The following is a 115343-nucleotide window of genomic DNA, read 5'->3' as shown; positions in this document are numbered from 1 at the left end:
TATATTTTACAAGAACGTGTAAGTTTGCAAACATACTTAGACTCCTTAAACCCGAACGTTTCTGACAACTACAACAAAGAACGAAATATGAACGAGCTGCAAAATCAAAGCCTCAGTCGATAACATAAACCTAGTCTTGGTAAAATACTACCTAATCAGTATTCAGAAGGGAAGTAGCATGTATCTTGGTGTAATGACCTCAAAAGAATATCGAAAAGTATTAGATACGAAGGTGCAAGCTCAGGTGACGATACTTAAACTACACTTTATATCAATTTAATTTGGCATACATACGAAATACAATGTGAAATACTTGTACAAATATCAAAATTTCATCTCATATCTCAAAACTCAAGAATACTTTTTGTTTTGAGATATGAGACTTTTTTTAAATAGATTAATAGAATTGTAGATCCTAGCCTGGTGCATAGATAACTCTCGTGTTAAACGAAACATTATTAGGCAAAACATACTGTATTAACTCATATAATATGTAATATCTATTTGGGATCAGTACTGTTATATTTTCGTCTCAATAACATAACAGTACTTTTGAATTTGAGACGAAAAAAATTAATTTCTAATGACTACCTATAATAAAGATTATGTTAACTAGTAAAAAGTAAGTAAATAAAATGAACTGTTTATTCGGGATTTTTCAGAGACATACCTTTCCCTCCTTTTGCTCCTTTACAATAAAAACTCATGCTATATTTAAATTGATTAAAATTTGAAAGTTCACTAGTTTGGAACATTTAATTGTATTCAACTATGCTAAAATAGTAGATGTAAGCGGTCAACCTTTCAGTGAATGCGTAACGGATTGTGTTTCAATTTAGTGTTTGAGCTTCATTACCCAAAAAGAGCCCTTACTAAAGTAAGTGGCTTTTTTTGGGTAATGAAAAAACAGATTATTCTACTTAAAAAACAAATAAAAGAACCTAACCAAAATTGATTAAATTCTTTTTATTTTAATTTCTCGTATTCTTTTTCCATTTCTCTTTTATATTGATGGTATAAATAATCTTTTTCTGTTATTTCACCAGTCTCAACCAAAAGACGTTTCATCTTTAAAAAAGCTTCTTCACCATAAAGTACTTTTCGGGCATCATCACATGATTTCCCATTAACGCCTTGCCAAAAAGCATATGGATTGTTACAATTACTAATCATTTCTCGAGCCTTATCCTTATCATATTCGATCGAATACTCTTTATAGCTTTTATACCCTTTAATTAAAAAAGGGCTCATACAAATAAATATAGTGAATAATATCAAACTTTTTCTTGTGAATATTATTTTGTAGTATGGATACAAAAGCTCTTTAATCATACGAATTAAACTTAATGTGGAATAATCTAGCTCAATTGAAAATTTACGTTTGAACTTTGCAAAACGACTTTCTTTATATCTCCTATACCTCATATAAACTCCTCTAAAGATTCTTTTAATTTACATAACCATATTATATCATTCTAATAATTAATTAAAATACTGTATCGAAATAATTCGTAACTTTATCTATTAAAAATCCTTTTTGTTACGCTAGAAATCTTTTTATATCAAGTTTTCTTTTTCTTAGCGTGGGTTTTATGTTAGTACGTTGGCTGTACCCCATGCCTATCAAGCTAAGCTTATATAAGTTTAATTTTATGTGAGATTTTTTCTTTTTTCTAAAGAGCTAGTGTAAGTTCTTTAAAGATTTACATATCAAATAAACCCTATTGGATTTCAGTTTTTTTGATTACGCTACATGATTGTGAGACATAGAAAAGTTATATACGACGCCTAAGATATCAAAGACTGTTTTCTTCTCATACCTATGGGATTTTCGTCCGTTTTTCTGTAAGAGATTAAACAGCCGAGACAATATCTTTGTTAATTCTTGGGTGTCTTTTTGTAGAGATTGATAAATAAGTGGAAAATAATCTTTTATCATATAAATCGCTTTATATTCGCTTAATTCTCGTTTCTTCTTGATGAGGAGTAATTGGCGCATTTGAAACATAGTGGAGGAACAAAGAAAGATGCTAATTAATTGTCCGTATAAGTGACATTCTAGTCGTTCTAATTTTACAGAATTACAATGATGAATACGAAAGAATGATTTCCATGTTTTAAAGATAAGTTCAACTTGCCATCGTAAGGAGTAAAAATCGTATACTTGTTCCTTTGGTAGATATTCCAAAGGAATATTTGTAATGTAAAAGTTAATTGCACTAAGTCGCTTACTGCGTTCTTTATAGGTAATTTGCTTCTTATGTTCTTTAGATGCTAAATCCTTTTGTCTACGTTTCATTTGCGTTTCAGTTAATTTGTACAGAATTAGTCTTGCAGGAAGTTTTTGATACATTCCAATATAAATCTCAGGAATTTCATATGTTTCACCTGACTGTAATTGGTCAATGAATTGCTCCATATCTAGTTGGATGTATTCAGATTGCTTTTTTATTGTTCCATTTTGAAAGTATTCAGGTTCTCTATTCTTCTGATATATACGAGTATTGAGCTTTAATCGTGAAATAAAATAAGCACCACACTCGTCTATCGTATGTAGATCTCTTAAATCGAAATATCCTAGATCACGTATACATACATCGTGCGGTTGAAGAGACGTTAAGCAAGTAGAACCATAAATTTTATCATTTTGCTTTCCCGAACCTACATGAACATGTAAAAATTGATCACTAAGCAAATCGTACTCTAATTGAATTTTCACACCAGCACTATGACCACTACCTCCTGAACCTTGATATGTAGAAGCAAATTTATCTGGAACCTGAAAATGTGTAGAATACAATACACGAATACTACGAAAATAGTTTGTATACAAAGTTGGAATCTAGTTGTTTCTCAAACCGGAAAAAATGAGCTCAATCCTCATAAATAACCGTAAAATATTCGCTTTGGGGTGCACTTCAAAAGATTAGCTTGATGGGCATGTGGCGGTACCCCACATCCATCAACTTAAGGTATATTTTTATACAAAATGCGGTCTTTCCATATTTCTAATCCCCCTTATGTATTTTACGATTGAACATAATATCAAATTTAGATGAGTAAAGCTACTTCAAATGAATAGAATCCACTCTTTAGGAATACATAAAATATATACGTACAAGTTTAGTCTAATCACTACATCATTAGTGAAAGTAGGATTCTATAAATTTTGGAGGAAGACATATGCAAAAAAAGGTTCTCCTGTTTACAGATTTGGGAATTGATGATGCATTTGCTATGCTGTACACTTTTTTTCGTAAAGATATTCAACTTGTAGGGATTGTAGCCGATTATGGAAATGTATCAAGAGAAAATGTAATAAGAAATATTAACTATTTGAAGTACATAGCTGGAAAAAAAGAGATACCTGTATTCCTTGGTGCTTCTGTACCGTTGACAGGTATATTGGTTCACTATTTCCCTGAGGTACATGGGAAAGTTGGATTAGGACCTATCATTCCCCCTGAAATTTCTTATCCAGTTTATCCTTTAAATGATATTTATCAAATTATACATTCAAATTTAGAAGACCTTACAATTATCAATTTGGGAAGACTTTCTTCGCTAGCTACGACCTTTGTATTGAATTTAGAAACAATGCGCAACGTAAGAGAATGCATTTGCATGGGCGGAGCTTTTTTCTATCCAGGTAACGTGACTGCCGTGGCTGAAGCTAACTTTTACGCAGATCCTTATGCAGCAAATTTAATTCTGCAGCATGCGAAGAACTTAACAATTATCCCATTAAATGTAACTCAACATGCGATTGTTACACCCGAAATGGTCCAGCAAATCGATGCATTTCATCGGAATACACAGGATCTTGCAGGACTCATCATCAAACCTATGTTAGACTATTATTATAATTTCTACTCCAAATCGAATCCTGGTATAAGCGGAAGCCCTATGCATGATTTTGTAACAGTGTGGTATTTGCTGAATCAAGAGGCTGTTAGCCTTTCAAGAGTACCCATTAAAGTTATTCCTGATCAAGGAGAAGGATTTGGTCAAAGCATTGCAGACTTTCGTTTTGTGACTAACCCAGGATATAAAACACATAATGTAGCTTTTCAGTTTGATTATGAAAGATTTCAGAAGGATATTATGGAAACATTCTTAAAGAAGAGAGTGTAACATACTTTATTAACTTCAAATGATACAGACCATGTGAATGAAAAGTCACTTCACTTAACGTACAGGAATTCGACTTTTTTAGGTTGAAATTCGCTTATCATACAAAAATTCGTACTTATATTAAAAAATACCATGTAAAAATTCATAATAAAAACTATTAACAAAGCATCTAAATTTTCACGAGATGCTTTGTTAATAGTTTCTCTTCTCCCTAGTCTCTTATGAGGACGTATTTATTCTGTAATACCGGATTGGGTAATATTTACATCTGCTGTTACACGAAAAAGTAAATGTTTATAGGATTCTTCCCATTCTTGGCTATTCCATTTTCTTACGCGAGTTCTACCAAGCTTTCTAAGTCCTATAGGATCTGTGTCTTTTTTTATAAATTTATTTATCAATGTAGTTGCCTTTTTTTCTATTTCTGTTTCCATGATTTTTTCTAATTTTTTTATTTCTCTAGGATTATCTAGATTTTTTGTTTTTGTGAATTCTTGAATTTCCCCTTTAACTTGAATATGAGCATTTACGAATGGGTGTGCACTATTCCCCTCCATCTTATATTTTGTTCCTGCCTTTATATTCTCTATCGTAGCGTAAGTATTTGAATAACCAGGTAGTTTGAATTGGTATGTGCCTTGTTTAAAATTATCTGTCAACAATTTAAATACAAATAAATCTTTAGGTTTCACTTTATCAACCATTTTACATCTTTTAAAAAGGGCTATTCCATTTAACTCCAACACGTTCCCTTTTTTAGATATCATCGGCAAATATGAATCTCTCGCATCATCATCAAGTTGATTTAAAAACATAAAAAAGTTTGTTTTTGGTTGCGTCCCATTGTTCATATTTTGCTCCAGTAAAGAGGATAGATAGGAAGCAATTTCTTTTTCTTTAGAATAGTTCCCCTTTAATAGTGATTCCCCTTTTACATTTGTAATTGCTAAATAAATTGCATTTCCTACACTAGGATTTCGGTTCAAAGTCTCTAAAATTTCTTGCATTCCCTTTTCAATTATTTTTTCATTAAATATAATAACACGCAATTGACCCAACTCTAGAGGGCCAGAAGATTTTTCGGATGCTCTTGCAAGAACTTCTCTACCAGTCTTGCCTGATGCTGAATAGATTTTTGTTTCACCTTCCCCGCCTCCTTTATAAGCTGAAATCGCAAAGGTTCCTTTTAGCTTACCTTCTGCTTGAGTATCATATGCCGCAACTTGAACTAAATCAATGTCATCCACAATTTTTGTTTTAGCACAACCTATTAAGAAGACACTTAATATAAGAAAAAGTATCCATCGCTTCATGTTTATCTCCTTAACTTTATTTTGGCGGTTTGAATTAGCCATAGTACAGGTAGGTATACATATATATATACAAAGCCAATTTGACCTGTCCAAGTATTTAATAAGTTAATTTTATTACGGTTATTCAAGAAAAATGATAAAACAAAAATGAATACGATGATAACTGGCAAAACATATTTTTGCTTTATTCCCAGTGCCTCTTTTATACCACGACTTACTCCCCATAATGTAAAGGAAACATTAGGTAATATAAAAAAAGCCCAAACAGAAACAATAATGTATTCAAACCGCTCTATAAAGGGAAATTGTATAATTTTAATCATGCTTAAATATGCCCATATCGCGTTCGCGAGTTGTTTTTCACTAAAAAACGCAAGAGTTAAAATCATAAGGTATGTGTAGACAATAGTCGTTACTAAATTTGCATAGTGTGCATATTTTTGAGACGTTTTTGCCTTTCTAATAAATGGGTAGTACAACAATAACATTTCAAATCCAAAAAAACTAAACATATTTCCATTCATTCCTTTCATAATTTCTAGGAATGAATGCTGTGCAATTGGAAATAAATTTCGAAAATCTGCATACTGCAAAGGATAAAAAAATGTGAAGATTAGAATGCTTGGGATAACGATTCCAAAGAAGCCAATTCCGACAACTACACGAAATCCTCCAGTCACAATGTAATAACATAATCCTAAAAAAGCCCCAGCTATAACCCAAGATGAAATGGAAGGAAACATCCAAACATGTACTACTTCGATATAAGTATGTAGTGTTGTTGCACCTAACAATACAATATAGGATAAAAAAATGAAGTTGAAAAATCCACCAACCCATTTTCCAAGTACGTTTTGATTGATTGCAATGATGTCTCCATTACCCTGATTTAAAATCTGATATATAATCCAAATCATAAGATTAACAGATATTCCAAAAAGTAGCGTGCTAATCCACGCATCATTTCCAACTAACTTTGCACCAATCCTTTCAAAACCAAGCATACCAACCCCCATCTGTATAGTAATAATCGAAAAAAACACCATAAACGGAGATACTTGATACTCAATTGGGATTTGTTTCATAATGCTCCTCCCTGTTAAATTCAATCATCAAAATCATTTCGTGATACGATTTTATTTTTCCCTACCTCTTCTGGATTAAAACGAAAACGCTGTTTAGATCTGGAAAAAATTGGGCGTCGGAACATCGCTGAGATTGGCATACGTATAATGCTGTCTTTCCAATCTGTAGGGCGTGTAGGATAAAAAGGGAATAAATAAGGACGACTTAATGATTCTGTACGTAATAAGCGTGCTAAAAGGAAAGAACTTGTTAAAACAATTCCTAATAAGCCCAACAGGTGTGCAGCCATTATAAAAGGAAAACGAATTACTCGAATTGTATTACCAATTCGATATATTGGTGCTGTAAATGAACTAAGAGCTGAAAGTGCAACAATGATAATTAGTACATTACTTGTAAGACTTGCCTCTACCGATGCTTGTCCAATTACAATACCACCTACTATACCGACAGTTAAACCCACTTTAGTTGGTAAACGTGCCCCCGCTTCTCTCAGTAATTCAATCGTTATTTCTAAAAAAAGTGCTTCAATTAATGGAGGAAAAGGTACTTTACTTCTCGATATGATTAACGTTTCAAGAAGCTCTTTTGGAATAAGCTCGTAATGATATGTTAATATCGAAACATATAATGGAGTCGTTAAAACAGAAAACATAAAAGCAAAAAGCCTTAGCAGTCGAAAAAAGGAGGCAATAATCCAAGGCATGGTGTAATCTTCTGTCGTAGAAAAAAAGTCAATTAATGTTGTTGGAAGGGTGATAGCGTAAGGTGAGCCATCTACAAAAAGTGCAATTTTCCCTTCTGCCAATACAGCTGCTACACGGTCTGGACGTTCTGTATTCAAAAATTGAGGAAATATAGAATTAGGATTGTCAGCAATTAATTGAATCAAATACGTGCTATCTAAAACATGGTCTGTTTTTATTTGACTCACCCGTTTTATAATTTCTTGTAGATTTTGATCGTTTACAATTCCCTCAATATATACAATTGCAACGGTTGTGTTAGAGAGAGAGCCTACTTTCAATTCCTTCATTTGCAAATAAGGTGTTGGAAGTTTTCTACGTACTAAATTTAAGTTTACATCTAAATCTTCAACAAACGCGATTTGTGGACCCACGATATTGTATTCAATTTCAGCTTTTGTAATATCTCTTTTTTCTTTCTTTGACACATTTATTAACAAGCCATTTAATTTATCTGTATCGAACTGAATAAGTATATAACCGCTTAAAATACTATCCTGAATATCTTCCATTTGATTTGTTACTTTCGAATTTTCAAAGGGTAAGACAGACTGCATATCTTGTAATGAATCGAAGCTCTTCTCCTTTATATAAGTTAAAATCTCTTCATGGAATATATTCACATCGATTAATGTTCTAAAATATGAAATGACTATAGAGGAATTGTTTGAATTGATTTCCAATGTTATAAAATCTTTAGATTTTTTTAGTAATTGCATTAAATCCTGTAAAGATTTTATAGATTCATCAGGTACTTTTTCATACGGTTTCAATTGATAATACCCTTCCTTTCAGAAAGAAGTTACATAAAGTTTTTAAGAAATTTATATTTTTAAAATCAGGCATACTGATATATAAATATGTCCATTGAATTAGCAATAACCTCTATGAAAATAACTTAACCAAAATTGGTTAAAAAATGCATTTAAAGTAAAAGTAAGAAATAGTTGTAAGCGAAAATATGATATAGATTAAATGAAATCTCCACGCTGTACTTTTACCAACTTCTCTTCGAGATACCCGCCAACTAAATGATATAAAACCTAAGCTAAGACATTTTTTTAAAGTTGAATAACTGATTTTCCTATGTTAAGGATTTATGAGAGGACAAAAGCCACCTTTTTTGTTCTACAAAAAAGGTGGCTCGGGTGTATCATTTCTATTTTATTGGAACTTGTAGCACGTAAATTTCTTCTTCAATAACATCCATCTGAAGACGTAATGTTTTACATGCATCTTCTACAGCTTGATTATATACAAGTGGGCCAATTTCTTTCATCATAAATTCCAATATATATTCAGTTTCAAGTGAACTTAAGTCTAGTTCGAATTTTTTATTTAGTCTCAAAGAATAGAATCGAGAACTAATAAGAGGGAGTATACCTAAAAAGATTAAAACGGATCATAACATGGAAAATATAATCAGTCCATGTCATGATCCATTTTTATACGTATAGGCTAAATTTTCAAACTATCATTATGTTATTACATTTTATGTCCCCATTGGTCAAAGTGATAATCTTTACCGTCAATTTTAAACCAACCGTCTGCATAAAGGGAACCATCTTCTCTAGCACAATACCAAAGGTATCCATATGCAAGAGGCCAAGGTCTATATCCACCACCAACTTGGAACCATCCGGTTTTAGCTGCCCCATTCTCATCGAAATAATAATATTTATTATCGATAGTTTGCCAGCCCGTTTGTGCTACGCCGTTATTGTCAAAGTGATATAGTTTACCGTCGATTTTTTCAAACCCTGCTCGGTTAACTGATCCATCTTCATGGAAATAAAATCTTTTTCCGTCAATGTTTTCATAATTATTGAAAATAGTATTGTGGCCATTTGTGAAATAGTATCTTTTACCGTCTATCATTTTCCATCCGGTATAGAAAGCGCCATCTTCTAAACTATAATATGCTATTGTGTTCGCATTTTTATTGATTCCTGTTTTCAAAATTGAACCGTCGTTATTAAATGCTAATATTTTGTTGTCAAGCTTAACATTAACAGCGTTGTTTATAGCTTCCCCATTTAGATTAGAAACTCTCTCCAGCACACCTTTTTCGGAAAAGTGAAGGATGACATCTTGATCTTCTAAACGTAGTTCTTTTTTATTTGGCACGAAGTTTTGGAAATAATAAATTTTCCCATCTATATCTTTCAAGCCTTCTTTAACAAACGCTCCAGAAGCATCAGAATAGTATAGGTCTCTCCATGCTGATCGTTGCAGAACACCGGAGTCATTGAAGTTATAGTACTTCCCATCAATTAGTGAATCACTTCCTCCTCCAGTAACCATGTAGCCATAAGGGGATGAGAAATAATAAGTCTTCTCCTTAATTTCTTGCCAGCCTGTCAAAATGACTCCTTCAGCATCTGCAAAGGAATAACCAGTACCTCGATTTATCCAACTGTTCTTTATCACGTTTCCAGAGGAATCTTTTGCACTATATTTAGTAGGGTCCTTTTCATTAGATATAATCTCTATTTTGTCATAATTTTGTTTCTCATTTTCTTTACCCGGATACCACTCTATTAACCAATTCTTAATTTCATTGTTGCTTTTATCAGAGAAACGAATTTCAGATTTGAAACTCCAATCAGTACCAAATTGAGAAGTATATTGATTACCAGCCAGACTTACCCCATTTTTGTTATTCAAACGGAATTGAAATTTACCATCGTTAGAATTTCCTATCTGAACAAGTTCAAACACTTCATCATCGCCAAGCGAATCAGAATATTGAAGTCCGTTTCCTTCTTTTCCTGAAAGATATCTTGAACCTGTCTTTACGATTACTTTATTCGTTCCTTTTTTATAAGGGATAATTTGATAACCTTTACCGTCATTTAGTGTAATGAATGGCAGTGCCATAGATGTCTCTAGGACGTTAGTACGCTCCGCCAATACATCAGATAATCGATCATAAAAATCTGCACGAGCTTTAGGATCATTATTAACATAGTTGTCAAGGACATCTTTAGATACTGGCTTTGAAGTTAATGTTATCAATCGTTTTTGTTCATCCGATAATTTATTTGCTATCTGATCAAATAGGTAATCTGAATTTCTAGCAATCACCGTCCAATCGCCAAAGGAGTCACCGGAATATTTTTTGTAAAGTGGACCAAGAAATCTTGGGTTTTTACCAGATGCTTTTTCTACAAATGCATGTTGGCCTTGATTTATCACAACTCCGGTCTTTCCTTCGTCTAATTGTGCTTGTGTAATGTAAAGAAGATCGTGTTCTGAAACATTTGCTGCATTAGGGTTTAAATCTATAATTGCACCTGCTTCAGTAATTTTAAGCTGCTGTCCAGATTTTAGTTGATGAATTTCAATTTTTCCATTTGGATAGCGTACTTTAACTTGTTTAAGAAAATTCAAATCACCTTGTGTATGATACATAGAAATATTAAATTCGCCAGATTTAAAACTAGGAGCTTGGTAAGTTTCGTTTTCTGCATATACATCAATGTGAGTACCTGGGTCTCGATCCCCTGGGCTTATTCCAAGTGCTTCATAAGTGTTTGCTACAGCACCTAATACAGTAATAGTTATATCTACTACCGCACCTATCCCTGCACTAGCCTTATTTTCTCCAACAGGAGCCATAGAAAAAAGAATACCTAATGCCGCTGTTGCAGGGATTACCTTTTTTCCAATTCCTACAGAGAGGATTTTTTTTACCCTTTTTGTTTCTTTTCCATTCATAACGTCATTCCTCACTTTTTATTTTTCTATTTATTAATCCGAATCTTATGTTCCGAAGGTTATCTTAATTTAAAAATCTTTCAAATCTCTTACGGAAATATTACAAAAGTCTTTCATAAGATGATTTTATTGTTTATTTTCACTAATTCTCCATAATTGACTCTTAACCAAAGTAATATTCCTATAACATATCCCTTGAAACCTGTATAAAATTAAATGGATTAAGTACAGAAGAAATAGGCACATTAGTTCTAATATGAATTAGAAACTGAAATCTGTTTTTTTTATTATTGATATGTGCGAATTCCATTGCTATCAAAAAAATACAACTACCCCTACAATGAGATTTTGTCTTAAATTGTAATAAAAAAGCTTATTTTTTATTTTCGAGATACTATAAAATTTTAGCTTGCTGGCAATGGGGATTCGCCAGCATTTCGGAAAAAAACCACGCTAAGCACGCCACGATAAAAAGAGCCAATTTCACCCTATTAAGAGTAAAATGAGCTCTTTTATTAATGCACGTATTTTACCTAGAAATTTTATCTGGAGATTTAACTTTTCTCGTTTTGGGGTATTTACTTTCTTAAGTTGATGGGTATGTGGCTGTACCCCATCGCTATCAAGCTAAGCTTATGCAAAGTCAATTTTAGGCGAGATTGTTTCTTTTTCTAAAGGGCAAGTGTAGGTGATTGAAAGATTTGCATACGAAATAAACCCTAACGGGTTTCACTTTTTTGAATTAAGCGGCTTGATTATCAGACATGGTACAATTGTAAACGACACCTAATATATCAAAGACCGTTTTTTTCTCATATCGATGAGATTTCCGCCCGTTTTGCTGTAGGAGATTGAACAGGCGGAGTAACACCTTTGATAGCTCTTGGGTGTTTTTTTGTATAGTTTGGAATAGAAGAAGAAAATAGTCTTTAATCATATATATGGCTTTATACTCACTAAGCTCTCGTTTTTTCTTCATGAGGAGCAATTGGCGCATTTGAAACATGATAGAAGAACAGAGTAGAATGGCAATCAATTGGCCATATAAATGGCACTCCAATCGTTCTGATTTTATCTTTTTACAATGATGGATTTGAAAGAATGACTTCCACGTTTTAAATAAAATTTCGATTTGCCAACGCAAAGAATACCAGTCATGTACCTGTCCCATCGGGACAATATCTGTAGAAGTGTTTGTCATATATACATTGATACCACTGAGTCGTTTACTACGAGGAGAATACTTCATTCCTTTCTTTTTTTCTCTTACAGCTTGATCTTGTAATCGTTTTTGTTGCTGTTGTTTTGTTAATCGATGGACAATTACACGAGCTGACACTTTATCAATCATTCCTACATAAGCATTAGCTATTTCCCATGTTTGTCCTGGCTGAAGGGAGTTCATTACCGTCTCCATATCTAACTGTATATACTCTGTACCTTTCTTAATTCTTCCATCTTGAAAATAATCAGGGTTAGGATTTTTTTGATAAATACGTGTATTCGACTTGATACGAGAAATATAGTAGGCCTCTTGATCTTGTATATATTGAAGGTCTTTTAAATGAAAATAACCTAAATCTCGGATACATAAATCATTCGCTGCCACAGTTGGGGCACACAGAGAGCCGTAAGTGCGATCATGTTGTTTACCTGGACCTGTATGAATATGTAGGAACTGTCCGCTTAACAAATCATACTCAAGCTGAATTTTTATCCCAGCTGTATGGCTGCATCCTCCTGCACCTGGATAAACCGATGAAAATACATCCGGGAGTTGAAATGCAGTTGAATCTAAGATACGAATACGCTTGAAAATAGAAGTATATGGAGAAGAAATTAGCTTAGCTGAAGATAACTTTTGGTTTAGAAGTTTGGCTAAAACTTGTTGTAGAAACTGGACGGCTGCGGCGTTAAATCTTTGATTTAGTCCTTCAGGACTGATGAGTACTTCTGTTGATACTTCTAAACAACTACATAACTGGGTTAAGGAAGTTTTTGCTACACTTTGGCTTAGCCATACGCATAAAGCTACTAACTCTTGTGCTTGATACTTACTTGTTCGCTGTACAAATCCAACATCTCTAGCTAGATTCTGTAAGGTATTTGGGGATAAAAGACTCTTTATCTCCTGTGCAAATAATTGTAAGTCGTCAGATACAGAATTAGACATACAAAAAACGCCATCCTTTCCTATAATTCTACAGTAAGAATAACGTCTTTTTTGCTTAATGAATAGTGTGAAACCTTAGCTTTATGGTAATGTGACCGTACCTCATGTAGTCACAGTTTTTATTTGTATTAAGACATTCGAAATGATTTGCCACGTAAAGCTGCTATGTAGCAAATAATAACTACTAAGCATAGGCTAACCATCACCAAATACAATTGTGGTGCAAAATGGATAATCAACCAGCCACCAAGCACTGGGCCTAAGAAGCCACCTAAGTTTTGAAATTGCATAAAACCAAGATATGTTGCTTTTTGATGCGCGGGTGCAATCATTTCGACTATAGCACTCGTCATTGGGAAAACAAAAATTTCACCAAGTGAGAACACAACCATACCGACAATAAAAAGTGTCCAATTATCAGCGAAGTGGAAGATTAACATACCAAGTGCTAATAGTCCGCCCCCGAAAATAAGACTTGTTTTGATTGCTACTTTTTCGCTTAAAATGCCGAGTGGCAATTGAAGAATTACGATTGTTGCAGCATTAATCACAATTAGAACTGAATATAATGCTACTCCGTCTGCCATAGTTAAATTAAGCAATTGTGGCATTGTTGCCTCTGTTTGCATATATACGAAATTGCAAATAACACTCGCAATAATGAGCAACATAAGTGTGCTATCTTGTAAAAGAACACGCATCAAGTCGCCAATATCTTGCGTAACATTGACCGTATTCTGCTCCTCTATACGTCGTAAAGTGATGACTAAGAAAATCGCATACAATAAGTACATCGTTGCAGTAATAAGGAATGGAAAACTTATTGATGATGCTTTTGAAATGACAATACCGAGCAAAAGGCCGATCACAGCTGATAAATTGATGGCAGTATATCGAATTGAAAATAGGCGACGACGCCTATCTTCGTCAGTATAGTCAATCATCAAAGCTTGTGAAGCTGGTTCAAAAAATGCACGACAGATACCGTTGAGAGCATTGCATAGAACGAATATCCAAACAGAGTTTGCGAATGCAAAGCCATAAAAGACTATACTCCAACAGAACATCGATATGATGATAATTTTTTTTCGGCCAAACCGGTCAGTAAAGAAACCACCGAAGAAGCCACCAAATGTCGCAGTCAATTGTGAAATACCGACTGCTAAACCAATCATAATTGGTGAGGCATGTAAATCATTTTGTAAATAAAGTGCTAAAAATGGTATCGTCATAAAGCTAGCTGTGCGGGCGAAGGTCGTACCACCGAGCAGCTGCCAGACGAGGGGGTGAAAATAATCCATAATAAAAACCTCCTGTATTAACATGCGTTTGCTTATGCTAGTATGAAGTGTGGAGTTAGTCTATAGTCAAGAGGAGTTTTTAACTTGGAGAGAAAAAACCTTAAAACCTTAAGTACAGGAGAATTTGCTAGTTATTTTGGGGTGAAAAAAGACACCTTGTTTTATTATGATAGAATCAATCTTTTTAAACCTGCCGGTAAACTTCCCAATGGTTATCGATATTATACCTACGATCAAATTAATACATTCTCAACACTCCAATCTCTTCGGAAAGTGGGAGTTTCGATTGAGGAACTAAAAGAATATCTTAATTCTCCCAACACTTACAAACTTGTTGAAATGGCAAAACAGCAGACAGTTCTGGTGGAAGAAGAAATTGAGAAATTAATTCAAATTCGTCGTTTCTTTAAGGGTATTATTTCAATGGAAGAAGAAAGAAAAAACGTTGAAGTTGGGAAGGTTTATATCCAAAAGACACAGAAAAAATCTATTTTCTTAAGCGATGTAAATTCGAAAAATAGCATGACCGATTTCGATTGGGTAAAACATTTTAGCAAGCAAATAGGCTTGTTTGTTCCTGCTCCTATTGGATCTGTGATAACAAGAGAGAGCCTGATTCAAGAAAGATATGAGGAGGTAGATCACTTATTTTGTTATAGTGATTTAGAAACAGGTCAATCAAAACCAGGAGGAATTTATGTCATATATTATCACCAAGGATCTTATAAAGATATTGAATCCGCATACCACAATATCACGGAATTTATCAAATCAGAGGGCTATGTTATTGAAGGAAATGCCTATGAAGACTACTTCTACAATCCATTAAGAACTAATAATAAGGAGGAATATCTTACTAAAATTAGTATACAGGTAACAAAGTGTTTAAAGAGTTAAAGCTATAATGTTATCTTTGTTTAGTAAAAATTAAAAATAGGAAAAACAATTGCAGCGAGTACTTTTAAAAAAAGTGATAAAAAGAGAATCGAACTTTATGTTTAGTAGGGCATACCCCATCATCAAGTTGAAATTTTAAAATACCCCCAAAACGAGAAAATTGTACGTTTTAATCTTGAGACGTCAATTTTCTCATTTTCGGGTATTTGCTTTTCTTAGCTTGATGGTGATGTGGCGGTACCCCGAATAGAGTAAACATCAAGTAACTCTAAAATATACAATAAAAATAGTAGGTGGGGAATATTTGATGCTTACACGAAAAGCATTTTCCCTATCGCCATCAAGTTAAAAAACTAATTATCCCACAAAACAAAAAATCGAGTTGAATTCACATAAATAACTGTAGAGAGATAAAAATTTGGTTCTGGGGGTACTATAAAATATTAGCTTGATGGGCATGTGGCTGTACCCCAACTACAAATATAAAAAGAATAAAGGCATTAAATTAATTTAAATCGATCTAGACAAAAATTTAAATGCGTATATTCGTTATTTGTAATATCACTTATTAAAAGACTAACTTTATAATCAGGTTGTATGCCCTCTTTAATTTCATTCCCCTGTATATTCACAAATTTCTTCGTTGTTACCTGGAGGGTATTTTTTCATCCATAGTAAATATTTGATCTTGTCCTGATAAGCCAGCAGTTTGTTCGCCTATAATTTTCAAATAATGAACTAATTACATAATAGGTCTTATCTAAATCTATTCAAACTTGAAAGTTCACTAGATTGGAACAATTATTTGAATTCAACCATGCTAAAATAGTAAATGTACTGTTAATCTTTTAGCGAATGTATAATGGCCTTTGTTACGATTTAATGTATAGTTGTAAAATAAAAAACCACTACTTAAAGTAGTGGTTTTTTATTTTACAGTTAATACTTTAAACGGCAAAGTTCTACATAATTAAAATGCAACTTACTAAAATAAACAAAGCCATATTTATTGGCTAATTTTATATAAATTAAAACGATTATCTCCTATTTAATTGTTCATTATACTCTTTTAATGCTTCTTTCCAATGTCTTAACGGTTTTAATCCATTCAGCATAATGCAATCTTTGCTTAACACTGAATATTTAGGTCTATTGGCTGTTTGTGGGAATTCTTCTGTCGTTAAAGGAATGATATTGATGTTTCTATTGAAGTCTTTAAAAAATTCAACTGCAAACTCATACCATGAACAAATTCCTTCGTTTGTTACATGATATAATCCGTATTGATCCGTCTCTATTAACTCTTCAATAAAATATGCTAAATCTAGTGCATAGGTAGGTGAACCAAATTGGTCTGATACTACACGTACTTCACCATATACACTTGCTATTTTTTCTATCTTAGCGATAAAGTGATTATCGCCTTTTCCAAATATCCACGACGTTCTAATAATAAAATGATTCTTCGTGTATTTTGTTACTAAATGTTCCCCAGCCAATTTCGTTTCCCCATATATATTTAATGGATTAGGTCGATCCTCAATATTGTATGGTGTATGCTTTTCGCCATTAAACACATAATCCGTACTAATATATACAAATTTACATTTTATTCTTCCTGCAACTTGAGCGATATATTTGGTACCTAATACATTTACTTCATATGCCAAACCTTTGTCTTTTTCTGCCCCATCTACATTTGTAAATGCTGCACAGTGTACAATTACATCTGGCTTTACTCTATCAATGTAAGAGCAAACCCTTATTTTATTTGTAATATCTAACTTGGTTCGATTCACACCATATAGTTCGTGATGTGTTCTGCTGAGTACTTGCATTAAAGTTTGTCCTAGTTGTCCATCTACTCCCGTTATCAGTATCTTCATTTTAAAATACCTCATTTTATTTATGTGATTTTTAGCTAATAAAGTTCACTCCCACCACGTACGGTTATCTATATACCATTTAATTGTTTGGGTGAGCCCATCGTTAAATAAATATTGTGGTTTCCAACCTAACTCTTTTTTTAGTTTAGTAGAATCCATGGCGTAACGTCGATCATGTCCTAAGCGATCTGAGATAAATGTAATTTGCGATTGATCTTTATTGAGGAATTTAAGTATTTTTTGTACAATAGCTAGATTTGTGTATTCATTATCTCCTCCGATATTATATATGTGCCCGTCTCTTCCACCATGAAGAACTAAATCAATAGCTACACAGTGATCCTCTACATGAAGCCAATCTCTTACATGTAATCCATCACCGTAAAGAGGGATATCTTTATTATTTAACGCAAGAGTAATTGTTAATGGTATTAATTTTTCCGTGAACTGATAGGGACCATAATTATTGGAACAACGAGTTATATTCATAGGTAAACCGTATGTCTCATGATACGCTCGTACCATTAAATCTGCACTAGCTTTACTTGCACTATAAGGACTATTAGGAGCTATTATTGAATGCTCAGTAAATGCACCTGTTTGAGATAATGTCCCATATACTTCATCTGTAGAGATTTGCACAAATTTCTTCACTTTTGCTTTATATGCTGAGTGTAATAATGCTTGTGTACCTAATATGTTAGTTTGGACAAAGATATGAGGATTTTTAATACTTCTATCAACGTGAGATTCTGCTGCAAAATTTAATACATAATCAAATTTCTCTTTTTTAAATAATTTATCTATGAATATTTCATTTGAAATATCCCCTTTGATGAATTTATAATTCTGAATTGATGATATTTCCTTTAGATTTGATAAATTTCCTGCATATGTTAATAAATCTACGTTTACAATTTGGTATTGAGGATATTTCTTCAACATGTACTGAATAAAATTACTACCAATAAATCCTGCCCCACCCGTTATTAATAATTTCAATTAAAATCATCTCCATAAACAAAGTTGACATTAGTATCTTTTAATCTAGGTAGTTTTCTATCTTTCTCTGATAAAATTGGTTGATTAGTTGGCCAAAAAATCCCTATCGTTTCATCATTCCATAGAATTCCCCCTTCATGTTTAGGTGAATAATACTCATCTACTTTATACTGGACAATAGTATTAGGTTCTGTAGTACAAAAACCATGTGCAAACCCTTTAGGAACTGTAAGTAGACGGTTATTATACTCACTTAAAATTGTTCCGAACCATTGCCCATACGTTGGGGAGCCCTTTCGGATATCTACAACTACATCGTAAATAGAACCAGAAATGCAGCTTACTATCTTCATTTGGGCTTTAGGATTCAACTGATAATGCAGCCCTCGTATCGTGCCTGTGTGAACAGATAATGATTGATTATCTTGTACAAAGTCTCCCTGTAAATCTAAGAGTTCAAATTTTTTCTTATTACATGTTTCAATGAAGTAACCACGTTTGTCACTGCATTTATCAAGCTCTATAATAAAAACACCATCTAATGCTGTATGAATTTTACGCATTCTTCTCTCTCCATTCATTTAAATGCTATTGATGGGCAACCTTTAATAAATATCGGCTGTATTGATTTTCCTTTACCGAATTAGCCATTTTTAATAGTTGTTGCTTTGTTATATATTTCTTTTTAAATGCAATTTCTTCTAAACAAGCTACTTTTAAACTCTGTCTTTTCTCAATTGTTTCTATAAATTGTGCTGCTTCTAATAATGATTCGTGTGTCCCTGTATCCAGCCATGCATAGCCTCTTCCTAATAATTCAACTTCTAATTCTCCCATTTCAAGATATTCTTTGTTTATATCTGTTATCTCTAATTCCCCACGATTAGATGGTTTAATGTTTTTGGCTATTTCTATCACACGTTTATCATAAAAATACAGGCCAGTTACTGCATAGTTTGATTTTGGTTCCTTTGGCTTTTCCATGATATTAATCACATGCTTTTTAGAATCAAACTCTACTACTCCAAAGCGCTCTGGATCATTGACATAATAACCAAAAACTGTAGCCCCCCTTGTCTTCTTAACAGCCTTTTCTAGTAATTCTGTTAGTCCATGACCATAAAAGATATTATCGCCAAGAATTAAAGCTACATTATCATTTCCAATAAATTCTTCTGCGATAATAAATGCTTGTGCTATACCTTCTGGATAAGGCTGAACAGTATATGAAAGAGTAATTCCATATTTTGAACCATCACCTAACATTTGCTCAAATTTATTAATATCTTGTGGCGTTGAAATAATTAGTATCTCTCTTATACCTGCCAACATTAGTACTGATAAAGGATAATAAATCATGGGTTTATCATAGATAGGTAATAATTGCTTTGATACAATTTGGGTAAGGGGGTACAATCTAGTACCGCTCCCACCTGCAAGAATGATACCTTTCATGGCATTGCGCTCCTTCATAGTATTTCTGATATGCTCAATTAAGAGCTTAAGCTTTAAAAACCATATAGCTTATTATGCAGAAGACCACTACTTACTTAATAAAATTGGCCTTCTACATAAATAATTAATTAATTAATTAAAATATTTTCCTATTACAACAGAATTATAATTACCACCGTAAGAATATGTACTAATTAAGGCATTGCTAACCGGAGTCTTACGAGCGTTTTCTGTGACAAGATCAATTCTTCCTCTATGACTATTTACATTTTGCGTAGCTGGAATTTCACCATCAAATGCACATAGTACACTAATGAGAGAAAGAAGACCCGCAGTTGCATGGGTTTCCCCAAAGATAGATTTTGTAGCACTAACAGGAACACTATTCCCAAATGTCCGTTCTATAACCCTCTCTTCAATACGGTCAAAATATGTATGACCATTGGCGGCTGCACAAATATATTCTATCTCTTCTGGAGAAATCATCGCCTCTTGCATTGCTAAACGCATAGATTCCTCCCATGCCTTTCCTAGATGGCTTAAGTCCCCTATTTTACTATCATCAGATGTTAACCCAAATCCCTTGATTTCAGCTAAAATATTACCACTTCTGTTTAACGCCGCTTCCTCACTTTCTACAATAAAGGCAACGGTCCCTTCACCAAGTATGGTACCGCTACTATTACAATCAAAAGGTCTTATATTCTCAGTTGTTAAATACCTTTTTATTTTTGAGTGTCCCTCTATTATTGGATCATTTACTTCATCCGCTGTTACCACAATGAAAGTGTCATAATCACTGGATTGAATCATGGCGTAAGCATAATATAGTGCACTAATACCAGAAACCCCTCCACATGAAATAGTTGAAGTAGGACCTTTTATTTTAAAGTTTAATGAAATATGTCCAGCTGCTGCGTTCATAACTGTGTTTGGAAATAATTTAGCATTGGCAGCCTTTACACCCTCTTGAATAACAATCCGGTTAAATGATTCTACCGTTCCAACCGGTCCTGTACCTGTAGCAAAAATAATTCCAATCTTGTCCCTATTATTTTTATCTATCTTTAAGTTCCCGTTTTCTATCGCCATTTTCACTGACAATACTGCATGTTTGCTAATTGAATCCATCTTCCTTAATAAATTAGGATGTATTAGCTTTCGATAGTTTTGCACTGGTATTTTCCCAGCTTGTATGCACTTAGGATTGTCATTCCACTGTTTAATATTTGAGGTACCACTTTTCCCTTTGAACATACAATCTTTAATTTCTTTAAGATTTGAAGAATTTCCAGCAAGTCCCCCTACACCAGTAATTACGACTTTTTTTTCTTTAATTAGCGTTTTCTTTTCCGCTGATAACTCGTGGTTCTCATTGTACTTACAGAATAAAATACTTGCATTGTTCCCACCGAAAGCAAATGAATTTGATAGTACATAACTCAAATCACTTACTCTACCTACGTTAGGTACGAAATCTAGATTAAACTTTTGACTTTCAACTTCAAAGTTTATAGTTGGGGGTAAGTATCCATGTTGAATAGCAAGAATACTTGTTACTGCTTCCGCCGCCCCTGCGGCTCCTAACATATGTCCTATCATTGATTTAGTTGAAGAAACTGGTGTCTTATTTTCAGTAATTAATGTGCGAATTGCTTTTGGCTCTGATACATCATTTGCTGGTGTACCTGTACCATGTCCATTAATATAGCTTACTTCCTTAGCATCTATGTTGGCTTTTTTTAAAGCACCTCGCATGGATCTCAAAGCACCTTCTCCACCTGGATCTGGGGCCGTCTGATGATATGCATCTGAAGATAAATCGTAATCCATTACTTCAGCAAGGATATTTGCACCCCTTTTAACCGCATGATCTAATGATTCCAAAACAAGAATGGCTGCACCTTCTCCGATTACCACGCCATTACTCTTGCTATAGGGCGATGGTGGCGTTGGTGCTAGTGCTTGTAAACTATTAAAACCACTCATTGACAATTTAGATAAGGGATCTACACCACCGGTTATCATGATATCTGCTTTGTTATTTCGAATTGTATCCAGCGCAAAACCAATTGAATTTGTACCCGCGGCACATGCATTGGAAATAATCATTTTTGGCCCTTTTATTTTTAAGTCTCGAGTAATATTGTCACAGGGAGTATGGATTGGATACTTAAAGAGTAACGTTTCATCTGCTTTTTCGATTCCATCTTTGATCCACTGTTCATGAAATGCTTCTCCGCTCAACATGCCGCCTAAAGATGTGCCTAATGATATTCCAATTCGGTATGGATTAAAGTTTTCTATTTTTAATTCAGCGTTTTCTACCGCTTCCCTTGCCGCCATAACACCTAATTTTCCACATCGATCCATATGCTTTATTTCATCCTTAAAGAAGTAATCATCTACCTCAAGGTTTTCAATCTCTCCGCCATAATCGGTTACCATTTCAGACATATCGATATTTTGGATTACTTTAATACCAGATTTCCCTAATCTAATATTATCCCAAAATTCCTTTACACTATTTCCGTTTGAACAAATAATTCCCATTCCAGTCACGACGATTCGTTGATTATTCATGTTCATATGCCATCACCTTTACAGTATTTTGATTGACCATGATTTAGGTAGAATATATGGGGAAGACTGAGTACGCGCCTCATACAAAGCATTTTCTTTGTTTTTTATATAAAATTCAATCCCTGAAACAGCAAATGGTTCTTCTAATAAAGCAACCCCGAGCCTCATGTTTAATACAGGACTTTCTTTAAGTTCAATAACTTTACCAATTAATTGTTCTTCTATAAAAATTTTATCATTAACTGTAATTTGACTCTCTATTCCTGTCGTGAATCCCACTATTCTTTTATTTACTCCAGCTTCCGATTGCTGTTCTAAGGATTCTCTTCCATAAAATTCATCTTTATAAAAATCAATAAACCATTCTAAACTAGCTTCGAAAATATTTAGTTCTTCTAAATGTTTAAATTCAAAATATGGATGTCGAATTTCTAACATTAACGTCTCTAATGTTTCCCAATCCACTCTTTTTAGGCTAATATCGTCATCTTTAAAAGAATTTATGGTTTCAACTACTATTGGTTCCAAGTGTTTTTCAAACAATAATTGATAACCATACTCTGCTGTTACACCTGTTCTTGCCAATAGAATTTCCTTTCCAAATAATTGATTTAACACAAATGATTGAAATGGTAGTGATGATATTTCGAAATCTAAAAATTGTTGAGCTAATCTCCATGCATAAGGGCCTTCAAATCCAAGGAGAGAATGTGTTTGACTTATATCTATAACCTCAATGCCAGTGGTCTTTTGATTTTCTAACCAAGCTAGTACAGTGTCCTTTTTATGCGGTGTAGTAATAACTGTAATAGAATCCTCATTTTTAAATAGATTAATTATATCGATTACAGTCCCATCTTCTTGTAACAATAAGGTAAAGAGTGTAGTTTCTTCTTCCATAAACATAATATCTTTCGTAACTAAACGATCTAGGAACTCTACATGGTCCTCCCCTTTTACAACAATTCTTCCTGTTTCTGATAAATCTATTAGACCTATTCCGCTACGTACTGCATCATATGCTTCATTTTTTTCTTTTTGTATATTAATTTGATTACTCATGATTAAGTGCCCCCAATTCTCTCTTTATCACATCATTTATTGTCGGTAAATTACAGACATTATCTATATATAGTTGTTGCATTTTCTTTAATTTCTCAATCTCAGTTTTGCTATATAACATATTGAATATTGTTTTACTGGTTTTCCTTAAATCAAATATTTCACAAGTATGCACACAATTAAAATAATCATTGTTCTCCATCAATGGAGCTAGTTCTTTATGCCAACCGTTTGGGAATACAAGAAATGGATATAGTCCATTAGGTATTATATAATTCCATTTTTCTATAATGCTTTTTAATGTAGGATTAAGGCTGTATCCTTGAGCTTTTAATTCTTCATATCCCATATGATTTACAAGGCTAATCACAGGTATTTTTCCAAATACTGCTTTTCCCATTGAACAAGATGTAATATTATCAGTGATAAATAAATCACACGATAATAATAGTTGTTCGTATTCTTCCAAATGAAGAAATGGTAGCGAAATAAATTCTATTTTCCCTCCATTTTTCATAGAAACAAATTTTGTCTCATCTGAAACCCCAATTAATTTAATATTTGTTTGGTTTGGAAGGTCCTGTAGATATAGACTTAATAATTCTTGTAATATATATTCATAACTAAACTTTGCATCATTGTACTGTTTCTTCTCCATGAGCCTCATTTTTACTAATAAGTTGGCCCATGATGATTTTGCAATCATAATCAATTTATCTTGTTCTCTACAACCAAGTTGTGCTCGTATTTTCATTTTTCTTTCTTCATCTACTTGTAAAGCCTCTTTATACAACTTGACTGAAATAATCTTCTCATTATCTTCTTTATAACTATTTACTGGACACGTTCTGATTAACTTAAATTGAGACGGAATTTTAGGTAGTTTTATCAATGACCTTTTCTTTAAGCTATTGTAGTTTGCATTTTTAAAAAGTTTATTTTCTAATAATCTATCCTCACTACCCCAAGCCAAAGAATCAATAGAGAAACAAGGTATGTGTAGGTTTAATAGATAATCAAGATCAATAATTGGAGACTCTAAAAATAAATTATGGTAATCAGCTAAAACAATAGCATCAGGTTGAAATGAATTAGTGATTTGTTTTATAACCTCTTTTTGTCTTAGCCCCTTTGTTAGTGATGTAACATTGGCTACAGATCTACTGGCATACCATGAGAATTTTTCGCTTGTTAAAAAATAAACTTCCCCATCTTTTTGAATTTGTTTAGCTAGACATAAGGCATTATGCAACTCACCAATGCTAAAATGACTAGGTGCAATAAACAATACTTTCATGTCTTATTCCCCTCTACTAAAATTTGCGAAAAGTATTCACTATCAAGTAAAGTTTCTCCAACTGCAATATTAAAGCGAATATCTCCATCATTAAATTCATTCTGATTACCATATATTCCGATTTGTATCCCTTTTTTGGGCCATTCGTATATAAAACATTTTGTACTATGTGATAATGCTAAAATAGATACAAATAACCCATTAGATAATTCGAGAATTACCTTATTATCTAAATAAATCTTTCTTTGTTTGCCATTTGGTATTAACGTGTTTTGCTCTCCATTCTGCCAATAATACATCTTTTTAATTTTTGTTTTTCCTTTTTTCTCCCAGAATAAGTGAAAGACACTAGTTTTTATTTTATCTTTCTGTAGACTTTTCAATTGTATTTGTAAAACAGGTAGATCATATACAGTTGTATATTTAACTTTCCACTCATCAGATTGACAGGAAATCTGATTAATAAATTCCTTATATGTATTTTCCGTTGCAACTACTGAATGATTACTTTTATTGAGATATATTGAATTAATGCTTAAATCTTTCCTACAATCTGGAGTATAAGAGTTAGCTGTTGGTATCATTACACCGGGTAAAAAATTATAAGAACTTAATACTGAGTTTTCTTTTAAAATCTCTTTATCTTTATACATAAATCTTGTTATTTTACTAATTTGGTTTACTTTAATCTTTAAATTTAGTACATTATTTTGAACTAGATATTCTTGTTTTTTTTCGCTATATGTTAATTTATTTCTTCCTTTAAGGAAAAGATATATTTTTTTCGTTATCGCATTTCTATTTAATTCATCTTGATACGTAAGTACGGCATAATGTGCTTTTGACCAATTAACCTTTCCACTAAATTCAAAATTAAAATTGCTTATAGATTCTATGTCTTGTATAAACAATTGTTGTTCGTAAGATGTCTGAGGGAAAAACAATGTTAATTTCCCCTTTAATATGGAAGAAAATAAGTTTTTTAGACTTCCGTGAATATGAAATTCCCCGTTTTCATTTATAATATGAAATTGGTCAGTCTCAATTGAGTACGGAATCTTATTAGATATGAATTTGGATGTATGACTAGTAATTTCGTTATAGATTTCTTCCACTTCATCTTTGCTATCGTGGGAACATAAAGTATAATAGTGCGTTTTTGTTATACATTTTTCTTTATCATTCCGTTTAAATATTACCGCTGGCATCCATCTTAATCCATATAGGATACGCTCTATATTTCCTTTCCATATGAATCCAATATTAATATTTTGCGATTCAAACAATGTATAATGTCGCTCATACATGTTTGGATGACTAGGTAGATCGAATTGATTTACAAATTCATAGTCATGTAGTGCATATGGATACTCACCATATATTATAGGTTTAGAAACTAACCCACTCTTTAGTGGTACCGTCATTTTCGCATCATATAACATGCACCAAGGATATATCTTTATATATTTTCCTTCCTGTGCGAAATCATTTATTTGAACTATCTTATCTGACAAAAAACAAATGCTTCTCTTTAATTTTGTGGACTCATGAATAATTTCAAAACATGAATCAGATGTTATTTCCCATGACAGCTCATTTACTTTCGGTTCTTTTACTGCATTTAAAAATGGATAATCTAGATCTGGCCATGCTTCTTTTGCCAATAATTGTTGCTTTCTAAGGTCATATATATATAAACAACCAGTACTTTTCCTTATTTGTACAGTTATATACATATTTTCTAGAACTAAGTATTCTTTTGTTTCATAAACATGAGTTTTCCCATGCGCATGAATCGGAATTATTGCCTTTAATTCCCCAATATTTTTATTTTGATGACTAAAAGCCGAAAGTGTCATATTAGTGATACCAATTTTTTTAGGATTCAATACAATAGGATGATCCTTTGTTTCACCCGGCTCTATGATACAGATTTGGTGTTTTTCTAGCGGTTTGAAATCTAGTATTTTCGAGTTTTCTTGTTGAATAAGTAGTTTGTAAATTAATCTATCTAAAGAATTATTTTTTACATTAACGATACATGCAGATTCTTTTCCATTAATTAACTTAGGATAATTAGCAACATTTATTTCTAACGGTTTTGCTATGGTTACTCCAAAATGAACAGATAATTCTAGTTCTTTTGCTTTTAACTTAGTAACAAGCTCTCCCTCTATTTCCTTATTTACTGTTATAACTTCTTCCCACTCGTACTTTTTATTTGGATAAAAAGTTTTCTTTAAATCAATTAAATAATCTTTCCCTATCTTCGATGTAATACTGGCTTCAAGAGGATTCGGAAAATGGTGTTCATATACATAACAGATGTGAATCTTCTCTCCAACGATTAAATTGTTTCCTTCTAAAATATAACTAGTGAATCGTACTTGTTCTGTTTCTACCTCAGTAACCTTTTCACTTTTTAAATCGACCCAACAATTCACATCTTTTGCTCCGAGATTAATAGCATACTTTACAACTTCAATTCCATTTCTTGTTATGGCGTTACTCTGAATAGAACGTAGGGATTTCAATCCCCTAACTGTTTTCCAACCTCTAGATAGCCATATATCTTGGTCACTTTTTGAAATAATTGGTTTAAATGCATTTAATAGATAAGTAATAACATAAGGTAAATAGCTTCTTAAATTTAAGTAGCCATCATAGTCTATATATGACCTACTTGTTTGATATAACCCCACTCTTTTATAGAGAGCCATGGCTACTTTATCTTCCGGATTCACTTCTGTATCAATATACTTAATATCTTGTTGGATAAGATTTTTAATCGCATAAGCAAATAATTTATCTGGTATATTTCCCGAACGAAATTCTGGGTGAATTAAAAAGAATCCTGCCCAGGTACCATCTGGAGTTGCTGCTCTTTGACCTGATAAACTAGAAAATAATAAGCTGGCTATAATTTCATTTTCATATTCAGCAATTAAATATAACTGTATCTTCCGCTCTCGAAATAGTTGCTTGATATCTTGCTTATTTAAGGGATACCCATATTTAATGGGCCCATATTGATATTTGTTATAAAAGTGGGCTAACTTCTCACTATCTGCCTCTGTACACTCACGAACTTGAACATCCATACCATGAATCATATTTCCTCAACTCTTTTAGAAACTTGAATACTACCAGTAGCAACTTTCTTTTTATCTACATAAGCCGTAATTTCCACTTGTGAGATTAATCCAAGAGACCTTCCAATTTGGACATGTAATTCTAGCTGGTCTCCTGGTACTACGGGTTTTAGAAATTTCATATTACGTACAGAAACTAAATAACCCACATATGAACTCGGATCTATTTTAGGTGAACATGCACCATGCGCATCTATTTTTGCTAGTTCCCCTGTAACATAAACAACAGCTGTCATTTGTGCCAAAGCTTCAATGATTAGCACCCCAGGCATAATTGATTCATTTGGAAAATGCCCTTCAAAAAAAGGTTCACTTACAGTTACATTTTTAATACCAATTCCACTCTTTCCTGGCTCAAGTTGAATCACTTTGTCTAAGAAAAGAAATGGCCATTTATGCGGTAAGATATTTCGGATTTGATCTGCATTTAATACCGGTCTCACTGCACATCATCCTCCCTATTTTCTTCAATAAAATCAGCAATTTTATTAATGGAACCCAATACTGCCATATTCTCGTCATACACTGCTACTCCAAATTCCTCTTCAATTGCCAGAAATAGCTCTAATGCATCCAAGGAGTCCACTCCTAAGCCTCTTCCGAATAATGGCTGATCATCAGTAATGAACTGCGGTTCGATTTCTAAATCTAATCTCTCCGTAATAATTTCTTTAATTCTAGTAGTTAATTGTTTTCTTTTTTCAGCAATAATTTTTGTTTCTACATACGTAAACATCTGTTTTCCCCATTTCCTTGTTTAACTCAAAATTCATCATTTAACCATCTATTGTTTAGCCATTAACTAATCCACCATCCACTGTAAAAACTTTCCCAGTGATATAACTTGCATAATTAGAGGATAAAAATGTTGTTAGATGTGCTACCTCTTTAGGATCTCCAATTCTGCCAAGCGGCACTAGTTCTAACATCCTTTTTAAGGTTTGTTGATCCATTCCTTTTGTCATATCTGTTTGTATAAAACCAGGTGCCACCGCATTAACCCTAATGCCGAATTCCCCACCTTCTAATGCTAAGGTCTTGGTTAAAGAAATAACCCCACCTTTTGAAGCAGAGTAATTACATTGCCCTCTTGCACCCGTTATTCCACTTGTCGACGTGATATTTACAATAGAACCTCTTTTCTGTCTCATCATGATTCTTAATGCTTGTCGACAACAAAGAAATGTTCCTTTTAAATTTAAATCAACCACATGATCCCACTTTTCCACGCTCATCATTGCAGCAAACCCATCATTTACTACTCCTGCATTATTTACTAAAATATCTATTCTTTTTTCTTTAGAACGTATGTGTTGAAACAATTTATGAATAGAATCTTCATTTGTGACATCCGCATGAATAGGAAATGCTTTTCCACCATTTTCTTCTATGGTATCGGCAATTTCATTTGCAGATTTTTGATTACTCTGAAACGTAAAGTAAACAATTATGCCCTGTTTGGCTAGGTCTATTGTTATCGCTTTACCAATTCCTCTTGATCCTCCGATAACTAATGCTACTTCATTTCCATTAAACATATACCCGTTCCTCCTTAAATCCTTTTTCCATCATAGTAAGACTTCTTTTTAAATACATCGGTGTTTCTGTAGAGGATACAGATATGTTCTGTTTAAAAGAGCGACATAACTTGGTTAAAGTATTTCCGGGACCTACTTCTATAAAGTGTTTTGTACCATTATTCAATAAAGTGTAGATAGTGTCTTGCCACAAAACTGGGTCTACGCATTGTCTTTCTATATCTTGTAAAATATTGATTTTATCTGTAGTTGATTTTCCTGAACAGTTTAAAACAATTGGTATTTCAGTACTTTTTAACGAAAATAAATTTAAATACTCTTTAAACTCTAGAACCATTTCTTCCATTAAACGCGAGTGAAATGCATGACTAGTTAAGAGTATTTTAGTTTTTATACCGTTTTTTTGATCTAATACCTTTTGAAACTTAAGAACGCCCTTACTCTCACCAGAAAAAATAACCTGTGTAGGGGAATTATATGCAGCAATATCAATTTCATATTGTTTAGATTTCTCTATAACTTCAAATAATGTTTGATATGTATTCGATACAACCCCTAACATACATCCCTCTTTCTTTACATTACTCATCAGTTGACCACGCTTTCGAACAATGGATAGTGCATCCGAAAATTGTAAAGAACCGACTTCTACTAGAGCAGAGAATTGTCCTAAGCTATGACCGGCCACTTTAGATGGCCTTATACCGTTCAAATGTAAAAGTCTTGATATCCCTGTGCTTACCGTGAGAATAGCTGGTTGTGTAACACTTGTTTCTATTAATTTTTCACTTGGCCCATATAAACATAGTTGCTTTAAATCAAATCCAAGCGTATCATTTGCTTCCTCAAATAATGGGACAAATATATCTGGGTATTTATCTAAATATCCTTTACACATCCCTACTGATTGAGACCCTTGTCCTGGAAAAATAAATGTAATCATATGACACCCCCGCTATTTTCAAATTGAATCTTTTTTAAAATTTCTTCTGGTAATCTAATAATCAATTGATTATTAGACCGTGTTAAAACATGTTTTGAGAATCCTTCCGCTAACAAAACTCGGCATCTCTTGCGGAATAATTTATAAACAAATTCTATATAAACTTTACTTTCATTCTTAAGATAGGTTTCTACAATTAAGTCATCTTGAAATCGAGCTGATTTTTTATAGGTACATCCTATATCGATTATTGGAAAATATAATTTTTCCTGTTTTAAATATCGGTTTATTCCAGTCATATCCAGTATTTTAAACCTACCCAGCTCAAACCAATGAAAATAATGAGAGTGGTGAGCAATTCCCATGGGATCGCATTCCCCAAAACGAACATTCACCTCATTTTTTACTATGTACACTTATTTCACCTACTTTTCATAAGAACGTCGAAATTTTTGTATGGCGATTGTTAAAAATAAAATTCCCATGCCAATTAATGCAGCTGATGGAATAAGCACAGAGGAGAACTCCTTGTTATATACTAATAAATCGTTAAATCCTCCCATTGCCCAGGCTGTAATCGTAATGTGTGCTATGTTTTGCATCCATTCCGGCTCTATATAGAGCGGCCACCAAGATCCACCTAAAGCAGACATAGTTAACACGATTAAAATAGAAATACCATTTGCCTGTGATCTTGTTTGACATATAGAAGCTAATAAAATTGCCAGGCTTGAAGCAGCGAATGCAGTACATAGTACTAACAACATAATTCCTAATACACTTTTTCCAAGCCACATTCCAAATACAAAATGTCCTACGCTAAAAAGGACTGCACATTGAAAAATTGCTGTTATAAAGCATGAGAGCATCTTTCCAAAAATAATTGATAATGTATTAATAGGTAAAGTAAGGATTTTTCTTAACGTTCCATTCTCTCTTTCTTCTACTAATGCACCTGCAGCTGCAGCAGTACCTAAGAGTACAAACATTACGGCATATCCTGGTACATTAGATTCAAATGGAGTAGGTTTATGTTCATTATCTGATGCTAATTCTTTAAACTCTACTTTCACATTTACTTCCATTTGGGCAGAGGCTTGTTTTACAATTTCTTTAGTCATATCTTTTTGTATTTCTGAAACAATTTGAGTTACAGCATTTGAAACAACACTTGGAATAATACGATCAACTTTATCTTCTATGATGATGACTTTAGCCTCTGTCCCTGAATATACATTTTGTGTAAAATCCTTAGGGATAACGATTGCCGCTTTTTTAGTTTGAACTTCCTTTTTCGCTTGTTCTTCTGTATATGCTTTCTTTTTACCATTTAATTCATAAGTTTCTTCTAGCTCAAGAGCAGGTATTTTTTTCAACTCTTCAATAACTCTTTTAGAAAGTTCTCCACTATCATTCACTACTATAGGAATCTTGAATTTTTCTGTCTTACTATCAAATACATTGGATAATGCAAAACTAGCAACTGCGATTACTATAATAGGTGTAATAAATAAATAGATTAGACCAGGAATATCCTTTAAAAGAATAAGCAGATCTTTCTTTGCTATATACCAAGCTTTCATGTTTATCATCTCCTTTCATTTACGACCTTAAGTTTTTCCCCGTTAAATGTAAAAATACATTTTCTAAATTAGAGTTTTTAACATTAAATAAATCGATTTTCAGATTATATTTTTGAATCAATTTCATAACTTCTCTTGTAACATTAAAGCTATCTACACATTGAATGATGATTTTTTTATCTACCAATGTGCAGGACTTCACATCTGGAATCATTTTTGTTTTATGTATAAATTCTTCTGGAATATTTGATATTACAATCTCTATATAATTTTCCCCATATTTTTTTATTAAATTTTTTGGGGTGTCAACATCTAATATTTCACCCTTATCATAAATTGCTACACGATGGCATAACATTTCTGCCTCTTCCATATGATGAGTTGTATATATGACAGTTATCCCTAACTCTTCTACAAGATGGCGAATGCAATTAAAAATATGGTTTCTTGATTGTGGATCAATCCCAACTGTCGGTTCATCTAAGAAAATAACTTTTGGCGTATTTAGCAAACCAACTACTAAATTAATTCTTCTTTTCATACCACCAGAAAATGTATCAATTCTTTTATTCGCCCAATCCTCAAGTTGTGCAAACTGCAATGCTTCTCTTATCTGCCTTTTTTTTCTTTTTCCCTTTAATCCGTATATATCGGCATAAAAAGCTAAGTTATCATATGCCGTTAAAGTCGGGTATAGCGCTAAATCTTGAGGTACTACACTCACATTTTTTTTAATTTTATTCCGTTCAGTATACAAATCATAGCTACATACTGTGCCATACCCTTCATCTGGCAGAATAAGAGTAGATAAAATTGAAATAAGTGTTGTCTTCCCTGCTCCATTTGGTCCTAGTAATCCTATAATTTCACCTTTACGAATATCTAGATTTAAATTATTAATAACTGTATAATCTCCATATGATTTCTTAATGTTCCGAATGGAAATCATATTATTTATATCAGTCATATTGTTTCCTCCTCCATCTTGCTAATACAATTTATTAAAAGTGACTCTTCTTTACATCCATTAAAGCTTCAAGGTATTTATATTCATACTTTGAGTCTGGTTCTAGGTATGTGCCTTCTGCCCACTCATTCCAAGCATTAATAAATAAAAAATCAGTATCCTTACTATGTTGTAGAAGATACTTCTTAAACTTATCGGGAGTTGCTCCCTTTAAAATTAAAGCGCTTTCTTTTTTTCTTGGAGAGTTATCCCAATCTATAAAAGCCCCTTTATAAATGTTCTTACGTTCTTTAATTTGACGGCTTAATATTCTTTTCCATACAAAATCATAACTTAAATGAAAATCTTTTTTTTCTTGTTGAAGTGAATTTGTATTACCTATTAATTTTTTTAAAGTATACATAGGTTCAAACTCTATAGCAGCATCAAAAGGAAAATCTGATTTATCTTCAAAAATTGTTAACATTTCTACAAGGTGTATTCCTAAAAGTCCCTCAGATTTAGCCCATTCATTCCATAGGCTCAACATTTTATTAAGGTTTGGTATAGAAGCTGGTCGGTAAATTACAAATATCGGTTTATCTTTAATAGTTAAATAGTTTTTGTTTTTTAAAAATGGTAAAAGATAATTAAAGTGTTCTTTCCAATCAGACTCATCCCCATATTCTTGTCGCATTAATACTTCCTGGTCTTTCCCATCCCAAGATCTTGTCCAAGATTCATTTGCCCAACATAAGCAATACGGAAAATCAATTTCCTTACATTGATTTCTCAGTTCTACTGGTTTTTCTAGTAGTCTTTTCCCTTTGAACCAATAATGATAATAGCAAAAACCATCTAAACCATACTGTTTTGCTAAGTTTATCTGCCACTTATGAACATCTAAATTTAACAAGTTGTAATAATAATCCCCTAATGGAGCCCTAGGCTGATAGTGTCCCAGAAAACGTGGTTTTGCTTTTTTTACATTGGTCCATTCTGTAAAACCCTTCCCCCACCATAAATCATTTTCAGGTATTTCATGAAATTGTGGTAAGTAAAAAGCAATAGTCTTCATTAGTAAGGACTTCCCCCTTCCCCATATGCAGTGACCTACTTATTATAAAAACAATTACACAATATAAAACTCCATCTTTTAACATGTAACTATTTAATCTGATGTTAAATCTTGTCACAAAATAAGGCAAAAAGACCCTAATTATTGTAATTTTCACACACAAAAAACAATATTTTTAGTTTTTTTTTTAAAACTATTCAAAAAAACACTTTAAATCCAGTTAATTATTGTATAGTTTTATATAATAGGAGGGGAAAAATATGTCGTTTTTTGGCGAAAAATTCACAAATTTATTGATAAATTTAGATGTGGCTAGCCTAATTGGAAAAATAAAACAATACCAAGGAAGATTGGAGGTCTATGAGAAGGAGTTTCCATGTACATTAGAAAAGTTGCAAAAATCTACTCAACTTCAACATACCAAAGATTTTGTTGCAATGTATAAAAACTTAAAAATAACAAATAAAAGGTTAAAAGAATTAATTACATATGATCTGTCGCCAAAAACAATGATTGAAGATGAAATATCTTGTTACGTTGATGCGCTATCACTCGTTCATAATAACTATGAAAGGCTTACTATTGATCCAAGTACAATCTTAGAAATACATTTTCAACTTTTTAAATATGCTACTTCGGATAGTGGAACGTGGAGAAAACAGGACATCTTACTTGAAGAACATGCGCAACTTAATTTCTCATTTTATTGCTATCGTCCTTTAACGATTAAAGAAATCCCAGAAGCAGTAAAAAATTTATGTGACGAATATAATTATTTATTAAATCAAAAAGATATTGATCCACTAATTTTAATTTGTAATTTTGTACTTAATTTTATATGTATTTTTCCTTTTGAATCTGGAAATGGAAGAATGGTACGTCTACTTATATCTTTATTACTATTACAAAGTAAACATTCACTAGTGAAATATATTTCACTGGATAAAATAATAAAAAAATACGAGAGAGATTATTATGATGCCCTATATAAATCTTCAGCAAATTGGCATTTTCAAGAACACAATGTATCCTTTATATTAAAATGTCTATTACATATTATTCTAGAAGCATATAAAGAACTAGACGTACATATTACAAGTTACCAACTGAAAGGGAACAAAAGTTTTAAAATTAAAGAGTATATATTAAAACAAGAACTACCTTTTACAAAAGAAGCAATACGGATGGTATTTTCAGATGTTTCACCAAGCACGATCAATAAAGTATTTGCATGTTTACAAGAAGAAAAATTAATTAAACTAATATCAAAGGGCCGTAATGCAGTTTGGATTAAAACAAAGATATAAATAATATAAAAAAAATATAGGGTAATTTTCTAACACTAATGATCAAAACATACATATAAATTTATTTTACATACACAATAGATATTTTTACTTAATGCATAAAAAGGGAATTTGTCGCTACATTATTCATACAATTATTATTGTATTTTTTCTATCTCTATACTTCCGAAAGTCTGAGAACAGACTTTATAGGAAGTATTACAGATATAAAACTAGATATTCAGATTTTATATCTGTAATAGCATTTTGGCAATAGTAAAGTATAGCATTTATACCAATTTACCCAAAACGTTTTAATAAAAATAAAAGAAAAAATCCCGAGATTCAATTTCACTTAAGTAAGTGCTGATTTATTTTGTCTCTGATAGCAACGGCTATAAATTCTTCAATAGAGCTATTTGTTTCATTTGTAATTTCTTTCATATATTTGTATTCCTTACTTGTAAGTATGACTGACTTCGTTACTGTGTTACTATCCAAATATACACTATGATTCATTCTTGGAACCATTTTTCCTTCTATTATATAAGGCGTTAACTCTTCAATCCATTCCATATGAATTCCTGGTGGTAATGTAATTAATGATTGACGGATCTCAAAATACCAAAACGACTCTTCTTCTGAAATTTTTATATTTCTTGGTGATACGTACTGTAATATATTATCGATTAAGTGGAAAATGTTGTTTCGTAATTGCTCAGATTTTGGAAAACGAAATTTAACAAACCTTTGATGATGGCTTCTAGGCTTATCCGATAACATATAAGCAGACTTATACCCTTCTTCTAATGCCTCACTAAGTATCATATTAGTCCCAAATTCATCAAGGAGTTGAATATCACCACGTTTTGGAATAGAAATTACACGTGCCAATGTATTGCCCTTTATAAACTTTTGTAATAATACTACATTATGTTTCTGCGAAAATGTATATACAGGATTAGCTTGTTCTACTTGCTGAACAAGTTCACGTATATCCTCTTCCTTCACAAATTTCGTTTGTCGATTACGATGATCTATTAAAGAATAAACTAACTTTCCTTCTTCTATCCATTTTTCAAGCTGATTCATACTAACATGGTACTCTTTACTTGCTTGGTATAAAGTAATACCCTCAATTTTACGTTCTTCTTTTACTTTCTCTACTTCTTCTCTACTAAATAAAAAACTACCATCTAAACGCCATGTATCCTTATTAATTGGTGTTAGCTTTCCTTGCTTCATTAAATTATTAAAAATAAAGTGACTAATATCTAAATAATCTTTCACTTCATTTGTAGTCATAGTCATTTCATATACGCTAATCATTCTAATTCCTCCTCACACTTTGTGGTTAACATAATAATATTATGTTAATTAGATTTATAGTATTTACATTTTAAATAAATTATAACATACCACGATAAATATATTAGATTGCAAACCGCAATAATATTTAATTTAATTTCCTTTTAAAATTCAATTTTATTAACAATTAAACTATATGAGTAAAATAGCATTTTTCAAATTAAATAATAACCATAGAAAATGGGAGATTTTCTATAGTTATTGTATATTATTATTTTATAAAATTTAATCTTAATATGTAATTTATTTTCTAATTGATTACGTTATAATATTTAATATAAAAGGAATTTATAAGGAGTTGAATAACATTGAAACTTGAATTAGATACTCTTCATAGTGTGAATTCTTTAGAAAACCTAGAGAAACAAAAACAAAATTTTACAAACATAATTGCATTATGGAGCCACGATTATATAAATGAAGCGGAATTAAAAAAAGAAAATAATGAAAGAGAAGATTCATATACATATGAAGGGTTTTCAGATGAAGAGATATTGTACTACTACTTGAATCGACAAACACATTTTGACCAAGAAAAACGGATTAAGGATGCATCAAGAACCCTATATGCACGTGATCTAAGTCAGTTTTATTTTTTTATTAAACAAAGTGAGGAATTTCTACAGAAAGATGTAAAAGATTATAAAGTTGGTCAAGTCTGGAGAAATCTTAGAAAACGACATATCCGTAATTATCAAAAATGGTTGTCTCAGGAGGCAATCTCCTATCAATCTAAAAATAAATACAAGCCATCTACAATTAGTAGAAAGCTTGGTGTTATTCGTTCCTACTTGAAATGGCTATATGAAATCCAATTTTTTCAGGACCCTCTACATGTTGAGATACTAAGTACAACTGTAAATAAACAACATAAACCTAAAAGGGAGTTATCATATGAGGAAGTAAAGCAGTTACTTCATTACTACAAGGATAATGAAATCAATTACGCTTTATTGTCAGTCTTAGCTACTACAGGTTTACGTGTTGCAGAAGTAGCACATGCAAAGTGGGATGACCTTGAGTATGACGCTATACGAGGACGATATTATTTAAAGGTTGATACAAAGGGAGATAATGAGCGGATTGTTTCCATTAATAAGAAGATTTTTAATCGGATTGCCGCATTTCGAATGCGGAGAAGATTACCTATAGACATTGGGAATAGAAATGGTGGAACAGTATTTCAAACTAAAAACCATACTGCTTATAGAGAGAATTATTTATCACAATATATTTCTAAAATCATTAAGGATACTCAGCTACCCTTTACAGAGAATTTCGGAATTACTCCCCACTTCTTTAGACATTTTTATGTACAGTACCTATATGATTACAAAGGATTAGCACCTCATATTATCGCAGCTGCAGTAGGTCATAAAAATGATCGGACCACTAAAGAAAATTACCTGAATCAGCGATTGACGAAAGATAATGATGCCGGTAATTTAATTTTGGAAGATGAATTTTAAATTTAACCTCTAAAATTAACTATTAGAAGGTTTAATATCATTAATTATAGTTATATATTTTTTACATAATTAAATTGGATTTATTGTCTATTTGTTTTCGTTTTCCTTCATCGTTGTTCATTAGTTCTTTACCAAGATTCCTTATAGATATATAATATTTTTGGAATCTTGGCAGGGATTATTGTAAAATAATTAGGAAAATTTGCACTAGGACTCTTCGTGAGTTAAAATTTAATTTTATTTAGAAGTGTTAACTTATTAGTTGTAAATAATATATAATCCAATTTTTTTGTTCTAATAAAGATATTTTCCGAATGTTCGAATTTACTACCAATTTCTACTAATTTGGTAGTGTTCTTAATCGAAATATTTGTACTAACCTCGATTATATCTTCTAATGGAATACTTATTGTTGCGCTTTGCCATGTAATGGTTATTTTTTCTATAGATTTTATAATTTCTATCTCTTTCATATTTCTAGTAACTCCCTATTCTACTTGTGTATATCTATATAATAGAGTATATATTTAGAATAGAAACCAGCCAATTTCATATATATTCACTCAGCCATTGTGTAAATAGGTAATTCTGATACAAAGGTTTTTAAAAGATAAAAAATTTGATTGATTGCTATTAAACCTTATGCAATATTATGTTAAAAAACCGCAGTTTAGTTACGAACTGCGATTTCGTATATATATTAAATTGCTTTAATTCCTTTATCCATGTCTCTTTTTAGCTTTTTGTGAACTTTGCATCAGAATCCCTTTAACTTGAGTAAGAGGCTATTTAGAATTTTTCATCTATCTTTATATTATTAGTACTAAAAACCTAAAAGATACTCCAGCATTCTTTTAAGGAAAATAGTTCTAGTATTTTAAAACCAGCTATACTATTTCCGTTTGCATCTAGAGCGGGTCCAAAAATACCAATTCCCATTTCTCCTTTTACACAGCCGAATATCCCACCGGAAACGCCGCTCTTCGCGGGAATCCCTACGCGAATTGCAAATTCACCAGATTCGTTGTACATGCCACATGTGACCATAAAGGTTTTACATATTTTTGTTATATGGTTCGGAACAATTTGTTTTTTTCTATATGGATCATATCCATCCATTGCAAAAATTAAACCGATCCGTGCTAAATCAATGCAGTTTACCTCAATTGCACATTGCCTTGTGTATAAGTCCATTAACGCCTCCACATCTCCATGAATAATATCATTTTGCTTCATGTAGTAGCAAAGAGAACGATTTAGGTAAGCTGTTTCTAATTCGGAGGCGGCTACCTTTGAAGAGTAATTAATGGTAGGATTATCCGTAATATCACGCACAAAGGAAAGAATCCGTTCCATCTTCTCGTCATTACTACCCCCTGTTAGTATACTTGTAATTGCCAGTGCTCCTGCGTTAATCATTGGATTGAGTGGTTTAGAAGGGCTAGCTGTTTCTAATTTGATAATAGAATTAAATGGATCACCAGTTGGCTCCATTCCAACTTTAGAAAATACATACTCTTCGCCGCAGTCTAAAAGCGCAAGTGCAAGCGTAATTACTTTTGAAATACTTTGAAGGGTAAAAAGTGTTTGGGAGTTACCAGCATGGATATAACCTGTTTCTTTATGATAAATTGCAATCCCTAAATCATCTGGATTTGCATTTCCTAGTTCTGGGATATAAGTAGCCAGTTTCCCTTTTGTTGTATATGTTTGTACTTGCTCTAATAATTGTTCTAGGTTTTTTGTTTGAATGCGCTGCATCACAAATACGTCCTTTTCCTTATTATTAAATGTATTCCGATTCATCTGAAAGCAACTGAAATTTCTAATTAAATGGATATAAATTATCCGTAATATTATAAACGTGGAAATTCAAAATTGCCTATTTCCTCAACTTGATAGTTGTGTTCATGACCTGTATTTATTAGACGCCCTGAATAAAAATGCGTCTTCAGAATCCTAGAAATTGACTCCTCTGTATTTAAGTAAAGATCTTCGTTAACCAATCTTTTCTTTGGTGTTTTCGTTGTTCCAGCATTCAGTATTCTTTAAATTAGGAATATTAGTTGCATAGAAAATCGGATCTTTTCCAGCTTTTTTTTGTCTTATATAATCTTTGAGAGCAGAGAAAGCATATTTTCCAAGGAAAATGATTGCAATGAGATTGAAAATGGCCATAATCCCCATGAATAAATCTGCAATATCCCATACGATTTGAATTGTAGCTATAGAACCGAGCATTACCATACCAATTACCGAAATACGGTAAATCATTAATAATGTCTTACTACCACTTAAGAACTCAATGTTTGTTTCACCATAGTAATAGTTCCCAACGAGAGAACTAAAGGCAAATAGAAATATAGCTACTGCTACAAAGGTAGGTGCCCATGATCCAATATGAGTTTTTAATGCTTCTTGTGTTAATTGAATTCCACTCAGGTCTGTAGCATTGTGCATATCGGATAGAAGAATCATAAATGCAGTACAACTACAAATTATTAGTGTATCCGTAAAAACACCAAGTGTTTGAATAAACCCTTGTTTAACAGGATGTGTAACATTAGCGGTCGCAGCTGCGTTTGGCGCACTTCCCATACCAGCTTCATTTGAAAATAAGCCACGCTTTACTCCTAGAAGAATCGCAGCACCAAGTCCTCCGCCTACAACTTCCTTAATACCAAAAGCATGCAGCAAAATTTCTTTAAATAGAATAGGAACTTGCGTAATATTTGTAATAACCACAAATAGTGCAACACCAACATAAAGAATCGCCATAAATGGTACAATCATTTCTGCAACACGAGCAATCCGTTTTACGCCTCCAAAAATAATTAGTGCGATCAAACCAACTAGTATACAGCCGACAATTTTAGGTTCTAGATCGAATGCGCTTTCAAACGCTAGCGAAACTGTATTCGCTTGAACAGCATTAAATACCAGACCAAAGCAAACTGTAATTAAAATTGAGAAAACAACTCCCATCCAACGTTTATTTAACCCTTTTTCCATATAGTAAGCTGGACCGCCTCGAAATTTATTACCATCTTTTACTTTGTAAATTTGAGCAAGTGTACTTTCTACAAATGCAGAAGCTCCCCCAATTAATGCGATAAGCCACATCCAAAATATTGCACCAGGTCCGCCGGTGGAAATCGCAATTGCTACACCGGCTAAGTTTCCTGTACCAACGCGAGAAGCTGTACTCATGCAAAATGCTTGAAAAGAAGAAACTCCATTTTTTTCTTTTTGTGCTTTACGAGTTGAGGAACTTGCGCCATCACTAAGTAAGCGAATCATTTCACCAATATAGCGAAATTGTACAAACCTTGTCTTAATTGTAAAATAGCATCCAATCCCAATTAAAAGAGCAATTAGGATGTAACCCCATAAAAATTCATTTGTTATTCCAATGAATTTGTGGATGGAAGTGATTACATCTTTGATGAAATCCATATGATTAATCCCCCTTATTCTAATGAATATATTTATCTAAAAAAACGTGAATTCAGTTTGAAAAAAAAATAAGCGGAAACATGATCTTCAAATTTTTTTATTAGCACTCAGATACTATTTTCGTTTATATATTTTCTCTTTGTACACGAATCAGACGTCTTTTTAGAGTTACATTTTTCCAATGATTACAATTTCCTTAAGGATCTTACGTAGTAGAACATTGTTTAGTTCTTCCAGAAATCATCAAACCGATCAAACCACCAAGTAAGGCTATTAAAACCCATCCCATTCCTTCATTATATAAAGGAACATGTTGCATGAAAGTAAGCAGCGAGTCACTAGCCAGTTCTGCTGTTTCTAATCCTTGTATTATACTAATAAGTAATGCTCCTAAAACTGATCCAACATAGACAGCCTGCTTATCTTTTATATAACGATCAAAAAAAGCGAGAATAATTAACACTATTGCTACAGGATAGATAACAATTAGGATAGGTAGGGAAAGTTTAATTAGCATAGACAAACCAAGGTTTGATACTCCAAAGCTAAATAAGCAAATAATTAAAATGATTTTGTTATAAGAAATCTTTGGGAATAGTGTTGTGAAAAATCTCCCACATGCTGAAACGAGTCCTACAGATGTAGTTAAACATGCGAATAACATTGTAATTCCTAATAAGGAAAGACCATATTGCCCAAATAAATGTTGTACTACATTTGTTAATAACACACTTCCGTTTTCAAATGTGCCAAATGTTTGAGAAGTAGCTCCAATATAAGCAAGTGATATATATATGATAGATAATCCAAGTGCGGCTATAAGCCCTGCTACTATAGTAGATTTAGCAATGGATTTTTTATTTGTAACACCTTTTTCTTTTATAGCGTTAATTACGATAATTCCAAATACGAGAGCAGCAAGGGCATCCATTGTTAAAAATCCTTCAATAAATCCTTTGAAAAAAGGAGCTTCCTGATATGAATCAGAGGGTGTTGAAATAGATCCAACTGGTGAAGAAATTGCTTTAACAATAATAATACTAATCATGATTAGTAACAGCGGGGTTAAATATTTTCCAATTCTATCTACCAATTTAGAGGGATTTAAAGATAGATAATACGTTATGGCGAAATATACAAATGTGTACAGAAGTAATATATACCATTGATTTTGCATGGTGTTACTTAAAAAGGGGGCAACTGCCATTTCATATGAAACAGTGCCTGTACGAGGAATGGCGAAAAAGGGGCCAATTGCTAAATAAATGATAAGAGGAATAATAACACCACAGGCGGGGTGAATCCTACTAGCAAGGGTACTAACATTTCCACCAAAAAGGGAAATAGCAGCGATGGCTAGTAATGGAAGCCCAATACTACTCACAACAAATCCCGAAATCGATATCCAAATATTCGTTCCAGATGAATATCCTAATAATGGAGGGAATATCATATTACCTGCGCCAAAAAATATTGCAAACAGCATAAGTCCAATAGGGATTGTTTCTTTAAAAGTTAACGATTGTTTCATAGAGCACTCTCCTTTTTTGACGAAAAATGTCGAAATTTTAGTTTTTTTCATTATAGCATATGTTATTAGAAAATAAAGAAAAATAAAAATGGGAATAATTTCTTAATCCACTTAAAATACCGTTTTAAGTGGATTAAATTATATAAATCCCCAAATTCAATAAAATCAATTAATAAAAATATACAGATATTTTAAAATTAAACATTCGTATATTGAAATTTCAATAAATAATTATCATTTTTTCTAGAAGACTCCTTCCTCAAGGAACTCCAATGGGAGATGAATCGTGTCACTATTAGTTGAAACAGAAGTGTAAGAACTTCCAAAAACACAATATTACATTGGGATGGATGTAGCACTAAAAGATTTCGCCATTTTGTCAGATGGAATTATCTAGAAAATTCCGAAGTTTTTTCGATCATTAGAAGAGAAGTTAGCGAAAGCACAACTTATTCTTTCTAGACGAACGAAAGAATCTTCTCGCTGAAATAAATAGCGAGTAAAAGTAGCTAGAATTCATGAACATATAGAAAATACTAGAAAATATTACTTGCACAAAATCTCAACTGAGATCATCAAAAATCATGATGTTATCGATATAAAGGATTTGCAATTATTGAATATATTAAAGAATCATAGGTTAGCAAAAGCAATTAGTGAGGTATCATGGTCACAGTTTCGAGCCATGTTAGAATGCAAACCCAAGTGGTACGGCAAACAAGTCATTGTCGTACTGAAAACATTTGCTTTGATCTAATTATGATCTTGTTGTGGATATCAAAACAAAGACGTTTAAACTCTATGATACTGCCCTACTTGTCGTATACACCATGATAGGGAGATTAACGCAAGTATCAATCTAAAGAATGAAGCGATAAGGCCTCTAACCGTAAGGGCTATGGAGATATCCTAAATGAATTGAAAGTGAGGTTAGTTTAAAACTACTTTCTACTTTATCCCTCTCAATATAATTAAATTCAATGAATAAAATTAAATTATAGAAAAATAATAATAAAAAAACGGACTATTATACATATTAAGAGGTGAACTCATGTCCTTAATTGAAGAAACCTTAGAAACGAAGACAGATAAAACCATTGAAAAGATCCAAACGAGTAACTTACAAAAACTTAAAGATACACTAGATAACATCTTTGATATTAGTGCAGATTTGATTGAACATCCTTTGCAATTAAAAACAAACACGAATATTTTATTATATTATTTTGAAGGCCTTACAGATGGTGTCGCATTAAAAAGCAATGTTGTTACACCATTATTACAAAACGTAAATGAAGACAGTCAAATATTTAATTCTAATATTATTGCTACTCATACCAAAATAGTATATACATGGAATGAAATTAAAGAAGGATTACTTGAGGGTCAATGTGTACTGTTTATGGAGGGAGAAAAGCGGTCACTTCTAATAAATACAAAAGGCTGGGCAGAGAGATCCATTCAAGAACCGATTTCAGAAGTTACTATTAAAGGCTCACATGATGGTTTTATTGAAAATGCCACAAAAAATATAGGCCTAATTCGTCGATATATTCCTTCTACAGAGTTAAAAATCAAAAAGCTGACGATTGGAGAACGAGCCACTTCTTCAGTCTATTTAATTTACTTAGGTGATGTAGCAAACACAGATTTAGTCCAAGAAATAGAAACTAGAATCTGTAATATTAAAACGGATGCGGTATTGGGCATTGGAGAACTATCTAATTATACAAAAGATCAAAATTGGACTCCTTTTCCACAGGCTTATTTAAGCGAACGTCCGGACGCCATCTCAAATCATATACTTGATGGAAAAATAGCTGTATTAGTTGATAGATCTCCTGGCGCGATGATTGTCCCAATGAATTTAATTGGATTTTTTCAGACTCCAGATGACTATAATATACATTGGCTCATTGCATCATTTTTTCGTTTATTACGATTTGCTGGTTTTATTATAGCTATTTTTTTACCCGCATTTTATATTGCTATCGTCTCTTTTCACTTTGAAATCATTCCTTTAGATTTATACACTTCTATTGCAACGTCAAGAGTCAAAGTCCCTTTTTCTCCCCTGCTGGAAGCATTTATAATGGAAATTACACTTGAAATGCTACGTGAAGCTGGTATTCGCTTACCACAACCAATTGGACAAACTATTGGGATCGTTGGAGGAATTGTAATTGGGCAGGCGGCTGTTCAAGCTGGTCTTGTGAGTAACGTTATGGTTATTATCGTATCTATTACAGCCATTGCATCATTTATTGTTTCTAATTACGATTTATCAAGTTCTATACGCCTTATTCGTTTTCCAATGATGTTATTGGCATACTTTTATGGCATTGTAGGTATTGTTAGTGGATTAATGCTCTTATTTGCTCATTTTGTTTCACTAACTTCCTATGGTTCACCATACGGATTGCCAATAGCACCATTTCGTCTCCAAGAGCTAAAAGATTCTTTTGTAAGATTTCCTATTTCCATGATCACCACCCGCTCGAGTACAGGACAGCCGAAACAAAAAAAGAAAAAAGAAGGTGGTTCGCATGGGAAATAGTAAATTCCAAAACATAACTTTATTTGAATTTATTATTTTCATTCATTCACTGCAACTAGCATCAGGAATGCTAATTATGCCAAGCCCACTTGCTACTACCGCTGGCACAGATGGCTGGATTTCTATCATTCTGGGTTGGATTACTACTTCTATAATTGGCGTATTTATTATATTAATGCTACAAAACAATCCTAACAAAAACTTCTCACAGATTTTAAAAACATACTTTGGTAAATGGCTTGGGACAATTTTTCTTCTTTTATACGCCTTTTATCTATTTTTTGCTGGCTTTAATACTTTATTAAAGGCAACTGATATTGTAAAAGTGTGGATATTCCCTTCCATTCCTGCTTATCAAATCACTATATTATTATTATTGCCTTTTATTATTTTAGCTCTGAGTGGGTTAAGGGCTCTTACTAGTTATTCTATGCTTGTTTTCTTCTTCACTACTTGGATGCCATTACTTCTTCTTTTTTCATTAAAGAGTATGTATGCTCCTTTACACCTACTACCTATTTTTAAAGATGGTATATACCCTATTGTAAAGGCAACGAAAGAAACCATTACCCCTTATGCTGGCTTAGAAATTGCATATTTTATTTATCCGTTCTTACAAAAAAAACAACAAGCTATAAAGGGACTACTAATTGCGAATACTGGAACCATGTTTTTCTACCTATATGTGACTATTCTTTCTTATATATACTTTAGTCCGGAGGGGATAAAAGACGTAATTTGGCCAGTATTTCATCTGTTAAAAGGGGTTCGTTTTTCTTTCATAGAACGATTAGAAATTATATATATCGCTTACTATTTAATTGTATTTTCCACTACAATATATCCATATTTATTTTTCAGTTTTGATTCTTTGACCATTTCACTTCAAAAAAACGCTCGCAATTGGGCACTGTTTGGTTTTATGGTATTAATAGTCGGCTTATTTATTTTTCTAAATCCCAATGTGGATCAATATTTGTTTATATATTCTCTTATGGATATCTTAAATGTCGTTTTCTTTATTCTATTACCAATCTTATTTTTCGCTTACAGTATTCTTTTTACTTGGATTACTAGGAGGAAACAACTTTGATTCGAAAATGGATATGGATTGTAATTTGTTGTGTATATATAATTGGTTGTAGTCAGAGAATTCCTCTTGAGAAGGTTTCATTAATCCTGTTAATTGGCTTGGATAGAACCCCTAATGGAGACATAAAAGTTGGAACAAGCATCCCACTCTTTCATCATAAACAGCCAAAAAGTACTATAGAACATTGGACACAAGCATCAACTGTATATACTGGCTTCAGTAAGATAGATACGAAGTTAACAGGCTTTATGACAGCTTCCAAAGCAGAAATCATTTTAATTGGGAAAAAATTAGCGCAAGAAGCAAATTGGGTGCAGGAGCTTGATTCTTCTTACCGTGATCCTTACGCTACCATTAATGCTAAAGTAGTACTTGTAGATGGACCTGTAGAAGAAATTTTTACAATTAATAAGCCAGATAAACCATCACTACCATCTTATATAAGTAGTGTAATCGAATCCTCCATTCAAAATAATCAATCCGTTTCTTCTACGATTCAACAATTAATGAGAGAACAAAATGAAGAAGGAATGACACAAACTGTTCCAGTTATCAAAAAAACAAAGAATGAAATTGACACGATAGGAATTGCACTTTTAGATCGCCAAGGAAAATTTTCAACTCGTATCCCTAAAAAAGATGTTAAGTTCTTCAATCTTATAAATAAGTCAAAACTTACAGGCCGGATGATTCTACACCTTGCGCTTCCTCCTAAAAAATCCAACAAAAAAACAAACACTTCTATCTTCGTACAGAATGCGACAAGGAAGATAGATGTTAATTTTAAAAATGGAAAGTTTGTATTTAATCTCGATATAAACGCTAATGTAGCCTTAGTAGAAAAAACCAATGCGAATTTAATTAAGGAGCATTATGATAATAAAAAAAACATAAATAATTTAGAAAGCGCTATCGAAAAAGAAATTAATAAGGAATTACAAAATATGTTGGATGAAATACAGCAGAATAAAATTGATCCAATCGGATTATCATTATATGCTAGAGCTTTTCAATATAAAGAGTGGAAAGAACGAAAAGAAGATTGGTTGAAAGCGTTAGCAGAGGCTAAAATAAATGTAAAGACACATGTCAAAATAAAAGATACTGGGACCATTAGAAATTAAAGGTTCTGTTGCTACGAAAACTTGAAACCAACGAACATTTCTTGGAGAGTGGATGCAATCTACATGGGATAATCATACATACCTGTCAATTTGAAATATTTTATTCACCCCTAAAACCATAATTTTCTTTTTCGGAAAATCTGAACCTTTTTAAATCTTGAGGATAGAATTTATAATAATAAATTCTATATTATGAAAATAGAAATAAAATTAGAAGAACTCAAGTCCGGGGTACCTAAATTGGGTTATTCGCTGTCATTTCGCATTTACCATTCTCAACATTTTTGACCATTACTGGACTAATTTTAGTCGCAACATTCTTCGATACCTCTGCTGATTCCGCGACATTTGTTGTTGCTATGCAAACAAGCAATGGTAACTTATCACCGAAAAACAGTTTGAAGCTTATTTGCGGATTAACAATTGTAGCTATTGCAGCCATTCTCTATTGTAGTCGCTCTTATGGTCACGTCGCTCTTTAAAGAATTACGAAATGAGAATATCATTACTCAAACAAAACAATCACCACAAAAAATAAAAAAATTATATAATGATTAGCACCTCTGCTTTCCTAGAGAGGTGCTTTTCTATTATTAGTTCCGGTGCAAAAAGATAATAAATAAAAAGGAATTGCCTGTTAAGTATTTAACTCAAACAGCTGGTTGATAAAAATATTTTGATTTTGTCCAAGTAATTTTTTCTAGAATTTTTCATTCATTCATGAATTCTAGCTATCTTTACTCGCTGTTTATTCCAGCGAGAAGACCCTTTAATTCTTCTAGAAATAACACACTGTGCATTTGCCAACTTCTCTTCTAATAATCGAATAAACTTCGGATTTTTATAGATTGATAATTGTATTTTTGGAACATGTAAATTAACTCACAGTTCACTGTGCATCTAGTTTTGCTAAATAAACATGGACCACCTCCCGATATTTTAGAGGTGGTTTATATTTATTTATTCACAATTCTATTATATGAATTAACGGTTAACACGTAGTAAACAAAGTAGATCACACCATACGTTGTCATAGCGTATATAAATGAAATGATATCTTGCTGTATGTCCATGCTATATTTTAATACTATAGACATTGTTAACATGCCTGCATTCAATATGCCAATGATTAACGGAAGAAGAAATATAAATAACGTTTGTTTTGCTATCGTAGTTCGTATTTCTTTTCTATTTACACCGATTTTTCGTAAAATTTCATAACGATTTTTATCTGAATGTGCTTCTGTTAGCTGTTTGAAGTAAATAACACTTCCTGTTGCCACTAGTAAAACTAATGCTAAAGAACTAACTACAAAGATTTTCATCCCTGTAAGTGCCTTTAGTTTTTTATACCATTCATAGAATGTACGCATATGCGTATCCTGCCCAGCTAATTTCATTAATATCTTAGATGTTTCTTCTGTTGTTTTCTCATCTTCCACTTTATAAGCTTTATATGTGATTGGACTGACTTGTTTTGCAACAAGATTAAACATCGCATCGTCAACGACAATATATAAAAGCTCCGGTCCAGAGGTTAGTTGTATCGATTTTTTTTCGAGTTTCTCGAGTTTAAAAGTATAATTCCCCTCAGGTAGCTGAATATTCACTTGTTGTCCCGTGAAATTAGGAACTGGTTGGTTAATAAGGTATTTTTTAAATGCGATAGCTTGCTCACTAGCTAGTTTTGGTATATCCCCTAATTTTAGAACTTTGTTCATTTTATGAAATCCATTTTCTGAGATCAAGTTAACGGAAACATCATCTTTATCTTCGAATGGTGCTGAAGTACTCCCTTTCACTTGAATAACCGGGATATCTAATTGTGCTATAATCGGATGATCTTTGTCTTTTGAAATAACCCGTTTGATTTGATTGTCAGATGTTTCGTCTTTTGAAAGATGAATATAGCTAAAAGGAGCTGTTCTATGAGCATCTTTTTCAGTGATTGCATATTCAGAGAAACTCGCTTGAAGATATGGAAGTGCTGCTGTAATTAGCAATGCGATAACTGTAAGCATAAGGGCATTTCCTTTTACACGGTACAACAAGTGAGATGTTCCAATGATGTTAATTCCTTTATAGTAGTTCGGTTTATTTTTTTGTGCACGTTTTAGCAAATACACAGTCAAAGAACGAAATAATAAATACGTTCCAATCGCAACAAGAGGCATAGAAAGCATTGCTGCCCCTTTAAATATAAGCCAATAACTACTTACTAGTAAAATGATTGAAACTAAGGCAGAAACGATAGATGCTTTCGGTACTTTCTCCCCTTTTTTATCTGCTTGGAATAATTCAATTAATTTAAAGCGATATATTAAAAGATACGACTGAAGAGATGTAAAAATTGTAATGACCGTAAATGTAATAGTGGTATTCATAATCGCTTCCATTGGAATACTAAAACTAACATCCACCGGAGCACCTACGAGCTTAAGGAGCAACATAATAAACAATCTGGATAATATGATGCCTAATACGAGCCCGCATATTAAAGTGATAGCTCCGATAATTACATTTTCAAAAAACAGCATTCTTGCGATGATTTTTTTTCTCACTCCAAGTAGCGAGTACAGACCTACTTCTTTTTTACGTTTTTTCGTGAAGAATGCATTAGAATATCCGATGAAAACTGCTACAAATCCTATTAAAACGAAAGAGGTCTGTGACATTGTATCTTCCATATTATTAACGGCGTTTTTAATCTCTGGTGTATATAATAGTGAGTTGAAAGTGTAACAAATTAAAACGCTCACCACCATTGAGAAAAAATAGAGAAGATAGTTATTTAAATTCCCTTTAATATTTTTCTTCGCTAAACTAAATAACGTCACTTGTACCACCTCCAAGAATGGACAATACATCTAATATCTTCTTGAAAAATTCTTTGCGGGTAGAATTACCCTTTACGAGTTCGGTGAACAGAGTCCCATCTTTAATAAAGAGCACACGTTTACAATAACTAGCTGCAAATGCATCATGTGTTACCATGAGGATGGTGGCTTTATCTTCTTGGCTTAAATTTTGTAAACTCTCCAATAAGTCTGCTGCCGATTTTGAATCGAGTGCTCCAGTCGGCTCGTCAGCTAAAATTAAGCTGGGTTTAGATACCATTGCTCGTGAAGCAGCTGTACGTTGTTTCTGCCCTCCTGAAATTTGATACGGATATTTATCTAAAATGGAATGAATGCCAAATCGCTCTGAAATTTCGTTAACTCTGTTTTCTATTTCTTGTACATTCATTTTTGCTAGTGCAAGTGGCAGCAAAATATTATCTTTCACTGTTAACGTATCTAATAAATTGTAATCCTGAAAAATGAAACCGAGTTTATCCCGCCTAAATGCAGATAATTGTTCTTCTTTCATGTTTAGTATGCTTGTTCCATCAATTAAAATCTCACCGGTTGTCGGCTGATCTATGGTCGCCAAAATATTTAAAAGTGTGGACTTCCCGGCACCCGAAGGTCCCATAATTCCAACAAACTCACCTTCGCGAACAGTTAAATCAATATCATGTAATGCAGTAAACGTATTCCCTTTTGCTCCATACATTTTTTTAATTTGTTTTGCGTCTACTATTAACTTCATATATATTTCCTCCATTAAAGAAGTTATTTTCTTTTACAGGCTTTATTCTATATGATGTAACCCTTCAATAACCTTACAATTGTTTAGGTTAACCTTACAATTTTGTCACCTTACAACAAATATCCCTTTTTCCTTTATTTTTCCCACTATAATGTGATATAGACGATTATGTCATCTTAATTTCATGCAGCAGTATGAACACGTAACATATAACACAAATTATTATTAATATAAGATTTTGGGGGAATAACTATGAAAATAATGATTATAGAAGACGAAAAAACAATTAGAGATATGTTGGGAGAGACAATAGAAAAATGGGGATTTACTACGGTAAAAGTTGAAGATTTTGACCAAGTATTATCGATATTTTTAAAAAATAATCCTCACCTTGTACTAATGGATATTAATTTACCATCATTTGATGGATTTTACTGGTGTAATAAAATTAGAGAAACTTCAAAAGCGCCGATTATTTTTCTTTCATCTCGTAATACACCAATGGATATGGTGATGGCAATGAATATGGGCGGGGATGATTTTATTAATAAGCCGTTCCACACAGATGTTTTAATGGCAAAAATTAATGCGCTCTTGCGTAGGACGTATACGTATATAGAAGAAATAGAGTTAAATGTTATTGAGCATGATGGAATTGTGCTCAACCTTAAAACCTACAATGTGTCTTATGTGGATGAAGCCGTTACACTAACTAAAAATGAATTTATTATTTTAAAACTTCTCATGCAAAATAAAGGAACAGTTGTGAGCCGAACAAAGATAATGCGCAGTCTTTGGGCTGATGAAAGATTCGTGGACGAAAACACCTTAACAGTTAACATTACACGGATACGCAAAAAAATTACTGACCTCGGTAAGGAAGGCTTCATTACTACTAAGAAAGGATACGGGTATATCATTTTATGAATTTTTTTCAATATATAAAAGATAAACGATTCTTTTTCATACTGTACTTCATATTCATGTTGTTTATTTCATTAATTATGGTTGTAAATGATAGTCGGAATCTCGTGATTAATAATCTGTTCTATACTCACGTTATTTGTTTCCTTTTCGTAAGTCTGTATATTACTATTGGATATTATTATAGGAGATCTTTTTACCTGAAGCTAAATAACATAATAGAAAACCAAAAGGAAGACTTTCCTATAGAGTTGATTGCACCACAAAATTATGAACAAGCTTTATATGTCAAAATGATAAAAGTAGTACGAGATAATCATTCTAAGCAACTTCAAAAGTTGATTCACGAGAAAATAGACCACCAAGATTTTATTATGTCTTGGGTTCACGAGGTAAAGCTTCCAATAGCCGCAAGTAACTTACTCATTGAGAACAGTACGGGAAAAACAGTAGATTTTCTTGTAGATAAGTTTGAAGATGAGCTGTACAAAATTGATAATTATGTGGAACAGGCTCTTTACTATTCACGGATTGACTCGTTTTCAAAAGACTATTTCATTACAGATGTACAGTTAAATCAAATCATTAAACAAAGTGTAAAAAAATATGCCAAAATTTTTATCACGAAACGAATTCACTTTCATATGGAGGAAGTACAGAAATTCGTTCAAAGTGATAGTAAATGGCTTGCATTTATCATAGACCAAATTACTGCAAATGCTTTAAAGTATGTAAATGAAGGTGGAGATATTTTTTTCCGTTTTGAGGAGGATCATAAAGAAAAACGATTGCTTATTCAAGATACAGGCATTGGGATAAAGCAAGAAGATATACATCGTGTGTTCGAAAGAGGATTCACAGGTTCTACTGGAAGAACATATACAAAATCTACTGGGATGGGACTGTACCTTGTAAATCAAATGGTTTTGAAATTGGGACATGATATTTCTATTCAATCACAAGAAGGAAAATATACAAGTGTTACTATCCATTTCCCCAAAATAAGAAATTACTATCATTTTCTATGAAGAGTAGACCAGGAATGCCTTTAGAATAATCTTAAAAATTATTAAAGTATTTCTATATGTATAAAGAGTTACCCCATACAGAAAGACACCCAAAGGTTATCAAAAGTTCTAATTCGCCTATTTTAATCTCCTACAGCAAAAAGGGCGAAAAACTCATCAATATGAGAAGAAAACAGTCTTTGATATATTAGGTGTCGTTTACGATTGTACCATGCTTGATAATCAAGCGGAATTTTAATTAAAGAAGATTAGTTTTAACATATACTAATTACACAAGAATTAATAAGGAAACAAGGAACGGTTCTGCTTTTATTAAACCGGAAAAACTTCAATTTTTGTTGGATGTGAAAACCTACGTTCTAATTCTCTTTTAATTTTATTTACAGCAAAAACTTCTGAGGAGGCATGAACTTTAGCTACCTTTTTTATAGCAGTATTACCTGTGACTAAAATATAACTTACCGAATACAATGAAATCATATATTCACCCTTTCAATGTAACATGTTGATATAATATATGATCCTTATCTTAATCCTATGAAAGAAATATATATTTCTTAAAATATGCTTTTTTTAAACCGGTGCTAACTTTCTCGTAATCATTATGATTATTAGAAGTATTTAATACAGTTATGACTTTAAATTTCACAAAATTAATGTAAAGATGCCTTTTTAATTTATAGCATATACTTAACTAAATAGTAATGAAAAAAAGCCTCTTTTCACGTTGAAAAGAGGCTTTTTACCGTATCATATTAAGTTATTTGGGTACTAGTAATAGTAAGTAATGTACTGGGATACAATTTATTTACTATGCAATTAAGTATAACATGTATAAACCCTAAAAGGCTGTGTCAAATTTACGAATAAATATAATATCAAAAATAATTATAGCTAAGCAAGTACTAAAGTTAAACTATTTTCATATTTCTGCAGTTGACTAAAATTCAAGTGAAACTTTAAATTGAGACTAATTATCCAATGTTCTTACCTCTTCGGGAGTATCTTTGTATTTTTTATTTTCTTTCAACAATCTATAAAACTCACTTTTTAATATATTTTTTTCGCGCTCTAGTTTCTTTTGATGCTTAGTTAATTCATTTATACGCTTCGCTCTTTCTTGTATTTTTAAATACATACTTATAGCCTCCCCCATTAAGTTATGTTTAAATATATGAAGTTTTTGTACAAAAGATACGGTGAAATTGTTTGTACAAAGGAAGCTTTTTTCTGGTGGCTAACAAATTAAAAAAATTCTTTTTGAACTTTACATTAAAAATAACATATTTACTTCAAGTTACTTTTCTGTTTGAAGACCCTTTTGGTGCAAAAATGGAAAAATATTTTTGGGATTTAGCAAATAGCCTTAAAGAATAAAAAAGATTCCATTGGAAAATATGGACCGAGAATCGAGAGACAAAAGAAGCTAGAGCATCTATTTAAATTCAATAGATTGTACTATGTAATAGAACCTATTATTAATCTAAAAGGAGATGAAGCTTTAGGTAAAAAAGAAGCAAATGAAAAGGTAAAGACATTAGGAGCTGGTGGTGGTACAGTTTCTGTAGGTAATAGCAATATGGGCGACTTCTTTTATACTGGTTTTTATACTGGTTCTTATACTGCATATTTGAATCATGGACATGTTGGTATGTACTATAGTTCAAATACAATAGTAGAATCTGTTCCAGGCGATGGTGTTCGTACACTTAGCACAACAGCTCGAAAAGTCGATAAAGGCGATGCTGTTGTCAAATCTGTAAATACTTCTTGGCAAAATAAAAATGATGCTGCATGGTGGGCGAAAGATCGTGTAGGTAAAGACGGATATTCTTATAATTTCGCTACAAATAGAAGTACTACTCATTATGGAGCGAAAAATTGTTCGAAACTTATTTGGTCAGCATATAAGCTTAATGGTGGTTTAGACTTAGATAAAGATGGTGGAGCTGGCGTATATCCACGAGATGTTCGTGATGCAAAACAGACATCAACAATTCGAAATATCTAATAGAAAGAAGTGCAGCAAATATATTTGTTGCACTTCTTCTTGTAAGAAAGGAAGATATCATAATGAAAAAAATACTATTTGCAATTTTAGGTGTAATTGTGGTTACAGTATTAGTCTATTACTTCTTTTTTAGAAACTCAAATGTGGATTTAATATCGGAGGAAGATGTTAAAAAAATTATTTTTTAAAGGATAAGCAAGCTGTGATATACCTTTCTTCTACAGCTGATCAAGACATGGATGGTAAGGGTATTAGTTATGCCGTGTTTATTAATAAAAATGGCCAAGCAAGTGGTTATAAAATGAATGGCTTAGAACTTGGTGGCATAGGAATATCGGATAATAAAAAAGAACTTTTATTAGAAAGTAAAGATAAGCTTAAAATTGTAGGAGAAAACTTTAAAGAGTTTAAGATGAAATACCAACATACAGGAGATTACAGAGCATATTTAAAGAGCAGTGACTTGTTTGTAAATATCTATAATTCTGGTAGTAATCCTGATACTGGAGAATATGATTCAAATGTTGTATATGGTAATAAAATAGGCATTCAAAAAGGGAATATTCCACATTACCTTATGAGCGCTGGAGTGGATGAAGAAACTATTTTGGTCATGACTCATGACATAGATAAAAAAGAATATAGTTTGAAAAAGTTAGCATTTAATGATTTAAAGATGAAACTTGAAGATGTTACAGAAATTAGTTTAGATAAAAACATGTCATATTCTAGTTATTCTTCTATTTTAAGTGATTCAAATTCTTACTATACGATTTTAGTTGAAAATGATAATACAGTTAAAGGTAAAGTTTATTTGTTTCGTATCAATAGAACAACATTAAAACAGGAATTAATTTTGTTGTCTTCCGAAGAAAACACTACAGCTTCAATACCTTTTACCAAAAATAATTCCGCTTATCTACATAATAATGAACTATATTTTATAAATGGATTAGGCAATGTTATGGCGTTTAATACACAGACAAATACTGTAAATACTAAATTTAAGATTGATTATAACGAAACTGATGGAGTTAGATATAATGAGCAAACCTTCTTCCAAGGAAACCAATTACATGTCTTAAGATATGATAAAAATCGGAAAAATAGTTATTATATAGAAGTTTATTCTTTAAAAGATGGTAAAAAAATTAAAGAAACTGAAATTAGTGGTATGGAAGAAATTTTCAAATCTGTCCGGGGAGGGAAATCAATCCATGCATATGATTTTAAAGTGTTAGATTAAAAAATTAAATAAGTAATCTAACAAGATTTTTTCGCCCGTGCCCCTTTCGCAAAGGATGGGCGAAAATCCCCTAATTATAATCGATTGGATATTTTTCATTAAATATTATGGTACGTGAAATTTTATATCACCTTGTTATAAAAGCTCATAGATTTACACCTATGAGAGCTACCAAAGGGTATTTAGACTTTCGACTCCATTCTATTTTAACAGGTTTTCTCCATACATGAGAAACATAATGAACCAAAAACTGACGATCAACCTTTGCTGAAAGGAAATACGCCCTTCTCCCATTTTACATGCCCCTTTTCTCTAAAACTTTTTATATGTTAAAATATTGAGGAAAGAAATCTGCGAATTTCTTTCTCAGGCGGTCACTCATGACTTTGCTCTTTGTTTGCTTTTGCAAATGAAGAGCTTTTATTTTGCATACCTCGCTTCACCATATCAAAAAAGAAAATTGAACGTTAAGGGACATTTATTTATAAAATATATGTTATGAAAGAGGATCAAACTAAATATTATCAATTGCTCCCTCAAGTTTTGTCGCATCCTTGATCATTACGAAAAAGGTCGCACCCCCTGCGACTAACTCCACAAAATCAAGTAATAAACAACTAATTAAAATTTCATAAATTCAAAAATAATAAACGATTCTTCCGATTAAAGAAAGTGTCCTCTAATAAATCATGAATAACATGAATTATTAGAAGACATTTATGAAAAACATTTCTAGAAAGCCAAAAAATAAATTTTTATTTTTTACTTATCAGATATCCATTAATAGCTAAATAATCTATATCAGTACCTAAAAAACACTTTAAAGCGTCATGTGGGCTCTCAACAATAGGTTCACCATTATCATTAAAGGATGTGTTTAAAAGTACTGGGACTCCAGTTATTTTATAATATTGCGACAATAACTCATGAAGTTCAGGGTTTAATATTTTCGATACAGTTTGAACTCGTCCAGTCCCATCAGCATGAGTAACTGCAGGGATTTCTTTTTGTTTTTCTGATAATATTTGAGGTACTAGTAACATATAGTAAGAAGGATGAGCTAATTCAAAATATTCACCCTGTTTCTCTTCTAATACTATAGGCGCAAAAGGTCGAAATGCTTCTCGATGTTTTACTCTAGAATTTAAAGTGTCTTTCATATTCTTTCTTCTTGGATCAACTAAAATACTCCTGTTTCCTAATGCACGAGGTCCTATTTCAGACCGTCCATTAAACCATGCTATTATATGTCCTTCAGTTATTAAATTCGCTACTGTTTCAATATACTCTTTAGGCTTTATAATATTAATATGACTACCATGAGCTTCTAATGCTCTTATGACATCATTTTCAGAATATTCTTTACCGAGATATGGAGAAAAAGGGTGCAATGATGTTTCACGCGGTTTCTTTGCTAATACATGCTGACCATAAAGAGCTGCACCAATGGCTGTGCCAGCATCTCCACTTGCAGGCTGAACATATATAGCTTTGAAAGGTGTATTCTCTAGTATCTTTTTATTTGCTACACTGTTCAAGGCTACACCACCAGCTAAACATATATTATTACATCCTGTCATTTCATAAAGAGAATTACAGATTGTTATCATGATTTTTTCCAAATGAAACTGAGCAGCAAAAGCAATATCTGCGGTTGCTTGGAATCTATCATTTGCAGATTGGATTATCCCTCTAATAAATGTAACCATTTCTAATTTTTGCTCATGAGACTGTTTAAAGTTAAAGCCAGTTATACTATAAAATCTATTAAACTCAGTAACATAAATATCTCTACCATATGGGGCTAACCCCATTGTTTTTCCTTCTTCTAAAAAGCCGAAACCTATCTCTGCTGTAACTCTGTAATAAAACCTACCGATTGAGTTCTCAAAAAGTGACCAACCAGACACTGGATTCTCAATCCCCTTACCATTAACTTTTCCGATTTCTTGAATTTCAGTTCCCTTTCCATAATATAAAGTTATTGTTTCATGAATATTTTTCGACTCATCTACTAACGTACCAATTCCATCTACTACTAGTATAGCCGCTTCATTGAATGGTGATGTAAAAAAGGTGCTTGCTGCATGTGTTAAATGGTGATTAACCATTAGAATTTCTTTTCGAAAATCAGGCAAATAATCTGAATTTATTAAATCATTACTTATAATAAGGTCTAAATCTTCAAGTGTTAACGATGCCTCTGTTAGACAATAGTTAATAGCCCTTCTCTCCTTAATCATTGGAGTAACCGTCAAATCACTTTCTAAAGAATACTTTACTCGTGTAAGTCTCTCATCTTCAATAGAGCAAATTAGTTTACCATCTTTTATTACAGTCGCAGAAAAATCATGCTCAGATCCACCGATTCCAAGAATATTCATAATTTTATCCTCCAGTTTGTATAGAGATTTTATTTTCTTATTAATTTTTCAGTTTCATATATTATGAAAACAACGTTAACTTTCAATTTTTAACAAACGGTATTATTAAACCTAATTATTTTTCTATGAATTTGATATATAATCGTTAGATTTCTATTGGTACATAATTTTCATTTATCATACAAAATAATTTTAAATAAAGCTCCCTTTAGTGTTACATATTTGATTGAATAGTCTCATAACATTTTGGTATTCAATCAATTTAATTTGATTAGCAAAACTAGAGCTTGTACTGCAAACAGCTAGTTTATAATCCTGGTCAATGTTATATTGAGTAAAGTTATATGGTAGTATATGACCTTTTAAATCAATTATACTTATAGACTCTGTATTCTTCAGAATCGAGAATGAATGTAGCGGAATGGATAATCCCATCCCAATACACTTGATATAACTTTCCTTTAATGTCCATAACTCAAAAAAAGAATTTGAGATTTCTGCTTTTTTAATATTATTTATATATAAATGCTCGTTCGATGAAAAAAATTCTTTAGTGTACATCTCATAATCCAATTCCTCTTTTATTAATTCGATATCGATTCCCACTGGCTTTCTACCAAATGAACCTACCACCCATTTACCAGAGTGAGAAATATTATATTCCAGTTGAATATTAGAATAAACATACGGTTTTCCAAAAGTATTATATCCAAAAATCAAATCTGAATTATTACATTTCAACATTTGACATAATATAACCCTAATCAAAGCTTGACTAACTAAACCACGGTACTTATCATTTTCTAGTCTATATTTTTCAATTTTCCTTCTTTGTTTAGAAGTTATATTATTTAATATCAAACTCGATTCCTCATAAGACATTTTTTGAGGAATTTTAACAGCAAAACTTTCAATTATCATTGCTATACACCTGCTATTTAATAATGTTTTTCTAAATCAACTTGATTTATCATCATATTATTTTTATTTCTTGAAAAACAGTGTAGATTATGAATTAGAATTTTAGTTACCCGATTAAAGAAAAATGGAGATGAATCGGATATATGTGGTGTAATCATTACATTATCCAACTCCCACAAAGGATGATTTTTAGGTAAAGGTTCATTTATAAATACATCAAGAACCGCACCTCTAATTTTTCTTTCTTTAAGTATAGATATCAACGCCTCTTCATTAACAATTTCCCCTCTAGATAAATTTATAAGATATGAAGTTGTTTTCATCAAATCTAACTGGTCTTTAGTTATTAAATTTTCAGTTTTTTTAGTCAGTGGAATAGTGAGGATTACAAAATCTGATGTCGATAACAATTGATCCAATTTATCCATTGAGCCATTCCAATCAAAATAAGGAATAGCTTTACCTGTAGTATTTATTCCGTTAATTATTGTATTAAATGGTTGCAGCTTTTTAGCAATTGTAGATCCAATTGCTCCTGTACCAATAATGCCAATTACCTTCCCTTCTAACTCTTCTGCTAAGAGTGAATTATCCCATCTCCTCTCTTTTTTTAAATTATAGTAATCATAAAAATGTTTTGTTAATTGTAACATTACACCAATTGCGTATTCAGCCATTGGTATTGCATGTACCCCACGTGAATTTGTAACTATTACATTTTTTTGCTTTAATTTATCAAAAGGAAGTGAATCAACACCAGCACTTAAAGTGTGGATCCATTTTATATTTTTAAAATTATTCAATACTTGTTCAGTCATCTCATGTCCAAAGCCTATAATTACCTCCGCTTCCTTTTCAGACATAGAAGCATGTTCTATATCTGAAAAAAATTTAAAATTAATATTTTTAAAAGTACATTCAATTAAGTTTCGACTTCTTTCATCTAACATTGTGCCGAAAACTATTTTATTCATATATACCACCTTTACTCTACAGTTTTAGATAAAACACCATCTTCTTTTATTTTTGATAATTTAGCTTTCTCATATAACCGTTTACTTAGTAGAACAGGAGTAAGTACAAGAACAACAATTCCACTTACAGCCCCCGCAATTAGCATGCCTTTTAACGTAAAAGATGCTAAAAAGACACCACTTAATCCAAATCCAATAGAATGGGCAGCAGTGATTAGGCTAAACCCTTCTGATTTTCTATCAATTGGTATCTCATCTTCTACTGCCTGAGAACGAACAATCATTAATGGTGCTGTAAAAGTTCCAATTACAATTAATGATGGAATTAACACTACCCATGATTCACTTATATATAAACCTGAACACCCTAACACAAGTGCTGCGAGCATTATACATGCTTGCGAAAATTTAGAAAATCTTAACTTATTTTCAAACGCTGCATAAATAAGCCCACTAATAATACTAAAAACAGCAACAATTCCTATAAGAAGCGCAGCAGTATTAGCGCTCCAACCAAAAGATTGAGCGATCGGAAACGCACCTGTTTCCGCAGTTCCTAAAGCATGACCGAAAGCAATACTAACTAAAACCCAAAATATATAGCGTGGATTTAACCAAAGACGCTTAGGAGCAGCAAATGATTCTGTTACATTAGATTCGTTTTCCAGCTTATTTTCTTCCGAATCACTAGCAAGACTATAGGCTAGAATAGCTGATAGTAAAGATGCAACCACCATGGTTAAGGCTGCACCTGGCTCCCACAATGTCGCTACAAATGCAACAACAAGTGGTGCTGTAACAACAACAACCTCAATAACTGTTGCATCAATAGCTATCGCTGATGGAATTAATTTTTTATGAATAATTCGACTTAGAAGTGTACGAAACCCCCCTGGTGCCCCAGCTAAAAAAGCACCAGAAATCCCCGCTAATATTATTAAATATACTGATGGCAACTTCAAAGAAGTTGCAATAGTTAGACAAATGAACGTTACACTACTACCTATTAACAAAAAAAGCAATCCCTTTGTTACTCCCATTTTATCAACAAGACGCCCGCCTGGAACTGCAAAGAAGGTTAAGCAAATAGTATACGCAGTAACCATTAAACCACCAATGGTGTGTCCTCCCGTCACATAGTATCCAATAATTACAAAAGCAAGTGATGTCATAAGAGATGGTGCTCTCATGAGTTGTATTGCAAGGGACCATTGAATATATTTTTTATTCCGAATTAGTCCCCTCTTTGAAAAATCGTTATCATTTTTTGGGGTTGTTGCAGTTGTCATTACTTCCACTCCTCTTTCGTAAATATAAAAATTTTAATCTCGATTTCGATGTTGACTTCTAATATTATCCATCATAGACTGTATGTGTTAGAATTTATTATTTATTTTTCAAGAAAATAGGGGGAAATATGAATACATACAAATTAGCTGTTGATAAAACTACTATTAAAAGATTCTTACTCCAAAAACAAGGTCTTTGGAATCAATTAGAAATTCAGCCTTCTGCAGATTCAGATACCACACTATCAATTATTCGTAAACTAGAGTGTATACAATTAGACCCAGTTGCAGCAGTTGAAAGAAATCATCATTTAGTCCTTCATGCAAGAAATACCCACTATCAAAACCAACATTTAGAAAATCTACTTTCTACAAGAGAAGTCTTTGAATATGTTGCTAATGCAGCATGCATTATACCTATGGATGATTTTGCGATATTTGAGCCTATAAGAGAGTATTATGGTTCTCATATACATAATTCGACTCAAAACCTTGAACCTGTAATGGAAAAGATTATGACCAGATTACTAAAAGAAGGTCCCCTTCCTTCCCGTTCATTTCAATCAATTACACGTGTAAAAGGATATTGGGACACTACTAAAGCAAGTACAAAGGAAACTACATTAGCGTTAAACATTTTGTTTGATCTTGGTAAAATAACAGTGGCAAATAGAATTGGAAACGAAAAATTTTTTGCTTTGTCTGAAATAAACATCCCCCAAAACCAACTTTTCAAATCTCAAAAAATTGACAATGATGAAGCAAAAGAAGCTTTGATTCAGAAATATATGCGGGCCTATAGAGTATTTGATTTTGAAGACCCACGTTTTGGTTGGTATAAAACAACCGCAAAAGAACGTAAAAATATTTGTGACGTTCTACTAAAAAAGAGAGAGATCCTTCCCTTACAAATAGAAGGAGTCAATAGACAATATTACATATTAAGTCAGGATCAAGAGTGTTTAACAAGTTTAGGTTGCAAAAAAAATGCTATCTCTAGTTCAAATTCAATAAAATTTTTACCCCCGTTAGATAACCTACTTTGGAGAAGGACACGCCTAGAAGATATTTTTGATTTTAGCTACAAATGGGAAATTTACTTTCCAGCATCGAAGCGTAAATTTGGATATTATGCTATGCCTATTCTATATGGAGACTCTATAATTGGTAGAATTGATCCTAAATATATACGTGACGAAAAAACATTATCTATCCGCTTACTTCAACTAGAAGATCATATAAAAATTAATAAAATGCTCCTTAGATCTCTTGAAGACGGATTGCGAATTTTCAAGAATTTCCATAAAGCTAATCATCTCATAATAGAAAAAACACACCCTAAGTCTTTATTAAATGAACTTCATTTATAAAAGGATAAGTGGAATCCCAATTTTAAGATTACGGGTTCCACTTATTTTTTACCTGTTTCCCACAGAAGACTCCTTCCACAATTTGTGTGAAGGTATGCTAGCACCAGGAGTGCGGCTCGAGATGAATGTCAAAATGTTTGCTACCATATACTTAGACAGATTGCTCTTTGCAAACTTAAGATTTGAAGTTGGTTGCATAAAAATCGTTACTATCATATAATCTTCAACATTCTCATCCCACGCTTGCCGAAGTTGTGAAAGTCAAGTTGAAGTAGGAAGCGTGATGAGTCAATGTACAAGACACTTAAGTTCTCAGCGTAGGAACTACGGAGCAATCCTGCTCAAATCACTAGTAGATACATCATTATTTACTGGAATCACCACTTAAAAAATCTCGTCAAGGTATTAAGCAAGTTGGTTCAAATTACTAATTTTGATTTAATTAAATTAAATAATTCTTCTGGTCCCTCTAAAAAACTATAATGATTTCCTAAAAGAGTAACAAAATCCGTATCGCCACATTCACTCCAGCCTTTCATATCGTTTGGATTTATCTCAGCATCATCATTCCAACCAACAGCTGTGATTTGGCAATTTAATTTTGTTATATCTATTGGCTTGTACTTTTTATTTGCGTCAACATCCTTCCGTAAAACCCCAAGATTAAGTTCAATTAAATCTGGAATTGGTGCACCCCCCATTTGAATAATGAGATGCTTTAACTCCTCGTACAATTCTACATCTGACATTGTTAAAAATCTCCCCTGTGGACCATCATGCGGGGCCACTTGTGATGAGATAAATAGATGAGAGGGCATTGGCTGCCCATTACGAATCAATTGCAATGCTATTTCATAACAAGGTAATGCGGAGCCACAATGTCCAAAAAACGCAAATGGTCGATCAAGATAAGGCAATAAATTAGGAATTACTTGTTCCGCTAATTCTTCATATGAAGAGTATGATTCCTCTATATAACGATTCTCTCTACCAGGTAATTGTACTGGGCATACTTCTATATCTCCAATAAAATATGGCCATTGGCGATACATACTAGCCCCACAGCCTGAATAAGGAAGACAAAATAACCTTGCTTTACTAGTAGCTGATGGCTCCCTAAGAAACCACTTGTTCATTCTCTTTAATCTGTCAACTCCGTTCATTACGGTCACCCCTCATTTTAATTAAGCATTATATATATTTAAGATCTAGTTTTGAAGTTATATTATTTCTAGTCTTTAAATGTCCTTTAATAGGTAAAGTTTTGAATCCTGCAATAAAATTTGATGCCAAGTGTTCTTCCCTACCAGCAAATTCAAAGGCTTCAAATTGGTTAAATAATTCTTCAAATAAAATTTTAATCGTTTGACGTGCTGCAGGATGGCCAACACAATAGTGAGCACCTTTTCCAAACGCTATATGTGGATTATATTTTCGTCTAATGTCAAATTTAAATGGATCTGTAAAAACGGCTTCATCCCGATTTGCTGACCCTATCCACGCAACTACTGCATCACCTTTTTTAATCTTTGTACCGCGGATATAAACATCTTCTAAAGCATATCTCATAAAATGACTAGCTGGAGATGACCACCGTAATGCTTCTTCCACACCAGTTGCAATTAAATCTGGATTATTTGCCCAATCTTCATAACTGTTTGTTTCAATTAATGTATATAAGGCACCTGATGGAACATGAGGTGTAGTAACATTTGCACCTAATAACAGACTATAGCAGTTGGCTAAAACGGCCCCTAAATCCATTGGCTGTCCATCAATTTTAAGTTTAAGAAGAATACCAAGTACTTCATCATCTTCCCATTCCTTCTTTTCATGAATAATATCTTCGAAGTAGGCAAATATCTCTCTATGTGCTTTATGTAAAGAGGCTTTTGTTCCTTCAGGAAGCTGATATTTTGGGTCATCGGGCGCTATTGCCATAGCTGTCAAATGTGTTAATTTAGGCCAATCACTAGCAGGTAATCCTAAAATGGTACCGGCAACTGCAGTTGAAAGAGACATCATAGCTGAAGCAAAGTCTATCACTTCCCCATTAGCAGCAGGTTCTAGTAATTTACGGATTTCATTACGGATAACATCTGAATATTTTTTTAGTGTACGCGGTTTAAAACCCTGCTGGATTGGTCTTCTCATTTGTGTATGTCTTGGAGGATCTGTAGCAGTCATCTGTCTCTTTCCTGCTGGATCATCAGTACCCAGTAGATTTAATAATGTCCCCCTCTCGGATGTAAATAATGTGTGATCACTTAATACCATAGCGACATCTGCATGTTTTGTAACAGACCAAAATCCTAACCCATCATTAACATTTTGCCAATGTACCGGAGCACGCTCACGCATAGCATGCCATATTAAGTGCACATCACCATGACTATGTAAATATGGATCCGATAAATTAAAATCCTCAATAACTACTCCTACAGAATCGGTAGGTCTGGTTAATCTCATAAAAATTCCCCCTCTTATTTAACGAAATTTTCAAACTCAATGGTTTTTGCCAAACCTTCAATTGTTGGATTTAAATATATATTTCTAGAATGAATAGGAACTTTTTTATCTTCTCTAATTTGTGAGATTAATTGAGCAACAATCAAAGAGTGTCCACCAAGTTCAAAAAAATCATCTTTTACTCCAACTGGCTCAACTTTTAACATTTCACCCCATAAATTTGTTAAGTATAACTCAATTGAATTGGTTGGGGGAATATATTCATTCTCCAAATTTCTAGGCTTTCTTAAAGTTGTAGGTAGTGCATTTCGATCAACCTTCCCATTCATTGTGAGAGGTAAATTTTGAATAATTGAGATTACCCAAGGTACCATATAAAATGGTAATTTCTTCTTCAAGTATACCTGAAGGCTACGTGTTAAAGATATATAATCGCAATTTTTAGTTTTTGGAATAACATATGCTATTAACCGCTTATCATTTTCAATATTCTGAACAACAACTACGGCATCCATTACTTCATCATGTTCTTTTAATGTCATTTCAATTTCATTAGTCTCTACTCGATAGCCGTTTATTTTAACTTGTTGATCTTTTCTGCCTATAAAATCAATAGTACCATCATTATTCCATCTCGCTTGGTCGCCGGTATAATACATTCTCTCTCCGTAATTTTCAGAGAAAGGATTCGGTATAAACTTACCCGCAGTCTCTCTCGATCTTCCCAAATAACATCTCGCTAGTCCTTCTCCTCCAGTATATAGGTCTCCAATTTCCCCAATTGTAACTGGTGATAAATTAGTATTAAGAATATAGACTGTAGTACCATTAATAGGCTTTCCAATTGGTATATTACCCTGAATGCTTTTCTTATTATTTACTGACCAAGTAGTAGTAAAGGTTGTATTCTCCGTAGGACCGTAACCATTCGTAAATATAATATCCGAATTGGTATCAAGTAATTGATTCACATGTCTAGCAGAAATCACATCCCCACCTGCTAAAACATGTTTAATATCTTTAAAAATACTAATATTAGTATCTATCATTAAATGAAATAATCCGGATGTTAACCATAATGTATTAATTGAGTCACGTTCAATTATTGTTTGGATTTCCTCAGAAGTGACTTCTTGATGTGAGTAAATAACCAACTTTCCACCATTAGTCAACGTTCCCCATATTTCTAAAGTAGATGCATCAAAAGCAATTGGTGCCAATTGTAAAAATACTGTATCTGATCCTAGTAATAAAGATTCTTCACCTTTAACTAGTCTTGTAATTGATTGATGCGTTATACATACACCTTTTGGTTTACCAGTAGTACCAGAAGTATAACTAATATAAGCAAGATTGCTCGGAGTTATAGAACGTTCTGTAGATATTAGCTTTTTCGAACGAATCCTTTCCAAATCGACATCAATATTTATAGTCGAAATGTCTTCTCTTATACCATCTAACTTATTCAAGTGGTTTCCGGTAGTAATAATAATACTCGGATTCGCATCTTTAATAATATAATCTAACCTTATCGTTGGAATATCCGGTTCTATTGCTAAGTAACATCCTCCAGCTTTTAAAATTGAGAGAATTGAAACAATTGTTTCAATTGATCTGTGGGTAAGCACAGCAATTACCGTTTCTGGTCCACTCCCTTTATCAATTAGGTCTTGTGCAAAGCTATCTGTAATTATGTCTAATTCATGATAAGTAAGGCTTTTTCCATTACAAGTTAACGCTATTGACTTTGGTGCTTTTAATACCTGTTCCTTAAATAACTCATGTACACATTTTTGTGGAGTACGGGAATTTACTAATCCGTTCCACGCTTGATTTAGAAACAAATTATAGTTAGACTCATCAGAAATTCTATTTGTCCTATTCATCATTGACCCTCCTTTTTATTATATTGTGCATTTTTATTAGACTTACTTGTCTATCACATTTATTTACCGTTAACTCATTCTTTTTTCATTTTTTTATTTCATTACTATCTACATTCTCTATTTCCGCTCGCAATTGATAAATTCTTTCGGCTAAACTTTCAATACTAGAATTGTCAAAAAAAGTAAGTAATGAAATATTTACTTTAAATGTTTCTCTCATCTTAGTTACAAGTTGAGCTGCCATTAGTGAATGACCACCCAGATCAAAAAAATCCTCTTGTGTTGATATTTCATTTTTTTTAAACGCCTCTAACCACATGTCTTTGACAATATCTTCAATATTTCGATAATCCAAACTAATTCCCCCTTTATTATTTCAATTCAATAACAACTCATTAATATAACTTTCGGGATTCTTTATAATGACTTCAAGAATATGTGAAAATCGATTTATCATCAGATATACTCGTTCTTTAGATATTAAATCCGAGTTATAATTTACGTTTAAATAAAGACCATCTTTTCTCTGTTTTAGCATCCAAGTTAAATCGAATTTAGAAAATCCTGTATCCACATCATCAAATTCATAAATATTCAAACCTTTAAAGGAAACATTTTCGAGTGGGTCTTCTTCCAGCAATAAGTCAACTTGAAATAGTGGATTTTTCCCTTTTTTACGCTTCGGCTTCACTTTTTGAATAATAATATCCAACGGTACTTCCTGATATTTATATCCATCTAGTGCAGTTTGATTCACTTGTTTAAGAAATTCACTAAACTTCATTTCTTCTTTAATTTCACTTCTTAGAATTATTGTGTTAACAAAATATCCAATTAATTGATCAAACTGTTTCACAATTCTACCCCCGGCAGTTGGAACACCCACCGACAAATCTGATTGTTTTGTGTAGCCATACAACAAAATTTTAAAGGCAGATAACAAAATTATATACATGGTTGTTTTGGATTCCTTTGAGTATTTTTTAATTTCATTCTGCAAGTCATACCCTAAATTATATCTAATAGTTTTCCCAGTATAACTTAATTGATTACTATTCTCTTTTCGATCACCCAATTTTAAGTAGTGGTCCGAACCACGAAGTTTAGAATCCCAATATGCAATTCCATCTTTCATCTCTTTGTTTTGTAAACTTTCCTTTTGCCATAAGGCATAATCAAAATAATTATACTCTAAATCTGGTAAAACTACATTTTGTTGTTCGAGAATAGCTGTATAATAGATACCCAGTTCTTTCATAAATATGTCGAGTGACCAGCCATCAAATATAATGTGATGGACATTAAACATGATAATATGTTCAAATTCAGCTGTTTTTATTACATATGTCCTCAGTAATGGTCCAGATTTCAAATCAAATGTTCTTCCAGCTTCAAGTTCCATATACTTTTCTAGTTCAATTTGTAAATCAGGTCCCTGTAAATTCGTCAAATCTATAATGTTTAGTGGGATGGACATACTTTTGTTCACAATCATTACTACTTGTTCATTAATCAAATCAAATGTACTTCTAAGAGGAGGATGCCTGTTTACCACTTTATTGAGAGCTTTTTTTAAAACTCCCACATTTAAATTCCCTGAAACTTTAAACTTCCATGGTACATTATATAATGCTTTACCAGATAAGAATTGATCCATAAACCATATTCCATTCTGAGAAATCGAAGTTAAGAACGCTTCTGTTCCCCCCGTTTGACTTTCCAATAGTGTTTGGTTTAATTTTCTTCTCTCCTTAATTTCTTCTATATTTAAATTATTTTCTCCCCTTCTTCTCTTACTATTTGTAAGGATGTCGGCTAAATTACTAATGGTTCTACTTTTTAGGATTTGATCAGGATGGATATCTATCTTAAACCTATCCCTTATTCTTGCTACGATTCGGAGTGCAAGAAGAGAGTGGCCTCCTAAATCGAAAAAATCATCTGTGCAACCTATATTTTTAATGCCAAATACTGATTGCCAAATTGAAAGTAACTCTCCTTCATCAAAATTTTTGGGAGCAACATATTGAGAAAGATGTTTTTCTTCTGTATCACTCATTCTTTTTAATACCGCTCGATCAATTTTTCCATGTAATGTTAATGGTATTTCCTCTATATATATTAAAGAGGATGGAATCATATATGGAGGTATTTGAGTAAGAAGATAGTCTCTCCATTCACTTATTGATAAAAATTCATTACTACTTGAAACCATATAAGCTGTTAATACTGTATCCCCTTGCTTATTGTTCAGCCCAATTACAACTGATTTTTTAATACTCGGGTGACTTTCTAGTACTTTTTCAATCTCAGCTGGTTCAACGCGATAGCCTCGGATTTTTAATTGATTATCTATACGTCCAATAAAATCAACATCCCCATCCGGAAGATATCTACCTAAATCACCAGTTTCATACATTCTATCTCCATATATCCCAGAATAAGGATTAGGTATGAATTTTTCAGCTGTTAAGCTAGGTTTATTCACATAATAGGATGCTAGTGAATCTCCACTAATATATATATTTCCAATCTCTCCTGTAGAAACTGTTTCAAGATGTTCGTCTAATATATAAACATTAGTGTTTGCAATCGGCTTTCCTATTGGCATTCTCCATTCACTATTACTATTTAGGGAAAGCAGGCTATCATCCTTAGGATCACAATGATAATACGTAGCTGTAGCTGCTGATTCTGTTGGGCCATATACATGTATCAATTTAATGTTTTGTTGACACCATTTTTGATACTTTTTGTATAAAAGACGTTCTCCTCCAGTTATTAACAACCTAAGTGAGGATGGTAAACAGTTACTGTTATCATCTATATATTCAACGAGTTCATGCCATAAAGGTGTGACTAATTCACAAACAGATACCTTTTGATTATTTAAACTTTTTAATAATTCACTTATGGAAGGGGGTGAGCTGTTTGTGATTTGAAAAATGATGGTACTCCCAGTTAATAAAGCTGGATATAATTCCTCTAGTGCCGCAGAAAAACTAACAGATGCTACTTGTAAAAAGCGATCGCTCGGTAATAACTGGAAATGATTTGATGCTGTTTCAGCTAAATTTAATATACTTTGATGAGATAATAGTATTCCTTTTGGTTGTCCTGTAGATCCAGAAGTGTATATAATACAAGCACCCTCATTTTGATTTAAGTTTTCTTGAATTACATTCACTTTTTCTTTAGTTTCAAACAAACTTGAGTCTATCTCAATAATTTTTACTTTTCCCCCATGGAAACGTGAGGCAAGGTCAGAAGTAGTAATAATTATTTCTGATCCAGAGTCCTTAAGCATATAGGATACCCTTTCCAGTGGATAATGATGATCCACTGGAATATATACGCCTCCAGCCTTTAAGACACCAATAATTGATATTACATAATTTCTAGATTGTGGCAAATAAATTAACACTCTAGATCCGGTAACTACTCCATTGTCTTTAAGAATCTTAGCCATTTGATTAGCTAAACTATATAATTCTTCATAATTTGTTTCACCACCACTATCAACAATTGCTATTTTATTACTGTATTTCATAGCAATGTGATCGAATATGGTATGGATAGTTCTGCGAGTCTGATTTGGTAAAGAAATACCATTTTTATATTTATTCATCTTTTCACCCTTTTGACATCATAGTAATTGTGGATATATTAGCAAATACTTGTTGAACTTTCTTTATTGCTTCTCCAAGAATTACACTAGAATCGTATTCTACCAATAATGCTTCAATCGCCGAAATTGTAGCAATAATTTCAAACGGGTCCATATAACCACAATGACCAATTCTTATGATTTTATCCTTGTATACACCTGCACCATCTGTTATCTGAATACCAAAACGTCTGGATAAATCTTCAACAAAATCCTCTGCACTTAAGCCTTCTGGTAAAAATGCAGCTGTAACTGCCGAACAAACTTCCTCTGTTTCAATAAGTAACTTTAAGCCCAAAGCCTTCATACCTTCTCTAGTAGCTTTACTCAATACTGCATGTCTATTGTAGACATTTTCAAGTCCCTCATTAAGGATCATTGTTGTGGCCATATCCAACTGAAATATTAAACTAATAGCTGGCGTAAATGGGGTATGCGGATATTTTTCTTGGCTAAATTTTTTTGATTTTCCCCAATCAAAATAAAACCTTGGTAAAGTTGCAGACCGGTGTGCTTGCCATGCCCTCTGACTTACACTAACAAATGAGATCCCAGGTGGAGTCATTAAAGCTTTTTGGCTTCCAGACACCACAACATCTATGTTCCATTGATCTGTTTTTATCTCACTTACGCCTACACCAGATGCAGCATCTACAATAGTTAAGGTTCCTTTAGCTATTTCTGATAACCTCTCAATATCATTCATCATTCCTGTCGAAGTTTCACAAAAGACACAAATAGTAGCAATTATATCTTGATTAAGAGATAACTTATTCGCCACCGCTGTAAAATCTATTTCTTGTCCAAAGCCACATTTAATTTCTTCCACTATAACCCCATAAGCTTTACATATTTCTATCCATCTTTCTGCAAAAAAACCATTGTTAATAATAAGAACTCTGTCCCCGGAAGAAAACAAATTTTGTATTGTACTTTCACAAGCTCCGGTAATACTTGAAGAAAAAATTAAGATGTCGTTATTTGTGTTAAGAATTTCTTTTAAATTATTTAACAATCGAGAAAATAAAATACCAAATTCCGGGGTGCGCTCATCAATCATTGGTTGCATACCAGCATGAATGACTTCATTCGGGATTGGAGTCGGACCTGGGACCATTAGTCTTTTTTTATATAACATCATCTTCCCCCTACGTTTAAAAAGTTTTTTAAAAAATCACTCTATTCTCTGGACTTATTCGAAAATCTCTAGATTTTCGAATATCTCTTGTAATGTTTAATCTTTTAAGCCAGCGATCAGTTCCATCAAATCTAGCCTTAAATGGGTTTCTACCATGTACAACTTTATAATTATCTAAAAATATAATTTCTCCGGGTTGAATAGAATAGCCAGCGATTTTTTCATCAACTTGCTTCACTATTTCGTTAAAAGCATTATTCGCTTCTATGTCATCCAATACATCATCCATAAAATATGGATCCAGCCTTAAATATGGATTTTTAGGATCACCAAAGAGAATTGAAACCTTTTCCGGTGATGTATTCAGTTTGTTTATTCTATCGTAACTACGTCTTAATACCTCTTCAGATACAGGTATTTCTTTACGTATTTCTCCCCTATTTTTTTCGAGATGAGATTCATCTGGTCGAATAACATATCTTCTCTCAAATAATTTTTCTTTTGTTGCTTCATCCAATTCTAAATTGTCAATTGATGCATAAGTTGTTTCAACATTATCTGGATTTCGTAAACACATTAAACCTAGGTAATCAGTCCGATATGGATGGAAAGCATCCTCTGTATGCCAAGTTAATAGTACTTCACTACCAGCACCAAGTTGCTCTAATTCATATCCTTTTACAGGCAAGATATCATGCATTACATAACCTTCTTGTTGAGTAGCCCATGCGATAGGATCTGCTAATAGGCATGAGCATAAATAAAAATAGATATCCTGTTGGATTGTCGGTGATTTATCTGGTTTATTCTCCCAATGAGATGGTGTTTGTCCAAGCTCTATATCGTTTATTGGGAATCCTTTTATAAGAAAGATTCCTTTACCAGTCTCTAATAATCTAAATCTATTAACCTCACTCCGTAATCTTCTAGGAAGTTCTTGTGCATAAATACTAGCTTCTAATAGAAAATCTTCATCTTCAACAGATGGATATTTAGAAGAAAGATCGTTCACAATCTTCATTATTGATTTAATTTCTTCACTAGTTAACTCTATACTATGCATACAATTTCACCTCTATATATTATTTTTAAGGCATTGTTCTAAGCTAGAAAGCCCCAGATGTAATTCCCTCGCGGTACAACCAAATCCAAGCCTTACCCTTTGTAGATTCCCAAAACAAGTCCCTGGTACTAATAAAACATTATATTTTTTTCCTAATTCATGGCACAATTGTTCTACATCAATGTATGATTTAATTTTCGGAAATACAGTTACTCCTCCACCTGGCGGATTAAATTCAATATATTTCGTGTTTTCATTCATCCAGTTGGATAAATAAGCTAAATTTTGTTTTACTTCATTTAATCTACTATGAAGTAAAGTATCAATATTTCTAACTGTCTTAAGTGCTACATATTCCACTAATGGTGATAGATGTAAAGTCATTCTATCCCGTAATGGAATAAATTTTTCCAGTATTTCTGGAGCAGCTATACACCAACCAAATCTCAAACCCGGGAGTCCATAGCATTTAGAAAATGTTCCGGTTGAAATCGCCTTTTTATAGTACTTTGTTGGATCTTCTAACGGCTCTGTATCATATACAAGATCAGTGAATGCTCCATCCCATAGTAGAAACACATCAAACTCAGAAGCAAGTTCTATAATTTTCATTAATTCTTTATTTGTGATAGTAGTACCAGTTGGATTATGCGGAAAATTCAGAATCAACATTTTAGTATTTTGTTTCATTAGCTTTTTTAATTCATCTATGTCTGCTTTAAATCCGTTCTCCTCCCGAAGATACCATCTTGTTAGTTGACATCCAATTTGCGTTGAAATAGATTCTACGGAATGATAACAAGGATCTAAAATAATTACATGATCACCAGCATTAAGTAAAGAATTTAAAGCTAAGTATAAACCTTCACTAGATCCATGTGTCACCATTACAGAGTTTGGATTACCGTTACTCCATCTTTCACTAATTTCATATCTTAATAGTTGGTGACCATATGATGTGCTATCCATTAGCTTTATTTCATCCAATTCATCCGTGTGAATCTGTAATTTTTCTCTGAGTTCACCAAATGACCATGGATAAACACCACTACTTCCGATATCAATTTTTGCATCATAGTAATATTTCCTCATCCATTCTTCTAGTAATGCTGGACTGTATATCATCTTTCTCCTCCTTTATGCTACTTATTACTAGTAATCTGTTTCTTGCATTAGTTATTTACCCTACTTCTGTCTCTTAGACTGAGTGGGCGCATGTCAGTCCATTCTTTTTCAATGAAATCTAAACATTCTTCCTTTTCCCCCGAAAATCCAACTTCTTCCCATCCTAACGGTAGTTCTTTTTCTTTCCTCCAAATTGAATATTGCATCTCATGATTTACTACCACTGTATAAATTGTTACTTTTCCCATCATAATAACCCCCATTTTTATTTAACTTGAATTATCTTAGAATCTCCCAAAGATTTTCTGATTTCATCCGCTAGAATATTAATTCCAGGTTTATTAAATATTGTGTAATGATCACCCGGAATCGTTTTAACTGATACTTCTTGTTGAGACCAATCCTTCCAACCTAGTGTTTTATCTTGGTTATCACCATTCTCCGCACGGAGCACCACAATTTCTCCAGGATACCTTTTAGTGGGTACATATCCATTTAGTGCATTTAAATTTGCTGAATACACATCAAGCATATATTTTAAATGCTCAACTTTAAATTCTGTTGAAAATATTCCGGCTTTCCTTATAACTGTAAGCACATAGTTTAGTCTTTCTAATTCATTCATTCCTTGATCCATTTGATTCAGATAAATCTCGGCCCCGCTACTTCTTTGTAAATCTTCAATAAACATTTTAAAGATTATTTCGCCGGAATATTCCATTGAAGATATATCTTTACTCCAACTATCTATCATAATAATTTTTGGTGCATATCCTAATTGATCATAAATTTGTATTCCCATCTCAAAAGCAACGATTCCGCCCATAGACCAACCTAAAATAGTGTGTTCTGTTCTATTTGTTAGTAACAGTTCAGATACATATCGCTTTGCTAATTCTCTAATCGATGTAATCGGCTTTTCATTCCCATCTATACCTGGTGCTTTAAAGCCATAAACTTGATAATTAGGTTCTAAAAGTTTAAGCAATCCAGTATAGCAAAAAATATTCCCTCCAACCGGATGAACTAAAGACAACGTTTGTTTATTTTCACTTGGATGCAATTCTACGATCACATCGTTTTCATTATTATTCGATTCTTTCTCCAGCATTTTTGCAATCCCTTCAATAGTTGGGTATTGAAAAATCGCTGCTGTTGAAACTGTTTTCCCTAAAAGTGCTTCCACTTTTCTTATAAATTGAATAGCGGAAAATGAATTCCCTCCAAGCTCGAAGAAATTATCCTTAACACTGACTTTGCTAATTTTTAATGTTTCTTTCCAAATATCTGAGAGCATCATCTCTATCTCTGTACGAGGTAAAACCATTTCGTGTTTTGATATTCTTGTTTCATTTGAAGGATTAGGTAGCCTTTTTTTATCAATTTTCCCATTTTGACTAAGAGGAAATTTTTTCATTTCGATAAACCAAGATGGTATCATATAATTTGGTATGATATTTTTTAGATAATCCTTCAAGGCCCCTAAGTCTAAAGACTGCCCATTTTCTAATGTGAAGTATGCAACAATTCTAATATCATTATCCTCATTTGTATGAACAACCACTACTGTTTGTTGGATTAAAGGATATTCCTCCATTACTCTTTGGATTTCCTCTAATTCAATACGAAATCCCCTAATCTTTACTTGATGATCAATTCTTCCTAAATACTCTAAACCTCCACTATCTAGAAATCTTGCTAAATCCCCAGTTTTATATAATCTTGAGCCTTTTTCTTTACTAAAAATATTGGGCACAAACTTCTCAGCAGTTAATCTAGGACGATTATTATATCCCCTGGCTACTCCCGCACCACCTACATGAATCTCTCCAACTACTCCAATAGGGACTGGCTCCATGTTTTCATCTAAAATATAGAGTTCTAAATCAGAAATTCTTTTACCAATCATATTCTTCTCATTGGTTTGTGAATGATTGATTGGTTGATGAGTAACATGAACTGTTGTTTCTGTTATGCCGTACATATTAACTAAAGCTGGCTTACAATCTCCATGTTTGTTAAACCAATTATTTAATTTATTTGTTTCAAGCGATTCTCCACCAAAAATTACTGTACGTAAACTTAGTTCCATGTTCAACTCTTTATCAGCTTCGATAAACTGGTAGAAAGCAGAAGGTGTTTGATTTAAAACTGTAATCTTTTGTTTGGCGACTAATTCATAAAATTCATCTATAGAACGAGCAGTCCAATACGGAACAATAACCAACTGTCCACCATACAACAAGGCACCCCAAATTTCCCAAACTGAAAAATCAAATGCAAAAGAGTGAAAAAGAGTCCATTTATCATCTGAATTAAATTGGTAACATTTTTCTGTATTAAGAAATAACCTAGTTACATTAGAGTGCGAAACCATCACTCCTTTTGGTTTACCAGTAGAACCAGAGGTATAGATAATATAAGCTAAATTAGATGGATTCGATATATTTTTAATATTACTTGTACTTTTTTGTTTAATGATTTTTCTGTCTTTTTCAAACGTTAAAATTTCAATTTCTAAATCTTCATGAAAACTGTCTACTAAATGCTCATTTGTAAGCAACAATTGAGCATTACTATCTTGTAAAATATATTGTTTTCGTTCTTCTGGATAGTTTGAATCAATTGGAACGTATGTACCTCCAGCCTTCAATATTCCAATAATCCCAACTAGCATCTCAATCGTTCTTTCAACGCAAATACCAACTTTTACTTCAGTAGTAACACCATTTTCTCTTAAATAATGAGCTAGTTGATTAGCCCTTTCATTCAGCTGTTGATAAGAGATTGATTCTTTTGTAGAAACAATAGCTATTGAATCTGGTCTATTCTCAACCTGTTTTTCAAACCATTCATGAATGCAAAGATTACTATAATTAATATCATTTTTTTCATTCCATGTTTCTACTACTTTTTTTCTGTCCCTTTTTGAAATTATTTGTAATTCTGATATCCTCTTATTTGGAGTAGCAACTGAACTCTTTAAGATATTTTGGAAACTCTTCGTCAATTTAACAATTGTATTTTCCGTAAAAATTTCATTGTTAAATTCAATATGACACTGCATGCCATCCGCATCTTTTTCAAATGCAAAGGTCAAATCAAATTTAGCCGTATCATAATCAACTTCAACTCTTGATACTTTAAGGCCAGGAAGTTGTAACGTATCCGAAGCACTTTGTAAAATACATAGGGTTTGTACTATTGGGGTATAACTTAGGTTTCTTTCAGGCTTTAATTGGTCAACTAACATTTCAAATGGTACTTCTTGATGCGCATAAGCACCTAGACATGAGTTTCTTACTTTCATAAGTAATTCTTCAAACGTCGGATCATTACTTAAATCATTTCTAATAGGTAGCGTATTTACAAAAAAACCGATAATTTCCTCTAATTCAATAGAGTTACGATTCGCTGTAACAGTTCCGACAATTATATCTTCTTGACCTGTATAACGATGAAGTAAAATGTTATATATAGTAAGAAGTCCCATAAATAAGGTTGAACCATTTTCTTGACAAATTATTTCAAGTTCTTCGATGTCTGCACCCGATAACCAAAATGAATATAAGCTTCCTTTATAATTTTGAATTGCTGGTCTAGAAAAATCAGTAGGAAGTTCAATTAAATTTGGAGCATTTTTCAATTGATTTTTCCAATATAAAAGATCGTTTTGTAATTTTTCTTCTTGAAATTGATCATGTTGCCAAATCGAATAATCGGAATATTGACAATTTAAATCCGGCAGTGGTGATGGTTGATCATTACAAAAAGCTTCATATAATACCTCCATCTCCTTAAATAGAATTCCCATTGACCATCCATCTGATATAATATGATGCATAGATAAAATTAAAATATATTCTTCCGAACTATGGTGGATAACTGTTACACGTATTAAACACTTAGAAAGGTCAAATGGGGTTGATGCATCGTCATAAATAATGTTTTCCGCTTCTTTTTCACTTTCATCTTTTGTAGAACTACATAAATTAATGACACGAAACGGTAATTTCATTTGATCAGTAATAATCTGTACTGGCTGCTCATTCTCCTCGGCGAATGTTGTACGTAACCCCGCATGCCTATTGACAATTTCTTGAATGCTTTTTTCCAATGCTTTTAGATTAAGCGGTCCAGTGATTCTTCTTACATCTTGAATATTGTAAAAAGAATTTCCAGGTTTTAATTGCTCCATAAACCACAGACGATTTTGAGCAAACGAAAGCGGAATATGTTCTTTTTTGGCTTTAGTAACACTCTGTACATTTTTTGGATAATCAGTTTTTTTTGCCTCTTTTAATAAAGATAAAATTTCATACTCATGTTGATGAAGTCCCTTAAGAAGTTCTTGATTTAACCCTTCTTTTGGTCCGTTAAAACGTAAACTATCATCTTCTATCCAAATTTTTATATTTTTTTTTCGAAGTTTATTTAAGAGCTCAATCATTTTCATCTGAAAGCCTCATTTCGATATTTTATCAATGTTCAGTTTTTGACACATTCATTATCCAGCATAAAGTATCAATATAGTCAGCCAACTTTCCCAAAGTAGGTACTTCAAATATACTTGATACAGGTAATGGCACATTGAATTTAACTCTTGATCGAGAAATTACCTGTATAGCTAATAAGGAATGGCCACCAATATCAAAGAAGTTGTCCCTCTTCCCAATATTTTTTTCACCTAGAACTTCTGTCCAAATTAATGCAAGAGCTTTTTCTGTATCAGTTGAAATCGGAATAAATTCATTAATAGAGCTATTCATATTTGGAATAGGAAGTAATTTCCTATCAATTTTCCCATTTGGCGATAATGGTAGTTTATCCATAAAAATAAATTGAGATGGAATCATATATTTAGGTATTTTTTTCTCTAACTCATCTCTTAAATCCCAATCTGTAATGTTAGTGTTCCCCTGTTCAAGAACCACATAAGCTATTAAATACCTTTCCATATTTTTATCAATATGAATAGTGACAACCACATCAGAGATTGAATCATGTTGTAATAAATTCACCTCCACTTCCTCAATCTCAATCCTAAACCCTCTAATTTTAATTTGATTATCAATTCTTCCTAAAAATTCAATAGTCCCATCCATCCTATACCTTCCAAGGTCACCCGTTCGATATAATCTTTCGCCAAGCCTATTACTATAAGGATCTGGTAAAAACTTATTAGCTGTAGCCTTAGGGTTATTAATATACCCTCTCCCTACACCTGCTCCTCCAACAAAAATCTCACCCTTAGATCCTATTGGAAGAAGATTTAATGCATCATCTAGAATATAAATTTTAATATTGTTAATCGCTTTACCTATCGGGGCTATACCAGGCTGCAGATGGTTTATATTATTAACCCTGTACATGGTTACATCATCTGCACATTCTGCTGGCCCATAAGCATTAATTATTTCTGTTTCATTAAATGTCCTTATCCAATTTTTTAGTAATCTCGAATCTGATTGCTCACCTGTAACTAGCATGAATCTCAACAGTTGATTACAATAATTACTTTTTGTAGCTTCTTCAATAAATAATTTCAAATAAGATGGCGTGGTTTCCATTACTGTAACTCTGTCATTCTTTACTTTTTCTAATAGTAAGGTAGGATCCATCACAGTCTGGTCACTATAAATTCGAATTCTTCCTCCGACTAATATAGTCGTTAAGAACTGCCAAATTGATATATCAAAGCATTGTGAAGCAGTTTGTGCAACTGTGTCTCTACTAGTCAGTTTCAAGTCAACAATTTTAGAAAAAAGGTGATTCATCATGTTACGATGCTCTATCATTGTCCCTTTCGGTAGTCCGGTAGAACCAGATGTGAAAATGATATAAGCCAAATTTTCTGGAAACACTTTAGGTATAGAGCATAAATCCATTTGGATTTTATTCTTAATTATTTCATCTAAATTTACAGTTTGAACGGAATAATTAAGCAAATCGTTTAAATCAAGATTTTGTGCTTCCTCTCCAGAAGTAGAAGAAAATAAAATTGTTTTACACTTACTTTGTTGAAGAATATGTTTAATTCGTTGGATAGGATAATTTGGATCTAGCGGAAGGTAAACCCCTCCAACTTGGAATATTGCAAGTATACTAGCTAAATAATATCTATCACGATTTCCTAATAATCCAACTACTGTCTCATTACTAGCACCGGACAACATAAGTCGTTTTGAAATTTCATTTGATAATAAATACATTTCTTTGTATGTTAACGTCCCTACCTCATCCATAACAGCGATATTATTTGGTGTCTTAGTGACTTGTTCTATGAACAAGTCAAAGAAACTTTTATCTTTAACAAAACTTCTTTTCGTATCTGTCCATTCCAGCAATAATGTATCTTTTTCACTTTTTGTCATAAATTCAATCTCTGATATAATTACATCAGGCTTAGCTATTACATTTTTTATGATAGTTTGAAAATTATTAGCCATTCTGACAATTGTGTCTCGATTAAACAAATTTGTTGAATACTCAAAATTCACATCCAAAGAACCATCTTCTAAATCTTCAATAATAATAGATAAATCATATTTAGAAGTTATTACGCTATCTTCTATACTATTGACTTCCAAGCCTTCTATAGAAAATGTGTGACTGCCATGTTGTAATTCAAACATTACTTGGAAAATTGGTGTCCTGCTTAAATCTCTTTCTGGTTGAAGCTCCTCTATTAGTTTTTCGAAAGGGAGATCTTGATTAGAATACGCTTCTATACATGTATCCATAACCGCTCTAAGAAAGCTCTTAAACTCCTGAGTCTCACATATTTGCCCTCTCAAACAGACCATATTCACAAAAAATCCAATTATTGATTCAATTTCTTTACTAGTTCTAGCCGCAATTGGAGAACCTATTACAATATCCTTTTGTTTTGTGTATTTATAAATAAGAATGTAAAAAACTGATAGCAAAGTCATAAATAATGTTACGCCTTCTTTTTTACTCAAATTCCGAATTTCATCAGCTATATTTTTTGGAATTGTAATTTTATACAAATCCCCTTCGGAATTTAATATTGATGGCCTCATTTTATCGTATGGGAGTTCAATATATGGTGGAGCGCCCTTTAGCTTATCAGCCCAATATTTTAAATATCTTCCCATTCTTTCTACAGTTAAATGTTTACGTTGCCAGTTTGAAAAATCAGCATACTGATATTTAATTGGTACTAAATCACATTTATTTCCTTTCACATTGGCCTCATAAAGAGTAGTCAATTCATCCATAAATATCCCAGCTGACCATCCATCAAATATAATGTGATGCATGTTAAAAAGGAGTATATGCTTATTGGCTTCCAATTTAATTAAATGAACCTGGAATAATGGGCCTTCCTGTAATGAAAATGGAGTATTTACTATATTTAACAAGAATTGTCTCTCAAATCTAGTATTACTTAAATCTACAAAGTTAATTTTAATCTCCTCTGAGTCCGCAATTATTTGAAATGCTTTACCGTCTATTTCCCTAAATGTTGTTCGAAGGGACTCATGGCGTTGAACAATTATATTTAATGCTTCTTTTAACGCTAATTCATCCAAATCCCCACTTAAAGTAAATGCAAAGTATGTATTATAAGAAGTATCATTAGGTTGTAACTGCTGAAGATACCAGAGTCGTTCCTGTGCAAAAGAAGCTCTAATTGGATCAATTCTAGATGTAATTTCTAATTTATCAACATTATTTTTTTGTAAAGAGGCTTGATTTAATCGCTTTTCAATGATTTCATGAATTGTTTTTCCCTCTAAAGAATCAAATTTCATATCTATTCCACCCCGCTAGATACATTTACGTCTGCAGTAACCGCCTCTTCTACAGCGTTGATAAATTCTCCAATGTTCTGGGTCTCAAATAAACTTCTTAATGGTACATCAACTCCAAATGCTTCTCTTACACGTACCATGATTTGGATTGCTAATAAGGAATGTCCACCCAATTCAAAAAAATTATCACTTAATTCTATATTTTGCACTCCAAGTACTTCTTTCCAAATAACCACCATTGCTTTACCAGTTATACTTTGAAGATTGTCTAAATAAACATTAGATTTACTCTCAACTAATGGCACTGTTTCTAAATTTAATTCAAATACTTCTTGAATATGAACGCTATATTCCCTATCCTTCTTACCTCTACCAATTTTCAATAAACACTTCCCTTTTTCAAATGGGTTTTCTACTAATTTATCCTTCAAGTTAGGATATTGTAATGCATATTCCATATCAATGTTTACGTTATTAATAAAAATTTGACCGGATACTCCTACAGGAACCGGCTTCAAATTTTCATCCAAAATTAATACTTTATCAGAGGTAAATCTGTCTATTTCATTTTCACTTAGAATTTCTAAAGTAGATATTTTTGAATTAGGATGATCCAAAATATTTTGCAACAGTGCTTCATAATGATCTATATATCTTTGTATTGTTTTTTCATCAAATAAATCAGTATTAAATTCAACATTTATTTCTAAAAATTCCCCTTTATTTGTTACTGTCCAAGTTGAATCAAACTTAGATGTAAAAGTTGGTAATCCCTCAATAGGTAATAATTTTAAACCTTCCATATTAATTCCTAATGTAGCGTCATCTTCATACGCAAAGACAGTTTGAATTAATGCTTGAGTGGTATTATTTTGCTTAGGCATTAACTCTTTAGCAAGAATATCGAGTGGAATGTCTTGGTAAGTGTACGCTTCAAGTGTTGTTCTCTTGACTTCTTTTAATAGTTCTTTAAAAGTCGTTTCTGCATTAAATGTTGTGCGTAAAGCTACTAAATTAACAAAGTAACCAATTAATGACTCGTATTCACTTTTAGAACGCCCAGCCATAGGTGAACCAATTAATAAATCAAAACTTCCAGTATATTTGTGTAGCAATACTTTAAATGCCGACAATAATACCATGTAAAGTGTTGATTTCTCATTTCTTGCCAAATAAGATAATTTTTCCGTTAGATGCTCTGGTAACTTCCTTGTCAAAATTTTGCCTTTATATTTTTGTTCTGGTAACTTCGGAAAGTCACTTGGGAAATAATTTCCTTTAGATACGGCATTTAACTTATTTCTCCAGTACGCAAGATATACTTCTTTATCTTCGTTATTAATACGCTCTTTATTTATTTTTGAAAATTCAAAATAATCACAATGTAATTCCGGTAGTTCTGGCTCTTTTCCTTCAATTATTGCATTATAAGTTATTGCTATTTCTCTAAGTAAAATTTCCATAGACCAGCCATCAAAAATAATATGGTGCATATTGAAAACCAGAACATGGTTGTCATTAGTATAACTAAACAAATAAGATCTCATAAGTTCTTCATTCTCTATATTAAAAGGCTTTGTTGATTCTAAAGAAATTAGTCTATTTAGTTCATTCTGACGCCTTTCATAATTAAAATCTGTTAAATCTACGATATGAAAAGGGACTTGAGTTACACCAGAACAAACTATAAATGGCTTATTATTGGCCATTATGACTCGGCTTCTTAACACATCATGTCTTTCCCATACCCTTTGAAGTGAAGTCTGGAGCGCCATTATATTAATATCCCCTTCAATCTTACACATCCATGGAACACTATATAGGGGACTGTTAGGTATTAATCGATCCAAAAACCATAGACCATATTGATTCAATGATAATTCATATATTTTTTCTTTTCTTTCATCCCCTACATCTGTATCTCTTTTTTTATTCATATAAAATTTCGAATCGTTCATTCTTTACATCCCCCTCTATATTTAAATTCTATTTATAGCTGTGTGACAAATTTTGTTGAATGGAGTACTCAATAATATCCAATCCTCTCTGCAACCCGTCACTATCAATTATTAATGGTGGAATAATTTTGATTACCTGGCTATCCGAACCAGATGTTTCACAAATTAATCCATTTTCAAATGCAGTTGCACAAACTCTTTCTGCGAGTCCATTTTTTTTGCAATAAATCCCCTGTATTAGCCCTCTTCCACGATGCTCTCCCTCTATCTCTGGATATTTTTCAATTAAACCATGTAAATCTTTTGATAATTTATCTGCTTTTTTTTGAATAGACTCCTCAAATTTTGTATTTTCCCAATATTTTAATGCTGCAGTTCCAGTAACAAAAGCTAAATTATTTCCCCTAAAAGTGCCATTATGCTCTCCTGGAAACCAATTATCAAATTCCGGTTTTATCAGTGTTAAAGACATAGGAAGACCATATCCACTTATCGATTTAGATAAACATATTACATCTGGGCTAATATTTGCTGGCTCGAAGCTAAAAAATGTACCTGTACGTCCACAACCAGTTTGAATGTCATCTATAATTAATAAAATATCAAATTCATCACATATCTTTCTTAATTCCCTAAGCCACTCAAAACTCATTTTGTGTAGGCCACCCTCACCTTGTACAGTCTCAACTATAATTGCTGCAGGAATTTCAATACCACTTCCATTATCATTTAAAATTTTTCTTAAATATTCTAGCGAATCGAACCCATTAATATAGTTTTCATATGGAAGAGACACACCATTGTTCAAAGGTACTCCTGCCCCTTTTCTTTTCTTACGATTACTACTTACCGAAAGTGATCCGATGGACATTCCATGAAATGAGTTTGTAAAGCTAAATACACCTGTTCTTCCAGTGATTTTCCTTGCGATTTTCAATGCACTTTCTACTGCGTTTGTTCCAGTCGGTCCTGGGAACATAATTTTGTAATTCAATCCTCTTTTTGATAAAATTACATCTTGGAATTTTATTAAAAAGTTAGCTTTAGCCATTGTCCCCATGTCTAAGCTATGTGCTATTCCATCTTTTTGAATATAATCAAGTAATTGCTTTTTCATATATGGATCATTGTGTCCATAATTTAGAGCACCAGCTCCAGCAAAAAAATCTATATATTCCTTTCCGTTTTCCCCCCATATTTTAAAACCTTTAGAACAATCAAAAACTGTCGGAAAACATCTTGAGTAACTTCGAACACTAGATTCTAAGTCTTCAAAAACATTAAGATCAGTATATTGACTTTCATTCAACATGAGAAAACCCCTCTCAATAATAAAATAAAAAACTATCAGTATCGCTTTGTTACAAATTTTATTTCTTCACATTACAATACTTCCTACACCTATACTAAAATATAGTCTATTTAAATTACGTTTTCTAAATGTTCCTTACAAATATTAGTTATAACTGAACTCCATTAAAAATAATTCAATGTAATTACTTACTAGCGATTACTACGCTGTTAATATAAGTTTATTTTCTAACTTTTACCTTGTGATATTAACTAGCTATTTCTATAAATATTGATATTTTAGTATACGGACAAATAATATTTCACAATGTTTAATAGATTATAAGTGGAACAATCGTATTGTTAACTTCAACATCATTGTATTTAAAATTACAATAGTTAAGGGGTTTTGTCTTTATAAAAAACATTAGATTAAACTAAAAATTTATTTAGATAAAATTTTTTAAAGTTCTATAATGAATTTACCGTTAAATAATCTATTTCCGAGTTCAAGTATCCAAGGAAAAAATTCACTTCATCAAAGTACAATAAATACCCTATTTAATATCATTCGTAATAGATTTTTAGATATTTCTTGCAGAACTATGGCATTTTTATATGAGTTTATCTAATTAAAAATCCAAATTAATTAAATCAGGGTTATAAGCTCTATAACTTCATCCGAATACCATTTAAATATTATATACAAATAATTCATTCAACTGCATTTACCGAGAATAAAACAGCTCTTTTTTTGTATCTGAATTTTCTGAAAAAAGATTATCAAAAAATAAATTTAGATATTCATGTTAATATTTTATTTAAATTCAATAATTTAACAAAAATGAAACTTCCATAGCAGAATTTAAATTCTCATTCAATAAGATAAACGAACTTAGAGTCACTTAAGCAATACATTAATTTATGTAGTATATAGTGATTTAATATAACATTAAAATCGCTAACAATATTTTAAATGACTTGAGCACTCGGAAAATAAAGTTCTTTAATTATAGTTAAAGTTGGAGGTAAAAAGGTGAAAATAATAGTATTGTCCCATAATGAAGATTTCATTGAATTGGTGAGCTTCATCCTTAAGCAAAAGAATATAGATATTTTAAGTACTAATGATCGTGAAACTATAATAGAAATTGCGCAAAGCGGGGACTTTCTTTCAATTGTATTAGATCTATCAAATCCAACACCTGAAGATATTTACTATTGGAGTGAATTATTACAATTGACTTCTATTCCAATTCTAGTCACACACTCTAATGCAAGCGATGTTAAACAAGTACTTTTAAGACAAAAAGCATTAATTAATCTAACAGATCCAATAACAACTTTTTGGGAAAAATTATCTGCGGAAAGAAATAAAAAAGGCCAAAATTCCTTTGAAAATCTTATATTATTATCTCCTGATATAATATTTGACGTCGCAGGGCATTGCATAAAAAAGAGAAATGAAAGTATTATGCTATCTACTACAGAGTTTAAATTATTATATCTATTAGCCAATAATATAGGTGAAACCTTTACTGTAAATGAACTAATTGATTATATTGAAATTACAGGAATTTCCACATTATATGTTTACATTCAAAAATTAAGGGAGAAAATTGAAAAAAACCCTAAGAATCCACATATTTTGGTCAACCATAGAGGCAGGGGGTATAAACTTATAATTTCCGCTACTAACCAAGTTAATGAAAGTTATACTGAACCGATTAAATGTTGAATTAACTACCATTTAATTCAATTAGGATTACAGCATGATTATTAAATCCCTTAATAATCAGAACATAAAAACTTCGTAGATGGGACTGCCCTTCTTGTCGTACACACTATGATAGGGATATTAACCAAAATATTAATCTACAGAAGGAAACGATAAGACTTCTAACCGCAAGGACTGTGGAGCTATCCTAATAGATTAGAGTTTGATAGAACTCAGTACTTAGGAATCCCCTCTTCTAAATGAAGGAAAAGTCGAGGTAGTTCAAAACAAAACCTTGTTAATTAAAGGTGGATGAGTACGATGAATAATTTTACTATAAAGAAAATTACTAATGAAGGAAAAGAGATCGAGCATCAAAAAATTGAAATTTTCGGATTTAATTCAAAAGAAATCAAAGCCATTAAAATTATAAGCACATCAAAAATGAAAGAATTTTATGATGGTCTGTATAGTCAATACGATTTTTTTTTAGAGGTTTATTATGATGATTCTAGTTTTAAATTTATAACATGCAAATGCTTGTCAATTACAGACAATGGAAACGGCTTATATCATTACGAATTTCATTTGTGACAGAAGCTGTTTTACGCTGTAATTTGGAGAATACTATACACTAGTCAATAATTTAACAGTAGAAAATAAATAAAAAAAGTAACTCCTGTGTTTGCATAAAAGTCTTTTTTAATTAACTAGCAGTCCTTATATACCATTTTTAATTCAACTCAATTTATCTTTCTCCGACAGAAGACGCCCTCTCAATTTGCGGGAGGGTACGAGAGTACCAGCGAATAGTTGAAAGGTAAATTTCAGCTGGCCTAGACCAACATATTTGCTACCATGTACTTGTACGGATTACTCGTTGAAAGTTGAAGATATGAGGCTGATTGCAGAGGATAATCGTTAAAATTGTAAAATCTTCAACGTTCTATCGTTCCACACTTGTCGAAGTTGCGAAAACCAAGATAAAGTTGATAACGGAGTTCGCCAACATACAAAATACTCCAGTTCTCTCTATAGGAACTATGGACAGAGCACTAGTGGATACATCTGTGTTCACAGAAATCTTCCTTAGAGTGCTAAATAGGAGTAGTTCAACTTAGTATAAACTATACTGTCCTGATAATTATTCTTCCTCCATTCGAACTAGGTGTTTAATAATTTCTTCACCTACACAAATATAATTACGTACTGGCACCTCTAAACCAAGTGCCTCCTAATTTACTAGCTATCACTAAAACTTTTTACTCAATTACATTTAATTACAGGTTAAATTCAAATTTCCTTTTTATTACTCCACTTTTATCGTGAATAAAATACCATTTAATCATGTTGTTTTTACATATTTAAATGGTATTTTTAAATCCAAACAAACATATCTGTTTATGTTTCTCTAAATAGATTTTTGTTGTTTGGACTTGCAGCATAAGATACACCCCTGATAGGAATCTATACGCCTTATTACCTTTTATACTATTTTTACACCAAAATCATGTTAACTCCTTTATGAAAAATACACCCCTTCTTTTCATTTTGTTATTTCTTTTTACCTATCGATTTAAGACCACGTTTAATAACGTCATAGAAACTTAGAGATTGTGCCATATGATCTGGATCTACATATTCTCGTATAGCCCGAAGAACTCTCTTAGGTTCCTTAGAAGAAAAGGTGAAGAGCCCATTTCTCTTCGTTTCAATCGCATAACGTGGAATCCATTTCCCCTTAAACATCACGGAGGCTATAACGTAATCTACTTCCTCCCACGGGATTTGAATAAATTTACGCGTATCACGAGAATTATAAAATTCAAATCCTTTATCACCAATCATAATTTTCCCATAGTCTGTAAGTCCCGTGAACGCGGTGGCATCTATTACTAAATCTACCTTTGTATTAATTGATTGAACCATCATATCCACTCCATTTCATTTATCCTATTTAAAATTCGTTACTTCAAACTATTAAATCAATACAAAAAGTGGCTGAAACAATAATATCCAGCCACTTTTTGTATGCGAACTATTATCGTTTCACAGATTACTAAACTACACTTCAATCTCAACAATTCCTAAATAATAAATCTTAAGAATTGACAACTTCAGCAACTTAAATTATAAAAGTCCGATTACGTGACCAACTACCCCAACTACGAATAATGAAAGAATAATAACAATTGGGCTGACTTTTTTCTTAAGCAACCACATACAGAAGAATGTCAGAAGCAATGCGGCCAAACCAGGAATTAATTGATCTAAGTTATCTTGCAAGGTAGTCACTTTCGTAGGTGACAGTGCCATTCCTGAGTTTACTTGTTCAAAAGATTGACGAATCCCTTCACCATTTCCGGGAAGTTTGTCCCACTCAATATACGCACCTTTATCTAACTGAACTTCAGATACGACTGGCTTAAATTTAATTGATACCCACCGTTCCACTAAGGCTGCAAGTACAAACATACCAAGGATTGATGCACCTTTTGTAATATCCTGTAATAATCCACCTGAAAGATCATCAGTGATTTTAGAACCAGCTTTATAACCAAATTCTTGTGTATACCACATAAATCCCCAACGAATCAGATTCCAAGCTAAGAAGAAAAGAATTGGCCCAAGGATATTCCCACCCATTGCTAATGATGCTCCTAAAGCACCTAACATCGGACGTAAAGTAAACCAAAACACTGGATCACCAACACCGGCTAAAGGACCCATCATCCCAACTTTAACCCCTTGAATTGCCACATCATCAACTTCTGCACCATTAGCGCGTTCTTCTTCAAGTGCTAATGTAACTCCTAAAATTGGTGAAGCAATATAGGGATGTGTATTGAAGAATTCTAAATGACGTTTTAACGCCGCTTTTCGATCTTCTTTTGATTTATATAATTTTTTAATTGCTGGAATCATCGAGAAGGCCCAACCACCATTTTGCATACGTTCATAGTTCCAAGAACCCTGAATAAATGTAGACCGCCATGCAACGGCTAAGCGATCTCTTTTTGTTAATTGAATTTTTTCTGCCATTTGTCTTCTCCTCCTCCTGAATTAATAATCGTTTAAGATATCGTCAAGTGGATCACCAGAGTTACCTCCACCACCATTTGAAGAACCACCCATTTTAGAAAGACTCAAATAAATAAGAGCTAAAGCTACACCCAATGCACCAAGTGCAATAAGTGTTAATTGAGAAATTGCGGCTATTACGAAACCAATAATGAAGAATGGCCATACTTCTTTTGTTGCCATCATATTAATAACTAATGCATAACCAACAGCAACAACCATTCCACCACCAATAGCCATTCCATCAGTTAACCATGCAGGCATTGATTCCAAGAATCCTTGAACGCTTTGTGCAGGGATAAATAAAAGTGCTCCGGCAGGAATCGCAATTCGGATTCCTTGTAAACACACCGCAGCGATGTGTAACGCTTCAATTTTTTTAATATTTCCTTCTTCAGCTGCCGTATCCATCATGTGTACGATAGGAACAGCAAGTGTACGAACAATCATTGTTAAGAAAAGTCCTGCTACTGCTAGTGGTACCGCTACTGCGATTGCTGATGCAACACCACTAACACCTTGTCCACCTAATACTAAAATGATTGCCGATGCAACAGATGCCAATGCGGCATCTGGCGCTACGGCTGCCCCAATATTTGCCCATCCAAGTGCAATCATTTGAAGTGTACCGCCAAGAACAATACCTGCCTCCAGGTTACCAGTTACTAAACCAATTAATGTACATGCCACAAGTGGTTGATGGAATTGAAATTCATCTAATATTCCTTCCATACCGGCTAGAAATGCAATTAGTATTACTAAAATTATTTCTATAGTAGACACTATGATCCCCCATTTCATTTAAATTTGCTATGTCACTATGCTAATTCAACCTTCGCTTTTTTTAGAATTTCATCCATGTTGGCACGGGAATCATTAGGTACTTTACGTACATCAAAATGAATGCCTTTTGCTTTCATTTTCTCGAAAGCTTCAACATCTTCTCTTCCCATAGAAAGTACCTTATTTACAACAACCTTTCCAGTTGAATGGGCCATAGAACCAACGTTAACTTCTTTAATATCCACACCACCCTCTATAACTCTTAGGACATCTAGTGGGTTTTCAAATAATACTAGTGCATTAGTATTACCAAAACGTGGATCTTTTTCAACTTCAATCATTTTGCTGATTGGAATAACATTGGCCTTAACCCCTGGTGGTGCCGCCTGTTCGATTAATTTCTTACGAAGATCGTCTTTAGACACTGCATCTGAAACTACGATAATACGATTTGGTTGTGTAGACTTTGTCCATGCAGTCGCTACCTGACCATGCAATAAACGAGAATCCACACGGACTAAAACGAACTTGATTTTCCCATCACCAACTACTGTACCGGGAGCAAGTCTGCCTTTTGCTTTTTCATCTTTAGCAACTGCAGTATCAGTATTTTCTTTGGGTTCCAGCTCTTCAGGTTTAATCCTGATCCCTTCTTTTGCTGTTTTACAGATATTTGCTGCGATTTCTTGAGCAGACGTTATTGATAAACGGGATGCATAAGCTTCAATCACCATTGGTAAATTCATGCCCGCAACGATCGCCCAATTTTCTTTGTGTTCTTCATACAAGCCATTAGCTTGATTGAATGGAGTACCGCCCCATAGATCAACTAAAAATAATACTTCATCTTGATTATCAAAAGATGCAACTGCTGCTTCCATTTTTGCTCTCAAATCGGCTGGACCTTCGCTTGGCATTAAGGTAACAGCTTTAACATTTTCTTGCTCTCCAAAAATCATTGCGCCAGATTGTAAAATGCCTTCAGCAAATTGGCCATGGCTTGCTAGGATAATCCCTACCATCTCTATACCTCCTAAATATTTCATCCTAATTTTTTTCCGTATAGACGCAACCAACACAACTTTTCTTCTTCGTTTCATCAATCTTTAACTATTAAAAAACAACTTTTTCTATCCCTGAGAAAACCACCCCCTAGGCTATTTAAAGCTCATTTTTTTCATAAAATTTCTTTACTACTGATAATGAGTTTGCGAGTCTCCAATTCACCATCTTTCAAATCATTACTTAAAACACATAATTTCTTGCGGAAAAGGTTCGTAATCTTATAAAATAATCCACTAAAAGAAAACGCTTTCAAATTATAGAAAGAACATGCTATTGAAAATTTTTGATTTATATACGCTTACTCTAAACTTAATCAACTAAAAATAGACTGAGTTCCAACAAACCAAAATAAGAGTGAAACTCCACTTGCGACTTTCCTCATCGATAAGGAGAGTATTTATCTCGAAAAAAACATGAGTATAAATGCAATCGAACATGAAAGAAATCAATTTGAAATTCTGTGAATGATAAAGATGCCATGTATGCGTTTAATTGCGCATATGTTACTTACGAAAAATTTGATTAAATGACAGACTATACATATTTCCCCTTTTTCCAACTAAAGAAAAGCACTGTTATTCGCAAAATGAAATCGATTCCATTTACTAAAAACATTGCCGCTCTATCTGATAAGATGGTTTATATCGCCTGCACACAAAGTTGCAAAGAGAATGGTTTTCTCCTTCTTGAAGTTGTTAATACAAATGGAAATGTACTTCTCCTCATCACCTTTCACTTATACATTTTGGCTAAATAGCAAATAAAAAACAATAAACCTCTCTTACGAATCATGCGTTTCCTAGAAGCTGCTTTCTGGAAAACATCTTATATGTGTTGATAGAAGAGCTGGCCCGTCGTAAAGGAACATTTGTCATTAGCATTTTTAATTTTGGTTAAACTGAATATTTTATCAAATTTAGAAAGAGTATGTATCTAAAAAATCACGATTATATTTATAGAATTCTAGCGCATAAATATAATAATATGAAAGCAGCTCATTTATCAGTTCTTAAAAAGAATAAACACTATAATTTCTAAAACAGTTATGTTTATATATATACATTATATCTATTGTGAAAATTTTCACAATAGATATAAATTGAACATTTTATGAATAATATTTTCATTTTTATATAGCGTCACATCGATATCAAATTTAACTCATGTAACGTCAACTATAGTAGAGATTGTCTTTTTCTAAAAGTTATGGATACTTATACACATATCATGTTAGTCATATTAAATGTTAGATTATTAGCCTTAGAACAAAAAAAGAGACCCTTAAAGGATCTCATAATTAGCTATACTGAAACTGATACACATTTATCTATTAGAGAGTAAGGCGTTAACGCCAAGCTGGAGAGAATGTCATGTATACCAACATAAGAATTTTTCTCAATAAATTTGCCATCAACAATGCGTACAAGCATCATAAGAGCGAATCTAATGCTTTTTAAGCCACCACTTTTTGATTTTGGACACTATTAGTATAAATTTCTAGCTATTTCATCTTTTACTGTGATCCCTACAGCTTCTAACTCCGCAATTTTTTCAGCAAATTGTGGCAGATATCTTTTATGTGCAATTAATAGTTCATCTAGTACACGTTTTGCTGTTTCGCCGCTAGGGATTAACGGGTTTATTATAAACGCTTGTAATGCTAATCCGTAATCACCGGTTACTGCTGCTTCTTCTACACATAGTTCCATATTTTTCATTACTTGCAACCATCCTCTTTCAGCCGGTTGAAGCGTACCGAAAGCAATTGGTCTTGCTCCTGCAGCACCAATATATGCAGAAACTTCCACAACATCGTCCGGAGCCAAGTCTGGAACAGCACCGTTGTTTTTTGTTGAAACTACAATGTGTGTATTTTTATTTGCATAAATGGAAGCAATGGTTTCACATGCAGCATCTGAATAGTGGGCGCCTCCACGTTTAGCCAACTGTTCAGGTTTATAATTTAAGTTAGGATCCTTATACAATTCAAATAGTTCTGCTTCTGTCTGTTTAACTTGTTGGGCTCTTGTTCCAACGTTTGAATCATTGTATTCTTCAAGCAAATGTTCTAACATCTCGTCATAACGGTAATAATAACGGTGATAGCCGCAAGGGATCATGTTCATCTGTTTCAATTGTTCTTTAAAAAACGGAACATCAAAAATATTTGACGGTATACCGGAATCTCCATCATACAATTTATCGATGATTTCGGAAGTTACATCATTTCCCGTCAAATCTTTAACTCGATGCCAGTGAAAATGATTTAAGCCAGCAAAAGCATATATTAGCTCATCCAAGTTTTTTCCTATTAATTCTGGTTCAGCAATCATGGCATTAACTGGAACATTGCACAAACCAATAACCTTTTCCCATTTACCATAACGAATAATTGCATCCGTAACCATTCCACTTGGATTTGTGAAGTTGATTAACCAAGCATTCGGACATAATTCTTTCATATCTTCCACAATGCTTAAAATAATAGGAATCGTTCTGAAGGCTTTGAAAATTCCACCTGCCCCGTTTGTTTCTTGACCTGCCATCCCATATGATAAAGGAATTCTTTCATCTTTAATCCTAGCATTTAGTAAACCAACTCTAAATTGGGTAGTAACAAAGTCAGCATCTTTTAATGCTTCACGACGATCTAAAGTTAAATGGACTTTGACATCATATGGAGAAGCGTCCCACATTCTTTGAGCCATCTTACCAACAATTTCAAGTTTTTCCTTCCCATCTTCAATATCAACAAGCCACATTTCTCTAATTGGTAATTCTTCATATCTTTTAATAAACCCTTCCATTAATTCAGGAGTGTAGCTGCTGCCCCCACCAATCGTTACAATTTTTATACCTTTTGTCATTATATTTTTCCCCCTTTTTCTCTTTTCATTTTTGTTATCTTTTAATTCCTATTAATAAAGTGAACGTTTCTCTTTAGTTGCTGTATTTACATACAAACAAAAAATTTGTAAATTTATTTTAAGAATGGGGATAGTAATATTAAATAGATTGTTACTTCCTCCTTTCTTACCTGTAGTATAAAATAAGGGGAAATATAATCAATATAATAAAGAGGAAATCATTCTTCATTTACATTTTCATTTACAAAATCAAATCAATTTTGTAAATGAAATTTACAAACGGAAATATTAAAAGAGGTGATTAGATATGTTACTGATAGAGAAAATGAAAGAAGATATTTTTTCTTCATCTGAAAATGAAATAATCGTATATTTGTTTAAACAGAGAGAGAATATTAAAGACAAAACAACTAAACAAATTTCTAAAGAAACTTATACTCACCCATCCACCTTAATTAGAATTGCTAAAAAACTAGGATATAGTGGATGGGTGGAATTAAAAAATAGTTTTCTTAGAGAAATTGAATATCTAAATAGTCATTTCTCTTCTATTGATGCTAATTATCCTTTTGATGATCAGGATAGTATCATGACCGTTGCAAATAAGATGGCTTTATTGAATCAGACAACTATTAGTGATACTTTGTCTCTCTTAAATCATGATGATTTGCAAAGAGCAACTAATATGTTGGATGAAGCAGCTCATATTAAAGTATTTTCTATGTATCACAATTTGTTGATTTGTCATGATTTTAAATCAAAGATGAACCGAATTGGAAAACATGTCAGTCTATGCACAGTCGATCCTCATTTCGAAGCAGTAAATTCTAATACTGAAACTTGTGCAATTGTAATATCTTATAGTGGGGAAAGTGAGGATATTGTCGGTCTGTTGCCATTTCTCAAGAGAAAGAAAGTACCTGTCATTGCTTTAACAAGTATTGGAGAAAATACCCTAACAAAATACGCTGATTGTATTTTGCGAATTACCACTAGGGAGAAATTGTATTCAAAAATAGGAAGTTTTAGTACGAATGAATCCATCTGTTTTCTTTTAGATCTTCTCTATGCTTGTGTTTTTTCCGAAGACTATAAAAATAACCTCGAATATAAAATTCGTATTTCTAAATATTTCGATCACAGAAAAAGTTCCAATAAAGTTATGCAAGAGGTTAAAAACGATAATGTTTAAATGAAGTTGTAACAATTTGTATTATTAATCAATTAACAATGACACCCTAAAAGGCATATTTTTTTATATTGTAAAGCACTATACTTAAACTATCAGGTGCTTTAGTTTCATTTTCCTTTCCATAATAACAGCTAAAATAATTAGTGGTTTATTCAATTAAAGGGTGCGATTGTGGAGCAACATAGATAGTAAATAATCAAACTGAAAATATTAAGAGCGTGTTTTGATCAAACTTTTTTTCAAAACACGCTCTATTCAATAATCGTTTATCAAGGTTATTAGTATCAATTTGATCAAACTTTATTTTAAAGAAACACCCCCACCATCCGCTTTATCACTTACTTTTATTTCTCCCCCTATATTATAACCAATAGAGGAAGTCATAGTTTTTGTGTCTATCGTATTTATTGGCGAAATTTAATAAAATTGAGAGTTTTCATTTGTTAACTCCATTCCAATGTTATAAGATGAAGCCCATTTTAAAACAGCTGACATATATCCAGCCTCTGTCCATATTCATCTGTTAATCCTTCTACCGATTTATTTGCACTAATATTATTTCAATCGGTTTTAATGACAGCGATTTGTTTATTACTGTATGGATCATCAATTATTGAAACTAAAAGAGAAGTTTTTATTTTTGTTTGCCCATCGAATAGAGTAGAAAAATTATTATATACCTTTGCATTTTGTCCATTTTCTCCAATATCCACAATACTTTCTATTTTTGTATCAGCGTGTGCTGTCGGTAAATTTAAGGTAAAACAATTCCACATTATAATCAAAGTTATAGTAATTTTTTTAGCATATATTTTTTATTGTTAATTTAAATACCCCTTTGCATTGTATGAACAATAGTAAATGTGGTTAACTAATTACTTTCTAATTGAAGTTCTATATATTAATTGCTTAATAAAACAATTGAAAACATATAGCTCCTATAATTCCTCCTATGGTACTACCAACTATGGGAATCCATGCGTATCCCCAATCCGAAGAGCCTTTATTACATATTGGTAAGATTTGATGTGCTAGTCTTGGCCCAAAATCTCGAGCTGGATTTAAAGCAAATCCAGTTGTTCCGCCAAGAGATAAACCTATAGATACTATTAACGCTCCTATTATAATTGGAAGTAGCCCCTCTGCAACTTTATTATGACCCATAGCTAAAATTGAAAATACAAATACTGCCGTACCTATAATTTCACTTAACACATTGGACGGCCAGCTTTTTATTGCAGGGTTTGTAGAAAACACCGATAATATAATTTCCTGATCTTTAGTTTCTTTCCAATGTGGAAGATACTGAAGCCAGACCAATATTGCACCTAAAAAAGCCCCAATCAACTGTGCACCAATATAAGAAGGGACTTCATTCCAAGGGAATACCCCTACACAAGCAAAAGCAATAGTAAGTGCAGGATTCAAATGGGCACCACTTATGCTATTCACTATATAAATAGCAAATGTAACTGCTAATCCCCAGCCAAGAGTGATTGCAACCCATCCAGAATTCTGTGCTTTGGATTTTTCCAGCAAAGTACCTGCTACAACACCGTTCCCTAATAAAATAAGAATCAAAGTTCCAATTAATTCCCCCATAAAAGGAGACATATTCCCCGCCCCCCTTTGTTATTTTAAAAACCATTGTATAAATACAAGGGCATCATCAGCATCTTTACCATCAAGAACTACATGTAAGTCTGCTCCTTTTTTTACTGCTAAACCGATTAATTGAAGAGTACTTTTTGCATTAACTTTTTTATCTTTAAATATAAACTCAACCGAACAATTATAATCCATTAAGCCATTAACAATTTCACTTGCTGATTTTGCATGTATTCCATCCTTACGAGTTACAATTAATTTCTTTTCGATTCTCATAAGATTAGCTCCTTTTATATTTTTATAATGGTTTTGACTTCAAATACAGCCTTACATATTTCTTCTAATGTTTTTCCAATCCCCAATTCAACAACTGCTACGTAGGACCCTCTATTACTGTTGAATCTGCTATTTTCATTTGATTTAACCACTCTTAATTAGAGCAATCCCAAAATTTATGATTACAGTTACAGCTCGTTTATTATAAATAGCCTCTTGAATTTATCTGACGCTTTTACCTACTCTATCGTCATCTATTCCTCCTGCAGAAGCTATTAAAACACCGGAACTTAATTGGGCTAGTAAAGCTTTTAACTAGTAGATAACCATGAAAAACTAAAGCTATCCCTACATTACTAATCACAATTGCTCCCTAAGTTCATTAACAATATCTTTTTCACCTATAAGAGATAAACATAGAGTTTCAAAGATAATAAAAGATGAGACTGCTCCTGGATCTAAATGACCAATGGACCTTTCTCCTAAAAAAGAAGCACGCCCTTTTTTAGCTAATAATGGCTTAGTTTTTTCCATTTGTTCTCTTGCAAAAATGATAAGACCAATAGGTTTTATTTTTTCTCCATGTCTTTGGATATACTTCAAAACAGGATCCCAAACATCAAGCATTGTTTTATCTCCTATCTGAGTTTTTCCTCTTAGACAAATGCCATTTACAGATTCTTGAAAAGCAAGCCCCAATTCGTTGATTGTAATTTTATCTTTCCCTTTCAACACACTACCAGCCCTTAAAAATGCTGTTCCATATAAAGGTCCTGATGCTCCTCCAACCTTTGAAATAAGTATCATTCCAATATCATGAAATACATTTCCAATATCATCATAAGCTTTATATGATATCTTTTTTTCAACCTCTTTAAAACCTCTATTCATATTAATACCATGATCTCCATCACCTATGAATTGATCAAGTTGCGTTAGGTTTTTTTTTTGATACTCAATTTGTTTTGCAGTGAGTTGCATCCAATTGATGATATGTCTTGGTGTAATATACATGTTGGCCCCTCCTATTGTACACGCCAGTTAGTGGTATTTGCTGGATCATTAAGCAAAGCAGTTAATTGTTCATCTAGTTTTAATAAAGTAATAGAAAAACCGGCCATATCAATTGCTGTCATGTATTCCCCAACATATGTTTTACAGATATCGATACCAATCTTATTTAATATTGTGTGAATCATTTTATTTAAAATATATAATTCCATTAACGGCGTTCCACCCAAGCCGTTTACCATTACTGCAACTTTGTCACCAATTTCCAATTGCATATCAGTTAAAATATGCTCTAAAAGAAGTTCAGCCATTTTATTTGCTGATGTCATACTAATACGATGAGTTCCAGGTTCACCGTGAATGCCTATACCAACCTCTACTTCATTTTCACCAATTTTAAAACCGACTGTATCAGCTCCAGGTATATTACACGTTGTTAATGCTATGCCCATACTACGTATATTAGCGATTACTTTATTTGCAACATCTTCAACTTCTTTAAGCGATGCTCCTTTCTCAGCCATTGCTCCAGCTATTTTATGTACAAATATTGTTCCAGAAATTCCTCTTCTTCCCATAGTGTGTGAACTCTTCTCAATAGCAATATCATCATTAACAATGACTGTAGCAATCGGGATTCCCTGTGCTTCAGCCATTTCAGCTGCCATTTCAAAATTCATAATGTCTCCTGAATAGTTTTTTACAATTAATAAAACCCCACTGCCAGTATCTACTTTTTGAATCGCTTTAACAATTTGGTCTGGTGTAGGAGAAGTAAAAATTTCGCCCATTACGGCAGCATCAAGCATTCCTTTACCAACAAATCCAATATGCGCTGGTTCATGCCCACTCCCGCCTCCGCTTACAATTGCCACCTTTCCTTGAAATGGACTATTAGCTCGAATAATTATATTAGTTTCAGGCATATTTTGTAGTGTATCGGAATGCGCAAACAACATTCCATTGATCATATCCCTAACTACTTTTTCTGGATTATTAATAATTTTTTTCATGGGCCTCTATTCCTTTCCATTAAAAAGATAGTTCCATTGTTTGCTTGCTCAAATTTCCCGTTCCTCATGTGAAGTGCTCCAGTGAATACTCCTTTTCATGTCCGAATAGTTCACTTTCAATTAAATTAAGAGAGATAGCCTCACAATTTACTCGAATAAACGGCTTGTCTTTTCTGAAACCAGCTTTATGGATACCTTTAGCTATAAGTTCTTTTCCTGTACCACTCTCTCCAGTAATAAGAATCGTAGAATCTGATTTTGCCACTTTATTCGTAACAAAGAGCGTTTTCATTAAAGTGTCACTGCATCCAACGATATCTGCAAAAGAGTCATTTAGTTTTTTATATTTCGAAAATTCATTTTCTAAATACTTTATCCTTTTCTTTTCTAGAGTCGATTGGTCTAATAATGATTGTATTTCATGAAATAGATCCATCGTTAAAATTATTCCGTACAATTTTTCTTCTACCATTATTGGACTTAACTTTGCTATATAGGAATTTCCTCGTTTAAAATCTAGTAATTTAGGAATACATTTTTGGGATTCAATGCAAAACTCCCATTTTTTTATCCTGAAAATGTATTGAACTTTATTCGGATTATCTACACTTTTAAGAAATTCTGCCATTTCAGGGTTGTAATATATAAATTCCCCCTTTGAATCAGTTAATGCTATTAAATCCTTTACGGATTGCATTATAAATTCCAATTGTTTTTTTAACTCTTTAATCAGCTCTTCCGCTGTAGATATGTCTTGAAATAGAGCAACAGCCCCTACAATATTCTGATCTAATATAATAGGAGTTCTACTTGTTATAATAATTTTCTTACCATATACTTTCCTTTTTGCAATTCCTTTCTTTCCAGTTTGTAGTACATGCTGAAGCCTAGAATGAGGTATTACTAAATCAGCTCTTTCATTTAGTAATTTCTCCACTGGAATTCCAGGTAACTTTACTCCTGCACTATTGACATAGGTAATGAGATTTTCTTTATTTACAAGAACAAGTCCGTTCGGGAGACTAGAAAGAATCTCTTCAATTGCAATAGAATTTTCTAAAATAAGATGATCTGTTTGATTTTTTTCAATATAGTTAACTTTTTCTTCTTCCAAATAAATTTTTATTATTTCTATAATGGTCGTACTTACTTCTTCTTCAAATTGAATACTAACTTTATCACCTTTTTTTATCTTATATGAAATGAAAATTTTCTGTAAAATACGTGTAACCTTTGTTGTAATGCTCAATTTTGCTATAAGTGTAGCTGCCACTCGAACATTTAGGCCATTTGTAGTATGAATAATAATTTCACTATCTTGCATAAGAAAACCTCATTTCATAAATATAAATGCATAAAAATACATAAAATTCCACTAGTGAATTTTATGTATTTCACCCTTATTATTACAACTCCAACTTTTATATAATAAGATTATTTATACAAAATCTGATAATATAGGCTTTTAATACTATTTTTCCCATTCCCTCTCTCTTAATAAATAGTATTTTATTTTTGATAATCATAACACTATCTTCTAACTCGTCATATAACAGACGAAAAATATACATAAAATATTCACAATTCTGTACTCTGAATTTTGATAACATTAAATTTAGGGCAAGATTTTTCAGCTTACTTACTAAAAAATCAAGGAGTGATTATCATGGAACGTATTCTAATTAGCCCACAAAAATATATACAGGGAAGAAATGTAATCGAAAAAATTGGAGAGTATGTAAAACCTCTGGGAACCAATTTATTAGTTATTGCAGATGAATGTGTTTGGCATCTTGTTGGTGAAAAAGTAATGGAAAGCTTTCATAAACAAAATCTAAGCTTTGAAAAAGTCGGTTTTAATGGTGAAAGTTCTGAAAATGAAATTGCAAGAATTGAGAAAATAGGAAAAGAATTTGGTGCTGATGTAATCATCGGTATTGGTGGTGGTAAATCAGTAGACACAGCAAAAGCGGTAGGAGAAATTCTTTCAGCTAAAGTTGTAAGCGTTCCCACTATTGCCTCAACAGATGCACCAACTAGTTCTCTTTCTGTTATTTACTCTGATGATGGAGTATTTGAGAAATACAAATTTTATTTGAAAAATCCAGATATTATTTTAGTAGATTCCCAAGTCATTGCACAAGCTCCATCCAGATTTTTAGCTGCTGGGATTGGAGACGGCATGGCTACATGGATTGAGGCTAAAGCAAATTTAGAATCACGAAAACCTGCTATGGCTGGGGGACTATCTACCTTAGCAGCTGCTAAGATTGCAGAACTCTGCTGGGATACCTTATTCCAATACGGGGAAGCTGCTCTTTTAGCCGTTAAACAAAACACAGTTACTCCAGCAGTTGAAGCTGTAATAGAGGCAAACACCTTGCTTAGTGGCCTTGGATTTGAAAGTGTCGGGTTAGCTGCAGCTCATGCCATCCATAATGGTTTTACTGTTTTACATGATAAAACTCATGATTTAATGCATGGAGAAAAGGTTGCATTTGGTACGTTAGTACAAATGGCATTGGAATCTTGGACAACTGAAGAACTATATAACTACATTGATTTTTGTATCAAACTTGGCTTACCTACTACACTTGAAGATCTGAACTTAGGTGATGCAAGTAAAGAAGAATTAATGAAAGTGGCAGAAGCTGCTTGTCAAGATGGTGAAACTATACATAATATGCCATTTGAAATTTCACCAGAAATGGTTTTTGATGCAATTATTGCTGCTGATGCTTATGCTACTGAGTACAAATTAAAAAATTAGTTCAAAATTACAATCCAAAAAATTAATAAAATTAAAATAAGTATCTTGCAAAATTTAATTAAGTGTATATTACATATCATTAAATTTTGTATGGGTACTTTTAAGAAATTAGCAAAATAATATTATTATTTAATACAACCTAAATAGACATTAAAATTATATATATCATGAAATAATCTGAAGACTTCATCCAACATGTAAAAGCACAAAAAATTTAAATAAAACATAGCATTATGTCAAAATTAATTTTACAACTGAATTTTCACACCAAAGATAAATATAGAAATAAGAAAAAACCTCTTTATGAGGTTTTTTCTAGTCCTATACTTTTGATAATAAAATAAGCTGTTTTTATTATAAACAATAGGTTAGCAACACCATCTTAACATATAAAAACAAAAAATCTATGTGTCAATTTTTCAAACATCCTATAGTTTTTATTTAAAATAGTAAACATAATAATCTCATCGTACTACTAAAAATTATCTATATTTAGTCAAAATGTAACTATTCTTCTATTTAAGATATAAGTTTTATAGTCAAACTTGATTATTAGAATCGACACTTTTGTGTACATTTATATTACTTCTGGCTTACTATTAATTCCCATCTTACAAAAATGGTATATATATATACATTTTAATTCAATTTCCTGTAGTTAATGAGCAGAAATATATTGTTTTTGAATGAATATTATTATATTTCCCTCTAATTTGTTTCATTTTTTGTATATTGTTATCCTACTAAATGAGGGGAATCATAACGTACAAAAACTAGTATTAACTAGAAATATCAAAGAAATTCATACTTTTATATCAGTATCCGGAGTTACGGCAATAATTCTTCAATATATATTCAAAGAATTTATTTCATGCCAAATATAATTTGTTTTTTAGAATTATAAATTAGAAGTGAGGAGATATTATTATGATTATTAAAAAATATCCATTTCGTACTCTTGCAAAAACAGCTGTAGCATTAACTATGATAATTCCTACATCCCAAGCCATTAGCCATCAGTTTGCGTACGCTCAAGAAAATATAACGAAATCTCAACAACAAGTAGCGCCATTTTGGAATAAAAATAAAGATTATCCAGGTGGATCTTACGTTACATATGAAGGTAAGGTTTATCATTCTATATATTGGGTAAATGCAGGTACATTACCTACCCAACAATTTAGCGGATGGGAATTATATACCGGTTCAGAATATATACCCGACAATAGCGATCCAAATGATTTATTTGGTGAAGGAATAACTTGGCCAACCCATGTTTTTGCACCATATGTAGATAACGGAATGAATCCTCAAAATCTATTAAAATACGCCCAAGAAACAAATACTAGTTTCTTTACGCTTTCGTTTATAGTGGCTGATAAAAGTGGAAATCCAGTATGGGGAGGAAGTCATACCCCTATTGGAGATGGTAACTTAGATGATCAAATTAAACAAATTAGAAAAATAGGTGGAGATGTTAAAGTATCTTTTGGTGGAGCAAATGCTGGTAATATCCCTGGATTAGGTGCAGATCTTGCTGCCGCTATTACAGATGTAAATAAATTAAAAGATGCCTATAAAAGTGTAATTAACACATTACATTTAACACACATGGATTTTGATATTGAAGGAGCCCTAGTCGCTCACCCAGAATCTATCGAAAGAAGATCAAAAGCGATTGCGTTATTACAGAAGGAATTAACAGCCGAGGGTAAAGATGTTAGGATTGGCTATACCTTACCAGTAATGCCTTATGGTCTAACTAATGATGGAATAAATGTGATCCAAAGCGCTATAAAACATAATGTAGATTTAAATTCTATTAATATTATGACTATGGATTACGGACAACAAAACCAACAAATGGGACAAGCTGCGATAGATGCTATTAATAGCTTGCATGGGCAATTAACCAATTTATATAAAGATACTATTAAAGATGCTGATATTTGGAAAATGATTGCTGTTACACCTATGATCGGAAAGAATGATACTCAAAATGAAACTTTCACATTAAATAATGCAAAAGAATTGTTCCAGTTTGCCAAAGAAAAAGGTATTGGGGAAATTAGTATGTGGTCAGTGTATCGTGATAAAAAAGCTACTGAAAGTTGGCAAATCGGTCAGGCAACTGGAGATGCTTCTGGATTACCCGATGTAGACGATGGTGCCTTTTCTAAACTATTTTCTGCTTTTAATAGTAGTACTGAAATTGACGTAATAGCTCCAACAGCTCCTTCTAAACTACGCTCTATTAGTCAAACAACAACAACTGTTGAGTTACAGTGGGAAGCTTCCACAGATAATGTTGGTGTGAAAGAATATGAAGTTTATCGTGATGGAAAAAAAGTAGGAACAACAAAAACAACACGTTATGAAGATACGGGCTTACAAGCCAATACAAAATATAATTTTACAATTAAAGCTGCAGATGCAGCAGGAAATAAGTCAAAAAGTAGCAATGAAGTTTCAGTTACAACAAAGGAAGAGAATCCAGAACAAGTAGCTCCAACAGGGTTACAAGCATCAGAAACTACTACAAACAGTGTGCATTTAATATGGGAAAAATCCATAAGTAATGTTGGTATAAAAGAGTATGAAGTTTATCGTAACGGTACGAAAATAGCTACAAGTCCTTCAACTTACTATACAGATGAAAATTTACTGGCTAGTACAGAATATAGATATATGGTAAAAGCTATAGATACTCAAGGAAAAGTTTCAGTTGCGAGTAATGAAATCAAAATCACAACAAAAGATACCCCATCTTCTGAGTATAAGGCATGGGATTCGTATGCTGCATATAAAAAAGGAGACAGAGTAGAACATCAAGGTAAAATCTATGAGGCAGTTCAAAATTATCAAGGATATGGTGATCCAAATTGGATTTTCTCATTAGCTTTATGGAAAGTAATTAAATAAACCGTAATATTATTAAATAAAGGACATCTTTCTTTTCAGATTGATGTCTTTTCTGAATTGAAAATAATAATTTACAAATCTATTCTTTCATTTACCTTAGACTACATATTTTCTATAGGTGATTCTTATTTTACATTACTATGATTTGATTAAGAATCATCTTTTCAAGCCAAGAGGAAATTTGCATTTTTTAACAATTTTAACGAAAGTCCTAACACCAAAATCTTTTTAACTATATATACAATTAAAAGAAGGTTGTAAGATGCAGACGAACACAAATACTATAGAGGACATCTACCAGGAAATTTTAGATGGAAAAAGAAATAGATTTCCACCCAACACTTGGAAATTAGATAAAAATAATGAAATGGCCAGAAGGGTAACAAAGTATTTAATACTAAAAATTTTGAATTGGAACGAAGAAGAAATAAAACAGAATTGGAGTACCAAATTGATTGCAAAGTATCGTTTACGAGGCGTATTGAAGCATAAATATGATAATAGTCCCTATGCGATGATTAATGATTTATATCCCAATCAATTTAAAGAATGGGAATTTAGAATGACACCGTTAAATTTTTGGACGAAAGAAAAGGCCTTACAATTATTAAAATGGTTTATTGAAGAAGAGGAGAAATTAGCACCACAAAAACTCTTACAAATTTATGGACAAAAATGGTTAAATGAACATCGACTAAGTGCACCTTTAAGGGTGATTTGGGCTGGAAGCCCGTATGCGATGATTAATGATTTGTATCCAAATCGATTTAAAGAATGGGAATTTACTAAGGCTCCTAATAAATTTTGGACGAAAGAAAAAACATTACAAGCACTGAAATGGACAATTGAAGAAAAAGAAAAATTGAATCTGGATCAATTGAAGAATATATACGAGAATAAATGGTTAGCTCAATCAGGATTGCGAGGAGCCTGTCAATTATATTGGAATGATAGTCCCTATGCAATGATTAATGATTTATATCCCAATCAATTTAAAGAATGGGAATTTAAGATGACACCTAATGGTTTTTGGACAAGAGAAAAAGCGCTAGATGCATTACGATGGACAATTGAGGAAAAAGAGAAGCTGACAGATAATCAATTATTACAGCAATACACAATGCAGTGGCTTAAAAGTCATAGACTATGGACACCTGTAGTAAGATACTGGAATGGAAGCCCCTACGCAATGATTAATGATTTATATCCAAATAAACATATAAAAAGTTCATTCAGAGGATATATAAATAAATCTTAATATTATTAGACACAACTTAATTAAAATGAAAACTTAACTTGCTAAACAGCAAACTATATTTTCTTGATGAGAGAAATATTTAATGAATAATTAGCACGATGAATAACAATAGAAAAATGGAATCTAAGCGTCATATGGTTGAAGTAAAATTGACAGAGGTGTGTAAAATGGCTCGAAGTATTGGAATCCATAATGAAGAACTCTATTCGATGTTAGATTTAATATTCAAGGAGGAAAATGAAGAATGAATGCAGTATTAAAAGTGAAAAACTTAAACAAAGCTTATGAGAATTTTTCATTAAAAGACGTGACATTTTCACTTAACCAGGACTGTATAACTGGTTTTATTGGTACTAATGGTTCTGGGAAAACTACTACTATTAAAGCTATCCTCGGGCTCGTACTGAAAGATTCAGGTAACATTAATTTTTTGGAAAATGATATAGATAAACATGAACGGAAATCTAAAAATAAAATTGGTGTCGTGTTAGACGAAGGGTATTTTTACGATGAATTAACATTAAAAGAAATGAAAAATGTAATCGCCCCTTCCTATACCGAATGGGATGAGCAAGTTTTTTTAAAGTATATTAAACAATTTAATTTAAATCTAGGACAAAAAATCTCTACCCTTTCCAAAGGAATGCGAATGAAATTTGCAGTTGCTCTAGCTTTATCCCACCACGCAGATCTATTAATAATGGATGAACCCACAAGTGGGCTTGATCCGTTGGTTCGAAGTGAACTGATAGACATACTTCTAGATTTTATGAAAGAACCAGGAAAGAGTGTCTTTTTTTCTACTCATATTACCTCAGATCTAGATAAAATAGCAGACATGATTATTTTAATAGATAATGGTCAAATTTTAATTGATGAAGAAAAAGATACACTAGTGGAAACACATGCATTAGTAAAAGGTGATAATCAATTAATTAATAATCAAACAAAAAAACTCTTTTTGAATTTGAGTCAAACTACATACGGATTTGAAGGGATCACTCATAAAATTGATGATGTGTATCGGCTAATGCCTGGTGTTTTGATGGAAAGACCAACTATAGAAGATATAATGCTTTCTTATATTGGAGGAAACCACTATGCTTATTAATCTTGTTGTAAAAGACATACTGTTAGTAAAAAAATATTTTTCTATTTTACTCGTTTTTGCAGCCATTGCACCAATCTATCTTTCTACTCAATTACAACTCAACGATGGTGGACTTATCGGCTTTCTTTTAACAGTAGTTTTTATGGAGCATATTTTGTTTAGTACAATATCCAAGTTCGAAGACCAATACAAAGGAGCAGCTCTACTTTGTGCAACACCATATACTAGAAGTGCCTTTGTAAAAGCAAAATATCTCTTTCTATTGGTAGTTTTTCTTTGTGCCTCAATTATTCGAATGATAACTTCAATTATTATGCCATCTGATATCGAGAATCTTAGTATAAACGCTCTCGGAATAACATTCTTAGTTGTTAGTATTTTGTTTGGAATACTACTCCCTTTCCAATTTGAATTTGGTTTTGATAAAACGAGAATGATTTCTTTTATTGTTGTTTTTTTGATACCTTTTGTAGCTCCTACTCTTATAAAAGAAATTCAGTTGAGTCATCTGAATTTTACACTTCCTCTTCCATTCCCATCAATTATCATGATATGGATGCCTTTTCTCATTTCAATAGTTATTAGCATTATATCAATGATAATATCACTGAAGGTATATGCAACAAAAGATTTATAATTATTTTAAGGGGCATTTTAAAAAATGTGTTTTATCGTCCCATACTTGTCAAAGTTGCGTCAACGCACAAGATACTTCAGTTCTCAGCTTAGGAACTATAGACAGAATCTGCTAAGATAGCTGGTGGACACATCGGTATTAGCAGGAATCTTCCACTTCAAACATTTCGTTAGAGTGTTAAGTGAGAGTGGTTCAATTAGCGGATAATTATATATTCCATTTTCTAATTTAATGAAATAACATCAAAAATCTGTTAATCATTATTTACACACAATTTTAAAATACGAATTGACAGTTAATGAATGTTCAATCAACTGACACAACTACTCTTTAGGAAATGTGTTATAGTTAATTCAGAATCAATACTGCATAGCAGCATTAATTCTCACCTATCTTTTATTATATTTGTTTTTACACCAACTTAAAGGAAAAAACCAACTCTATTTTAGTTGGTTTTTTCTGTTGTTATTAGAATAAGACTAAGAATCACTTAATTTATATACAAAGTACTATTCATTTTACGATAATGTACATATACTTGCCGTTGAACTACCCCCACTTTCACTTCGTTTAGAAGTGGGGGATTCCTAAGTAAAGAGTTCTATCGAACTCTAATTTATTAGGCTAACCCCGCAGTCCTTGCGGTTAGAAGCCTTATCGCTTCATTCTTTAGATTGATACTTGCGTTAATATCCCTATCATGGTGTGTATGGCAAGAAGGGCAATCCCATTTACGTAGGTTCAGATTTTTAACGTCTTTGTTTTGATATCCACAACAAGAACATAATTGGCTGGATGCAAATGTTTTCGACACAACAATGATTTGTTTGCCGTACCATTTTGCCTTATATTCCAACATAGTTCGAAACTGTGACCATGATACCTCACTAATCGCTTTTGCTAACTTATGATTCTTTAACATATTCGATACTTGCAAATCTTCTATACCGATAACATCGTGGTTTTTGATGATTTCAGTTGAGATTTTGCCCAAGTAATCTTTTCTAGCATTTGCCATGTATTCATGAATTCTAGCTACCTTTACTCGTTGTTTATTCCAGCGAGAAGATCCTTTCATTCTTCTAGAAAGAACACGCTGTGCTTTCGCCAACTTCTCTTCTAATGACCGAAAAAACTTCGGATTTTTATAAGTTGTTCCATTTGACAAAATGGCGAAATCTTTTAGTCCCACATCCATTCCAATGTAAGATTGTGTTTTCGGAAGTTCTTGCACTTCTGTTTCAGCTAACAATGACACAAAGTATCTGCCGGAAGGGTTCTTTCTAACCGTAGCATTTACAATACGTCCCTTTACTTCGCGACTCTTGGCAAATCGAACAAGACCAAGTTTCGGCAACTTTATCTTTTTTCCTACAATGGCAATGTTTTCATTTGTTTGTTTTGTGGTGTAAGATTGTACGTTGTTTTTCTTAGATTTGAAACGCGGGGCACTCGTTTGTTTTTTGAAAAAGCGTGTATAAGCATCCGCAAGGTTGCGAACAGATGACTGAATCGCAATACTATCCACTTCTTTGAGCCAAACAAACTCTTTCTTCATGGCAGGAAGTTTGGCAGAGCATGTACCATATGTCAAACCTTTTCCTGTTTCTCTGTATGCATTATCCCATAGAGATAGGAAGTGATTGAATACAAAACGAGAGCAACCAATCGTTTTTTTGATTAGGATCGCTTGTGCTTGATTTGGATAGATACGAAATTTATATGCTTTATTAATCATCATTCCTTTCACCTCCATTTCGGCATGTGTCTATTATACAACAAACGTATATTCGATAGATAGTGAAGTGACAGTTTATGTATGATGAACAATTAAGATGGCTTTCTGCCATCTCTTGTCCGAAGCCAATTCATCTCCCACCTACTCACTTCGCGTTCCTTGAGGAAGGAGTCTTCTTGGCTAAAATGATAAAATATGAAAAACATAACTAGTTAGAATATCTTTCACAAAAAAGATGGGAACAAAAAGAACTTGTAATATATAATTACAAGTTCTTTTTATCGTAACCTCAATACATTGGAACTATAAACTTGTAAACAACAACATCAGAGGAAGGGGATTAATAACCCCTTTAAAATAATTATATTACTAATATTAATTTTTTGAGAATAGAACCTTGAACATTTTGTTAATTTTCAAAATCTAACCTTGGAATAACTACTTTAATGCTCCTAAACATAAATTCTACATAATAAAACTATAATGGCTATGATCTTCAAAATTGGATTTTGACAGCCACTTTAATATTCTGTATTTATTATTCACATGTACATTTATAATTCTATACATAACAATAAAATTGAATAACCTAAAAATAAAAATATGTGTGAAATTTTTTTATGTTTTTTTGATATCAATAGAATATTTTATGATTATTATTTCATTTTCACTCTAATATTGCCATGTTTTTAGATTACTATTAGAGATTTTCCTTCTAAAACTTACTTAAAATTGGTTAGTATTGAATACATTGACTGAAAATTGAGAAATTAAACACATATTGATACTATTATAATATAAATTATCTGTCAGTAATTTATATTTTATTATCATACATTAAAAAGGAGGAAGTAAAATTATGAAAAAGAAAATCATTACAGCAACTGCTCTGGCTGCAACATTAGCTACAGGTGCATTACCTACAACATCAGTATTTGCTGCTGAGACAGTTGCTCCTATCCAACAACAGGAATCACAAGTTAGTATTCAACCGTTTGCACAAAATAATCTAGAAACGGCTGTTCAAGCTGCATTAAATGGTCCCGAAGTCAAGAAAATAAAAGTATTCGAGCATGAATTTAATGTAAAAGAAATAGAAGTTGTGGATCGAGGTGCAGCTGGTAAAGATGTATATGGACAAATCTCTCATCATTTAAGCTTCCGTCCTGATGATCAACTTTACTATAAATTCACAAAAAAAGATGGTGAGGTAACGGGGTTCGAATTCCATATTGATAGAGGGGGCTGGACACCAATCGTTGCTCCACTTTTATCAATTCTTGCCGCATATAACGGAATTCCTGTTAATCCAAATGATTTAACTTCACTTGGCCAACAACTTGGAAAAGTTATCGATGGAAGTTGGGAACATGCAGGGCAATCTATTGCCACTGCAGTTAGTTTAAGCTTTAATGAGAAATAAGCTTATAGTCTTTATTTAACCATACAGGGATGTGTCATTTATACATTTAACTAAAATGATATAACGTGTGACAAATGTCTCTCTAAATTTAATGCATTAATACGAGTGAGAATCCCCCAAAAATTTTTCAATCTCAGATATGGGATTCATTTGCCACATAATTTCTTAACAAATAAAGGTCTACGTTAATTAAAATTAAGAATTATGTATTCTTACTAATTGCAATAATTCATTGTACTTCGCAAAACAGAAGTCTAGATTAAGACTTCTGTTTTCTTTGCATATAGAAGATTTAAATTGTATGACCTATAAAGTACATGAAGTATGATAATATACTTTATCATCATTTTACATGTAAATCATTTCATTTTATTAAACTTGAATATGATTATTTTGACCTTCCCACCCCTGCATGATTACATTTCTAAATTTATGCTCCCAGCGAACGATGGCTATTGAGTAAATCTAAATGAGAATATCACTATCGAAATTTTAAAGCTAACATATTATCTTATTTGACTTACATTCCCATACTAGAATTTATGTATATGATAAAAGCCCACCAATTATTGTATAAGACTAATCTGTTTAAGAGATGGAGGGATATAATGAAGAAAATAAAGATGAAAAAATTCATAAAATCTGGAATTCTTACTTGTTTTACACTAACGTCTTTATGTACGGCTTCAACTGCATTTGCTGATAGACATACAGGATATTCTTATGAATCCGATATAGGTTATCGAAATCCGACATGGATGTCAAAACTAGAAGATACCCAAAAAATAAGCGAAATTTCTATTCCAGGTACTCATGGTACAATGGCTTTACATGGAGCAAGTTTTATTGATGAGGATTTGACAAGAAATCAAACAATGCCCCTCTCTCAGCAATTTAAAGCAGGAATACGTTATGTAGATATGCGTGTTAAACGGGTAAAAGATTCTTTTGCTATGCAGCATGGTATTGTAAATCAAAAAGCAATGTTTGAAGATGTATTAAAAGAAACAATCCAATTTTTAAGAAGTAATCCTCAAGAAACAATTTTAATGCGATTAAAAGAAGAAACCGATCCTGAAAGTGGCTCAAAATCATTTGAAGAAATATTTAAAAGTTATAGAGACCGTAATGCGTCCTATTTTTGGGATCCTAATTCTGTATCATTTTCAGAAAGAAATAACCCTAAGTTAGGAGATGTGCGCGGAAAGATTGTAATACTTCAAAACTTCTCAGCATCTCAAGAATATGGTATTAATTATGAATCATTGAATATCCAAGATAATTTTGAAGTTAGCGCTGGACCAGATGGACTGTATGAAAAATGGAATGCGGTAAAAAACCACCTTTTAAATGCGAATAAAAACTCTAACAATAGTAATATTTATCTTAACCATTTTAGTGGCACAGGTGGTGCGGCAGCATTATGGAATAACTATTACCCTTGGTTTATTGCAAGCGGAAAGGAAAACCGAGATACCGGTAGTAACCCACTGTTAATTCAAGCACATACAACAAATGAATGGGAAGATTTCCCTCGCGACACAAATGGACAAGTATTTTATGGTGGAATGAATACAATGGGGACAGATTTCATACAACAAGGTGGAATAAAACATTCTGGTATCATTGCAGCTGATTTTCCAGGACCAGGTTTAATAGATAGTATTATTAAATTAAACGGAGTAACTGTTAATGAAAAAGAAATATTAATTTCACAAATTTCTTCTGACTCTAAGCCGTTACCTGGCGAAACAAATCGATCCAGCCAAAACTTTAGTATAAATAACTTGCCTACAGGAACGATGGGTTTAAAATGGATTATTGAACCTACCGAGGAAGATACTTCTGCCATTATCTCTTTCAACATCATGGTCGATGTTTTTCTAGGTCTAGATCGTGTTAGTTGGAGCAATATTTCGAATGAGTCCAGGACTGCAGCAGATACAAATTCTAAATACTATATAGCAAATCCAAGTGGTGCAAATCACCAATTTACAGTAAAAATATATGCTATCACCAATTAATTCTTTGAAAGTTTACTTTATCTCTCTGTCGACTTAAGAAGTTCAATTACCTTATTTATGTATCAAAAGAGTATTCTCTCCAAGTATGTTCTATTAAAAGCAACAAAGAATCCCGCGAACATAAAATAATAAAGAATCTAGAAATATCACTAGATTCTTTTTATTTTTCGAAACAATTCATATTTTTATAAAAATAGTCGAAATAAAAATTTATAAATCGCTGACTGTCCTAAAAGTAAAAGTACTATAACTAAAATTTCATTCCATTTTGGTAATTGATTCATGTCATCTTTATTCGCGGGAACACCTTGTATAGAAAATAACCCTTCTTGATCTCGTTCCCCGTTACTTTCATATCAGTACATAATCATATCACCTTTCTTTATATATAATTTACTTATAGCAAAGACGTCCATTCTTTATTCCAAATAACTACTTATGACCAACGAGCGGTAACTATTGTATCTTAATGATACTTATAGCATAGAAAAACTGACAGTAAAACACATTCTGTTTTCCAGAAATTACGCTGTAAAATCAATAAGTAGTGGTTGATTCTCCTATTCTTTCTCACAATTAAAAGACTGTTATAATAATCATTACAATAACTACCCATAAACTCCATATATACTACAGATTGTGTTTGTATGATACATATATCAATAGAAAGGGATGATATATGTTGCTGACAATCTATATAATATACTTGTTTTTATCAATTGCTATCATACTATTCTTATTTACAAGCACACTCGGTTAATTTTATTGATTATATCAAGCCCGCTTCTTTTCAACAAAAAGGAACAATAGAAACGGAATTGAAATCCAAGCTTTAATCAATTTCCATAATATTTCATTAATTAGTATTCAATTGAAAATAATATTTGATTAAGGTTTAATAACTGCTTACAACACAATTCAAGGCTAAGCTCATCATCACGGATTATAACTTT

81 protein-coding genes and 11 pseudogenes (1 of these 92 running past the window's edge) are annotated in these 115343 nt (G+C 32.4%); 29 read left to right on the top strand and 63 right to left on the bottom strand.

Features of this window, described 5'->3' with window-relative positions; all coding sequences use genetic code 11:
- A protein-coding gene (locus tag MHB70_RS29230) for a hypothetical protein (protein ID WP_179862822.1) crosses the window boundary here: on the top strand, positions 1 to 123 show its 3' portion. 21 nt of this gene lie to the left of the window's left edge; the window shows 123 of its 144 coding nt (coding positions 22–144); its start codon lies beyond the left edge, outside the window; it ends in the stop codon at positions 121 to 123.
- 843 nt (positions 124 to 966) lie between these two features.
- On the opposite strand, the gene MHB70_RS29225 is transcribed toward MHB70_RS29230, so the two are convergent.
- Entirely contained in the window at positions 967 to 1425 is a 459-nt protein-coding gene (locus MHB70_RS29225; protein ID WP_061530172.1) for a hypothetical protein, read from the bottom strand.
- Positions 1426 to 1744: 319 nt separating this feature from the next.
- Positions 1745 to 2842: pseudogene (locus MHB70_RS29220) on the bottom strand (IS4 family transposase); the annotation flags it as partial.
- 341 nt (positions 2843 to 3183) lie between these two features.
- Between MHB70_RS29220 and MHB70_RS29215 the strand changes: the two are divergent.
- A complete protein-coding gene (locus tag MHB70_RS29215) occupies positions 3184 to 4134 on the top strand; it encodes a nucleoside hydrolase (protein ID WP_061530171.1) in 951 nt (316 codons plus the stop codon).
- 233 nt (positions 4135 to 4367) lie between these two features.
- Here MHB70_RS29215 and MHB70_RS29210 read toward each other — a convergent pair whose 3' ends face one another.
- The 7 genes from MHB70_RS29210 to MHB70_RS29180 all read right to left on the bottom strand — a co-directional run bounded on the left by MHB70_RS29210 (position 4368) and on the right by MHB70_RS29180 (position 14473).
- The gene (locus MHB70_RS29210; RefSeq protein WP_341343710.1) at positions 4368 to 5447 is read right to left on the bottom strand and encodes a Ger(x)C family spore germination protein; all 1080 of its coding nucleotides are present in this window, start codon (positions 5445 to 5447) and stop codon (positions 4368 to 4370) included.
- Between the two features lie 2 nt (positions 5448 to 5449).
- A complete protein-coding gene (locus MHB70_RS29205) occupies positions 5450 to 6532 on the bottom strand; it encodes a GerAB/ArcD/ProY family transporter (RefSeq protein ID WP_061529824.1) in 1083 nt (360 codons plus the stop codon).
- Positions 6533 to 6552: 20 nt separating this feature from the next.
- Complete coding sequence (locus MHB70_RS29200) at positions 6553 to 8052, bottom strand: spore germination protein (protein ID WP_341343709.1); 1500 nt, start codon at positions 8050 to 8052, stop codon at positions 6553 to 6555.
- Between the two features lie 386 nt (positions 8053 to 8438).
- The gene (locus MHB70_RS29195; RefSeq protein WP_268258753.1) at positions 8439 to 8627 is read right to left on the bottom strand and encodes a DUF2164 family protein; all 189 of its coding nucleotides are present in this window, start codon (positions 8625 to 8627) and stop codon (positions 8439 to 8441) included.
- Between the two features lie 137 nt (positions 8628 to 8764).
- Complete coding sequence (locus MHB70_RS29190) at positions 8765 to 10999, bottom strand: N-acetylmuramoyl-L-alanine amidase family protein (protein ID WP_341343708.1); 2235 nt, start codon at positions 10997 to 10999, stop codon at positions 8765 to 8767.
- Positions 11000 to 11741: 742 nt separating this feature from the next.
- On the bottom strand, positions 11742 to 13172 hold the full coding sequence (locus MHB70_RS29185) for an IS4 family transposase (RefSeq protein WP_000072035.1): 1431 nt from the start codon (positions 13170 to 13172) through the stop codon (positions 11742 to 11744).
- A 128-nt stretch (positions 13173 to 13300) separates the two neighbouring features.
- Positions 13301 to 14473 carry an MDR family MFS transporter gene (locus MHB70_RS29180; RefSeq protein WP_000384374.1) on the bottom strand — a complete coding sequence of 391 codons (1173 nt, stop codon included), beginning with the start codon at positions 14471 to 14473 and terminating at the stop codon, positions 13301 to 13303.
- Positions 14474 to 14557: 84 nt separating this feature from the next.
- Between MHB70_RS29180 and MHB70_RS29175 the strand changes: the two genes are divergently transcribed.
- Positions 14558 to 15370 (top strand): MerR family transcriptional regulator, encoded by an 813-nt coding sequence (locus MHB70_RS29175; RefSeq protein WP_000440177.1) that lies wholly within the window; start codon positions 14558 to 14560, stop codon positions 15368 to 15370.
- Between the two features lie 1037 nt (positions 15371 to 16407).
- Here the strand turns inward: MHB70_RS29175 and rfbD are convergent.
- The 16 genes from rfbD to MHB70_RS29095 form a co-directional block, all read right to left on the bottom strand.
- On the bottom strand, positions 16408 to 17256 hold the full coding sequence (rfbD, locus tag MHB70_RS29170) for a dTDP-4-dehydrorhamnose reductase (protein ID WP_061530034.1): 849 nt from the start codon (positions 17254 to 17256) through the stop codon (positions 16408 to 16410).
- 45 nt (positions 17257 to 17301) lie between these two features.
- On the bottom strand, positions 17302 to 18258 hold the full coding sequence (rfbB, locus tag MHB70_RS29165) for a dTDP-glucose 4,6-dehydratase (protein WP_061530035.1): 957 nt from the start codon (positions 18256 to 18258) through the stop codon (positions 17302 to 17304).
- Positions 18255 to 18821 (bottom strand): dTDP-4-dehydrorhamnose 3,5-epimerase, encoded by a 567-nt coding sequence (rfbC, locus tag MHB70_RS29160; protein ID WP_061530036.1) that lies wholly within the window; start codon positions 18819 to 18821, stop codon positions 18255 to 18257. The genes rfbB and rfbC overlap by 4 nt, the downstream gene beginning before the upstream one ends.
- A 25-nt stretch (positions 18822 to 18846) precedes the next feature.
- Positions 18847 to 19713 carry a glucose-1-phosphate thymidylyltransferase RfbA gene (gene rfbA / locus MHB70_RS29155; protein WP_061530037.1) on the bottom strand — a complete coding sequence of 289 codons (867 nt, stop codon included), beginning with the start codon at positions 19711 to 19713 and terminating at the stop codon, positions 18847 to 18849.
- A gap of 132 nt (positions 19714 to 19845) precedes the next feature.
- On the bottom strand, positions 19846 to 22302 hold the full coding sequence (locus MHB70_RS29150) for a beta-ketoacyl-[acyl-carrier-protein] synthase family protein (protein ID WP_061530038.1): 2457 nt from the start codon (positions 22300 to 22302) through the stop codon (positions 19846 to 19848).
- A 12-nt stretch (positions 22303 to 22314) separates the two neighbouring features.
- Positions 22315 to 23358 carry an aminomethyltransferase family protein gene (locus MHB70_RS29145; RefSeq protein WP_061530039.1) on the bottom strand — a complete coding sequence of 348 codons (1044 nt, stop codon included), beginning with the start codon at positions 23356 to 23358 and terminating at the stop codon, positions 22315 to 22317.
- The gene (locus MHB70_RS29140; protein WP_061530040.1) at positions 23351 to 24655 is read right to left on the bottom strand and encodes a DUF6365 family protein; all 1305 of its coding nucleotides are present in this window, start codon (positions 24653 to 24655) and stop codon (positions 23351 to 23353) included. Before MHB70_RS29140 ends, MHB70_RS29145 begins: the two co-directional genes overlap by 8 nt.
- Positions 24652 to 27768: a GNAT family N-acetyltransferase gene (locus MHB70_RS29135; protein ID WP_061530041.1), complete on the bottom strand. Its 3117-nt coding sequence runs from the start codon at positions 27766 to 27768 to the stop codon at positions 24652 to 24654. The genes MHB70_RS29140 and MHB70_RS29135 overlap by 4 nt, the downstream gene beginning before the upstream one ends.
- Positions 27765 to 28250: a 3-hydroxyacyl-ACP dehydratase FabZ gene (gene fabZ / locus MHB70_RS29130; protein ID WP_061530042.1), complete on the bottom strand. Its 486-nt coding sequence runs from the start codon at positions 28248 to 28250 to the stop codon at positions 27765 to 27767. Before fabZ ends, MHB70_RS29135 begins: the two co-directional genes overlap by 4 nt.
- The gene (locus tag MHB70_RS29125; RefSeq protein WP_061530043.1) at positions 28247 to 28543 is read right to left on the bottom strand and encodes an acyl carrier protein; all 297 of its coding nucleotides are present in this window, start codon (positions 28541 to 28543) and stop codon (positions 28247 to 28249) included. The genes fabZ and MHB70_RS29125 overlap by 4 nt, the downstream gene beginning before the upstream one ends.
- Before the next feature lie 55 nt (positions 28544 to 28598).
- Complete coding sequence (fabG, locus tag MHB70_RS29120) at positions 28599 to 29345, bottom strand: 3-oxoacyl-ACP reductase FabG (RefSeq protein WP_061530044.1); 747 nt, start codon at positions 29343 to 29345, stop codon at positions 28599 to 28601.
- A complete protein-coding gene (locus MHB70_RS29115; protein ID WP_061530045.1) occupies positions 29338 to 30288 on the bottom strand; it encodes an ACP S-malonyltransferase in 951 nt (316 codons plus the stop codon). The genes fabG and MHB70_RS29115 overlap by 8 nt, the downstream gene beginning before the upstream one ends.
- Positions 30285 to 30704: an acyl-CoA thioesterase gene (locus MHB70_RS29110; RefSeq protein ID WP_061530046.1), complete on the bottom strand. Its 420-nt coding sequence runs from the start codon at positions 30702 to 30704 to the stop codon at positions 30285 to 30287. Before MHB70_RS29110 ends, MHB70_RS29115 begins: the two co-directional genes overlap by 4 nt.
- A 9-nt stretch (positions 30705 to 30713) precedes the next feature.
- The gene (locus MHB70_RS29105) at positions 30714 to 31871 is read right to left on the bottom strand and encodes an ABC transporter permease (RefSeq protein ID WP_061530047.1); all 1158 of its coding nucleotides are present in this window, start codon (positions 31869 to 31871) and stop codon (positions 30714 to 30716) included.
- A gap of 19 nt (positions 31872 to 31890) precedes the next feature.
- Complete coding sequence (locus tag MHB70_RS29100; RefSeq protein WP_061530048.1) at positions 31891 to 32838, bottom strand: ABC transporter ATP-binding protein; 948 nt, start codon at positions 32836 to 32838, stop codon at positions 31891 to 31893.
- Positions 32839 to 32872: 34 nt separating this feature from the next.
- Positions 32873 to 33895, bottom strand: a complete 1023-nt coding sequence (locus MHB70_RS29095) for a glycosyltransferase WbsX family protein (protein ID WP_061530049.1) — start codon at positions 33893 to 33895, stop codon at positions 32873 to 32875.
- A 260-nt stretch (positions 33896 to 34155) separates the two neighbouring features.
- On the opposite strand from MHB70_RS29095, the gene MHB70_RS29090 reads away from it, so the two are divergent.
- Entirely contained in the window at positions 34156 to 35202 is a 1047-nt protein-coding gene (locus tag MHB70_RS29090) for a Fic family protein (protein ID WP_061530050.1), read from the top strand.
- 330 nt (positions 35203 to 35532) lie between these two features.
- On the opposite strand, the gene MHB70_RS29085 is transcribed toward MHB70_RS29090, so the two are convergent.
- Complete coding sequence (locus MHB70_RS29085) at positions 35533 to 36510, bottom strand: hypothetical protein (RefSeq protein ID WP_061530051.1); 978 nt, start codon at positions 36508 to 36510, stop codon at positions 35533 to 35535.
- Positions 36511 to 36857: 347 nt separating this feature from the next.
- On the opposite strand from MHB70_RS29085, the gene MHB70_RS29080 reads away from it, so the two are divergent.
- Positions 36858 to 38018 (top strand): tyrosine-type recombinase/integrase, encoded by a 1161-nt coding sequence (locus tag MHB70_RS29080; RefSeq protein WP_061530052.1) that lies wholly within the window; start codon positions 36858 to 36860, stop codon positions 38016 to 38018.
- A gap of 224 nt (positions 38019 to 38242) precedes the next feature.
- Here MHB70_RS29080 and MHB70_RS29075 read toward each other — a convergent pair whose 3' ends face one another.
- From MHB70_RS29075 to brnQ, 4 genes are all read right to left on the bottom strand, one after another.
- A complete protein-coding gene (locus tag MHB70_RS29075; RefSeq protein ID WP_061530053.1) occupies positions 38243 to 38491 on the bottom strand; it encodes a SunI/YnzG family protein in 249 nt (82 codons plus the stop codon).
- A gap of 358 nt (positions 38492 to 38849) precedes the next feature.
- A complete protein-coding gene (gene glsA / locus MHB70_RS29070; RefSeq protein ID WP_061530056.1) occupies positions 38850 to 39779 on the bottom strand; it encodes a glutaminase A in 930 nt (309 codons plus the stop codon).
- Positions 39780 to 40016: 237 nt separating this feature from the next.
- Positions 40017 to 41474, bottom strand: a complete 1458-nt coding sequence (locus MHB70_RS29065) for an alanine/glycine:cation symporter family protein (protein ID WP_061530054.1) — start codon at positions 41472 to 41474, stop codon at positions 40017 to 40019.
- Positions 41475 to 41679: 205 nt separating this feature from the next.
- The gene (gene brnQ, locus MHB70_RS29060) at positions 41680 to 43005 is read right to left on the bottom strand and encodes a branched-chain amino acid transport system II carrier protein (protein WP_061530055.1); all 1326 of its coding nucleotides are present in this window, start codon (positions 43003 to 43005) and stop codon (positions 41680 to 41682) included.
- A gap of 286 nt (positions 43006 to 43291) precedes the next feature.
- Here brnQ and MHB70_RS29055 point away from each other — a divergent pair.
- The 5 genes and pseudogenes from MHB70_RS29055 to MHB70_RS29035 all read left to right on the top strand — a co-directional run.
- A pseudogene (locus MHB70_RS29055) lies at positions 43292 to 43918 on the top strand (RNA-guided endonuclease TnpB family protein); the annotation flags it as partial.
- 138 nt (positions 43919 to 44056) lie between these two features.
- Positions 44057 to 45562, top strand: a complete 1506-nt coding sequence (locus MHB70_RS29050; RefSeq protein ID WP_341343707.1) for a spore germination protein — start codon at positions 44057 to 44059, stop codon at positions 45560 to 45562.
- The gene (locus tag MHB70_RS29045) at positions 45552 to 46655 is read left to right on the top strand and encodes a GerAB/ArcD/ProY family transporter (RefSeq protein WP_061529708.1); all 1104 of its coding nucleotides are present in this window, start codon (positions 45552 to 45554) and stop codon (positions 46653 to 46655) included. Before MHB70_RS29050 ends, MHB70_RS29045 begins: the two co-directional genes overlap by 11 nt.
- A complete protein-coding gene (locus MHB70_RS29040) occupies positions 46652 to 47779 on the top strand; it encodes a Ger(x)C family spore germination protein (RefSeq protein ID WP_061529709.1) in 1128 nt (375 codons plus the stop codon). The genes MHB70_RS29045 and MHB70_RS29040 overlap by 4 nt, the downstream gene beginning before the upstream one ends.
- A 239-nt stretch (positions 47780 to 48018) precedes the next feature.
- A pseudogene (locus tag MHB70_RS29035) lies at positions 48019 to 48337 on the top strand (BCCT family transporter); the annotation flags it as partial.
- 159 nt (positions 48338 to 48496) lie between these two features.
- Here the strand turns inward: MHB70_RS29035 and MHB70_RS29030 are convergent.
- The 3 genes and pseudogenes from MHB70_RS29030 to MHB70_RS29020 form a co-directional block, all read right to left on the bottom strand.
- Positions 48497 to 48625 (bottom strand): annotated as a pseudogene (locus MHB70_RS29030) (IS200/IS605 family element RNA-guided endonuclease TnpB); the annotation flags it as partial.
- A gap of 110 nt (positions 48626 to 48735) precedes the next feature.
- Positions 48736 to 50616 carry an ABC transporter permease gene (locus tag MHB70_RS29025; RefSeq protein WP_061529711.1) on the bottom strand — a complete coding sequence of 627 codons (1881 nt, stop codon included), beginning with the start codon at positions 50614 to 50616 and terminating at the stop codon, positions 48736 to 48738.
- Positions 50603 to 51370, bottom strand: coding sequence for an ABC transporter ATP-binding protein (locus tag MHB70_RS29020; RefSeq protein ID WP_061529712.1), 768 nt, complete (start codon positions 51368 to 51370; stop codon positions 50603 to 50605). Before MHB70_RS29020 ends, MHB70_RS29025 begins: the two co-directional genes overlap by 14 nt.
- 252 nt (positions 51371 to 51622) lie before the next feature.
- On the opposite strand from MHB70_RS29020, the gene MHB70_RS29015 reads away from it, so the two are divergent.
- The 3 genes and pseudogenes from MHB70_RS29015 to MHB70_RS29005 form a co-directional block, all read left to right on the top strand.
- Positions 51623 to 52297 (top strand): response regulator transcription factor, encoded by a 675-nt coding sequence (locus MHB70_RS29015; protein ID WP_061529713.1) that lies wholly within the window; start codon positions 51623 to 51625, stop codon positions 52295 to 52297.
- Positions 52294 to 53322: a sensor histidine kinase gene (locus MHB70_RS29010; protein ID WP_061529714.1), complete on the top strand. Its 1029-nt coding sequence runs from the start codon at positions 52294 to 52296 to the stop codon at positions 53320 to 53322. The genes MHB70_RS29015 and MHB70_RS29010 overlap by 4 nt, the downstream gene beginning before the upstream one ends.
- Positions 53323 to 53397: 75 nt before the next feature.
- Positions 53398 to 53560 (top strand): annotated as a pseudogene (locus tag MHB70_RS29005) (IS4 family transposase); the annotation flags it as partial.
- A gap of 74 nt (positions 53561 to 53634) precedes the next feature.
- Here the strand turns inward: MHB70_RS29005 and MHB70_RS29000 are convergent.
- Together MHB70_RS29000 and MHB70_RS28995 are read right to left on the bottom strand one after the other, a co-directional pair.
- Complete coding sequence (locus MHB70_RS29000; RefSeq protein ID WP_176548854.1) at positions 53635 to 53802, bottom strand: hypothetical protein; 168 nt, start codon at positions 53800 to 53802, stop codon at positions 53635 to 53637.
- A gap of 490 nt (positions 53803 to 54292) precedes the next feature.
- The gene (locus MHB70_RS28995; protein WP_176545275.1) at positions 54293 to 54460 is read right to left on the bottom strand and encodes a hypothetical protein; all 168 of its coding nucleotides are present in this window, start codon (positions 54458 to 54460) and stop codon (positions 54293 to 54295) included.
- 140 nt (positions 54461 to 54600) lie between these two features.
- Between MHB70_RS28995 and MHB70_RS28990 the strand changes: the two are divergent.
- The 3 pseudogenes from MHB70_RS28990 to MHB70_RS28980 all read left to right on the top strand — a co-directional run.
- Positions 54601 to 54696, top strand: a pseudogene (locus MHB70_RS28990) (monooxygenase); the annotation flags it as partial.
- Positions 54697 to 54805: 109 nt separating this feature from the next.
- Positions 54806 to 55333, top strand: a pseudogene (locus MHB70_RS28985) (hypothetical protein); the annotation flags it as partial.
- A gap of 62 nt (positions 55334 to 55395) precedes the next feature.
- Positions 55396 to 56579: pseudogene (locus tag MHB70_RS28980) on the top strand (hypothetical protein).
- 755 nt (positions 56580 to 57334) lie between these two features.
- Here the strand turns inward: MHB70_RS28980 and MHB70_RS28975 are convergent.
- The 4 genes from MHB70_RS28975 to MHB70_RS28960 form a co-directional block, all read right to left on the bottom strand.
- A complete protein-coding gene (locus MHB70_RS28975; protein ID WP_061529715.1) occupies positions 57335 to 58963 on the bottom strand; it encodes a carbamoyltransferase family protein in 1629 nt (542 codons plus the stop codon).
- 192 nt (positions 58964 to 59155) lie between these two features.
- Positions 59156 to 59884 (bottom strand): 4'-phosphopantetheinyl transferase family protein, encoded by a 729-nt coding sequence (locus MHB70_RS28970; protein WP_061529716.1) that lies wholly within the window; start codon positions 59882 to 59884, stop codon positions 59156 to 59158.
- 17 nt (positions 59885 to 59901) lie between these two features.
- Positions 59902 to 60858: a D-2-hydroxyacid dehydrogenase gene (locus MHB70_RS28965; protein ID WP_061529717.1), complete on the bottom strand. Its 957-nt coding sequence runs from the start codon at positions 60856 to 60858 to the stop codon at positions 59902 to 59904.
- An 11-nt stretch (positions 60859 to 60869) separates the two neighbouring features.
- Positions 60870 to 62147, bottom strand: a complete 1278-nt coding sequence (locus MHB70_RS28960) for an MFS transporter (protein WP_061529718.1) — start codon at positions 62145 to 62147, stop codon at positions 60870 to 60872.
- 128 nt (positions 62148 to 62275) lie between these two features.
- Here MHB70_RS28960 and MHB70_RS28955 point away from each other — a divergent pair, with 128 nt between their 5' ends.
- Entirely contained in the window at positions 62276 to 63517 is a 1242-nt protein-coding gene (locus MHB70_RS28955) for a DNA glycosylase AlkZ-like family protein (RefSeq protein WP_061529719.1), read from the top strand.
- Between the two features lie 419 nt (positions 63518 to 63936).
- Here MHB70_RS28955 and MHB70_RS28950 read toward each other — a convergent pair whose 3' ends face one another.
- The 13 genes from MHB70_RS28950 to ectB form a co-directional block, all read right to left on the bottom strand.
- Positions 63937 to 64680, bottom strand: a complete 744-nt coding sequence (locus tag MHB70_RS28950; protein WP_061529720.1) for a thioesterase II family protein — start codon at positions 64678 to 64680, stop codon at positions 63937 to 63939.
- A 28-nt stretch (positions 64681 to 64708) separates the two neighbouring features.
- Complete coding sequence (locus tag MHB70_RS28945) at positions 64709 to 65986, bottom strand: cytochrome P450 (RefSeq protein WP_061529721.1); 1278 nt, start codon at positions 65984 to 65986, stop codon at positions 64709 to 64711.
- A 14-nt stretch (positions 65987 to 66000) separates the two neighbouring features.
- Positions 66001 to 67872: a non-ribosomal peptide synthetase gene (locus tag MHB70_RS28940; protein ID WP_061529722.1), complete on the bottom strand. Its 1872-nt coding sequence runs from the start codon at positions 67870 to 67872 to the stop codon at positions 66001 to 66003.
- Between the two features lie 85 nt (positions 67873 to 67957).
- Entirely contained in the window at positions 67958 to 68227 is a 270-nt protein-coding gene (locus MHB70_RS28935) for a phosphopantetheine-binding protein (protein ID WP_061529723.1), read from the bottom strand.
- Positions 68228 to 68248: 21 nt separating this feature from the next.
- A complete protein-coding gene (locus tag MHB70_RS28930; RefSeq protein WP_061529724.1) occupies positions 68249 to 71500 on the bottom strand; it encodes a non-ribosomal peptide synthetase in 3252 nt (1083 codons plus the stop codon).
- 4 nt (positions 71501 to 71504) lie between these two features.
- A complete protein-coding gene (locus MHB70_RS28925; RefSeq protein ID WP_061529725.1) occupies positions 71505 to 72677 on the bottom strand; it encodes a pyridoxal-phosphate-dependent aminotransferase family protein in 1173 nt (390 codons plus the stop codon).
- Positions 72678 to 72705: 28 nt separating this feature from the next.
- Positions 72706 to 73740, bottom strand: coding sequence for a guanitoxin biosynthesis L-enduracididine beta-hydroxylase GntD (gntD, locus tag MHB70_RS28920; protein WP_061529726.1), 1035 nt, complete (start codon positions 73738 to 73740; stop codon positions 72706 to 72708).
- 12 nt (positions 73741 to 73752) lie between these two features.
- Positions 73753 to 74865 (bottom strand): capreomycidine synthase, encoded by a 1113-nt coding sequence (gene vioD / locus MHB70_RS28915; protein ID WP_061529727.1) that lies wholly within the window; start codon positions 74863 to 74865, stop codon positions 73753 to 73755.
- A 47-nt stretch (positions 74866 to 74912) separates the two neighbouring features.
- Positions 74913 to 75113 (bottom strand): MbtH family protein, encoded by a 201-nt coding sequence (locus MHB70_RS28910; protein ID WP_080451828.1) that lies wholly within the window; start codon positions 75111 to 75113, stop codon positions 74913 to 74915.
- Positions 75114 to 75130: 17 nt separating this feature from the next.
- Positions 75131 to 79321: a non-ribosomal peptide synthetase gene (locus MHB70_RS28905; protein WP_061529729.1), complete on the bottom strand. Its 4191-nt coding sequence runs from the start codon at positions 79319 to 79321 to the stop codon at positions 75131 to 75133.
- A 25-nt stretch (positions 79322 to 79346) separates the two neighbouring features.
- A complete protein-coding gene (locus tag MHB70_RS28900; RefSeq protein ID WP_061529730.1) occupies positions 79347 to 82646 on the bottom strand; it encodes a non-ribosomal peptide synthetase in 3300 nt (1099 codons plus the stop codon).
- A gap of 2 nt (positions 82647 to 82648) precedes the next feature.
- Positions 82649 to 84604, bottom strand: a complete 1956-nt coding sequence (locus MHB70_RS28895) for a condensation domain-containing protein (protein ID WP_061529731.1) — start codon at positions 84602 to 84604, stop codon at positions 82649 to 82651.
- Positions 84605 to 84632: 28 nt separating this feature from the next.
- Complete coding sequence (ectB, locus tag MHB70_RS28890) at positions 84633 to 85916, bottom strand: diaminobutyrate--2-oxoglutarate transaminase (protein ID WP_061529732.1); 1284 nt, start codon at positions 85914 to 85916, stop codon at positions 84633 to 84635.
- A 1014-nt stretch (positions 85917 to 86930) separates the two neighbouring features.
- Here ectB and MHB70_RS28885 point away from each other — a divergent pair.
- The 3 genes and pseudogenes from MHB70_RS28885 to MHB70_RS28875 all read left to right on the top strand — a co-directional run bounded on the left by MHB70_RS28885 (position 86931) and on the right by MHB70_RS28875 (position 88205).
- A complete protein-coding gene (locus tag MHB70_RS28885; RefSeq protein ID WP_061529733.1) occupies positions 86931 to 87632 on the top strand; it encodes a winged helix-turn-helix domain-containing protein in 702 nt (233 codons plus the stop codon).
- A gap of 71 nt (positions 87633 to 87703) precedes the next feature.
- Positions 87704 to 87823 (top strand): annotated as a pseudogene (locus MHB70_RS28880) (IS200/IS605 family element RNA-guided endonuclease TnpB); the annotation flags it as partial.
- A gap of 109 nt (positions 87824 to 87932) precedes the next feature.
- Positions 87933 to 88205, top strand: coding sequence for a hypothetical protein (locus MHB70_RS28875; RefSeq protein ID WP_061529734.1), 273 nt, complete (start codon positions 87933 to 87935; stop codon positions 88203 to 88205).
- 960 nt (positions 88206 to 89165) lie between these two features.
- On the opposite strand, the gene MHB70_RS28870 is transcribed toward MHB70_RS28875, so the two are convergent.
- From MHB70_RS28870 to MHB70_RS28850, 5 genes are all read right to left on the bottom strand, one after another.
- Positions 89166 to 89543: a DUF956 family protein gene (locus MHB70_RS28870; RefSeq protein ID WP_016119404.1), complete on the bottom strand. Its 378-nt coding sequence runs from the start codon at positions 89541 to 89543 to the stop codon at positions 89166 to 89168.
- Positions 89544 to 89741: 198 nt separating this feature from the next.
- Complete coding sequence (locus MHB70_RS28865) at positions 89742 to 90653, bottom strand: PTS system mannose/fructose/sorbose family transporter subunit IID (protein WP_002090267.1); 912 nt, start codon at positions 90651 to 90653, stop codon at positions 89742 to 89744.
- A 21-nt stretch (positions 90654 to 90674) separates the two neighbouring features.
- Positions 90675 to 91475 carry a PTS mannose/fructose/sorbose transporter subunit IIC gene (locus MHB70_RS28860; RefSeq protein ID WP_061529735.1) on the bottom strand — a complete coding sequence of 267 codons (801 nt, stop codon included), beginning with the start codon at positions 91473 to 91475 and terminating at the stop codon, positions 90675 to 90677.
- Between the two features lie 35 nt (positions 91476 to 91510).
- Positions 91511 to 92497 carry a mannose/fructose/sorbose PTS transporter subunit IIA gene (locus MHB70_RS28855; RefSeq protein ID WP_061529736.1) on the bottom strand — a complete coding sequence of 329 codons (987 nt, stop codon included), beginning with the start codon at positions 92495 to 92497 and terminating at the stop codon, positions 91511 to 91513.
- A 1527-nt stretch (positions 92498 to 94024) separates the two neighbouring features.
- On the bottom strand, positions 94025 to 95407 hold the full coding sequence (locus tag MHB70_RS28850; protein WP_061529737.1) for a 6-phospho-beta-glucosidase: 1383 nt from the start codon (positions 95405 to 95407) through the stop codon (positions 94025 to 94027).
- A gap of 307 nt (positions 95408 to 95714) precedes the next feature.
- On the opposite strand from MHB70_RS28850, the gene MHB70_RS28845 reads away from it, so the two are divergent.
- The gene (locus MHB70_RS28845) at positions 95715 to 96599 is read left to right on the top strand and encodes a MurR/RpiR family transcriptional regulator (RefSeq protein WP_061529738.1); all 885 of its coding nucleotides are present in this window, start codon (positions 95715 to 95717) and stop codon (positions 96597 to 96599) included.
- A 909-nt stretch (positions 96600 to 97508) separates the two neighbouring features.
- Here the strand turns inward: MHB70_RS28845 and MHB70_RS28840 are convergent.
- From MHB70_RS28840 to MHB70_RS28820, 5 genes and pseudogenes are all read right to left on the bottom strand, one after another.
- Positions 97509 to 98213 (bottom strand): MIP/aquaporin family protein, encoded by a 705-nt coding sequence (locus tag MHB70_RS28840; RefSeq protein WP_061529739.1) that lies wholly within the window; start codon positions 98211 to 98213, stop codon positions 97509 to 97511.
- An 18-nt stretch (positions 98214 to 98231) separates the two neighbouring features.
- Entirely contained in the window at positions 98232 to 98483 is a 252-nt protein-coding gene (locus MHB70_RS28835) for an HPr family phosphocarrier protein (RefSeq protein WP_061529740.1), read from the bottom strand.
- A 360-nt stretch (positions 98484 to 98843) separates the two neighbouring features.
- Complete coding sequence (gene dhaL / locus MHB70_RS28830) at positions 98844 to 99497, bottom strand: dihydroxyacetone kinase subunit DhaL (protein ID WP_061529741.1); 654 nt, start codon at positions 99495 to 99497, stop codon at positions 98844 to 98846.
- An 11-nt stretch (positions 99498 to 99508) separates the two neighbouring features.
- Positions 99509 to 100507, bottom strand: coding sequence for a dihydroxyacetone kinase subunit DhaK (dhaK, locus tag MHB70_RS28825; protein WP_061529742.1), 999 nt, complete (start codon positions 100505 to 100507; stop codon positions 99509 to 99511).
- A pseudogene (locus MHB70_RS28820) lies at positions 100504 to 100799 on the bottom strand (sigma 54-interacting transcriptional regulator). The gene dhaK and the pseudogene MHB70_RS28820 overlap by 4 nt, the downstream one beginning before the upstream one ends.
- Before the next feature lie 1374 nt (positions 100800 to 102173).
- Between MHB70_RS28820 and MHB70_RS28815 the strand changes: the two are divergent.
- From MHB70_RS28815 to MHB70_RS28790, 6 genes and pseudogenes are all read left to right on the top strand, one after another.
- Complete coding sequence (locus MHB70_RS28815; RefSeq protein WP_061529744.1) at positions 102174 to 103277, top strand: glycerol dehydrogenase; 1104 nt, start codon at positions 102174 to 102176, stop codon at positions 103275 to 103277.
- Positions 103278 to 104204: 927 nt separating this feature from the next.
- Positions 104205 to 106199 (top strand): fibronectin type III domain-containing protein, encoded by a 1995-nt coding sequence (locus tag MHB70_RS28810; protein ID WP_061529745.1) that lies wholly within the window; start codon positions 104205 to 104207, stop codon positions 106197 to 106199.
- 262 nt (positions 106200 to 106461) lie between these two features.
- Positions 106462 to 107457 (top strand): DUF4046 domain-containing protein, encoded by a 996-nt coding sequence (locus MHB70_RS28805; RefSeq protein ID WP_061529746.1) that lies wholly within the window; start codon positions 106462 to 106464, stop codon positions 107455 to 107457.
- A gap of 110 nt (positions 107458 to 107567) precedes the next feature.
- Positions 107568 to 107705: pseudogene (locus MHB70_RS28800) on the top strand (GntR family transcriptional regulator); the annotation flags it as partial.
- The gene (locus MHB70_RS28795; protein ID WP_061529747.1) at positions 107702 to 108568 is read left to right on the top strand and encodes an ABC transporter ATP-binding protein; all 867 of its coding nucleotides are present in this window, start codon (positions 107702 to 107704) and stop codon (positions 108566 to 108568) included. The pseudogene MHB70_RS28800 and the gene MHB70_RS28795, both read left to right, overlap by 4 nt.
- Complete coding sequence (locus MHB70_RS28790) at positions 108558 to 109205, top strand: ABC-2 transporter permease (protein WP_061529748.1); 648 nt, start codon at positions 108558 to 108560, stop codon at positions 109203 to 109205. The genes MHB70_RS28795 and MHB70_RS28790 overlap by 11 nt, the downstream gene beginning before the upstream one ends.
- Before the next feature lie 619 nt (positions 109206 to 109824).
- On the opposite strand, the gene tnpB is transcribed toward MHB70_RS28790, so the two are convergent.
- A complete protein-coding gene (tnpB, locus tag MHB70_RS28785) occupies positions 109825 to 110946 on the bottom strand; it encodes an IS200/IS605 family element RNA-guided endonuclease TnpB (protein ID WP_341343706.1) in 1122 nt (373 codons plus the stop codon).
- An 856-nt stretch (positions 110947 to 111802) separates the two neighbouring features.
- On the opposite strand from tnpB, the gene MHB70_RS28780 reads away from it, so the two are divergent.
- Positions 111803 to 112366: a hypothetical protein gene (locus tag MHB70_RS28780; RefSeq protein ID WP_061530601.1), complete on the top strand. Its 564-nt coding sequence runs from the start codon at positions 111803 to 111805 to the stop codon at positions 112364 to 112366.
- A gap of 608 nt (positions 112367 to 112974) precedes the next feature.
- Positions 112975 to 114390: a phosphatidylinositol-specific phospholipase C gene (locus MHB70_RS28775; protein WP_061530602.1), complete on the top strand. Its 1416-nt coding sequence runs from the start codon at positions 112975 to 112977 to the stop codon at positions 114388 to 114390.
- The last annotated feature ends 953 nt before the right edge of the window (positions 114391 to 115343 follow it).

Origin of the sequence: Bacillus sp. FSL M7-1020 (assembly GCF_038050415.1) — a bacterium.
Lineage (GTDB): Bacteria > Bacillota > Bacilli > Bacillales > Bacillaceae_G > Bacillus_A > Bacillus_A toyonensis.
Note: the sequence above shows the minus strand (reverse complement) of the source record. Positions and strands in the feature narration are given on the sequence as shown.

What these genes read in the sequence shown, in the direction of transcription:
- MHB70_RS29225 (WP_061530172.1), bottom strand. Translation starts at nt 1,425, where the DNA reads ATGAGGTATAGGAGATATAAAGAAAGTCGTTTTGCAAAGTTCAAACGT.
- MHB70_RS29215 (WP_061530171.1), top strand. Translation starts at nt 3,184, where the DNA reads ATGCAAAAAAAGGTTCTCCTGTTTACAGATTTGGGAATTGATGATGCA.
- MHB70_RS29210 (WP_341343710.1), bottom strand. Translation starts at nt 5,447, where the DNA reads ATGAAGCGATGGATACTTTTTCTTATATTAAGTGTCTTCTTAATAGGT.
- MHB70_RS29205 (WP_061529824.1), bottom strand. Translation starts at nt 6,532, where the DNA reads ATGAAACAAATCCCAATTGAGTATCAAGTATCTCCGTTTATGGTGTTT.
- MHB70_RS29190 (WP_341343708.1), bottom strand. Translation starts at nt 10,999, where the DNA reads ATGAATGGAAAAGAAACAAAAAGGGTAAAAAAAATCCTCTCTGTAGGA.
- MHB70_RS29185 (WP_000072035.1), bottom strand. Translation starts at nt 13,172, where the DNA reads ATGTCTAATTCTGTATCTGACGACTTACAATTATTTGCACAGGAGATA.
- MHB70_RS29180 (WP_000384374.1), bottom strand. Translation starts at nt 14,473, where the DNA reads ATGGATTATTTTCACCCCCTCGTCTGGCAGCTGCTCGGTGGTACGACC.
- rfbD (WP_061530034.1), bottom strand. Translation starts at nt 17,256, where the DNA reads ATGAAGATACTGATAACGGGAGTAGATGGACAACTAGGACAAACTTTA.
- rfbC (WP_061530036.1), bottom strand. Translation starts at nt 18,821, where the DNA reads ATGCGTAAAATTCATACAGCATTAGATGGTGTTTTTATTATAGAGCTT.
- rfbA (WP_061530037.1), bottom strand. Translation starts at nt 19,713, where the DNA reads ATGAAAGGTATCATTCTTGCAGGTGGGAGCGGTACTAGATTGTACCCC.
- MHB70_RS29150 (WP_061530038.1), bottom strand. Translation starts at nt 22,302, where the DNA reads ATGAACATGAATAATCAACGAATCGTCGTGACTGGAATGGGAATTATT.
- MHB70_RS29145 (WP_061530039.1), bottom strand. Translation starts at nt 23,358, where the DNA reads ATGAGTAATCAAATTAATATACAAAAAGAAAAAAATGAAGCATATGAT.
- MHB70_RS29140 (WP_061530040.1), bottom strand. Translation starts at nt 24,655, where the DNA reads ATGAAAGTATTGTTTATTGCACCTAGTCATTTTAGCATTGGTGAGTTG.
- MHB70_RS29135 (WP_061530041.1), bottom strand. Translation starts at nt 27,768, where the DNA reads ATGATTCATGGTATGGATGTTCAAGTTCGTGAGTGTACAGAGGCAGAT.
- MHB70_RS29125 (WP_061530043.1), bottom strand. Translation starts at nt 28,543, where the DNA reads ATGTTTACGTATGTAGAAACAAAAATTATTGCTGAAAAAAGAAAACAA.
- fabG (WP_061530044.1), bottom strand. Translation starts at nt 29,345, where the DNA reads ATGTTTAATGGAAATGAAGTAGCATTAGTTATCGGAGGATCAAGAGGA.
- MHB70_RS29115 (WP_061530045.1), bottom strand. Translation starts at nt 30,288, where the DNA reads ATGATTACATTTATTTTTCCAGGACAAGGGTCTCAATCAGTAGGGATG.
- MHB70_RS29105 (WP_061530047.1), bottom strand. Translation starts at nt 31,871, where the DNA reads ATGAAAGCTTGGTATATAGCAAAGAAAGATCTGCTTATTCTTTTAAAG.
- MHB70_RS29100 (WP_061530048.1), bottom strand. Translation starts at nt 32,838, where the DNA reads ATGACTGATATAAATAATATGATTTCCATTCGGAACATTAAGAAATCA.
- MHB70_RS29095 (WP_061530049.1), bottom strand. Translation starts at nt 33,895, where the DNA reads ATGAAGACTATTGCTTTTTACTTACCACAATTTCATGAAATACCTGAA.
- MHB70_RS29090 (WP_061530050.1), top strand. Translation starts at nt 34,156, where the DNA reads ATGTCGTTTTTTGGCGAAAAATTCACAAATTTATTGATAAATTTAGAT.
- MHB70_RS29085 (WP_061530051.1), bottom strand. Translation starts at nt 36,510, where the DNA reads ATGATTAGCGTATATGAAATGACTATGACTACAAATGAAGTGAAAGAT.
- MHB70_RS29075 (WP_061530053.1), bottom strand. Translation starts at nt 38,491, where the DNA reads ATGAAAGAGATAGAAATTATAAAATCTATAGAAAAAATAACCATTACA.
- glsA (WP_061530056.1), bottom strand. Translation starts at nt 39,779, where the DNA reads ATGCAGCGCATTCAAACAAAAAACCTAGAACAATTATTAGAGCAAGTA.
- MHB70_RS29065 (WP_061530054.1), bottom strand. Translation starts at nt 41,474, where the DNA reads ATGGATTTCATCAAAGATGTAATCACTTCCATCCACAAATTCATTGGA.
- brnQ (WP_061530055.1), bottom strand. Translation starts at nt 43,005, where the DNA reads ATGAAACAATCGTTAACTTTTAAAGAAACAATCCCTATTGGACTTATG.
- MHB70_RS29050 (WP_341343707.1), top strand. Translation starts at nt 44,057, where the DNA reads ATGTCCTTAATTGAAGAAACCTTAGAAACGAAGACAGATAAAACCATT.
- MHB70_RS29045 (WP_061529708.1), top strand. Translation starts at nt 45,552, where the DNA reads ATGGGAAATAGTAAATTCCAAAACATAACTTTATTTGAATTTATTATT.
- MHB70_RS29020 (WP_061529712.1), bottom strand. Translation starts at nt 51,370, where the DNA reads ATGAAGTTAATAGTAGACGCAAAACAAATTAAAAAAATGTATGGAGCA.
- MHB70_RS29015 (WP_061529713.1), top strand. Translation starts at nt 51,623, where the DNA reads ATGAAAATAATGATTATAGAAGACGAAAAAACAATTAGAGATATGTTG.
- MHB70_RS29010 (WP_061529714.1), top strand. Translation starts at nt 52,294, where the DNA reads ATGAATTTTTTTCAATATATAAAAGATAAACGATTCTTTTTCATACTG.
- MHB70_RS29000 (WP_176548854.1), bottom strand. Translation starts at nt 53,802, where the DNA reads ATGATTTCATTGTATTCGGTAAGTTATATTTTAGTCACAGGTAATACT.
- MHB70_RS28995 (WP_176545275.1), bottom strand. Translation starts at nt 54,460, where the DNA reads ATGTATTTAAAAATACAAGAAAGAGCGAAGCGTATAAATGAATTAACT.
- MHB70_RS28975 (WP_061529715.1), bottom strand. Translation starts at nt 58,963, where the DNA reads ATGAATATTCTTGGAATCGGTGGATCTGAGCATGATTTTTCTGCGACT.
- MHB70_RS28970 (WP_061529716.1), bottom strand. Translation starts at nt 59,884, where the DNA reads ATGATAATTGAAAGTTTTGCTGTTAAAATTCCTCAAAAAATGTCTTAT.
- MHB70_RS28965 (WP_061529717.1), bottom strand. Translation starts at nt 60,858, where the DNA reads ATGAATAAAATAGTTTTCGGCACAATGTTAGATGAAAGAAGTCGAAAC.
- MHB70_RS28960 (WP_061529718.1), bottom strand. Translation starts at nt 62,147, where the DNA reads ATGACAACTGCAACAACCCCAAAAAATGATAACGATTTTTCAAAGAGG.
- MHB70_RS28955 (WP_061529719.1), top strand. Translation starts at nt 62,276, where the DNA reads ATGAATACATACAAATTAGCTGTTGATAAAACTACTATTAAAAGATTC.
- MHB70_RS28950 (WP_061529720.1), bottom strand. Translation starts at nt 64,680, where the DNA reads ATGAACGGAGTTGACAGATTAAAGAGAATGAACAAGTGGTTTCTTAGG.
- MHB70_RS28945 (WP_061529721.1), bottom strand. Translation starts at nt 65,986, where the DNA reads ATGAGATTAACCAGACCTACCGATTCTGTAGGAGTAGTTATTGAGGAT.
- MHB70_RS28940 (WP_061529722.1), bottom strand. Translation starts at nt 67,872, where the DNA reads ATGAATAGGACAAATAGAATTTCTGATGAGTCTAACTATAATTTGTTT.
- MHB70_RS28930 (WP_061529724.1), bottom strand. Translation starts at nt 71,500, where the DNA reads ATGAATAAATATAAAAATGGTATTTCTTTACCAAATCAGACTCGCAGA.
- MHB70_RS28925 (WP_061529725.1), bottom strand. Translation starts at nt 72,677, where the DNA reads ATGTTATATAAAAAAAGACTAATGGTCCCAGGTCCGACTCCAATCCCG.
- gntD (WP_061529726.1), bottom strand. Translation starts at nt 73,740, where the DNA reads ATGCATAGTATAGAGTTAACTAGTGAAGAAATTAAATCAATAATGAAG.
- vioD (WP_061529727.1), bottom strand. Translation starts at nt 74,865, where the DNA reads ATGATATACAGTCCAGCATTACTAGAAGAATGGATGAGGAAATATTAC.
- MHB70_RS28910 (WP_080451828.1), bottom strand. Translation starts at nt 75,113, where the DNA reads ATGGGAAAAGTAACAATTTATACAGTGGTAGTAAATCATGAGATGCAA.
- MHB70_RS28905 (WP_061529729.1), bottom strand. Translation starts at nt 79,321, where the DNA reads ATGAAAATGATTGAGCTCTTAAATAAACTTCGAAAAAAAAATATAAAA.
- MHB70_RS28900 (WP_061529730.1), bottom strand. Translation starts at nt 82,646, where the DNA reads ATGAAATTTGATTCTTTAGAGGGAAAAACAATTCATGAAATCATTGAA.
- MHB70_RS28895 (WP_061529731.1), bottom strand. Translation starts at nt 84,604, where the DNA reads ATGAACGATTCGAAATTTTATATGAATAAAAAAAGAGATACAGATGTA.
- ectB (WP_061529732.1), bottom strand. Translation starts at nt 85,916, where the DNA reads ATGTTGAATGAAAGTCAATATACTGATCTTAATGTTTTTGAAGACTTA.
- MHB70_RS28875 (WP_061529734.1), top strand. Translation starts at nt 87,933, where the DNA reads ATGAATAATTTTACTATAAAGAAAATTACTAATGAAGGAAAAGAGATC.
- MHB70_RS28870 (WP_016119404.1), bottom strand. Translation starts at nt 89,543, where the DNA reads ATGATGGTTCAATCAATTAATACAAAGGTAGATTTAGTAATAGATGCC.
- MHB70_RS28865 (WP_002090267.1), bottom strand. Translation starts at nt 90,653, where the DNA reads ATGGCAGAAAAAATTCAATTAACAAAAAGAGATCGCTTAGCCGTTGCA.
- MHB70_RS28855 (WP_061529736.1), bottom strand. Translation starts at nt 92,497, where the DNA reads ATGGTAGGGATTATCCTAGCAAGCCATGGCCAATTTGCTGAAGGCATT.
- MHB70_RS28850 (WP_061529737.1), bottom strand. Translation starts at nt 95,407, where the DNA reads ATGACAAAAGGTATAAAAATTGTAACGATTGGTGGGGGCAGCAGCTAC.
- MHB70_RS28845 (WP_061529738.1), top strand. Translation starts at nt 95,715, where the DNA reads ATGTTACTGATAGAGAAAATGAAAGAAGATATTTTTTCTTCATCTGAA.
- MHB70_RS28840 (WP_061529739.1), bottom strand. Translation starts at nt 98,213, where the DNA reads ATGTCTCCTTTTATGGGGGAATTAATTGGAACTTTGATTCTTATTTTA.
- MHB70_RS28835 (WP_061529740.1), bottom strand. Translation starts at nt 98,483, where the DNA reads ATGAGAATCGAAAAGAAATTAATTGTAACTCGTAAGGATGGAATACAT.
- dhaL (WP_061529741.1), bottom strand. Translation starts at nt 99,497, where the DNA reads ATGTATATTACACCAAGACATATCATCAATTGGATGCAACTCACTGCA.
- dhaK (WP_061529742.1), bottom strand. Translation starts at nt 100,507, where the DNA reads ATGAAAAAAATTATTAATAATCCAGAAAAAGTAGTTAGGGATATGATC.
- MHB70_RS28815 (WP_061529744.1), top strand. Translation starts at nt 102,174, where the DNA reads ATGGAACGTATTCTAATTAGCCCACAAAAATATATACAGGGAAGAAAT.
- MHB70_RS28810 (WP_061529745.1), top strand. Translation starts at nt 104,205, where the DNA reads ATGATTATTAAAAAATATCCATTTCGTACTCTTGCAAAAACAGCTGTA.
- MHB70_RS28805 (WP_061529746.1), top strand. Translation starts at nt 106,462, where the DNA reads ATGCAGACGAACACAAATACTATAGAGGACATCTACCAGGAAATTTTA.
- MHB70_RS28795 (WP_061529747.1), top strand. Translation starts at nt 107,702, where the DNA reads ATGAATGCAGTATTAAAAGTGAAAAACTTAAACAAAGCTTATGAGAAT.
- MHB70_RS28790 (WP_061529748.1), top strand. Translation starts at nt 108,558, where the DNA reads ATGCTTATTAATCTTGTTGTAAAAGACATACTGTTAGTAAAAAAATAT.
- tnpB (WP_341343706.1), bottom strand. Translation starts at nt 110,946, where the DNA reads ATGATGATTAATAAAGCATATAAATTTCGTATCTATCCAAATCAAGCA.
- MHB70_RS28780 (WP_061530601.1), top strand. Translation starts at nt 111,803, where the DNA reads ATGAAAAAGAAAATCATTACAGCAACTGCTCTGGCTGCAACATTAGCT.
- MHB70_RS28775 (WP_061530602.1), top strand. Translation starts at nt 112,975, where the DNA reads ATGAAGAAAATAAAGATGAAAAAATTCATAAAATCTGGAATTCTTACT.